The 115,343-nt window shown below is 60.0% G+C and carries 108 protein-coding genes (2 of these 108 only partly in view); 69 read left to right on the top strand and 39 right to left on the bottom strand.

Going from position 1 to position 115,343, the window contains the following annotated elements; all coding sequences use genetic code 11:
• From BWR18_RS12560 to BWR18_RS12550, 3 genes are all read right to left on the bottom strand, one after another.
• A protein-coding gene (locus BWR18_RS12560) for a DUF411 domain-containing protein (RefSeq protein ID WP_076628683.1) crosses the window boundary here: on the bottom strand, positions 1-201 show its 5' end (the start). Its footprint begins 294 nt before the window's first position; the window shows 201 of its 495 coding nt (coding positions 1-201); its start codon is at positions 199-201; its stop codon lies beyond the left edge, outside the window.
• A gap of 91 nt (positions 202-292) precedes the next feature.
• Complete coding sequence (locus tag BWR18_RS12555) at positions 293-607, bottom strand: hypothetical protein (protein WP_076628681.1); 315 nt, start codon at positions 605-607, stop codon at positions 293-295.
• A 68-nt stretch (positions 608-675) separates the two neighbouring features.
• On the bottom strand, positions 676-1,251 hold the full coding sequence (locus BWR18_RS12550; RefSeq protein WP_254684854.1) for a hypothetical protein: 576 nt from the start codon (positions 1,249-1,251) through the stop codon (positions 676-678).
• 80 nt (positions 1,252-1,331) lie between these two features.
• Between BWR18_RS12550 and BWR18_RS12545 the strand changes: the two genes are divergently transcribed.
• Positions 1,332-1,847 (top strand): Crp/Fnr family transcriptional regulator, encoded by a 516-nt coding sequence (locus tag BWR18_RS12545; protein WP_172839382.1) that lies wholly within the window; start codon positions 1,332-1,334, stop codon positions 1,845-1,847.
• A gap of 1 nt (position 1,848) precedes the next feature.
• Here BWR18_RS12545 and BWR18_RS12540 read toward each other — a convergent pair whose 3' ends face one another.
• Positions 1,849-2,298, bottom strand: coding sequence for a MerR family transcriptional regulator (locus tag BWR18_RS12540; RefSeq protein WP_076628679.1), 450 nt, complete (start codon positions 2,296-2,298; stop codon positions 1,849-1,851).
• Between the two features lie 74 nt (positions 2,299-2,372).
• Here BWR18_RS12540 and BWR18_RS12535 point away from each other — a divergent pair, with 74 nt between their 5' ends.
• Positions 2,373-3,308: a cation diffusion facilitator family transporter gene (locus BWR18_RS12535; protein ID WP_076628677.1), complete on the top strand. Its 936-nt coding sequence runs from the start codon at positions 2,373-2,375 to the stop codon at positions 3,306-3,308.
• Positions 3,309-3,312: 4 nt separating this feature from the next.
• Here BWR18_RS12535 and BWR18_RS12530 read toward each other — a convergent pair whose 3' ends face one another.
• A complete protein-coding gene (locus BWR18_RS12530; RefSeq protein WP_076628676.1) occupies positions 3,313-3,663 on the bottom strand; it encodes an ArsR/SmtB family transcription factor in 351 nt (116 codons plus the stop codon).
• 63 nt (positions 3,664-3,726) lie between these two features.
• On the opposite strand from BWR18_RS12530, the gene BWR18_RS12525 reads away from it, so the two are divergent.
• Complete coding sequence (locus tag BWR18_RS12525; protein WP_076628674.1) at positions 3,727-4,581, top strand: cation diffusion facilitator family transporter; 855 nt, start codon at positions 3,727-3,729, stop codon at positions 4,579-4,581.
• Positions 4,582-4,605: 24 nt separating this feature from the next.
• Here BWR18_RS12525 and BWR18_RS12520 read toward each other — a convergent pair whose 3' ends face one another.
• Positions 4,606-5,001 carry a MerR family transcriptional regulator gene (locus BWR18_RS12520; protein WP_076628673.1) on the bottom strand — a complete coding sequence of 132 codons (396 nt, stop codon included), beginning with the start codon at positions 4,999-5,001 and terminating at the stop codon, positions 4,606-4,608.
• Positions 5,002-5,057: 56 nt separating this feature from the next.
• Between BWR18_RS12520 and BWR18_RS12515 the strand changes: the two genes are divergently transcribed.
• From BWR18_RS12515 to BWR18_RS22125, 3 genes are read left to right on the top strand one after another with little or no spacing between them, the layout of a single operon-like run.
• Positions 5,058-5,438 (top strand): hypothetical protein, encoded by a 381-nt coding sequence (locus tag BWR18_RS12515; protein ID WP_157598745.1) that lies wholly within the window; start codon positions 5,058-5,060, stop codon positions 5,436-5,438.
• Positions 5,435-5,644: a mercury resistance system transport protein MerF gene (gene merF / locus BWR18_RS12510; RefSeq protein ID WP_076628670.1), complete on the top strand. Its 210-nt coding sequence runs from the start codon at positions 5,435-5,437 to the stop codon at positions 5,642-5,644. The genes BWR18_RS12515 and merF overlap by 4 nt, the downstream gene beginning before the upstream one ends.
• A complete protein-coding gene (locus tag BWR18_RS22125) occupies positions 5,620-5,844 on the top strand; it encodes a GDCCVxC domain-containing (seleno)protein (RefSeq protein ID WP_076628668.1) in 225 nt (74 codons plus the stop codon). The genes merF and BWR18_RS22125 overlap by 25 nt, the downstream gene beginning before the upstream one ends.
• A gap of 418 nt (positions 5,845-6,262) precedes the next feature.
• On the opposite strand, the gene BWR18_RS12500 is transcribed toward BWR18_RS22125, so the two are convergent.
• The 4 genes from BWR18_RS12500 to BWR18_RS21675 are packed head-to-tail and all read right to left on the bottom strand — an operon-like array spanning position 6,263 to position 12,958.
• On the bottom strand, positions 6,263-9,466 hold the full coding sequence (locus tag BWR18_RS12500; protein WP_076628666.1) for a type I restriction endonuclease subunit R: 3,204 nt from the start codon (positions 9,464-9,466) through the stop codon (positions 6,263-6,265).
• Entirely contained in the window at positions 9,463-10,734 is a 1,272-nt protein-coding gene (locus BWR18_RS12495; protein ID WP_076628664.1) for a restriction endonuclease subunit S, read from the bottom strand. Before BWR18_RS12495 ends, BWR18_RS12500 begins: the two co-directional genes overlap by 4 nt.
• Positions 10,731-12,764 carry a type I restriction-modification system subunit M gene (locus tag BWR18_RS12490; protein WP_076628662.1) on the bottom strand — a complete coding sequence of 678 codons (2,034 nt, stop codon included), beginning with the start codon at positions 12,762-12,764 and terminating at the stop codon, positions 10,731-10,733. The genes BWR18_RS12495 and BWR18_RS12490 overlap by 4 nt, the downstream gene beginning before the upstream one ends.
• 29 nt (positions 12,765-12,793) lie before the next feature.
• Positions 12,794-12,958, bottom strand: coding sequence for a hypothetical protein (locus BWR18_RS21675; protein WP_085978968.1), 165 nt, complete (start codon positions 12,956-12,958; stop codon positions 12,794-12,796).
• 148 nt (positions 12,959-13,106) lie between these two features.
• On the opposite strand from BWR18_RS21675, the gene BWR18_RS12485 reads away from it, so the two are divergent.
• The 7 genes from BWR18_RS12485 to BWR18_RS12460 all read left to right on the top strand — a co-directional run bounded on the left by BWR18_RS12485 (position 13,107) and on the right by BWR18_RS12460 (position 20,994).
• A complete protein-coding gene (locus BWR18_RS12485; protein WP_076628661.1) occupies positions 13,107-13,430 on the top strand; it encodes a hypothetical protein in 324 nt (107 codons plus the stop codon).
• Positions 13,431-13,447: 17 nt separating this feature from the next.
• Positions 13,448-14,146, top strand: coding sequence for a transposase (locus BWR18_RS12480; protein ID WP_172839381.1), 699 nt, complete (start codon positions 13,448-13,450; stop codon positions 14,144-14,146).
• 1,057 nt (positions 14,147-15,203) lie between these two features.
• A complete protein-coding gene (locus BWR18_RS12475; RefSeq protein ID WP_076628657.1) occupies positions 15,204-15,881 on the top strand; it encodes a hypothetical protein in 678 nt (225 codons plus the stop codon).
• Between the two features lie 130 nt (positions 15,882-16,011).
• Positions 16,012-16,173: a hypothetical protein gene (locus BWR18_RS21670; RefSeq protein ID WP_157598743.1), complete on the top strand. Its 162-nt coding sequence runs from the start codon at positions 16,012-16,014 to the stop codon at positions 16,171-16,173.
• Between the two features lie 92 nt (positions 16,174-16,265).
• Positions 16,266-18,473 carry a Mu transposase C-terminal domain-containing protein gene (locus BWR18_RS12470; RefSeq protein WP_076628655.1) on the top strand — a complete coding sequence of 736 codons (2,208 nt, stop codon included), beginning with the start codon at positions 16,266-16,268 and terminating at the stop codon, positions 18,471-18,473.
• Positions 18,474-18,475: 2 nt separating this feature from the next.
• Positions 18,476-19,444: a TniB family NTP-binding protein gene (locus tag BWR18_RS12465; RefSeq protein WP_076628653.1), complete on the top strand. Its 969-nt coding sequence runs from the start codon at positions 18,476-18,478 to the stop codon at positions 19,442-19,444.
• Positions 19,444-20,994 carry a TniQ family protein gene (locus BWR18_RS12460; RefSeq protein WP_076628651.1) on the top strand — a complete coding sequence of 517 codons (1,551 nt, stop codon included), beginning with the start codon at positions 19,444-19,446 and terminating at the stop codon, positions 20,992-20,994. The genes BWR18_RS12465 and BWR18_RS12460 overlap by 1 nt, the downstream gene beginning before the upstream one ends.
• A gap of 290 nt (positions 20,995-21,284) precedes the next feature.
• On the opposite strand, the gene BWR18_RS12455 is transcribed toward BWR18_RS12460, so the two are convergent.
• Positions 21,285-21,530, bottom strand: a complete 246-nt coding sequence (locus tag BWR18_RS12455) for a helix-turn-helix domain-containing protein (protein WP_076628649.1) — start codon at positions 21,528-21,530, stop codon at positions 21,285-21,287.
• 191 nt (positions 21,531-21,721) lie between these two features.
• Between BWR18_RS12455 and BWR18_RS12450 the strand changes: the two genes are divergently transcribed.
• The 8 genes from BWR18_RS12450 to BWR18_RS12415 all read left to right on the top strand — a co-directional run bounded on the left by BWR18_RS12450 (position 21,722) and on the right by BWR18_RS12415 (position 33,637).
• Positions 21,722-22,114, top strand: a complete 393-nt coding sequence (locus BWR18_RS12450) for a hypothetical protein (protein WP_076628647.1) — start codon at positions 21,722-21,724, stop codon at positions 22,112-22,114.
• Positions 22,115-22,131: 17 nt separating this feature from the next.
• Positions 22,132-22,686, top strand: a complete 555-nt coding sequence (locus BWR18_RS12445) for a metallophosphoesterase (RefSeq protein WP_076628645.1) — start codon at positions 22,132-22,134, stop codon at positions 22,684-22,686.
• 319 nt (positions 22,687-23,005) lie between these two features.
• A complete protein-coding gene (locus BWR18_RS12440) occupies positions 23,006-24,652 on the top strand; it encodes an AAA domain-containing protein (RefSeq protein ID WP_076628644.1) in 1,647 nt (548 codons plus the stop codon).
• 35 nt (positions 24,653-24,687) lie between these two features.
• Positions 24,688-26,181 carry an AAA domain-containing protein gene (locus tag BWR18_RS12435; protein ID WP_076628642.1) on the top strand — a complete coding sequence of 498 codons (1,494 nt, stop codon included), beginning with the start codon at positions 24,688-24,690 and terminating at the stop codon, positions 26,179-26,181.
• Entirely contained in the window at positions 26,153-27,718 is a 1,566-nt protein-coding gene (locus BWR18_RS12430) for a hypothetical protein (RefSeq protein ID WP_157598741.1), read from the top strand. Before BWR18_RS12435 ends, BWR18_RS12430 begins: the two co-directional genes overlap by 29 nt.
• A 35-nt stretch (positions 27,719-27,753) precedes the next feature.
• Positions 27,754-29,772, top strand: a complete 2,019-nt coding sequence (locus BWR18_RS12425) for an McrB family protein (protein WP_083957698.1) — start codon at positions 27,754-27,756, stop codon at positions 29,770-29,772.
• Positions 29,773-30,062: 290 nt separating this feature from the next.
• Positions 30,063-31,277, top strand: a complete 1,215-nt coding sequence (locus BWR18_RS12420) for a hypothetical protein (RefSeq protein ID WP_254684853.1) — start codon at positions 30,063-30,065, stop codon at positions 31,275-31,277.
• Complete coding sequence (locus BWR18_RS12415; RefSeq protein ID WP_076628639.1) at positions 31,274-33,637, top strand: hypothetical protein; 2,364 nt, start codon at positions 31,274-31,276, stop codon at positions 33,635-33,637. Before BWR18_RS12420 ends, BWR18_RS12415 begins: the two co-directional genes overlap by 4 nt.
• A gap of 535 nt (positions 33,638-34,172) precedes the next feature.
• Here the strand turns inward: BWR18_RS12415 and BWR18_RS12410 are convergent.
• Positions 34,173-34,463: a hypothetical protein gene (locus tag BWR18_RS12410; RefSeq protein ID WP_076628637.1), complete on the bottom strand. Its 291-nt coding sequence runs from the start codon at positions 34,461-34,463 to the stop codon at positions 34,173-34,175.
• A gap of 80 nt (positions 34,464-34,543) precedes the next feature.
• Here BWR18_RS12410 and mgtE point away from each other — a divergent pair, with 80 nt between their 5' ends.
• The 6 genes from mgtE to BWR18_RS21900 all read left to right on the top strand — a co-directional run bounded on the left by mgtE (position 34,544) and on the right by BWR18_RS21900 (position 40,343).
• On the top strand, positions 34,544-35,923 hold the full coding sequence (gene mgtE / locus BWR18_RS12405) for a magnesium transporter (RefSeq protein ID WP_076628635.1): 1,380 nt from the start codon (positions 34,544-34,546) through the stop codon (positions 35,921-35,923).
• 71 nt (positions 35,924-35,994) lie between these two features.
• On the top strand, positions 35,995-36,372 hold the full coding sequence (locus BWR18_RS22120) for a RimK/LysX family protein (protein WP_254684852.1): 378 nt from the start codon (positions 35,995-35,997) through the stop codon (positions 36,370-36,372).
• A 27-nt stretch (positions 36,373-36,399) separates the two neighbouring features.
• A complete protein-coding gene (gene rimK / locus BWR18_RS12395) occupies positions 36,400-37,305 on the top strand; it encodes a 30S ribosomal protein S6--L-glutamate ligase (protein ID WP_076628632.1) in 906 nt (301 codons plus the stop codon).
• Positions 37,305-38,348 (top strand): succinylglutamate desuccinylase/aspartoacylase family protein, encoded by a 1,044-nt coding sequence (locus BWR18_RS12390; RefSeq protein ID WP_076628630.1) that lies wholly within the window; start codon positions 37,305-37,307, stop codon positions 38,346-38,348. The genes rimK and BWR18_RS12390 overlap by 1 nt, the downstream gene beginning before the upstream one ends.
• Before the next feature lie 190 nt (positions 38,349-38,538).
• A protein-coding gene (locus BWR18_RS12380) for an IS5 family transposase (protein WP_157598909.1) occupies positions 38,539-39,296 on the top strand; the annotation gives its coding sequence in 2 pieces (ribosomal slippage) (positions 38,539-38,860 and positions 38,860-39,296; 759 coding nt in all).
• Positions 39,297-39,974: 678 nt separating this feature from the next.
• On the top strand, positions 39,975-40,343 hold the full coding sequence (locus BWR18_RS21900; RefSeq protein ID WP_076628625.1) for an aldo/keto reductase: 369 nt from the start codon (positions 39,975-39,977) through the stop codon (positions 40,341-40,343).
• A gap of 115 nt (positions 40,344-40,458) precedes the next feature.
• On the opposite strand, the gene BWR18_RS12370 is transcribed toward BWR18_RS21900, so the two are convergent.
• From BWR18_RS12370 to BWR18_RS12345, 6 genes are all read right to left on the bottom strand, one after another.
• Positions 40,459-41,454, bottom strand: a complete 996-nt coding sequence (locus BWR18_RS12370) for an ABC transporter ATP-binding protein (RefSeq protein ID WP_076628624.1) — start codon at positions 41,452-41,454, stop codon at positions 40,459-40,461.
• The gene (locus BWR18_RS12365; protein ID WP_076628622.1) at positions 41,454-42,401 is read right to left on the bottom strand and encodes an ABC transporter ATP-binding protein; all 948 of its coding nucleotides are present in this window, start codon (positions 42,399-42,401) and stop codon (positions 41,454-41,456) included. The genes BWR18_RS12370 and BWR18_RS12365 overlap by 1 nt, the downstream gene beginning before the upstream one ends.
• Before the next feature lie 33 nt (positions 42,402-42,434).
• Positions 42,435-43,373: an ABC transporter permease gene (locus tag BWR18_RS12360; protein WP_076628620.1), complete on the bottom strand. Its 939-nt coding sequence runs from the start codon at positions 43,371-43,373 to the stop codon at positions 42,435-42,437.
• Entirely contained in the window at positions 43,370-44,302 is a 933-nt protein-coding gene (oppB, locus tag BWR18_RS12355) for an oligopeptide ABC transporter permease OppB (RefSeq protein ID WP_076628618.1), read from the bottom strand. The genes BWR18_RS12360 and oppB overlap by 4 nt, the downstream gene beginning before the upstream one ends.
• A gap of 134 nt (positions 44,303-44,436) precedes the next feature.
• Positions 44,437-46,002: a peptide ABC transporter substrate-binding protein gene (locus BWR18_RS12350; RefSeq protein ID WP_076630295.1), complete on the bottom strand. Its 1,566-nt coding sequence runs from the start codon at positions 46,000-46,002 to the stop codon at positions 44,437-44,439.
• 526 nt (positions 46,003-46,528) lie between these two features.
• Entirely contained in the window at positions 46,529-47,419 is an 891-nt protein-coding gene (locus BWR18_RS12345) for a DMT family transporter (protein WP_254684851.1), read from the bottom strand.
• 78 nt (positions 47,420-47,497) lie between these two features.
• On the opposite strand from BWR18_RS12345, the gene BWR18_RS12340 reads away from it, so the two are divergent.
• Positions 47,498-48,415, top strand: a complete 918-nt coding sequence (locus BWR18_RS12340) for a LysR substrate-binding domain-containing protein (RefSeq protein WP_076628616.1) — start codon at positions 47,498-47,500, stop codon at positions 48,413-48,415.
• A 25-nt stretch (positions 48,416-48,440) separates the two neighbouring features.
• Here BWR18_RS12340 and BWR18_RS12335 read toward each other — a convergent pair whose 3' ends face one another.
• Positions 48,441-49,322, bottom strand: coding sequence for a LysR family transcriptional regulator (locus BWR18_RS12335; RefSeq protein ID WP_076628615.1), 882 nt, complete (start codon positions 49,320-49,322; stop codon positions 48,441-48,443).
• A 126-nt stretch (positions 49,323-49,448) separates the two neighbouring features.
• On the opposite strand from BWR18_RS12335, the gene BWR18_RS12330 reads away from it, so the two are divergent.
• The gene (locus BWR18_RS12330; RefSeq protein ID WP_076628613.1) at positions 49,449-50,447 is read left to right on the top strand and encodes a hypothetical protein; all 999 of its coding nucleotides are present in this window, start codon (positions 49,449-49,451) and stop codon (positions 50,445-50,447) included.
• A 4-nt stretch (positions 50,448-50,451) separates the two neighbouring features.
• Here BWR18_RS12330 and cysG read toward each other — a convergent pair whose 3' ends face one another.
• The 9 genes from cysG to BWR18_RS12285 all read right to left on the bottom strand — a co-directional run bounded on the left by cysG (position 50,452) and on the right by BWR18_RS12285 (position 63,598).
• Positions 50,452-51,849, bottom strand: coding sequence for a siroheme synthase CysG (gene cysG / locus BWR18_RS12325; RefSeq protein WP_076628612.1), 1,398 nt, complete (start codon positions 51,847-51,849; stop codon positions 50,452-50,454).
• Between the two features lie 10 nt (positions 51,850-51,859).
• Entirely contained in the window at positions 51,860-54,463 is a 2,604-nt protein-coding gene (locus BWR18_RS12320; RefSeq protein ID WP_076628610.1) for a nitrate reductase, read from the bottom strand.
• Entirely contained in the window at positions 54,460-54,795 is a 336-nt protein-coding gene (gene nirD / locus BWR18_RS12315) for a nitrite reductase small subunit NirD (RefSeq protein WP_076628609.1), read from the bottom strand. The genes BWR18_RS12320 and nirD overlap by 4 nt, the downstream gene beginning before the upstream one ends.
• Positions 54,792-57,224, bottom strand: coding sequence for a nitrite reductase large subunit NirB (gene nirB, locus BWR18_RS12310; RefSeq protein ID WP_076628607.1), 2,433 nt, complete (start codon positions 57,222-57,224; stop codon positions 54,792-54,794). Before nirB ends, nirD begins: the two co-directional genes overlap by 4 nt.
• 5 nt (positions 57,225-57,229) lie before the next feature.
• Complete coding sequence (locus tag BWR18_RS12305; RefSeq protein ID WP_076628606.1) at positions 57,230-58,906, bottom strand: ABC transporter ATP-binding protein; 1,677 nt, start codon at positions 58,904-58,906, stop codon at positions 57,230-57,232.
• 5 nt (positions 58,907-58,911) lie between these two features.
• Complete coding sequence (locus tag BWR18_RS12300; RefSeq protein WP_076628604.1) at positions 58,912-59,991, bottom strand: ABC transporter permease; 1,080 nt, start codon at positions 59,989-59,991, stop codon at positions 58,912-58,914.
• A 243-nt stretch (positions 59,992-60,234) separates the two neighbouring features.
• Positions 60,235-61,605, bottom strand: coding sequence for a CmpA/NrtA family ABC transporter substrate-binding protein (locus BWR18_RS12295; RefSeq protein WP_076628603.1), 1,371 nt, complete (start codon positions 61,603-61,605; stop codon positions 60,235-60,237).
• A gap of 233 nt (positions 61,606-61,838) precedes the next feature.
• Positions 61,839-63,017 (bottom strand): CmpA/NrtA family ABC transporter substrate-binding protein, encoded by a 1,179-nt coding sequence (locus BWR18_RS12290; protein ID WP_076628601.1) that lies wholly within the window; start codon positions 63,015-63,017, stop codon positions 61,839-61,841.
• Entirely contained in the window at positions 63,014-63,598 is a 585-nt protein-coding gene (locus tag BWR18_RS12285) for an ANTAR domain-containing response regulator (RefSeq protein WP_076630293.1), read from the bottom strand. Before BWR18_RS12285 ends, BWR18_RS12290 begins: the two co-directional genes overlap by 4 nt.
• A gap of 257 nt (positions 63,599-63,855) precedes the next feature.
• Here BWR18_RS12285 and BWR18_RS12280 point away from each other — a divergent pair, with 257 nt between their 5' ends.
• The 5 genes from BWR18_RS12280 to BWR18_RS12260 all read left to right on the top strand — a co-directional run bounded on the left by BWR18_RS12280 (position 63,856) and on the right by BWR18_RS12260 (position 68,385).
• Complete coding sequence (locus BWR18_RS12280; protein WP_254684977.1) at positions 63,856-65,007, top strand: NAD(P)/FAD-dependent oxidoreductase; 1,152 nt, start codon at positions 63,856-63,858, stop codon at positions 65,005-65,007.
• A gap of 10 nt (positions 65,008-65,017) precedes the next feature.
• Positions 65,018-65,857: an NAD-dependent epimerase/dehydratase family protein gene (locus BWR18_RS12275; protein ID WP_076628599.1), complete on the top strand. Its 840-nt coding sequence runs from the start codon at positions 65,018-65,020 to the stop codon at positions 65,855-65,857.
• Between the two features lie 4 nt (positions 65,858-65,861).
• Entirely contained in the window at positions 65,862-66,836 is a 975-nt protein-coding gene (locus tag BWR18_RS12270; protein WP_076628598.1) for a membrane dipeptidase, read from the top strand.
• Positions 66,837-66,899: 63 nt separating this feature from the next.
• Positions 66,900-67,844, top strand: a complete 945-nt coding sequence (locus BWR18_RS12265; protein ID WP_076630291.1) for an NAD(P)-dependent oxidoreductase — start codon at positions 66,900-66,902, stop codon at positions 67,842-67,844.
• A gap of 40 nt (positions 67,845-67,884) precedes the next feature.
• Positions 67,885-68,385 carry a hypothetical protein gene (locus tag BWR18_RS12260; RefSeq protein WP_076628596.1) on the top strand — a complete coding sequence of 167 codons (501 nt, stop codon included), beginning with the start codon at positions 67,885-67,887 and terminating at the stop codon, positions 68,383-68,385.
• Here BWR18_RS12260 and BWR18_RS12255 read toward each other — a convergent pair.
• From BWR18_RS12255 to BWR18_RS12245, 3 genes are read right to left on the bottom strand one after another with little or no spacing between them, the layout of a single operon-like run.
• Positions 68,382-68,933, bottom strand: coding sequence for a TadE/TadG family type IV pilus assembly protein (locus tag BWR18_RS12255; RefSeq protein ID WP_076628594.1), 552 nt, complete (start codon positions 68,931-68,933; stop codon positions 68,382-68,384). The genes BWR18_RS12260 and BWR18_RS12255 overlap by 4 nt on opposite strands.
• Positions 68,933-69,469, bottom strand: a complete 537-nt coding sequence (locus tag BWR18_RS12250; RefSeq protein WP_076628593.1) for a TadE/TadG family type IV pilus assembly protein — start codon at positions 69,467-69,469, stop codon at positions 68,933-68,935. Before BWR18_RS12250 ends, BWR18_RS12255 begins: the two co-directional genes overlap by 1 nt.
• The gene (locus BWR18_RS12245) at positions 69,466-70,794 is read right to left on the bottom strand and encodes a pilus assembly protein TadG-related protein (RefSeq protein ID WP_254684850.1); all 1,329 of its coding nucleotides are present in this window, start codon (positions 70,792-70,794) and stop codon (positions 69,466-69,468) included. Before BWR18_RS12245 ends, BWR18_RS12250 begins: the two co-directional genes overlap by 4 nt.
• Before the next feature lie 386 nt (positions 70,795-71,180).
• Here BWR18_RS12245 and BWR18_RS12240 point away from each other — a divergent pair, with 386 nt between their 5' ends.
• The 8 genes from BWR18_RS12240 to rpoD all read left to right on the top strand — a co-directional run bounded on the left by BWR18_RS12240 (position 71,181) and on the right by rpoD (position 82,354).
• Complete coding sequence (locus tag BWR18_RS12240) at positions 71,181-72,611, top strand: Glu/Leu/Phe/Val family dehydrogenase (protein ID WP_076628590.1); 1,431 nt, start codon at positions 71,181-71,183, stop codon at positions 72,609-72,611.
• 242 nt (positions 72,612-72,853) lie between these two features.
• Positions 72,854-74,107: a sarcosine oxidase subunit beta family protein gene (locus tag BWR18_RS12235; RefSeq protein ID WP_076628588.1), complete on the top strand. Its 1,254-nt coding sequence runs from the start codon at positions 72,854-72,856 to the stop codon at positions 74,105-74,107.
• A gap of 73 nt (positions 74,108-74,180) precedes the next feature.
• Positions 74,181-74,444, top strand: a complete 264-nt coding sequence (locus BWR18_RS12230) for a sarcosine oxidase subunit delta (protein WP_076630290.1) — start codon at positions 74,181-74,183, stop codon at positions 74,442-74,444.
• Positions 74,441-77,374, top strand: coding sequence for a sarcosine oxidase subunit alpha family protein (locus BWR18_RS12225; protein ID WP_076628587.1), 2,934 nt, complete (start codon positions 74,441-74,443; stop codon positions 77,372-77,374). Before BWR18_RS12230 ends, BWR18_RS12225 begins: the two co-directional genes overlap by 4 nt.
• The gene (locus BWR18_RS12220) at positions 77,367-77,906 is read left to right on the top strand and encodes a sarcosine oxidase subunit gamma (RefSeq protein WP_076628585.1); all 540 of its coding nucleotides are present in this window, start codon (positions 77,367-77,369) and stop codon (positions 77,904-77,906) included. The genes BWR18_RS12225 and BWR18_RS12220 overlap by 8 nt, the downstream gene beginning before the upstream one ends.
• 38 nt (positions 77,907-77,944) lie before the next feature.
• A complete protein-coding gene (locus BWR18_RS12215; RefSeq protein ID WP_076628584.1) occupies positions 77,945-78,247 on the top strand; it encodes a hypothetical protein in 303 nt (100 codons plus the stop codon).
• A gap of 36 nt (positions 78,248-78,283) precedes the next feature.
• The gene (gene dnaG, locus BWR18_RS12210; protein ID WP_076628582.1) at positions 78,284-80,239 is read left to right on the top strand and encodes a DNA primase; all 1,956 of its coding nucleotides are present in this window, start codon (positions 78,284-78,286) and stop codon (positions 80,237-80,239) included.
• 129 nt (positions 80,240-80,368) lie between these two features.
• Complete coding sequence (rpoD, locus tag BWR18_RS12205) at positions 80,369-82,354, top strand: RNA polymerase sigma factor RpoD (RefSeq protein WP_076628580.1); 1,986 nt, start codon at positions 80,369-80,371, stop codon at positions 82,352-82,354.
• Positions 82,355-82,446: 92 nt separating this feature from the next.
• On the opposite strand, the gene BWR18_RS12200 is transcribed toward rpoD, so the two are convergent.
• Positions 82,447-82,644 (bottom strand): hypothetical protein, encoded by a 198-nt coding sequence (locus BWR18_RS12200; protein WP_076628579.1) that lies wholly within the window; start codon positions 82,642-82,644, stop codon positions 82,447-82,449.
• 126 nt (positions 82,645-82,770) lie between these two features.
• Between BWR18_RS12200 and BWR18_RS12195 the strand changes: the two genes are divergently transcribed.
• The 4 genes from BWR18_RS12195 to ribD all read left to right on the top strand — a co-directional run bounded on the left by BWR18_RS12195 (position 82,771) and on the right by ribD (position 85,385).
• Positions 82,771-83,178: a secondary thiamine-phosphate synthase enzyme YjbQ gene (locus BWR18_RS12195; protein WP_076630289.1), complete on the top strand. Its 408-nt coding sequence runs from the start codon at positions 82,771-82,773 to the stop codon at positions 83,176-83,178.
• 93 nt (positions 83,179-83,271) lie between these two features.
• Entirely contained in the window at positions 83,272-83,700 is a 429-nt protein-coding gene (locus BWR18_RS12190) for a hypothetical protein (protein WP_076628577.1), read from the top strand.
• A gap of 123 nt (positions 83,701-83,823) precedes the next feature.
• Positions 83,824-84,291 (top strand): transcriptional regulator NrdR, encoded by a 468-nt coding sequence (gene nrdR, locus BWR18_RS12185; RefSeq protein WP_076628576.1) that lies wholly within the window; start codon positions 83,824-83,826, stop codon positions 84,289-84,291.
• Positions 84,288-85,385 carry a bifunctional diaminohydroxyphosphoribosylaminopyrimidine deaminase/5-amino-6-(5-phosphoribosylamino)uracil reductase RibD gene (ribD, locus tag BWR18_RS12180; RefSeq protein ID WP_368073614.1) on the top strand — a complete coding sequence of 366 codons (1,098 nt, stop codon included), beginning with the start codon at positions 84,288-84,290 and terminating at the stop codon, positions 85,383-85,385. The genes nrdR and ribD overlap by 4 nt, the downstream gene beginning before the upstream one ends.
• On the opposite strand, the gene BWR18_RS12175 is transcribed toward ribD, so the two are convergent.
• The 3 genes from BWR18_RS12175 to BWR18_RS12165 all read right to left on the bottom strand — a co-directional run bounded on the left by BWR18_RS12175 (position 85,382) and on the right by BWR18_RS12165 (position 89,981).
• Positions 85,382-87,376, bottom strand: a complete 1,995-nt coding sequence (locus BWR18_RS12175; protein WP_076628574.1) for a capsular polysaccharide biosynthesis protein — start codon at positions 87,374-87,376, stop codon at positions 85,382-85,384. The genes ribD and BWR18_RS12175 overlap by 4 nt on opposite strands.
• Before the next feature lie 23 nt (positions 87,377-87,399).
• Positions 87,400-88,536 (bottom strand): polysaccharide biosynthesis/export family protein, encoded by a 1,137-nt coding sequence (locus BWR18_RS12170; RefSeq protein WP_076628573.1) that lies wholly within the window; start codon positions 88,534-88,536, stop codon positions 87,400-87,402.
• A gap of 152 nt (positions 88,537-88,688) precedes the next feature.
• Positions 88,689-89,981 (bottom strand): capsule biosynthesis protein, encoded by a 1,293-nt coding sequence (locus tag BWR18_RS12165; protein WP_076628571.1) that lies wholly within the window; start codon positions 89,979-89,981, stop codon positions 88,689-88,691.
• A gap of 155 nt (positions 89,982-90,136) precedes the next feature.
• On the opposite strand from BWR18_RS12165, the gene BWR18_RS12160 reads away from it, so the two are divergent.
• From BWR18_RS12160 to BWR18_RS12140, 5 genes are all read left to right on the top strand, one after another.
• On the top strand, positions 90,137-90,724 hold the full coding sequence (locus BWR18_RS12160; protein WP_076628570.1) for a riboflavin synthase: 588 nt from the start codon (positions 90,137-90,139) through the stop codon (positions 90,722-90,724).
• A gap of 206 nt (positions 90,725-90,930) precedes the next feature.
• The gene (gene ribB / locus BWR18_RS12155; RefSeq protein ID WP_076628568.1) at positions 90,931-92,049 is read left to right on the top strand and encodes a 3,4-dihydroxy-2-butanone-4-phosphate synthase; all 1,119 of its coding nucleotides are present in this window, start codon (positions 90,931-90,933) and stop codon (positions 92,047-92,049) included.
• Position 92,050: 1 nt separating this feature from the next.
• A complete protein-coding gene (locus BWR18_RS12150) occupies positions 92,051-92,593 on the top strand; it encodes a 6,7-dimethyl-8-ribityllumazine synthase (protein WP_076628567.1) in 543 nt (180 codons plus the stop codon).
• Positions 92,590-93,057, top strand: a complete 468-nt coding sequence (gene nusB / locus BWR18_RS12145; RefSeq protein WP_076628565.1) for a transcription antitermination factor NusB — start codon at positions 92,590-92,592, stop codon at positions 93,055-93,057. The genes BWR18_RS12150 and nusB overlap by 4 nt, the downstream gene beginning before the upstream one ends.
• 224 nt (positions 93,058-93,281) lie before the next feature.
• Positions 93,282-94,301: an IS110 family transposase gene (locus BWR18_RS12140; protein ID WP_076628563.1), complete on the top strand. Its 1,020-nt coding sequence runs from the start codon at positions 93,282-93,284 to the stop codon at positions 94,299-94,301.
• Between the two features lie 301 nt (positions 94,302-94,602).
• On the opposite strand, the gene BWR18_RS12135 is transcribed toward BWR18_RS12140, so the two are convergent.
• A complete protein-coding gene (locus BWR18_RS12135; protein ID WP_172839380.1) occupies positions 94,603-95,637 on the bottom strand; it encodes a helix-turn-helix domain-containing protein in 1,035 nt (344 codons plus the stop codon).
• A 355-nt stretch (positions 95,638-95,992) separates the two neighbouring features.
• On the opposite strand from BWR18_RS12135, the gene BWR18_RS12130 reads away from it, so the two are divergent.
• The 8 genes from BWR18_RS12130 to BWR18_RS12095 all read left to right on the top strand — a co-directional run bounded on the left by BWR18_RS12130 (position 95,993) and on the right by BWR18_RS12095 (position 103,326).
• Entirely contained in the window at positions 95,993-97,384 is a 1,392-nt protein-coding gene (locus BWR18_RS12130; protein WP_076628560.1) for a serine aminopeptidase domain-containing protein, read from the top strand.
• Positions 97,385-97,467: 83 nt separating this feature from the next.
• Positions 97,468-98,229, top strand: coding sequence for a MipA/OmpV family protein (locus BWR18_RS12125; RefSeq protein ID WP_172839379.1), 762 nt, complete (start codon positions 97,468-97,470; stop codon positions 98,227-98,229).
• Positions 98,230-98,311: 82 nt separating this feature from the next.
• Entirely contained in the window at positions 98,312-98,530 is a 219-nt protein-coding gene (locus tag BWR18_RS12120) for a hypothetical protein (RefSeq protein ID WP_076628557.1), read from the top strand.
• 334 nt (positions 98,531-98,864) lie between these two features.
• On the top strand, positions 98,865-100,364 hold the full coding sequence (locus BWR18_RS12115; RefSeq protein ID WP_076628556.1) for a glycosyl hydrolase: 1,500 nt from the start codon (positions 98,865-98,867) through the stop codon (positions 100,362-100,364).
• Complete coding sequence (locus BWR18_RS21895) at positions 100,268-100,681, top strand: glycosylhydrolase-like jelly roll fold domain-containing protein (protein ID WP_368073652.1); 414 nt, start codon at positions 100,268-100,270, stop codon at positions 100,679-100,681. Before BWR18_RS12115 ends, BWR18_RS21895 begins: the two co-directional genes overlap by 97 nt.
• A gap of 21 nt (positions 100,682-100,702) precedes the next feature.
• A complete protein-coding gene (locus BWR18_RS12105) occupies positions 100,703-101,725 on the top strand; it encodes an aminoglycoside 6-adenylyltransferase (protein ID WP_076628552.1) in 1,023 nt (340 codons plus the stop codon).
• Between the two features lie 377 nt (positions 101,726-102,102).
• Positions 102,103-102,345, top strand: a complete 243-nt coding sequence (locus BWR18_RS12100) for a hypothetical protein (protein ID WP_076628550.1) — start codon at positions 102,103-102,105, stop codon at positions 102,343-102,345.
• A gap of 15 nt (positions 102,346-102,360) precedes the next feature.
• On the top strand, positions 102,361-103,326 hold the full coding sequence (locus tag BWR18_RS12095; protein WP_076628549.1) for an NADPH:quinone oxidoreductase family protein: 966 nt from the start codon (positions 102,361-102,363) through the stop codon (positions 103,324-103,326).
• 218 nt (positions 103,327-103,544) lie between these two features.
• Here the strand turns inward: BWR18_RS12095 and BWR18_RS12090 are convergent, their stop codons facing one another.
• Positions 103,545-104,528, bottom strand: a complete 984-nt coding sequence (locus tag BWR18_RS12090; RefSeq protein ID WP_076628547.1) for a DMT family transporter — start codon at positions 104,526-104,528, stop codon at positions 103,545-103,547.
• Between the two features lie 104 nt (positions 104,529-104,632).
• Between BWR18_RS12090 and BWR18_RS12085 the strand changes: the two genes are divergently transcribed.
• The 10 genes from BWR18_RS12085 to BWR18_RS12040 all read left to right on the top strand — a co-directional run bounded on the left by BWR18_RS12085 (position 104,633) and on the right by BWR18_RS12040 (position 113,323).
• Complete coding sequence (locus BWR18_RS12085) at positions 104,633-105,151, top strand: CoxG family protein (protein WP_076628546.1); 519 nt, start codon at positions 104,633-104,635, stop codon at positions 105,149-105,151.
• Between the two features lie 89 nt (positions 105,152-105,240).
• Complete coding sequence (locus tag BWR18_RS12080; RefSeq protein ID WP_076628544.1) at positions 105,241-106,176, top strand: ABC transporter ATP-binding protein; 936 nt, start codon at positions 105,241-105,243, stop codon at positions 106,174-106,176.
• Entirely contained in the window at positions 106,173-106,934 is a 762-nt protein-coding gene (locus BWR18_RS12075) for an ABC transporter permease (protein WP_076628542.1), read from the top strand. Before BWR18_RS12080 ends, BWR18_RS12075 begins: the two co-directional genes overlap by 4 nt.
• A gap of 69 nt (positions 106,935-107,003) precedes the next feature.
• Complete coding sequence (locus BWR18_RS12070) at positions 107,004-107,801, top strand: S49 family peptidase (protein ID WP_076628540.1); 798 nt, start codon at positions 107,004-107,006, stop codon at positions 107,799-107,801.
• Positions 107,802-107,980: 179 nt separating this feature from the next.
• A complete protein-coding gene (locus BWR18_RS12065) occupies positions 107,981-108,931 on the top strand; it encodes a calcium/sodium antiporter (RefSeq protein ID WP_076630287.1) in 951 nt (316 codons plus the stop codon).
• 23 nt (positions 108,932-108,954) lie between these two features.
• The gene (locus BWR18_RS12060) at positions 108,955-109,734 is read left to right on the top strand and encodes an SDR family oxidoreductase (protein WP_076628538.1); all 780 of its coding nucleotides are present in this window, start codon (positions 108,955-108,957) and stop codon (positions 109,732-109,734) included.
• 289 nt (positions 109,735-110,023) lie between these two features.
• Entirely contained in the window at positions 110,024-111,910 is a 1,887-nt protein-coding gene (uvrC, locus tag BWR18_RS12055; RefSeq protein WP_076628536.1) for an excinuclease ABC subunit UvrC, read from the top strand.
• 57 nt (positions 111,911-111,967) lie between these two features.
• The gene (pgsA, locus tag BWR18_RS12050) at positions 111,968-112,627 is read left to right on the top strand and encodes a CDP-diacylglycerol--glycerol-3-phosphate 3-phosphatidyltransferase (protein WP_076628535.1); all 660 of its coding nucleotides are present in this window, start codon (positions 111,968-111,970) and stop codon (positions 112,625-112,627) included.
• A gap of 5 nt (positions 112,628-112,632) precedes the next feature.
• A complete protein-coding gene (gene moaD / locus BWR18_RS12045) occupies positions 112,633-112,878 on the top strand; it encodes a molybdopterin converting factor subunit 1 (RefSeq protein WP_076628533.1) in 246 nt (81 codons plus the stop codon).
• Between the two features lie 4 nt (positions 112,879-112,882).
• On the top strand, positions 112,883-113,323 hold the full coding sequence (locus tag BWR18_RS12040) for a molybdenum cofactor biosynthesis protein MoaE (protein ID WP_076628531.1): 441 nt from the start codon (positions 112,883-112,885) through the stop codon (positions 113,321-113,323).
• A gap of 221 nt (positions 113,324-113,544) precedes the next feature.
• Here the strand turns inward: BWR18_RS12040 and BWR18_RS12035 are convergent, their stop codons facing one another.
• Positions 113,545-113,871 carry a hypothetical protein gene (locus BWR18_RS12035; protein WP_076628529.1) on the bottom strand — a complete coding sequence of 109 codons (327 nt, stop codon included), beginning with the start codon at positions 113,869-113,871 and terminating at the stop codon, positions 113,545-113,547.
• Positions 113,858-115,343: the 3' portion of an OmpA family protein gene (locus tag BWR18_RS12030; RefSeq protein ID WP_076630286.1), read on the bottom strand. It continues 431 nt past the right edge of the window; only the last 1,486 of its 1,917 coding nucleotides appear in the window; its start codon lies off the right edge, out of view; it ends in the stop codon at positions 113,858-113,860. The genes BWR18_RS12035 and BWR18_RS12030 overlap by 14 nt, the downstream gene beginning before the upstream one ends.

Genomic DNA, 115,343 nt, shown 5'->3' with positions numbered 1-115,343 from the left:
GTCGTAGCCTTCCTCGCGGGCCAAGGCGACCCAGGCACCGCAACAGCCGCAGGTCGGGCTTTTGGTCACGTGCATCGTGCCATGATCGGCCATGCTGGAATGGTCATCCGCATGGGCCATACCGACTGCGCCGAAGGAGGCGAGGCCAAGCGAAAGGGCGGCGGCAGGGGTGAAGGCGAGTAGTGTTTTGTTCGGTTTCATGTCTTTTCCTCTCGACAGAAATACGCACGGGCTCTGCCCGTTCTGGTGTGATTGCAACGAAGGGACCGCGACACGGGGGACGCGGCTGGCATCACGCCGCGCGTGGCGGATCGAGAGGGCCGGACGGCTCGATGCCCGTCAACAACAGACTCGCGGCGGTGAAGACATCCTCGCAGGTCACGGGGGCATCGTCGTGTTGGCCCGCACCGGGAAGCAGTGCGGGAAGCGCATGGCAGGTTGGGGAGCGTTCGGTGCTTTCCGAACAGCAGACGGGCTGATCGTTGATCATGTTATCCATCGCCGCGTGGCTATGCTCGGGAGCAGGCATATGGCCCGCGTCCATCGCCCCGGAGACCGAAGCGGACAGCGCAACCAAGACGACAAGAAGTAGCCGGATCAAACCCATGCCACATACCTACATGGGGTATGCGGATATTTGCAAGCCGCAACCCGCGATACATCCTGTCGCGGGCATCAATGGGCGTGCGCGTTTTCCCCCAGGGCCATCATCAGGTGGTGTTCGCGGTGATGGTCCTGGCTCGCCATCAGGCCGAAGAAGCCTAGTCCCGTGATCCGGGCGACAACGCCGGGATCATCGCTGGTGACGCGCAGCTCGACGCCGTTTTCGACTTCGGCTGCGTCCACTGTCCAGCGGTCATCTCGCGCAAGTTGCACGGCATGGGCCGGAACCATGCGCCGCAGCGTGGCAATCGTTTCCGCATCGCCCGTCGCCATCATCAACAACCCATCCGGCAGGTCTGTTTCCGTCGCCACAGCATCCGACACCAGCCGGTCCATATCGACCAGATGCGCCCGCAGCCCCGCGAGATCGACCCGAGACCAATCGGTTTCAGGATCGGCTTCCAGCACACGCACCACTTCGGAGAGCGCCGCGAATGCGCCCTGACCCGGTTCGGTTAATGTCAAGCTGCCAGCGTGGCCTTCCCGGCCATGCGCCGCATGATCCATCGGCTCACCGTGATCCGAGTTTGCTGTCTGTGCCAATGCAATGGCTGCGCCGCCCAAAATGGCCGTTGCGGCTAAGATCACCTTTCTTCGCATTCTCATTCCTCGCTGGAGCCTCCATCAAACCCTACCGAATGCGCTTGAAAGCGCGTATGATTTCTATCATGTCCGGCTGGCAGCATATATTCGACAACGCGCCTCAGCGTGCCCTTGAGCAAGGAGAGACCCTGTTCCGACGGGAGGATCGGGTCAGCCGCATGTATCTGGTCCGCAAAGGCGCGGTCGCGCTGGAACGTCCGATGAAAGACGGAACCTCACTTACCTTACATATCGCGACGGCGGGCGCTGCGCTGGCCGAGGCGTCCCTGTTAGCTGAAACCTACCATTGCGATGCGGTTGCGCGAACGCGTGCCGAGGTGGCAACCATACTCCGTGCCGACTTTCTGTCGGCTTTGTGCGATCAACCGAATGCGGCCCTGAGCCTCGTCGAAACCCACGCCCGAGAAGTCCAGACACAGCGCGCGCGCGTCGAGATACTGCGTTTGCGGCGCGTCTCCGACAGGCTGGACGCTTGGCTTGACCTTCACGGAGAGCCGGAGAAAGGCGAGTGGATCAAGGTCGCGGAACAGATCGGCGTGTCACCACCGGCGCTTTATCGCGAGTTGGCGCGGCGACGGTAACTCATGACATTTGAGAAGTTTCGCCAGGCAGGTCGTGCGCACCGATACAGAGCCGGTGATCCCCCAGAACCTCGATGACGCGGCACTTCCCGGCATGGCCCGGATCATCCGCGTCAGCCATCCGCACCAGCTCTTCGCGAAGCTGCGCGAGGATGGACAGCCGCCGGTCCACCGCCGCGAGCTGCTTGCGCGCGATCTCATGGGCGGGGGCGCAGGCCTCTGACGGTGCTTCTGCCAATGCCATCAAATCGGAGATGTCATCGAGACCAAAGCCCAGTTCCCGCGCGTGACGCAGGAAGGCAAGCCGTTCGAGCGCCGCTTCGTCGTATCGCCGCTGCCCGCCTGTTGTGCGCGCGGGCGACGGGATCAGACCCCGGCTTTCGTAGTAGCGGATCGTGGTGACCTTCACGCCCGTCCGGCGCGACATCTGCCCGATGGAATATTCTTTCATGTCGCCCCTTGAACCTACAGTCGCTGTAGATCGTATCTACCCTGTAACGATACGAATCGAAAGGAGCCGCCGTCATGGGCCACGGCCATCATCATCACGTCGATCCGGAAGCGGGCGATCGCCGGGTCTTCGCCGCCATCGCAGTCAATATGGGCCTGACGGTTGCTCAGATCGTCGGCGGCATCGTTTCCGGCTCACTCGCCCTGATCGCCGACGCGCTGCACAACTTCTCCGATGCGATCTCGCTTATCATCGCCTTCGCGGCTCGGAAGATCGCGCGGCGACCCCGCGATGCCGACATGACGTTCGGTTACGGTCGGGTCGAGGTCGTTGCAGCGCTCATCAACTACACCACGCTGATCGTGATCGGCCTTTACCTGCTCTACGAGGCTGCAATGCGCTTCGCCGATCCGCAGCCGGTCGAGGGGTGGCTGATCGTCATCATCGCCGGGATCGCGCTGATTGTGGACGCGGTGACGGCGGCGCTGACCTACGCCATGTCCAAATCCAGCGTGAACATCCGCGCGGCGTTCCTGCACAACGTCGCCGACGCGCTCGGCTCCGTCGCGGTGATTGTCGCGGGGACGCTGATCCTGCTCTACGACTGGCGGCTGATCGACCCGCTCGTGACGGTGCTGATCGCGGGCTACATCCTGTGGCAATCGTTCCGGGAGATCGGACCCGTGATCCGTATACTGATGCTCGGCTCGCCGCCCGAGATCGAGACGGAGGCGGTTTTGGAGACCGTGCGCGGTGTCGACGGCGTGACGGGCATACACCACGCGCATTTCTGGCAGATGGACGAACACCGTGCGGCACTAGACGCGCATGTCGTCATCGCAGAGGGCCGCTGGAACGACGCCGACTCAGTGAAAGATAGGATCAAGACGACACTCGCCGACCGGTTCGACATCGAGCACACGACGCTTGAGCTGGAATGTGCGCGCCACGCTTGCGACGAGCCGTCCGAGTTCGGCGGGCGCGGGCATGGCGAGGAGCGGCACGGATGAACACCTACTCTGTGTAGCGCTTGCAGTTGTCGAGTCCGGTGGCTGTCGCGGCAAGAAGCCGATCCGCATCTTTGACGAGACCGGCAATCCGTCCGTCAGCAAGCCGATACCGAACGAACCGACCTTCGCTGCGGCGGCTAACCAGCCCGCAGTCGAGAAGGCAGCGCAGATGGTTCGAGACGTTCGGCTGACCCAACCCAGTATGTCCGACAATTTCCTGCACGTTGCGTTCGCCTGATACCAGCGCATCAAGGATCGCCAGACGGCTGGGATCGCCGAGACCCCGGAAGAGCTTTGCCCGCAGTTCCAAAGCGTCGGCTGCCAAAAGATCGCCTTGCGCGTCGTTCGTCATCATATCATTATCCACTGATACGTCAGCGGCTAACCCTTTCGCTTACCACCTCGAAGAGGATCGCACATGAGCCAGGCCGAGAACAGCACGTTGCCTACGGCATCCTCACCGATCCGGATGCGGGTGCAGGGCATGGACTGCGCCAAGGACGCCGCCGAGATCGAGCGCGCGGCCCGGTCTGCGGGCGTGGCGACCAGCGATGTGAAGGTGTCTGCCGCGACCCACGTCATGACATTGCGGATCGCGGAGGGTGACTTGTCGAAGGTGCGGCCCGCGCTCGATGCGACCGGCTACGGCTTTGAGAAGATCGAGGACGGCGACACATCCTCCGATCCGGCCTACAAGGACCCGAGTTATCGCCGCGCCCTCTGGATCGTGGTCCTGCTCAATCTCGGCTACGGCGCGGTCGAGATGTTCGGCGGGTTCCTGTCCGGGTCGCAGGCTTTGAAGGCGGACGCGCTCGATTTTCTGGGTGATGGCGCGATCACCTTTCTGGGTCTGCTCGCCATCGGCTGGAGCCTGATATGGCGGGCGCGGTCGGCGATGATCCAGGGCGTGTTTCTGGGGTTTCTGGGCCTTGGCGTTGTGGGCAGCACGCTTTGGCGCGTTCTCAATCAGACGACGCCCGAAGCCGGGTTGATGGGAGCCTTCGCAGTGGGCGCGTTGATCGTGAACATCCTTGCGGTCCTGCCGCTCCTGAAACACCGTAAGGGGGACGCAAACATGCGGGCGGTCTGGCTGTTCTCCCGCAACGACGCCATCGGCAACCTCGCCGTGGTGATCGCCGCCGGACTGGTCGCATGGCTTGGAAGCGCCTGGCCCGACCTAATTGTGGCCTTCGCAATTGCAGGGCTGTTCCTGCATTCGTCGTGGATGATCATCCGCGACGCGCGGAGTGACTTGGCAGAGAATCAAGGATAGCGGACAAAACTCTCTCACAAGAACCTATGGATTTTGACCCATGAGCGCGTCGAGCATCGGGCAGTCGCGGCGGCCTTTTTCGCAGTTTGCGACCAACTCGACTAAGGCACTCTCTAGCTGCAGAAGCTCTGCCAGCTTGGCTTGAACTTCCGAGAGATGTTTGCGTCCAAGCTGCTCTACCGTTTCACACGCGCCTGCTGGCTCATGAGCCAGGCTTCGCAGCGCAACAGCATCGTGGATCGAGAACCCGAGGTCGCGGCAGCGTTTGATGAAGCGAAGCTCCGATATCTCCGTGTCTGAGTATGTTCGACGTCCAGCTGCCGTCCGTCCCGCTTTCGAGATGATCCCCTCGCGCTCGTAGTAACGGATCGCTTCTATCGAGACGCCACTCAAACGGGATGCTTCACCAATCGCAACCATGTGATCTTTCTCCGCTTGCTCCTGTAGTAACTACAGGATGCATATAACCGACCATGATGTCGAATACCGAAACACTTCATGACAGCGCCAAGGGACCGAACAGCCTTTTGATTGGCGGTGCTGGATTTCTTGCTTTGCTCAGTGCGTCCTGCTGTGTCTTGCCCATTGGGTTGTCGATAATTGGCCTGGGCGGCACCTGGCTCACCATGCTCGGTCCGTTTGTTGCCTATCGCATTGAGATTTTGGTGATTGTCGGGTTGGTTCTGGCCTGGGGCTGTTTCCGGCTGTGGACGCGTTGGAGCTGCGCCAGCCGCGAACGCTCAACGGTCGTCATATTGGGCTTCACAACGGTTGCCTTCGCCCTCACAGCCAGTTCGCCCCTTTGGGAAGAAGACGCGGTACGCACGATGTTTGCCCTGTGGAGACAAACACGATGAAGGGCCGGCTTCTGCCCGTGGGCCTCGGCGGAGCCGGGTTGGCAGCAGTGTGCTGCCTTACACCTTTTTTGCCGTGGCTGTTTTCGCTTCTCGGGATCAGCGGCGCGCTCGGCTACGTCTATCGGGATGATGTGCTGCTTCCGATTTTGGCAGGATTTCTCATACTGACAGGATATGCACTATGGCGACGCAGACGAACGAAGTGACCCTCCAATCCACGATTACCTGTCCCAAATGCGGTCATACCGCCGACGAAATCATGCCGACCGACGCCTGCCAGTGGTTCTATGAATGCGCGTCTTGCAAAGCGGTGCTGAAACCGGAACCCGGAGACTGTTGCGTGTACTGCTCCTATGGCACCATCGCCTGCCCGCCGATCCAGGAAGGAAACTCCTGCTGCGGTTAGTGTATAATATCCCCCTGACAGAACAGACGCGCCATAGACGGTCGATCCCGCCAATCCGCACCGCCTCATGGGAGATCAGTCAGTTAGTTGGGACGAAAACCCAAGGCGAAACTAACCCGGGTTTTGCGAGGTTTCTGCCGCCTTAATCCGGCAACGACAATGGCCTGCGCTCATGCAAAAGCTCGCGCAGGCCGGGTTTGAGACCTAGAAGTAGATCAAGAACTGGGTCTACTACCGACCGGACAGAGAGGGGATAGCGCATTCCTTCACGATCTCGATTGTCGGCTTAGGCAACTGTAGCTGCCGTTCGTGTCACCCGCAGCATCGGTGAGTCTGGGCTCCAAACCGCCATTCGCTGTCCACAGCATGAATGTCTGCCTAACGTAGCTCGTGTCCGTTGCCTAGTCTTTGCCTTGACCTAAAGCTCGATCCCTTCACCACGCTTCAGCATGTCATAGATCACTGGATACAGCAGCCCGAGGCCTTGCTTGTCAGACTTGAGCAGCAATTTTGCGAGGGAAGTATGCGATGACATTGCTCGCGCCACCGCCGCCTCCACCGTACCCGGCAGGTTGCCTTTCAACGCTTGTTCCTTTGAGTTTTCCTCCACCTGGGCCATTACCACTTTGTTTTCAGCTGCAATCGCGGCAATCTGGTTTACGAAGATAACCTGATCCTCAATCGGTGTCGCTTCACCGAAAATGCAATTCAGACGCTCGATGATCTCTTGAATGTAAACCGGCACTGCCCCCGGGGCGGGTGAGCCGCCTGCACCAATTGGCTTTAGGACGTCAGGCTGAACAGTTTCGTGTGACGCGTCCCGATCCTTGATTTCGTATCCAGTGAGTGTGATCCCACGCAGATCGACGTTTTCCGGTGGCACACCATCTAGCCGGTTCGCCAAAAGCTTCGCGAATGCTGCGAAGTTCTCCAGGTCGGGATCTCCGAGGTCGATCAGCTGCGCAATATAAGAGTAGGTGCGTGCGAAGCGCGACAGCCCCGCCTTGAACTCCGTCATCTGGCCGATGGCTTCGGCGACCTGTTCGCGATCGTGGTCGGCCCGTTTCATGCCATCGGAATTGCCCGACACCCGCGCTGTTTCAAAGGCATCTTCAGCATACTGTGCCGCTTCGCGAAGGCTTTTCAGGCGGGCATTGTAGGCGTCGGTCGGCTCTTGGGTCGCAGCGTACATCGCCTTGTGCTCGGTTTCGCCTTCCGCGTTGAAGGCAGCGGCCGTCTGATAACGGGCGATACGAAAGCGGTTCACGTGGCCGTCGTCGTAGATGCCCTGCGCGTCAAGCTGGTCCTTCATGTCGTAGATGACGTCGAGGTTCTGGACCTCCTCGATCTTCGCGCCGCTGTCATATTGAGCGAAGGCCGCCTGAACGCTCTCGGGGTCGTTTACGAAATCGACGATGAACGTCTGGTCCTTGCCGGGGAACGTGCGGTTCAGGCGGGAAAACGTCTGCACGATCTCAACTGCATTGGCGATCTTCTTGTCGACATACATCGCCACAAGTTTGGGCTGGTCGAATCCTGTCTGGAACTTGTTCGCCACCAGCATCACTCGGTATTCGGGGCGGTCAAAGGCGTGGCGTAGATCCTGGCTCTTCACGTCCGGGTTCATGTTGGCTTCTGTGAACTCGGCGTCGTCCTCGACAACGAAGGTATCGCCGCCCAGCTGTTCATCATTCGCATGCGCGACCTCTTGCCCGCTCAGCTTGCCTGAGAAAGCCACCAGCGCACGTATTTCGGCATAGGCGGGATTGTCAGCAATGAAGGCGTCAAAGGCCCGCTTATAGCGCACAGCGGCCGCACGCGAGCTCGTGACAACCATCGCCTTGGCCTTGCCGTCCAGAAGATGGGCCACGTTGGCTGTGAAATGCTCCATGATGAAGCGCACCTTCTGGGTGACGTTCGTCGGGTGCAACGTCATCCATGCCGCGAGGGCGCGCTTGGCAGCCTTTCCGTCAACACGCTTTTCATCGACCAGCTCCTGGCCAAGATTGAACGCGGTCTTGTAGGGCACGTATCCGCGCAGCACATCTAGGATGAACCCCTCGTCGATCGCCTGACGCATCTCGTACTTGTGGAAGGACGCGGGAAGGTTGTCGTCGCCAGCGGGCCGTTGCGGATCGGCGGGCCGCCCGAAGAGCATCATGGTGGAATGCTTCGGCGTCGCAGTAAACGCGAAGTGGGAGACGTTGGCCGGGCGTTTGCGGGACTTCTGGATCTCGGCCAGGATATCCTCGATGGTCATGTCGGCCATGTCGCTCTTCGACGACAAGGCCAGCGTGGCCTGCAGCTTCGACGCGGTGTTGCCGGTCTGCGAGGTATGCGCTTCGTCGATGATCACGGCGAAGCTCTTGTCGCTCAATGACCGCTCCGTGAGGATCGCTTCCATGGCGAAAGGAAAGGTCTGGATCGTTACGACGATAATCGGCGTACCGTTCATCATCGCCTCGGTGAGCTGCTCGCTCTTGGATTTGGACGAGGTGTCCCCGTCGATGGCGGCGATCAGGCCCGCCTGATGGTCGATCTGCTGCACCGCGTCCTGTAACTGACCGTCCAGCACGTTTCGGTCGGTCACGATGATCGCCGCATCGAAAACGGGCTTTCCCTCGTCTGAGCGCAGCTTGATCAGGTCGTGCGCGGTCCATGCGATGGTGGAGGTCTTGCCGGAGCCTGCGCTGTGCTCGCACAGGTAGGCTTGGCCCGGACCGTTCGCGCGCGCATCCGCGATCATCTTGTTGACCGCGTCGAGCTGGTGGAAGCGCGGGAAGATCAGGGTTTCCTTGGTCGTCCAGTTGCCGCGCAGGTCCACGACCTCCTTCTTCTCGACATAGACGAAGCTGTGGAAAATCCGCAGGAAGGCGTCGGGGCGGCAGATGTCCTCCCAGAAATAGGCGACGGGATATTCACCGTCATCGCGGGGCGGGTTGCCGCCGTGGCCGTCGTGGCCGCGGTTGAACGGCAGGAAGAATGTGTCTTCGGCCGCCAGCTTCGTGGCCATCCAGATCTCGCTGTCCGACATGGCGAAATGCACGATCGCGCCGCGCTTGAAGGTCAGCAGGGGATGTTTCCGGCCCCCGTCCACTGGTGCGCGGTCGCGGCGGTATTGCGCCTTGGCGTGCTCGACGGATTGGGTGAAATCGGTCTTCAGCTCCACCGTGGCCAACGGCAGGCCGTTGAGGAACATCACCAGATCAATCGCCAGCGCGCGGCCGGGGTGGTATTTCAGCTGCGGAACGACGCGCAGGCGGTTGGCGGCGTAGTTGCGCAGGGTGGTGGCGTTGCGCTGATCTTCCGGCGCGGCCTCGGACATGTCCAGGTGGCCTGCGCCTGCGATGTCGAAGCCGCGGCGCAAAACATGCAGTGTGCCGTGTTTTTCCAGCGCGGCCTCCAGACGGCTGGCGACCTTGTCCTGTGTCTTGGCCCCGTTCATCGCTTCCAGCCGCTCCCACTTGGCGGCCTGGGTGGCCTTCAGCCAATCCTCCAGATCAGCGGGGTAGAGCGAGCGGTCGGCGTCGTAGCCGTCGGTGGTGCCGACCAGCCAACCCTGCGCGCGCAGCTTTTCGACGATATAGGCCTCGAGGTGCTTTTCGTGGTGCAGATCGCTCATGCCATGGACCTTACGTCGATCTTGCCGGTAACGGCAGCGGTGATAAGGGCCGCGCGCTTTTCGCGCAGGAGGGCGATGGAGCGGTTGGTTTTGGTGATGAGGCTATCGTACTGTTGGTTCTGTTCTTCTAAGAATGCACCGATGCGTTCCTGCTCCGCGATGGGGGGCAAGGGCACAGGAAGGCTGTGCAGCAACCTCTGGCTCAGGGATGCTCTGGTCACGATTTTCATTTCTTTCGCGAAGAAATCCCGAAGACCAGTATTTTGAAACGCATACTTTGAAAAGAACGGCGCAAGGGTATTCTTAAAAGGTCGAAACCTGATCAAGAAACCGGCAAATACGGCGTTTTCAATTGTATTCATTGCAACGGACGGAAATGCGACTTCGTCGACCGTTTCGGAGGTTCGTGTGAACAGGATGTCTCCCTTTTTGACCGAATAGGCAACCCTATCGGTCTTCGATGACTGAACCAAACCTTCGGGCGCTTGTGGCAGTTCTCGATTCTTATAGACATCGCCGTAACTGATAAACGGATACCCAGAGCCAAAAGAGTCGCCACCGATGTTGATACCATTGGCCGAACGGCCGAGGTATCCAAGCTTAGTAACCTGCCAGTGTTTTGGTACCTCGCCAATCCATTCAACGCCCGAAGCCTTCATCTCCACCCCTGCATCAATTCCCCGAGTGACGGCGTGGGTGATGACGGCGGCGCGTTTTTCCTTGAGGAGCGCGATGAAGCGGGTCTTTTTCTCGATCAACCCATCAATCCGCGCGGTCTCCCGGTCGAGATACCCCGCGATTATGGATTGTATAGAGATATTCGGCACACGTATGGACAAGACTTTCAGAAGCGGCCATTTCACTTGTCTTTGGATATCTCCAACGCTCAACGAAGCGAGCATGATTTTTTCGACGTAAGGCCGGGATCTGAAAAGATAGTGAGAAAAGCGAGTGTCCACTACCTCTCCATTTAATTCAAAAATGCGATATGCGGGGCTCACAATGCCACGGTACGTGGAAACCCCCAATGAACCTCTCCAAGCCTGTTGGTTGTTCAAGACCAAATCGCCGGGTTCTACTAACTGGTATTTTTCCAGGCTTTCCGCCGGTTTGTGGACAAGCCCTCCCCCCTCGGAATACGGTATAACTCCTCGGTCCAAATATATCGAAAGCAAGCTTTCCGCCGAAGCATTAGAAACCGATTTTGGCTTGGCAACAGCCCAGAAAGGGTACTCTTTCCATTGTGATATAGCGGCATCCTTACTCACCCCGCCACCTCCGCCAGCACGGCTGCAATCTCGGCCTCGACTGCTTTCAACTCCGCGTCGATCTCGTCCAGATCGCGGGGCGGCACGTATTCGTAGAAGTAGCGGTTGAAATTGATCTCATAGCCCTTGATGCCGATCTGGCCGTCCGTATCGTCGCGATAGGTCTCGTCGATATACGCGTCATGAGCGTGAGGCGTGACCTCTGCGGCCAGATAACCGTGAATATCGGCGGTGCCGTCCGTCCCCAGCGGCACGTTCTCGTAATCGGTCAGGTCGTCGTCGGGGATGATCTGACCCTTCTTGTCCGTCACCGGGTCAAGGTCCGGATCATGCACGCCAAACGCCTTGCGGAACGCCTTGATCAGCCCGACATCGGCCTTGCCCAGATCCGCATCGCGTTTGACGGCGTTCTTGGCGAAGGCCTCGATCCAATGCCAGCCTTCCTCCGCGCCCATGTGATCCTTGAACAGGGCGGTCCAGGCCGCGCGTTGATCCCCGGTGCGTTTCTCCCATGCCTTTTCGTCCGCCAGCGCCGTCAGCCCCTCATCCGAGATGACGATCTTCTTGCGCAGGGGGCGCAGGACCCTGATGCGGCGATAACCAAAGTCGGCGGCGCTCAAGATCAGGCTTTGCTTGGTCGCCTCAAAATCCGCATACATCGCGACGATATCGCGGGTCTGATCCTCGCCCACGCGGCGGCGCTTGTTGCCCTCGGACTTGCGCATAGGCTCATACATCTCGGTGGCGTTGATCAGCTGGACCTTGCCCTTGCGGTGGGCGGGTTTGTCGTTGGACAGGATCCAGATGTAGGTGCCGATGCCGGTGCGAAAGAAGATCTCCGTGGGCAGGGCGATGATGGCCTCGACCACGTCTTGTTCCAGCAGGTGGCGGCGGATCTCGCTTTCGCCCTGACCCGCGTTGCCGTTGAAGAGCGGCGAGCCCGACAGGATGATCGCTGCGCGCCCGCCGCCGTTGTCTGGGGATTCCAGCTTGGACAGCAGGTGCAGCAGGAAGAGCATAGAGCCGTCCGAGACGCGGGGCAGCTTGGGGCCGAAGCGACCTTCGAACCCCTGTTCTTTGTGCTCGCGGGTGACGTCGGCCTGATCCTTCTCCCACTTCTTGCCGAAGGGAGGGTTGGAGACGCAGTAGTGGAACTTTTCTGGCCGATGCTTGTCCGCCGACAGGGTACTTCCAAGGGCGATGTTCTTGGATAGGTCGCGCCCGGGATCGGTTTCCAGCGTCTTGAGGAGCATGCCGGCGAGGCAGACGGCGTGGGTTTCAGGCTCCAGCTCCTGGCCGTAGGGGATGATGACGGGGGCGATGGAGTAGCGGTCCTGCAGGTTGCGGACGTGTTCCATCCCGTCGGACAAAAAGCCACCGGTGCCGCAGGTCGGGTCATAGAGCGTGCGGATGAGGCCGGGGTTTTCGATGAAGAGCTGGTCATCGGGGTCCAGCAAAAGCTCAATAGCGAGGTGGACGACATCGCGCGGCGTCATAAAGTCCTCTGCCGCCTCGTTCACCTCGGCGCCGAAACGGCGGATGAGGTGCTCATAGACGTTGGACATGGTGCGCTCGGGCACGGTGTCGGGATGCAGGTCGATAGCGGCGAAGTTCTGGCAGATCTTGTAGAGCACGCCCGCGCGGTCCATGCGGGCGATGGTGTTGGCGAAGTCGAACTGCTCGAAGATGACGCGGGCGTTGTCGGAGAACTGCGCGATGTAGTCTTCGAGGTTGGCGCGCGTGCGGGTCGCACCGAGGCTGCGCAGGTCATAGTTCGACGTGTTGTAGAAGGGAAAGCCGGTCTGCTGGCGCAGAATGACGTCCATATCGATGCCGCTGCCGCCGAGGTTCTTAACGGTTTCACGGACGTCTTCGCGTGTGGGTTCGAGCACGCATTCGAGACGGCGGAGCAGCGTGAAAGGCAGAATGATCTTGCCGAATTCGGTGTGCCGGAAATCACCCCAGAGGTCGTCTGCGTTTTTCCAGATAAAGTCTGCAAGTGAGGTGTTCTTGGTCTGCGCGTCGCTCAATTTCTTGGTCCTTCTCGCCCTTGAGGGGCTTATTTGCCTTCTGCTTCGAAATGCTCTTTCATCAACTTGAATGCGAGGCGGAAGCCATCCACCTGGCTCATCCGATGGCTGACGCAGAACTCTTTGAAGTCCCACCGTTCGTCCTCGGTGATCTTTAGGTTCAGGTTGGCCGGTTTCGATTGCTTCTCAGGCATTTCTCGTGTCCTTTGCCCCAGACTAGTGTGCTTTCTTCCATCCTGCAAAGAAAGACTACAGGATGGTACCGAAGTTATGTGGATAACCTAGACGATGAAGGCAGTGTGGAATTCACAACCAGAATGCGGGTTTGCTAAGGGGCAAACGATGATCAGGATCGATACCAAAGAGGGACGGATATTCGCAGAAGCGGAGATCGAAGGAGTTCCGATCAACCCGTTGCGGCCACCACTCATGGATCATATCGACCCCATCAGGCGCTGGGAAATTCAGGCCGAGCGCATTTGGGTGCGTCGACCTTGGATCTTAGAAACAGATGATGGTTGCGAGATCTTTTTCATTGGCCCCACACATACGCGCCCAGTGTCTTGGGGTAAGTTCGCGACTAAAGAGGCGGCGGCTGAGTATTTATTGCTTCCAGTTCCCGAACCATTGAGACAACCGCCTGAGAGAGAGGAAGTCGATTTTTGATTTAATCTCCCTGCTAAGTGGCTGGCGTGCTTGGTAACCGCAATCAAATGCAGAGCATTGACCCGCCGATCTATTCGAATACCGCAATGCTGATGCGAAGCAATAATTGCGTCAAGAAAGCCAGAAAGACGAGGGTATATTCCATGTTGCGAATAAACGAGGATGACATCGATTTCGAACACTGGCGAAAGTTACGAGCGCATATGCCTAAAGATATGGTCGCCAAGATCTTCAAGACTGAAGAAGACTGTGAACGACATCTTTTTCAAACCATTTGGAAACTTGGGTATCGGTGTCCGAAATGTGACTATGAGGGCGGTATTTGGGTTCTGAAAACGCGACGCATGTACCAGTGCCCAAGTTGCCGCCATCAGTACTCTGCCAGATCGGTTACCAGTCTCTATCGCAAGCGCGCATCTCTGCTTGGGTGCTTAAAGGGCGCTGAGTGGATCATAGCAAACATGGCGAGTGAAAGCTTTGGAAGGCTAACGATCGCAACGTTTTCGACGACCGTCGGCCTAAGCTATCGTCCGGCCCGCAAGCTGCGCATGGAAATGTTCGAGGAACTGAAGAAGCCTATGGGGGGCTTCTGGGGATCACTGCTTTGCAATGATGTTATAGATGAGTTCGCCTACGAAGGTGATCGGCTGGCAGATCTGATTGCGTACTACGGTTTCGATGGTGCGCAAGATAGTCCCCCAATATTTGAAAAATGAGCGCCGCCGCGGACCACGAGCGTCCGTGCGAGCGTGGCTTCTTGAGATCTATAGCATCAAGAGACCAAAAAGCCTGCGCTTCCCGCACCGCTTCGCGAGCTTTCAAGATCAGATGCTGTGCAAGTGGCTTGCCCCCCCACGCTTTTCACAGTACGAAATTGCGAACCTGATTTAAGTGCATAAGAAAATGCGCCTTGGCGGCCAAAACCTGACTCAAGTGAACAACAATATCCTTCGCGGTTCTTCCTACGGCGAGCGGATGGTCCTAGTTTATGCCCAACAGACAAAGCCAACACGCTGTGGCTGAATTTTGGGAAACGAAGATTATGCTTTTGACAGCCCGTCTTAAACCAATCGTCCATGGCTCAAGCCCTGAAGTCAGTGCAACTGCACATTTCTATTTCCGTGCATCCACAGGATACGAATCGACACCTGCCCGGAGCACTGGCCAGGGCCATATGGCGGCGCCGGAGCAAGAACCGAACTGCAAAAATATTTCTCGACTAATTTTGTCAGATATTTTTTCGCACTTCGCTTTAAGGCGCGTGACGAAAGGGTCAATACCGGGTTTCGCAGACCCGCTGTAGGCAACCACAACCTCAATTGGCCGCGCCTATGCGAAAAATGAACCGCTTATCCTTTCGTAAGGCACTGAATCAAAACGGAAAAAAGTTTTCTCAGGGTAAGTTTGTTGTTAGCGTACCGACAACCGAACGCCGAGAAAAATCAAGTAAAGGAACGAAGATGCCTGAACCCTAAAAATGAAAATCGCGGCCTGCGCCAACAGACCGCGACTTACCTCGAAAGACCTAAGTCCCCCATTTCAATCCAAACGTACCACCTACGGTCGGTCGTTTCAAGGACATCGGTTTTTCCACGCATGACGGATCCCACCCAACTGATTTTCGGATCGGAACGGGAGAGGCATGCCTTCATCCGTGTCGTACTCGGCGCTTCGCGCGTTCGGTCGACCTGATGAGCGGCAGCTGGGATCAACCGCCTTCCGGCTTCTCCGGGGGAGCGCTCCCTTTTTTATGTTCGAAAGAAAGAGACGATCATGTCCTATCACTTCTCCTCTGGCGGTATCCGCCTTCCCGAATTCAGCCGCGGCAACCGTAAGACGCAAGTTGGCTCAACCAAGCATTTCACCGGTGGCCTCGTCCTTGGTGAAAACGAAAGCGTGCGCCTTGGCACGGAAAGCCATCTTGAGACCAACGCAGCGCTGCTGCTCAGCTATCGACCTACAACGCTCGACCTCGTCGAGCAGGTGCGGTTCTCCTGGTATGATGAGCATGGCGAGTATTTTGACCATTTCATCGACCTCGTCGTCACACGGGTTGATGGCACCGTCGTCGGTTACGCCGTTCGCCCTACGAGCCGGGTTAGCCATGCTTATCAGTGTAAGCTTGCGCGTATCAAAGAGCAGGCCAATGCCCAGTGCTTTTTGGACGATTTCCGCTTGTTCACTGAAGAGGACGTCTGCCCGATCGAGTTGCACAATGCGAAGCTGTTTCACTCGGTCCGTCGTCCAGATGACTTCGCCGATCCGGTAGCTCAAGACGTGTTGAGCGGTGCGCCCGTTGTCACGAATATCGGTGACCTCGTAGATCGGACCCGCCTCGAAGGGATGGGCTTTCGCGCCATCGTTCGCCTGATCCGTTCCGGGCACCTCCAGATGCTGCGCCATGAGCGCATCGAACGCAGCACCGAAGTGTTGCGGGCACGCATGATCTGATCGTTCTCACGGAAGGTCGGCTAGCGCTAAGCGAATTGGCGTAGCCGATCTTCACCCCCCCTTTTCCTGAATCCACCGAGGCGACCTTCGCCTGGGTTTGACCTCTCTATGCCTGATGAAAGGACACAGCATGACCTGCATTTTGTATGATGCCCCCCGCGCCATTGAGCCGATTGGCGACCAGACGCCTGGTTTTGCCAGCGGTTTCTACCGCGCGCGCCATCCGCTGGAGCGCGTCGAGTTCGACGCATGGTTCGAGGATTTGTCCGAGACCCTGCCGACAACGCTCTGAGGCCTCAAACCTCCCTACGAGTTCATTCGCTTGCCTACGCAGGCAGCTTCCCTGCGGCCTCATGCCGTCCGATCCCTTGAAAGGAAATTCCCATGGATCTCTCGTTCACTAACGAAAACGCCCACTACGCCTTTGGCAAATTCGATCGCGTCACCATCGAAGGTGTCGGTTATCGACTTCATCAGGAGACAGAAATCGGCTTCGTGTTCGTCCGCGATGATGAAACGCAATTGGCGCAGCAGTTCACGCATCAGGACATGCAGCGGCTCGGAAATGCACACGCAATCCGAGTAGAGCGAGGACATTTCGACCCGCACTTTGCGGCAAAGCGCAAACTTGCAACGACCACTGCGCATAGTGGTCTCGTTGGTGGCATCAAAGTTCGGTCCAGCAAAATGGAGGCCTATGCACAAGCGGCTTTCGACATGCACCGCCAGGGTCTTCTTAAACGCACCGACGTGTCCATCAAGGCGAATACGCCAATGCTAATGGGGCGTGCGATGGAACTTTCTGACAATCTCAATCCATCAGGAAAGGCGAAACTGCCCAAAGCTGAGGATTTCAGTATTCCTCCATCGCCAAGAACGTTGCGCCGGTGGTTGAGCGCGATGGAAAAGTTTGGCCGGAGCGGCCTCATTGATCGGATCGACAGTCGTGGGAACCGGTCGAACCGGATGGGCCCGGAAGCGATTGGCCTGATGATGAAGGAGGTGCGCACGTATCTCTCGCCCGAAAAGCCGTCGATCAAGCATATTCATGAGCAAGTTCAGCTTCGCTTTCATGATCGCAACGAGCAGCGCATCGCAAATGGGCAATCGCCATTGACGATCCCCAGCCGCGAAACCGTACGCCGCGCCATTCGGGCGCTTGATCCCTATCAGGTTGAATTGGCGCGCAACGGGGAGGCCGCTGCGCGCAAGAAGTTCCGGCCGGTCATGAACGGCATTTCCGTGACGCGGCCTTTGGAGCGCGTGGAGATCGACGAGTGGACCGTCGACGTTATGACGCTGATGAAGAGCAGTGGGATGTACGATCTTCTGGAGGATGACGAAAAGCGTTCTCTGGGTTTGCATGTCGAGGGAGAGGAAGACGAGTCCGGGAAGAAGAAGCGCAAAAAGGCCGCACGCTGGACCCTTACGGCTGCAATCTGTTGTGCCACGCGCTGCATCGTCGGCATGGTGCTGAGCCGCAATCCAGGGGAGGAAGCGGCCGTTCAGCTTCTCCAAATGATCACGACCAACAAAGGCGCGTGGACGGATGCTGTAGGTGGCATGACGCCTTGGGACATGCATGGCACGCCTGAACTGATCGTTTTCGACGGCGGCGCAGCCTTCAAGTCGCAGCGGTTTCGCATGTCGGCTAGCGATCTCGGCGTCGCGTGGGAAATGGCGATGAACGGTGTGCCGGAGAACCGGGGTATGATCGAGCGGGTGTTTGGCACAGTCGCCAGCGATTTCGCACCGCGATTGGCCGGCCACACCTTCAGCAGCATTCTGGACAAAGGTGATGCCGATCCGGAAAAGCGGGCTGTTCTTACCCTTGATGATTTCACCTTCGCTCTGATCCGCTGGGTGACAGACATCTATCACAACACGCCCCACGGTGGACTGGGCGGTGAGACCCCGGTCAAGGCATGGCGTCGATTGAGCAAGGAATACGGGGTTCTGCCTCCGCCGGACATGGAGATGATGCGCCTGTGTTTCGGGCAGCAGCGTCAGTACCGCCTCGACAAGACCGGAATCACGATCCTCGGGGTGCGTTACCAGGCTGAACACCTGCAAACCTACATGCGCCGCAAGGATCCGCATATGGTTGATGTGCGGTGGCATCCGAAGGACTTGGGCGCGATCTCGGTCCGCCTCGGCAAGGAGTGGTTCGAAGTCCCAGCTCTGGACACGTCGCTGAAGGGGGTTGCTGCACAGACCTGGCTGACCGCCATCCGGCGCACACGTTCCGCGAACCCGACGTCCAACCGGTTGGACAACGTGGCGGTGCGCGAAGCCATCAAGGCCATCAACGACCGCAATGAGCAAGCCAAGCAGGCATCCAGCCTGAACCTTGAAGATTGGTCTGAGGAGCGCATGGAGCGCGCCGAGCGAGATCTATTGGCGGGGGTCGAATTCTTCGAGCGCAAGGCTCCTTCGCAGGAGAAGGGTGAACTAGGCCATCAAATCCCGTCCACGGAAGAATTGACGGGTGTTCCCATGGATCACAACGCGCCGAAGAAACCGTCTGGCGGCGCGACAGTGACCGAAGACCTGCCTGCCAAGCCAACCAACATCACGATCGAGGAGGACTGATCATGGAGGATTTCGTCAACAAGGACGCTGCTCTGGATGCGGTCCGCAAGCTGCACATCGGCCTAGACTGGGACGGGGAGGCTGCCTTGCACGTCAAGCGGCTCCTCGCACGAGACGGGGAGGGCCATCTCCTCCCCACAGCCCGCTTTTTCACCAAGACTGGGGAGACCCGTGGAATGATGTTGGTAGGGGATCCCGGCAGCGGGAAGTCGCACCTGATGGACCGTACGCTGACCAAGATCCCCGAACTGGCTCCGGCCGATGATGGGGTGCCCCGTGTCATTGCGTGTCCGGTGCCCAGTCCTGCGACCTTCAAGAGCATGACGCTCGCGCTGTTGGAGCGGTCCGGATATCCCGATGCCAACCCGCGTCAGGAAGCATGGTCTCTTTGGCAGCTCTTTCGCCATCGACTGAGCAAGCTGGGCGTCGCAGTGCTTTGGATCGACGAGGCCCAGGATTTGTTCTGCGCAGACCGTAAGGCCATCCTGCGCGCCCTCAAATCGTTGATGCAAGGCGACGATGCTGTCGCCGTCATTCTGTCTGGCACCGAAGATCTTGCACAGGTCATTCGGACCGATCCACAGGTGAAACGTCGGTTCACCGCGATGGTTTTGCCGGAGCTCACCGAGGCGGCGCACGGAGACATGTTCCGCACGGTGATGGCGGATTACTGTGCGCGGGTCGACCTTGAGCCGCCAGTGGAAGCCGACCTTGTTGCACGCGTTTTCCATGGCGCACGGTATCGCTTTGGCCGCGCTGTCGAGCTTTTGCTGGTTGCCATGGAGTTCGCGATTGCCCGCAATGCGGAGCATTTGACGATCGACGACTTTGCCTCCGCCTATGCAATGAACGAGGCATGTGTTGCATCGCAGAATGTCTTCTATGCGAACCACTACCTGCTTCTCAAGCCGGACGCGGATGAGGAGGCGGTTGCCTTTCCCAAGCGCCGTTCAGGCAAGGGGCGCACTTGATGAGTATTCTGTTTCCAAAAATCGCGTTTCATGCCGGTGAAACGCCGATGTCATGGGCATCGCGGCAGGCGGCCTTCCATACGGGAGGCCGCGTCGTGCCTTTCCTGAACGATCTGGGGATCCCGGTTGCCGATCTTGCGCGTGGCAATCGAGAGGCGGTCGAGAAGCTCTGTGCGAAGGCCGGCGAAGATCCCGCGGAGGTAGTCCACGACAGTATTGTCGCTGTCGGACATCGCCGCTTCCAACTGCGCGGCGAAGAGTTCTCAGCAGAGTTCACCACAGGGCCGGTCACTCGGATTTGCCCGCTCTGCATTGCTGAGGACGTCGACGGCTGTGAACATCCTGATGAGGCAATGCGCCATCGGGTTCAGTGGCGGCTCGCGACCTATCGGACCTGCCCGAAACACCGCCTGCCAATGAGCGACATCCGTGTGGGCAAGTGGAGCGACATGCTTCACGAGCTTCAGGCTATGCCGGAAGCGCTCGCGGAGCAGCTGGAGGTTGCCAAGGCGCGTGCCCGGAGAGAGCCATCTCCTCTGCAGACATACGTGGTACGTCGGTTGGGTGGTGAGGCAGGCCCTGCTTGGCTGGACAAGCAAAAGGTCGATCAAGTCTGTCGTGCCGGTGAAATGCTGGGTGGCCTCATGCATTACGGGCCTGCCACAAAGGCTGCAGACATGACGGAAGAGATGTGGGATGCAGCGGGCCGCACAGGTTGGTCAGTGTTGGTGGAGGGGCCTGATGCAATTCGGACGGTTCTGGCTGAAACCCTCACAGGCTGTCTCCGACAGAACGGGCATCCGAGCCCACGCAGCGCATTTGGCATGCTCTACGGGTGGTTGTTCTCCAGCCGATTGACAAAGCATCCCGGGCCAATTCGCGACCTCATTCGGGACGTCATCATCGAACATGTACCTCTAGTCCCCGGCCAGATGCTGCTCGGCAAAGCAGTTGAACATCCTCGGTTGTCGAGCATCACGTCGATTGCGAAGGCTGAGGGATTGCATTCGAAGACACTGGCCAATGTTTTGCGCGTCGCCGGTGTGATTGGGGATGGAGAGGAGCAAAAGAGCGCTCGGAATGTGGTTGCCGACTATACCAAGGCGAAGGTCTTGATCGACAGGGCAAAGCGCGCGGTTCCGGTGACACAAGTGCCTGATATGCTCTCCGCCTCTCGTCCGATTGTGGCTGAGTTGATTTCTCTCGGACAGCTGACGAGAATACAGGACCACCGCCACCTGCAAAGCAAGCTAGGAAAGTCGATCGACGGACGGTCGGTTCAACGGACGCTCAAGTTCATCGAAGGTGTCGGCCCTCTTGTGGAGGAGCCTCCCGAAACCCACGTTCACCTCGCCAAAGCCGCGGAGAAAACTCGGGTCACATTACGGGCTATTCTTGAAATGCTGTTTGGCCAATTTCTTCCAACGGTCTACCGGCTTCAGGGTTGCCACGGGTTTGGAGCGGTCTTGGTCTCACCTGATGAGATCATGGCATGCATCGCAGATCCGCCGCTCGATGCCTCCAATGAGATTCGGTTCTGGATGGGGTGAAGGGGTCTCAGTTGGTTGAAAGCCCAACGAATTTCCAAATTGCCGCCTTCGGGCGGCATTTTTTTCGAACTTTCGATGGCCATTTGATCTGTGCAAAAGGTCATTTTGGCCGCCGATGGGTGAAAATTATCCAGTGAAATCAGTGCCCCAGAATGACAGAATGGTCACGTTTTGCTATGTCTCCACATCTGAAACGCGTCACCCAACATGACCTTTTGGGTCATGAAACGGCCTCTATTCCAAATCCCATTGGTCGCGAAGATTCAATAAAACAACATCAATTTAATGGGTTAGGTCTCTTGAAGCAGTTCTTCGATCTCTGAGACAAGCGCTGTCATCGTCGTCTCAAGTCCTGTGCTGAGCCCATTTATTGTATCAAGCGTCGGTTGATGCTTTTGCGTTTCCAGCAGAGAGATGTAACGCATCGAAACACCAGCTCTGTGGGCAAGTTCCTCTTGAGTTAGCCCAAGCTCAGTCCGGCGTCTGCGTACCACAAACGCAAATGAACTGAGTAACTTATCCGATTGCTCTTCCATGCAATCGGCTTCTCGGGTCTTTACGATTTGGTCTATGAAGTATACTGTGAATCAGGTGAATTGTTTGCTTAGCTGCTTGCTCTGTTAGGGTCCCGACGGAGGTCTGTCTGCCTTGGCTTCAGGGATAAAAAAAGCGAAATCTGGTATACATATAATACAGCATTCTGCGCAAACTCTTGAGGGGGAATTCAATGACACAAAGCAATTTCGAGGCCAGGTTCGCTCCAGTATTTGCGCTGAAGGCGGCTGCTGGGTCCATTTCGCCTGAAGCGAAGCCATTGAGACCGCAGGAGAGGCAACGAAACTGGGACGTCTTGATGAAAGCATTGCCATCAATACTTTCGAAGTGCTCAGGGATAGATTTTTATCCCGACAATGCTGGCTACCCGAGCCCGCTGCGACTTTGGGACTTCCTGAACGGTCGTGAGATAGTGGTCAGTTCCAACAAACGAGGCGGCTATGATCTTTGCATCAAAGCTGAAAATGGAATGTGGACCGAAACGCAGCTACCGCTGGACCTGATCTTCTTAAAGTTGCTGGCTCTTGACTACACACCGGAAGAACTTCGGGCTTTCCAAGCTTAGGATCGAATGCTGACCCAATGACAACCTGGTACACAGCCGACACGCATTTTGGCCATGAGAACGTTCTGAGATTTTGTGACCGACCTTTTTCCTCAGTGGAGAAAATGGATGCCGTATTGATTGCGAACATGTGCGAGAGGATTCGCGAGGATGACGATCTCTGGATCATTGGTGACTTTGCTTTCGGCCCTCGATCAAAGGATGCCGAGTACCTACGGTCGGTATTCGATCAGTTGCCTGGCGCTCGAAAGCACCTAGTCGTCGGAAATCATGACCGTGAGCCGACCTTGAGTCTGCCTTGGGACACTGTGTCACCGTTTTTCGAATTGCGTGACGGCCCGCTCAAGCAATTGAACACACTTTGCCACCTCCCCATGATCACATGGAACCATGCGAGACGCGGTGCACTCCAGATGTTTGGCCATGTCCATGATAATTGGCTTGGATCAAGAAACTCCGTAAACCTTGGGGTCGACGTTTGGGATTTTGCGCCTGTTCAATTCGATGATGTTGCCGCTCGGGCCAAAGATCTACCTAAGAACTTGCACTGGGATGAAGTTGAACCAAAGTGAAGGGGGGGCGGATTGCAGACCTTCGCCGCGAGAGCGAAGGTAGCTCTAGTTATTTCCAGAAGCGGACTTTCGGCCAGGCATCCGAGCTGGGATCCACGTAAAAGACACGATGAGTGAGAAGCAGAGTTTCGCGGCATTGCTGCGCGGCCGTGCGCGCCAGTCGCTTGCAAAGTATTGAGAATTGATGTCTTTTTGTACTTTGGGGTAGGGTTTGAAAGTAATTTTTCGTTGTCAGGTCGAGCATTGGGTGCAGCAGACGCAATTCAAATATTCGGTCCCGGTTTTCCGAAGGTTTCCAGCTCGGTAGAAGGCCTGAAGCATGTCACTGGTTTTGAAGACGGTTCGGGCTTTTCCGCGAGGTCGGACTACCGAAGAATTGCTTGTTCTCGTCGGGGCGGCTTTCTCACATGACAAGCGGCTTGCGGCTCTCAGCGAACTGGAAACGCTATTTCGCGATGGTTTGATAGTGAAAGGCAAGGACGGTCGCTGGCGTGTAAAGACCGATGGTTTCAAACCCAGACCTGAAAGCGAGTCGGCTTCGAGAGATGGCGGTCCTGAGGGCTTCGTTGATGTCATTCACGCTACCAATGCATTCTTCTCCTCGGAACCGACGGCGGCCGAACTACCCGATCAAGAAGACGAAAGTTCAGATGGTCCCGATCCGCAAGCGCTACTGAGGTATTGGCGCTCGGCCTTGCGTGCCGATCCACGAGGAGCCACGACCCAGGTTCTCGACAAACATGGAATCGAGTGGGCCTTAATCTCTGGGCGTGGCCCTATCAGTCCCGAAGAAGGGCAAACGCTGACTGTTTCAATCGAACTCGATGCGATTGATCCTGCCTTTCGAGAGGCTCTGGTGCGAAGGGAAGGTCATGAAAACGCGCTCGCAGTGGGTTGGCCGATGGCGGTCGCACGACGTGGCGGAGTTCCTGTCTTTCAACCCGTTGGCATGTTCGCAGCAGCTTGGGATCGTAAGGATGACCGTCTAATCCTGACGATTGACGCCGATGACGTTTTGGTAAACCCTGATTGGGTCAAAATTGCCGCTCGTGCTAGCGGCTGGAAGCGCGACGACCTCGCTGACCTTTTTTTCGTGGACGATGGGCTGGGGCTGCGGGCTCAGGATTTTGTGGAGAAGGTAAGGATTGCCGTTGCCAGTCAGATACGTGGTCGCGTTGTCGGCGAGGACCTCGCCACACAGCTCGATGCCTCGGCTCAAGGGATTTTTGACAGCGCCGCGATCTTCCTTCCGACTGACTCTTCTTTCACCGCGGGGGCTGCTCGTGACTTGGATGCCATTGCGACATGGCCGAAGGACCGCCTTGAGAGAACTGCGCTTGGCGCGGTATTCGGGTTGAACCTTCAAGACGGCACGGACAAGGCTGCTGCAATCGACGCAGTTCCTCTGAACAAGGAACAGTTGCGCGCGGTTCGATCCGCATGCCAAACGCCTTTGACCGTCGTGACCGGTCCGCCCGGGACTGGCAAAAGCCAAGCGATCGTATCTATGGCCGCGTCAGTGCTCGCAGATGGTGGCAGTGTTCTCGTCGCCTCCAAGAATCATCAGGCGGTTGATGCTGTGGAGGACCGTCTTGGCTCTCTTGCTCCGGACGTCCCATTCGCCATCCGGACACTGAACCCGAATGACGAGGCGGATACGGGATTCAAGGACGCCCTCAAACAGCTCATCGACAGCGAAAATGTGACGCGCAACGCATCTGTCGACGACTTCGCATTGGGCGAGCTCAAAAGCGACGCGATCGCGAGAAGCGAAGTGGTCAGCGTGATCGACAATATCGCGGAATTGGAATGCGAAATTTCCGATATTCTGGACCGGATTCAAGTCCGAAAGGATCGCGGGCGCCCCGACAACCAAGGCTCTAAAGACGTGGAGCCGAGACAAAGTCTCTTACTCCGCTTTGTCTCTTGGTTTGGATCGCTTTTCGCCAAGCGTCCCCCAAAGTAGCGCCAGTGACAAATCATTCTTCATCCCGCCGCGGAATGAACCTCAAAGAGCTTCATGGCGCGCTGGCAGAAAAAAGATCTGAACGCGATGCGCTCGGGACACCTGACGATCCGATCGCCTTAGGCGAGACGATCCGGGAAGCGACCGAGAAACTTCTGCCTCGCATTCTGTCTGCCCGGACACATCTCCCAGAGGATGAGAGGCGCGAAATCGCAGAAACCTACGATGACTGGACATTCGACGGGGGACGGGGACATCCCCCTACAGACCTTTCGCGGGCCCTCATCAGGCATCGACCTTTGTGGCTTGCTTCGATCTTGGGCACGCCTCGACGCATACCTCTTGATGACGGGCTGTTTGACCTCGTGATCTTCGACGAGGCGAGCCAATGCGACATCGCGACCGCCGTTCCGTTGCTGGCGCGCGCGAAGCGAGCGGTCGTTGTCGGGGACGATCGACAACTGTCATTCATCCCTCAACTGGGTCAGGCGCAGGATCGCAATCTCATGAAGGCTCAAGGCCTACCGGTCGCCAGAATGGGCCGTTTCGCCCAAAGTCGCCGTTCACTTTTCGATTTAGCATCGCGCGTGTCTGTTGCCGACAACAGGATTACTCTTAAGCACCAGTATCGTTCAGCTGGCCCCATCGTCGATTACATCAGCGAGAACTTCTACGGAAACCAGTTGCAGACCTCGTATGACCCGAAGCGACTGAACGTGCCAGATGGGGTGCGCCCTGGCCTCGCATGGGAACATGTTCCTGCTCCCGCGGTCCCGCAAATGGGCAACGTTAATCCGCCGGAAGTGAGCGCTATTGTTCGGCACCTGAAAAAGCTGATCGTCGAAGACAAATACGCCGGGAGCATAGGTGTCATAACACCGTTTCGCGCACAAGTGGCCGCTATCGAAAACGCGGTCGATTCCGTGCTCGATGAACCGAAGCGCATTGCCTGCGAGCTCAAGGTTGGCACAGTCGACGGTTTCCAGGGACAGGAGCGGGATCTCATCATGTTCTCGCCGTGCGTCGGTCCACGCAGCCCGCAGTCTGGCTTGACCTTCTTTCAGCGAGATACTCGTCGCTTGAACGTTGCCATTTCGCGGGCTCGGGCGGTGGCGATGATCTTCGGCGATCTCGATTTTGCACGTTCAGGGCAATCGAAGGCGCTGGCTAAGCTCGCTTCGAAGGCAACGGAAGCGCGGACGAAACGGGGCGAAGGTGTCTTCGACAGCGATTGGGAGCGCAAAGTCCATCATGCTCTGAAGGCCCGTGGTCTGGATCCGCAGCCGCAGCACGAAATAGCTGGGCGGCGGCTCGACTTCGCCCTGTTTGGAGCGAATGGCGTGAAGCTCGACCTCGAGGTCGACGGACGCAGATGGCACGAAAGCCCGGACGGACATCGAAAGACGTCGGATCTCTGGCGCGACCATCAACTGAAGTCCATGGGTTGGCGGGTGCGCCGGTTCTGGGTGGACGAACTTTCAAGGGATATGGAGGGGTGTCTTGACCGAGTCGAACAAGACCTATCGTAAGTCGAGCAGGAACACCGCAGTTGCGTTGGGGCTGGGTGGCGCAGCCATCCTTGCCTCGGGCTTTCTCGTCCTGCAAGTCAACTCGCTCGACCGCAGATATGGTCGTATCGAGGAAAATCTCGGCTACTACACCGGGGAACTCCAATCCGCGCAGCAGCAACTGGCTTTTGCTCGTGAGCAGTTTCGAGAACTTTCTGACCAGAAGCAAAGCCTGTCTCAGGAAGTCGCGAGCGCCGAGAGCAGCCGGCAAAGCGCGGCTCAGAGGGAGGTGGATGCGCAGGCTCGTCTCGAAGCAAGCCAAGCCGAATTGACTGCCGTGCAAGACCGTTTGGCCGAAGCACAAAAAACGATTGCGGATGCACAACGAATTGAGCGCGAAACTGCTCAGGCCTTACAGCGAAGAAATGGCCTCGAGACGGAGGTGATCGACCTGGAGGGCGAAGTGAAGGCCCTTAAAGAGAGCCAGCAAGAGTTGTCTGCTGGTGTCGATCAAACGCAATCGGCTGTTGATCGCCTCGAAGAGAGAAGAGCTGAACTTCAGCGTGAAGTGGATAGACTCGCTCCCGCTGTTGAAGACCTTCGTGCGCAGGAGCGTCGTGTCGAACAACTGCGAAATGACGAGGATCGTCTCGAACAGAGCCGCGACGATTTGAATGCAAATATAGCAAGTGCACGAACTGAATTGGCGACGAGGGAAGAGGAGGCCGTTGCAGCCGAGGAAAGGCTACGTGCACGTCAAGAACAGGTCGCATCCGCAGAAGCTCAAATTGAAACACTGAATTCAGAGCTCGATGCCCTCGAGGCGAGAAAAGCCGACATGGAGTCAAGTGTTTCGGGTGCAGAGACGCGTCTTTCTTCATTGCAGAATGAATTGGAGATCGCTCAGAACGCGGTAACGCGAGCTGAAGCGCAGCGCGCTGAAACCACAGAAGCACTCAACATCGCTCAGGAACAGTTTTCGACGCGAAGCGCTCAGCTCTCTACACTCCAGTCGCAGATTGCATCGGCAGAGGAGGAGCTTTCCGAACTTGAAGAGAGACGGGCGGAATTCAGCAGATTGCAGGCTGAAGTAGACCAGCTGCAAGCACGTCGAGCGACACTCGAGGACGTGCTCCCCGACCTCGAGAGGCGGGTTCAGGAAGAGCGGGCTAACTTGGGCTCGATCATGACAGAAGCAGAAATAGAGCTCGGGCGTGTTGCTGAACTCAAAGGCCAGGCTTCCAGTCTGGAAGCCGACATCGAGCGCCTCCAAGAGCGTCGCGACGAACTTGAGCTTGAAACCCAGTCCGCCACTGCTGCGGCTGAGGCGGCGCGCGCATCCCTTCAAGCTGAGCTTGGTCAACTTGTGGAAACTGAAGCCCTTTCAAATACGCGGAATAACGACCTGAGGCGATTGAGAGAGGCTCTTGCTGCTGCCGAAAATGAGCTTTCCGAGACACGAGCGGAACTGATGAACCTACAGTTTCTGAAAGAGGAAACAGGATCAAACACAAGTGAAGGCGATGGCACCGGTGAAAACGCTCAGTCTGACAACTAAGAGCCATCGAGCAGCGATCAGTGAGGTAACCGAGAATGCTGACGGATAATACAATACTTGTGCTGGCGATTGCGGGTGTCCTGATACTTCTCGCCGTGGTTCAATTTTTTTTGGCCGCCCGCCACGACCGAGCGGTTACGGCGGCAGGCCCGATTGAGGAGCTTGCCGTTTACGAGAAGCGGCTTGAAGAAAAGCAGCGGCTCATGGACGACCTCGAAGCCGAAGTGGAAAAACGACGGGAAGCAATGGCTGTCGTTGCAGATCTCCAGGCCGAGGTAGATGGCCTGCGGCGTCAGAAGGAGGAGCTCCTCACCGAGTGGGAGAGTCTCCGCGAACGTCGGGACGAAGTTGCGGCAGTTCGTAAAGAAACAGAGGACGCTGTCGTTGAACGCCAGCAACTCGAAACGGAGATCGCCTCGCTGCGGTCGGAGTATCTGGAGATCAAGGAGCGCCTTGAAAGGGCAGAGGAGCTCATTGGGCGCACTGACGCCTTGAGAAGAGAGCACGACGAAATCTCCACACAGGTCGAAGATCTTCGGGACAAGAAGAGGCAACTTGAAGAGGCAGAGGAGCGGGTTTCTCGCCTGAAAGAGCGTTCCTTCGAACTTGAGACGTCGAATGCTCGACTTGAGGGACAGAAGTCTTCGCATGAAAGCGAGTTGTCCGCCTTGGAAGCGCGGATCGCCTCGGAACACGAAGGGTTGGCATCTGCCCAAACCGAACACGGTCGCCTCGATGCAGAGGTTGCTGCGTTGAACCAAGAAACCCGTCGCTTCAAGGGCGAAATCGAAACGCTCCAGGACACTCGAAGCACACTTGATGCTCGATTGGCGCACCTCAAGGCCGAGATAGCTCGCCGAGAAGGTCGAACTGTCGACGGGGAAACCGGCGAAACGGATCCACTACGCGAGCTCAAAGAAACGCCACCGGTCATTACTGCGATGAGGACGTGGAACAACGCGCCCAGAGAGAACGAGGCGGACGCCATCAAACGCGTCGAACGCCGTCTACGCGCAAAGGGTCTCGACTATCCGGCCCGCACGCTTCGTGCCTTCCACGCCGCAATGAAAGTCAACGAGACCACCCAGATGGCGGTCCTCGCCGGCATTTCTGGGACCGGCAAAAGCCAGCTCCCACGTCAATACGCGGCTGGGATGGGTATCGGTTTCTTGCAGGTTCCGGTGCAGCCACGTTGGGATAGTCCGCAGGACCTTATGGGCTTCTACAACTACATCGAAGGCAAGTTCCGGCCCACTGACATGGCGCGCGCGCTTTGGGCGCTCGACGAACTGAACAACGACGACGCGGAACAGGATCGCATGATGATGATCCTGCTGGACGAAATGAACCTTGCGAGGGTGGAATACTATTTCTCGGACTTCCTCAGCAGATTGGAAAGCCGTCCGCGTCCCGATGACGTCGGCGATGCAAACGAACGCAAGGACGCTGAGATCGAGCTGGAAATTCCGAACATGGAACGCCCCCCGCGGATTTTCCCGGGTTACAATCTCTTGTTTGCGGGGACGATGAACGAGGACGAAAGCACACAATCGCTGTCTGACAAAGTTGTCGACCGTGCGAATATCCTTCGTTTCTCAGCACCGAAAAAAATCAAGGGCGGTCAGGCAGAAGGAACGGTCGAGCCGACTTTGGCCCTTTCGCAACAGGCATGGGAGAGCTGGGGGCGGTCGAGTGCGTCTGTCGATGGCGATCGGCGTGTCACCAACCGGATCGAGCAAATGGTTGATCTGATGCGTGACTTCAAACGGCCTTTCGGTCATCGGCTCGGACGCGCGATCATGGCTTACTCGGCGAACTATCCTGAGGTTGAAGGCGGCCGTGGTGTCGACGACGCTCTCGCGGATCAAGTCGAGATGCGCCTTCTACCGAAACTTAGGGGCGTGGAAACCGACATGGCTGGCCCTCAGTTCTCGAGGTTGATGACCTTTGTGGAACGCGAGCTGGGGGACGACGCCTTGGCCCAAGCGATCGGTGAGTCAATGTCCCTCGCCGAGGCAACTGGGCAGTTCGTATGGAGTGGAGTCACGCGTTGATGCGGTTTCTGGCCCGTCCCTGGGCAACGAGAGCCCTTGAAGCGGACGTAGCCTTTGAACCCAAAGACTGTCTGATCGGTAGCTACCAGGGGGCGAACCCTGGCGGCTACGAATACGTGACGCTCTTGAGGGGAAACGTCCGAGGTAACGATACCGGAACTGTTCTGTTTCCCTATCCAAAGCGTGAGGAAGCTGTCGGGCCCGCGCGTAAGGGCTTCCCGGTGCGCCCAAGGTCGGGGCACGATCCTGCCACTCTGGACGAAGAAGAAGGCGCAGAGGCCCTTCGGCACATGAACGAAGTTCTTGCGCGTATCCAAGAACTGGAAGGTGCGATTGAAGACCCGAGAGATACATGGGGGCGCCTGAGGGATGCTTGGAAGCGCGCCGAAGATGAAGCCGAACCCAAAATGGCTGAAATCGTCCGGCAGGCGCGGGGCATGCTTCCGGTGCTTCGCGATCTGGAAAAACGCATCCGCCGGGTTCTACGTAGGCACAGGGAGCTAACTCCCCTTGATCGGGTGCAGGAGATGGATCGGGCCTCCATGGTGTGGCTTAGCCGGCAGCCAGGGCGAAGCATTGCGGAACGTGCAGGTTCTTCGCAACGAATTCTCGCGACGGTTCGCCGCGAGAATTTTGATACGCTCGAGAACCGTGTCCTGCATGCCTACACGCGTCTTGCCGCAGATGTTGCACGCGAATGGACCCGTGAGCACCCTCGCGCAAAGGACAGTGTTCGCTACAAACAGGTTGAGGCTTTTAGAAAGGCGTGTCGAGTATTGTCGCGAACACTCAGTGACCTTGGTGTCATGATCGCGCCGGCCGGCGTCCAGCCAAACTATGTGCTAATGCAAGATCGCAGCTATCGAGAGGTTCAAGAGGGATGGCTGAGACTTCTTTTACGCCGAAAAATTGAAGATGATCTTTGGGCTTGGCAGGCTGAAACTTGGACGGATTTCTCCGTTCTGTCGATCATACTTGCCATCGACGAATTGGAAGAGGCAGAACTTGTTGCTCAGTCGCCGATTTCGTGGAGTGGTGAGGCAACAGGCGGACGCTTGTTTAATCAGGATCGGCCAATCGCCGTCTTTTGGCTGCGCGACACCAACCGCATTGTTGAAATCCAAGCACGCCCTGAGCAACCAGGAACCATGTTGAGCGCGGCACAAGCGCACGTCGCCCTCAGAATTTCCGATCCAAAACGGGCTGACCTTCCGCGCAGGGTCGCTGTCTGGACGCCACATGCTATGCGTCGAATTGACCTCGAGGATGCTGTGCAAGGGGCAGTTCAACTGCTTCACCAAATCCAGCCTCTCGCTCAGACGGAAGTTTTGCGGAATGGGCTGATCATGAGCCCAGCACGTGGTATCGCAGCTGAGGAGAGCGCAGCTCATGGAAGAGCGATCGTTACGGCAATCGCCATAGGCCCTGCCGGTGAAGACCTCGCGCAGGGATTCCAGGCCGTGCGCGACTTTATTCGCAGTGAGCTATACGAGGTCGCAACATGATCGACCGAAAGTTATGCGGCTTCGATCTCAACGGATGGAGAGATTTCGTTGCGAAGAACTGGCGCTCCGTGCCAGGTGAAGACGAGGTCATTGGTCCGACCGATATTGTCGCAAGTGGCCCGCTTTCGTCGATCGTGCGGATTGGGGAAAACCGCCTCGCAGGTTGGATCGGAGGACCGCAGGCTGACATTGCTCCGCACGGTCGCGGTGGTGGTTGGGGTGATGTCGGGTCAGAACAAAGACGCATTCCCGTTCGGTCACTGCTGGAAATGCGTGATGACGGGGTCGAAAAACTCGCCCAGGCACTTGTGGGATCTGCGAGCGGTTCGGCAATCACAGTCGTTTCGATCGATGAGGGCCCGGATGGCGATGAAGCCGCCCAGGAGCACCTTCTCGAAGCACTTGCCCGAGGGAAGTTCCGAAATGGCTCATTGGTTTGGCGACCGGTTCTTGCCGCCTTGTTCGCCATTCATCGCGATCAGGTTTCGGAGGGGAAGCTTGTAGGCGTCATCTCCCATCAGCGCCAAGGCTTTTCTCTTCAAAAGCTGCGTATTCGCAGCGCCAGGAATGTGCTCGCCCCGGAGCGACGCGAGGCCGCTGCCCATATACTGTGCGACGCTGGTTACGAGTCCCTATTCCGAGGTGCCCGCAACGCCGCTGTCGGAGCAGAGGGTATTTCGGCGCGCACAGTTCATCGTGCGATCGCAAGCTCGGTCGGAAAAGCCGGTTTAGGCATGGATTGCTATCCTGAGATGCTCCGCATGCCCAACGGCGATTGGGAGCTCTTGGACCTTAATAAATTTGATGCGTCGGAAGCGGTGAGTGTCCCGAGTTCCGAGCTCGATTTGGCCGAATGCGACGTCGTTCTTTTCGAGACCCTTTGTGAAGGTCGGCTCAAAGAATGCTTGAGTGATGCTATGCAAAGAGCAGCTCCAGTCGAGGTGCTCTCTCTTCCCGCAACGGCTGTTGCGGAAGGTGCCTTGGAAGCAGCACGCCGAGCCGGGGACGGGGAACCGATCTTTTTCGACTTTCTACCACGATTGTCCACCATCGTGTTCGGATCGGACGGCGCAAAGAATTTCGATCTCATACGGAAAGAAGAAACGCTCGAAGCAGGTCGGACCTACAGAAGCCCTGAAGCAGCATCTCTCGCGATATCCGCAGGGCAGGAGAGCGTCTCTGTCTTCCTGAGGAAAGAGAAAGCTCCCTGGCCTCGAAAGGCAAGCGTGTCGCTTGGAACTCCTCTGAAACATCAAGCTGCCGTCTCGCTTTGGGTCGAACAGAAACCGGCCGCCGGGCGAGCGCGGATCCTCATGGAAGCGCCGGACTTGGGGCGGAATTTCGCGGTGGATTGGGATGAGGCACTGGAAGAAGAACGGCCCTGGTCTGAGATCATCGAGAGCTTGGATACGCAAGTATCAATTCCCAAACGTCTGGTTCTTCCCTGCGGCATGAAGGCATGGCATGACAGCGACCGTTCCGTGGGTATGCTAACTTTGCTCGAATCCGAGCCTAATCGCAGCCGCACGGATTGGGCGACCCTTCGGCAAAGACTTTCACAGCGTCGCTTTGGCAAATACTGCATCTCAAGTGACGGCGACGTGCCTCCGGAGATCGCGGCAGAAACCCTCGAGCGGTTTGAAATTCTGACCAGCAAAGCACTTGAGGTTACTGAAAAGCGCCTGAGGGGCGAAAGCGGCTACGGAACGGAAGACAACGAGGCTCTCAAATTCTTGAGTTGGCAGTTCCGCCGATGCCCGCGCGATGTTGCGACGTGGCTGATGGACTGTATTGAAGCGTCCGGGCGCGACCATCCGTTCGTCAAACATCAAGCAAGTTGGGTTCTCGTATATCAGGGCCTTGGCCGCATCGTCGGAAGCGAAGAAGAGGAAGAGAGAGCAATGCGGTTGCTTCTGACTTCGTCCATTGAGGACTGGGTCTGGAACCGACAAAGCGCGGCCATGGCGTTCATGCTGTCTCGTTCTGACAGCGCTCCATCTTACCTGAAACGAGAAGACGTAGAGAAGCTGACCAAGAGGACTATTGCGGACTTCCAACGTAATATCGGCGGCCAATATACAATGTTTAACTACGCGCCTTTCTTACTTGCAGGCCTGGTAAGATGGCGTCTCGTTGATCCTACTGCATTGGTGATCGGGGCCGACCCGCTGGCGGATGACCTCTTGGCTATCATTGAGAAAACAGAGCGCGATCTGAAGGCCCGTCGTGGGTCCAATATGAATTTTCAAAGGCGGAGGTCGAAGTTCTTGCCTATCCTCCAAGACCTGAAGTCAGAGCTGGCGGGAGAAGGTTCGAATCCTGACCTGTTGTTGGATATCTATGGAGCAAGTGGAACGTGAACATGAGCGCGCAGGTAGTCTGAGAATTGGTGTAACAGTGCCAAACAGTATCCCTTACGAGCTTATGAATGGAGTTCCAGTTCGGCTGAGAGTACCGCGAAATCGGTTTTCAGGTGGCCGATAGACGCCATAGCAACGTCTGCTGACAGGCAGATGACAGGAAGGGCCACATCGCTGAAAACCAATAGCTGAGCGATGCTGAGCGACGTCGCCGAAGGCCGCTTTTGGAACGCTGCACTGCGGCACTGGCAAGCTGCATGAAAGTCCGGAGTGGGCCGCCTCCTGAAGGTGGTGCCCAACCACTTTTTGTTAATGCTGCGCTTTCTCCGATGGCGGGTCTGAGCCCACTATGTGAATTTGAATTTCTCGCTGCGTACGCTCAAAGCGCGAAAAATGCGGCATTAACGACATTGACTGTGCCGCCGCGCAGCAGAAAAACCAGCCATTCACACAGGCCGCGGGACAAACCGGGATTTCCGCGCCCGAGTTCGAATGTTCGCTTCAGGCGTGTAATTAGGTGATTTGGAGTTGTCCGCTAAGTTTTCGCAGCCATTTCTGTCGCCAAGGCTTCGCCACTGACCCGTCGGTAGTTCACAAACGCATTCGCGCTGAGCAGAACGAAGAAGCTATCCATGTCGATCAGGACGTAGCCTTGTTCAAGGACGGCACGGGCCAGCTGCGCGATATCATCGGCATACAAGCGCTTCTTTCCCAAGAGCTCCCTCACCTGCTTTGCAGACATGCGGAAACGGCCGCTTTCCTTGCCCCCAAAACTCTTGCTGTACAGGTTTGCCAGATGCCTGGCAGCTACGTCGCATTGGGTCATTCGCGCCTCATTTGTGATAATATTTCACCTATAGACAATAAAATTTGGCCTATGTAAATGACCTGCATGGAGGAAGCGATATGATCCAGCACGCTACATTGACGGAGTCAGACATTGACTTGTCCGAGGAATTGCGCGCAGCCATGGCGGCTGGCGACGCAGAACGTCTGGACGCTTTCTTTGACCGGTTGTCCTTGTCGGAAGCGCTTCGTGAGTTGCTTGAGCTGCCATCGGATGACCGTCGGACTGTTCTGACACTCATCTCACCCGACATTGCGGCAGGTCTGATCGAGGAAGCACCCCACGAAGTCGGCGCCAACCTCATGGAGGATCTTGAGACCGACCGTGCCGTTGAAATTATGGACGAGTTGGATTCGGACGTTCAGGCCGACCTGATCGGCGACATGGAGTCCGAAGAAGCTGAGGCGATCCTTGGGCAGATGGATGCCGAGGATGCCGCTGATGTGCGGCGCATGTCGGAATACGAGGATGATACCGCCGGTGGCCTGATGATGTCGGAGGTGTTCGAATGTGCCGATACCATGACCGTCAGCGACGTCATCAAGGTGCTGGCAAAGGATGATGACGACGTTGATCGCTATCGGGGTCAGCATCCATACATCATTGATGAAACGGGCAAGCTGGTGGGCGTGGTGTCATTGCGCGGTTTGCTCGCCACCAAACGCACAGCCCGCCTGACGACCATTATGGTCGAACCGATGTCCGTGCAGGCAGATGCAACCCTGTCTGACCTCGAGGATATTTTTGACAAATATGCCTTTCTGGGCGTGCCGGTTGTGGATGCCGATGGCGGGATGCTTGGCGTTGTCAGCCGTGATGCGGTGTCACAGGCCCTGCTGGAACGTGCCGAAAGCGAAAACCTCAAGCTGCAAGGTGTGGTCGGAGACGAATTGCGCACCATGCCCACCTGGCTGCGGTCCCGCAGACGGCTTGCGTGGCTGTCCGCCAACATCGTGCTGAACATGATCGCGGCCTCTGTCATCTCTGCCTACGAGGAAACGCTCGTGGCCGTGATCGCGATTGCGGTGTTTTTGCCGATGGTATCGGATATGTCCGGCTGTTCAGGCAATCAGGCTGTCGGCGTCACGATGCGTGAATTGAGCCTTGGGCTTGTCCGGCCGAAGGATGCGTTCAAGGTTTGGCTGAAGGAAATCAGCGTCGGTGTGATCAACGGTATCGCCCTGGGCATCCTGATTGGCATTGTTGCTTGGGTCTGGAAAGGCAGCCCTGCATTGGGGCTTGTGATAGGTGCGGCTCTTGCGCTGAACACGATGCTCGCCGTGTCGATTGGCGGTGTTGTGCCGCTCGTGCTCAAGCGCATTGGCCAGGACCCTGCGGTGGCAAGCGGCCCCCTTTTGACAACAGTAACTGATATGGCCGGGTTCTTCTTTGTCCTCAGCCTCGCGACGGTGATGATGCCATGGCTGGTCTTAAGATGAAGCTAAAGAAGCCAAAGCGGGACCTTCTGGTCATCGGCTGGCTGGAGCATCTTGACCTGCCTGATCTGGGCGTGAACCAGATCAAGGCCAAGATCGACACAGGTGCGCGAACGTCTGCGCTTCATGCCATTGGGATCGAACCTTTTGAGCAGGATGGTGAAGACTGGGTTCGATTCCAGGTTCAAACCGACGAATATGCGCCCCTGCTCTGGGCCGAGGCCAAAATTCATGATCGCCGCCATATCAAAAACACAAGCGGCATTCCTGAAGAACGCATCGTCATACGCACCTTGCTGAAACTGACGGACCAGTCCTGGCCTATATCTGTCTCTCTGACAGACCGAACGAGAATGACCTTCCCAATGATCGTCGGCCGCACAGCCCTGAAACATCACGATGTCGCAGTGCATACGCGCCGCGCAAACCTGACCCGAAAATTGGGTCGGTAAAGCCTTTGAGGCAGAGAGGATTTTATCATGAAAATCGCAATGATGGCACGTAACGCCAATCTCTATTCCCACCGCCGTTTGAAAGAGGCCGCAGAAAGCCGTGGGCACGAACTCGATATTATCAACACGCTGCGGTGCTATATGAACATCGCGTCCCGCAGGCCTGAGATTTACTACAATGGCGAAAAACTGACCGGCTATGACGCCGTCATCCCGCGGATCGGTGCATCGGTTACATTTTACGGCCTCGCTGTCTTGCGTCAGTTCGAAATGATGGGCGTCTACCCCCTGAACGAGAGTGTCGCGATTGGGCGAAGCCGCGACAAACTGCGCTCCATGCAGCTTTTGGCGCGCGATGGGATCGGCCTGCCAGTGACGACATTTGCCCATGACCCCAAACAGACCGACGAGGTTCTGAAGCTTGCGGGCGGTGCGCCCATCGTCATCAAATTGCTGGAAGGCACCCAAGGTCTGGGCGTTGTTCTGGCCGATACGGATCGGTCCGCAACCTCGGTGGTGGAAGCCTTTCGGGCCTCGGGCACGAACATTCTGTTGCAGGAATTCATCAAGGAGGCCGGCGGCACTGACATCCGCGCCATTGTAGTGGGCGGCAAGGTGATCGCGGCCATGAAACGCACAGGTGCTGAGGGCGATTTCCGCTCCAACCTGCATCGCGGCGGGTCCGCACAGCTGATCAAACTGTCACCCGAAGAGCGATCCACCGCGATCCGCGCGGCCAAAACCATGGGTCTGAACGTCTGTGGCGTTGACATGCTGCGCGCCAACCACGGCCCCGTGGTCATGGAAGTGAACTCTTCGCCGGGCCTTGAAGGGGTCGAAAAGGCGACCGGGTTGGATGTGGCGGGCAAGATCATCGAATACATCGAAAAAAGCGCCATCAAAGGCACTACCAAGACCAAGGGCAAAGGCTGATGCCGCGCCGCGCAGCGTTTGAGATCGGTGGGCAGACGATCCCCGCGGGCACCCGCCAGACTGTGGACCTGCCGGTCAGCGTGTTGTCGGACCACACGCCAGTGTCGATGTCAGTCCATGTTGTACACGGGAAGGCCGACGGCCCAACCGTGTTCGTCAGTGCAGGCATTCATGGTGACGAGGTCATCGGCGTCGAGATCGTGCGGCGTCTGCTGCGGGCAAAAAACCTCAAGTCGCTGCGCGGCACCCTTATTGTGATCCCGATTGTAAATGCGTTCGGGTTCATCAACCACTCACGGTATCTGCCCGACCGACGCGATCTGAACCGCATGTTTCCGGGCACCTCGGGCGGTTCTCTTGCATCACGGTTGGCGAACCTTTTTCTTAACGAAATTGTCGCACGAAGTGATCTGGGCATCGACCTGCACTCTGCCGCGATCCATCGGACCAATCTGCCTCAGGTGCGCATCTCGCCGGACAACGCATACACAGCCAAACTGGCCGAAGTCTTTGGTGCCCCGGTCATTCTGCAATCCCCATTGCGCGAAGGCTCTCTGCGCGGTGCGGCAAAGGAGATCGGCAAGGATGTACTGCTTTTTGAGGCGGGCGAGGGTTTGCGCTTTGACGAGATGTCCGTGCGTGCCGGTGTCGCGGGGATCCTGCGCGTTCTGCATCACGTTGGACAGCTTCCCGCCAAAGGAATAGCCAAGCCTAAAGCCCCATCGCAATGCTGTACGTCAAGCAAATGGCTGCGCGCCCCGGCTGGCGGTTTGTTGCGGACATTCCGCGCCGACGGAGATGTCGTTGCAAGGGGTGATGTCATGGCCGTTGTCGCCGATCCGTTCGGCGAACTTGAAGAAGAGATTCTTGCGCCATTCAACGGGATTGTTGTTGGTCGTGCAGTTATGCCCATCGTCAACGAAGGCGATGCAGTGTTTCACCTTGCCCGGGTGAAATCTATGGCTGTCGCAGAAGGTGCCGTTGAAGACCTGAACGACCAGTTGTCCGACGATCCACTTTTTGACGAAGACGAGATCATTTAATCGCGACAGACCGAAGCATTCTTCAAAACAGGAAACTCCAGAGATTGACGCAGATAAGTCATGAAGAGTTCTTGGCTTGGAACTTTGGACGAGGTTCAAGGCGTATGGAGTTCAACCGACCATCTAGGGTCAGGACCCATTGATTTCCGCTTTGCAGCGTGATTCACGGTTCGAAAACCGAGCGGTGAACATGTCTGATCTTTTCTGGCTGACGGATGCGCAGATGGCGCGCCTCGAGCCCTTTTTCCCGAAGTCCCACGGCAAGCCACGGGTCGACGACCGGCGTGTGTTGAGTGGGATTATCTTCATCAATCGCAATGGCTTACGTTGGCGCGATGCGCCTGCAGCATATGGCCCGCACAAGACCCTCTACAACCGCTGGAAGCGGTGGAGCGACAAGGGCGTCTTCGCACGGATGATGGCAGGTCTGGCTGCCGAGCACGGCGAACAGAAGACCGTCATGACCGACGCGACCTATCTCAAGGCCCACCGAACAGCGACCAGCTTGGGCGTGAAAAAGGGGGGCGTGGACGCCTGATTGGCCGGACCAAGGGCGGCATGAACACCAAGCTGCATGCCATCTGCGACAGCCAGGGCCGACCGCTCAACCTGTTCGTCACGGCCGGTCAGGTCAGCGACTACATCGGCGCACGGGCATTGCTGAGCAGCCTGCCTGACGTCGACTGGCTGCTCGGGGACCGCGGATATGATGCCGACTGGTTCAGAGATGCGTTGAAAGACAAAGGGATACGCGTATGTATCCCCGGCCGAAAACAGCGCAAGAAAACCGTCAAGTACGACAAGCGCCGATACAAACGGCGCAACCGGATCGAGATAATGTTCGGCAGGCTCAAAGACTGGCGGCGTGTGGCAACCCGATACGACCGCTGTCCGAAGGTCTTCCTCTCAGCAATCGCTCTGGCTGCAACGGTCATTTACTGGCTATGAGTCCTGACCCTAGTCATCGCCGGTTTCAAATGCTTCCTTCAGCATCTGAAGCTGAGCAGCTTTATTCTTAGCAAATGCGTAGTCTTCTGCGGCGCTGTTGATCAGTATTCTCCTGAATTTGCTCGGTTTGGCTGTTGCGCTGGCTATATGCCACAACCTGTCCAAAGGACATCTTTTCTGACAATAAGCGCTACTTTAGCATGTCGTCGTGATTTTCGATCTAATAAAATCAAGGACTTACGTTAGTGAGAAAGGCCATGTCACTTGGTTCGCATCACGCATCAATTGGCCCACGGTTTTTCCTGTATTGCATAGTGAATTGCCATTCATTGGCGCATAGTGCCGATGTTTCGCCGGTTCTCTTCGATTGGGACAACTGAATGGTTGTAAGGATCCCATTTGGGCAGGTGCGAGATCTGGATTTGGTCACAGCGGTGATCCCTGGCGGCCTCTTGGCCCAGGAGCAAAATGCTGCGGTCGCGTGTCCGCATCGCGGGCATCATGGCTGCAAAAGTTCGGAGCCATTCCTGCATACTGCCGCAGTTTACCTGGTTCCTACGACTCCAAACCTTCAAGTATGGCGCGCGATTGATGGCACTCGGCCAGATCGTGCGGCGTTGTGAAGTAAAGAGACGCGGTGATGCCACTCCGACAAACGGCGCGCGCTGCAAGAGCCTTATGTCGCGTTTTGGCGGCAAGCAGCAGTGCATCAAGTTCGTTGGACCAGAACAGTCCGACGTCATCCATTGTCCCCGTCTTCCGGACATATGGCCCACCAATCAGCTTGGCATCGGCTTTGTGCCCTTTGCACCGCTGGGCCAGGGCTTTCTCACCGGGGCGGGTGACATGGAAACCAGCTTTGCGCCCCGCGATTTTTGGGCAAACACATCGCTGACGGCACCGGAGAACCGTATCGCGCTGGCGGAGCTGCTGGCTCAAGGGAACAACATCGTGCCCATCCCCGCGACCACGCAGATGCCGCATCTGCGCGACAACCTGGATGCCGCTCAGATCAGTTTCACCGATGCCGAGGCACCAGACGCCTGATCCGATGGAACGCGCAGTGAAACGGCCGTCCGGCAATACCCGGGCGGTCCTTGACCTGGCCATTGCATTCGATTTCGCCGGTCACGCGCGCGGCCTCACGCATGACGCGGCGCAGCTACTCAGCGAACGCGTCTGCCCGCGCGGGCGCGTCCTTCAACAAGAGGCATGCCGCCTGATGCGCCCCGCGCCCGATCATCGGCGGGCGGGCTTCCCGGCACTTTGGCATCGCCTTTGGGCAGCGGGACTCAAAAAGACAACCGGGGGGCAGGTTCAGCGGGCTTGGCAATTCGCCCTCCAGCATCTGCGGCGCAATGCGAACATTCGGGTCCGGGACGGGAACCGCCGACAGCAGGGCCTGCGCATAGGGGTGTTGCGGATCGCGCACAAGCGCGGAGGCGGGCGCCCGCTCCATCGGTGCCCCCATATACATGACCAGCACGTCATCCGAGATGTGCCGCACCACGCCGAGGTCATGCGCAACGAACACGATGGCGAGCCCCATCTCGCGCTGCAACTCCTTGAGCAGGTTGACCACCTGTGCCTGGATCGACACGTCAAGGGCAGACACCGGCTCGTCGCAGAGCAGGACCTTGGGGCCAGCGACAAGCGCCCGCGCGATCCCGATGCGCTGGCATTGGCCGCCCGAAAACTCGTGCGGAAAACGGTTGGCCTGCGATGATGGAATACCTACCCGTTCCAGCATCGCAAGCGCCGCGTCCTGCCGGTCCTTGGCGTTCATCTCGGGCCTGAAAAACGTAAGTGGCTCGACCACGATCTCACGGATCGTCATGCGCGGGTTGAGCGATGCGATGGGGTCCTGAAAGATCATCTGCATTGTGGCCCGCAACCGCTGCATGGATGCGCGGTCATGGTAGGCAACGGGCTGCCCGTCCAGGGTCACATGGCCGGTCTCAAGCGGCGTCAAGCCTGCAACGGCGCGGATCAGCGTGGATTTCCCGCATCCGGATTCGCCTACGATGCCCAGGGTCTTGCCCGCTTCCAACGCGAAGGAGATGCCGTTGACGGCGCGCACGACACCGGGCGCCGACCAGGGCCACTTCTTTGTTTGCGCAACGTGAAAGGTGACGTGGGCGTTTTCGACAATCAGCATCAGGTCAACTCCTCGATCGGGCGCAAACAGGCACGACCCTTTTGCAGCACGGGCAGCGTGTCGCGGCAGGTGTCGACGGCGTCTACACAACGCGGCGCAAACGGGCAGGCCCGCGGAAAGCTGTGCTGGCTTGGTGGACTGCCGGGGATGGCCGTCAACGCATCGGACGGGTCCTCGATATTCGGGACGGCGCGCAGCAGACCGCGGGTGTAGGGATGGGCCGGTCGGTCGAACAGGGTGGTTGTGACCGCATCTTCCATGATGCGACCGCCATAAAGAACAAGCACCTCTTCGCAGAACCCCGCAACCACGCCCAGGTCGTGGGTGATCAGCACGACCGATGTCCCGAAATCCCGCTGCACGTCCGACAGCAGCTGCATGATCTGGGCCTGAACCGTTACATCAAGTGCGGTCGTCGGCTCGTCCGCCAGGATCAGTTTGGGCTGGCACATCAGCGCCATCGCGATGACGATGCGCTGGCGCATACCCCCCGAAAACTCGTGCGGATAGGCCCGCAGGCGTGCCTTGGCGTCGGGGATGCGCACTGCGTCCATCACCTCAAGCGCCCGGGCGCGCGCATCGCGGCGCGACATGCCCTCATGATGTTCAACGATCTCGGTCAGTTGCCGTTCGATGGTCATGTAGGGATTGAGCGACGACATCGGGTCCTGGAAGATGATGCCGATCTGTTGGGCGCGGATGCGGTTCATGCCGCTGTTTGAGGTCGCAAGAAGGTCCTGGCCGTTCCACAGGATCTGGCCGTCAACCTCGGCGTTCTTGGCCAGCAAACCCATGATGGCGAGTGCGATCTGGGACTTGCCCGATCCGCTCTCGCCGACCAGAGCGATGTTCTGGCCCGACCCAACGTCAAAGGAGACGTCATTGACCGCGTGGACCATGCCGTCGCCGGTGCGAAAGCGGATATGCAGGTTCCGGACACTCAGCATGTGGCCGTGCCTCTTGTTTCTGGACGGTTCAAATCATCTCTCCTTGGGGTCCAGCGCGTCGCGCAACCCGTCACCGATATAGAACAGGGACACCTGTGCGATCACGAAGATGGCGGCAGGAAAGCCCAGCTGCCACAAGGTGCCAAACGTCATGGTTGCCGCCCCTTGTGACAGCAGCGCGCCGATGGATGTGTTGGGTTCCTGAATGCCGACACCCAGAAAGGACACGAGGCTTTCCATCATGATCACCTCGGGGATGACGATCGACGTATAGATCACCACGACCCACAACACATTCGGCGCCAGATGGCGGAAGATGATCTTGAAGTCCGACATGCCCAGCATCCGCGCGGCATCCACAAACTCGCGGTTCTTGAGCATCATGACCTGCCCCCGCACGATCAGCAGACCCGCAGTCCAGTTCACCAGGATGATCACAAGGATCATCTGGCTCATGGAGCGTCCGAAAAACGCCTGCCAGACCACGAAGAAGATGATGTAGGGGATCGCCAGCCAGATGGTGTAGGCGGCCAGAACCGTGCGGTCGAGGCGTCCGCCATAGTAACCGGCCAGCGCACCTAGCATCGCACCCAGCATGACCGACACCGGGCCAGCGATGAACCCCACCAGCAGCGAGGTGCGCGTGCCCTGCACGACGCGGGCATAGAGGTCACGGCCCAACTCGTCGACACCGAACCAATGTCCGTTTTCCAAGGACGGTCCGCCATCTTCCTTGATGCGTCCCAGCACGTTCCAGTCGATCTCTTCAAAGGACCAGCGCGAAAGCAGGTTCCCGAAAATTGAAAACAGGATCAGCAGGCTGAGCATTCCGACCGAAAAAACCGCCATGCGGTTGTTCAGAAAGCGCCGTCCTGCATCCGCCCAGAACGAGCGGGAGGCGATCATCTCCGGCGCGCGTTCTTCGGCGAAAGCACGGGATTGCAGGCGGCGTCGGGCCGCAGACAGGATCATGACAGGCCCGCCCGTACCTTGGGATCAATCCAGGCGTACAGCAGATCAACCATCAGTGTCAGCGCAAAGGTCAGCACGGCGTAAAGGATCGCGAGACCCAAAAGGACCGCATAGTCGCGGCTATACGCGCCGTTGATAAAATCCTGCCCGATGCCGCCGGTGGAAAAAAACACGTCCACGAACACCGACCCCGTGATCATGTAGACAAAGACCGGCCCCATATAGGTCAGCGTCGGCAGTAGCGCGGGTTTCAGCGCATGGCGTAGGATAATTCTGTGTTCCGGCAGGCCCTTGGCTCGGGCGGTCCGGATGAAGGGTGAGTTCAGCACCTCCAGCATGGACCCACGCGTCAGGCGTGCGACAGAGGCCATGTAAGATGTGCCCAATGCCACCGCAGGCATGATGATGTATTGCCATTGACCCCCGTTCCATCCGCCGCCCGGTAGCAGGCCCCACGACAGGGTGAACAGCAGCACCAGCAGCGGCGCCAGCACGAAGTTGGGAAAGATTTGCGAGAATATGGCCAGGCCGGTCATGGTGTAATCCCAGAACCCGTTGTGCCGAAGGGCGGCGATGATCCCAAGCGGGATGCCCAGCACCAGCACGAACACGGCTGACCAGAACCCATAGGTCAGTGTCACCGGAAAGCCCTGCGCGATCACGTCGTTCACCGTCCGGTCCTTCTGCGAAAAGCTGGGACCAAAATCGAAACAGCAGACGATATTGCGCACATAGGTCCAAAGCTGGACATGCAGCGGCTCGTCCATCCCGTAACGCTCAAGCACGTTGGCCATCACGGCAGGGGGCAGGGGCCGCTCTGACGTGAACGGACCACCCGGTGCCAGACGCATCAGGTAAAAGGCAAAGATCACAAGGATCAAAAGCGTAGGCAGCACCATCAAGAGACGGCGAAGCGTGTAATTGAGCATAGGGCGTTCCTATCACTGGACGCGGATTGTGTCGGCAAGCGTGTTCGACCATACCGCGTAAGGCATGCGCTGTATTTGCTTCAGCGCATGCCCACAAGCAGGAGACCCCGGCACTTGGCCGGGGCAGGGTCGCGTCAGTCGGCGACGCGGTAAAGGTCTTTGGAATACCAGTTCTGCTCGACATTGTTCATCGGCCAGCCCTGGATGGCATCCGACAGCATGACATTGGTCGAGTAGTGATAGATCGGGATCACCGGCATTTCGGCGGCCACGATCTGCTCTACTTCGGTGTAGAGCGGTTGGGGATCATTGGACGACTTGGCCTCGGTCATCAATTCATCGACGCGCGCGTTCGAGAATTTGGCGTCGTTGTACCCAGAGTCAGTCGTCAGCAGATCAAGGAACGTGGACGCCTCGTTATAGTCGCCGCACCACGCACCGCGCGCCATGTCGTAATTCTGTGCGCTGCGGGTTTCCAGAAACACCTTCCACTCCTGGTTTTCCAGCGTCACATCGACACCCAGCTTCTGCTTCCACATCTGGGTCGCGACGATGGCCACCTGCTGGTGCGCTTCGTTGGTGTTGTAGAGGTAGTTAAAGCTCAGCGTCTCGCCGCCCTCGCCGTACCCGGCTTCGGCCAGCAATTCCTTGGCTTTTGCATCGCGCTCGGCTTGCGTCATCGACGCCATCTCGACCCCGGGCACCTCAAAGTCCGCGGTGGCCGCGGGGGTAAAGGTAAAGGCCGGGAATTGCCCGCCCTGCAGCACCCGATCCACGATCACCTCGCGGTCGATCGCCATGGCGAGGGCCTGCCGGACGCGCACGTCTTGGAACGCTTCGGGGCCCGAGGCCAGGTTGAAGTTGAAATAATAGTTGCACAGGCGGGGCAGGGCGAATGCCTCATCCGGGAACTCCTCGGCCAGCGCCGGGTATTGGCCTGCGGGAATGTCGGTCATGTCGACTTCGCCCGCGCGCCACCGCGTCAGCCCTTGGGCATCATCGCCGATCACCAGTGTCGTGACGGTTTCGAGCACAGTGCTCTCATTGTCCCAGTAATTCTCGTTCCGCACCCGGACCGAGCGTTCCTTGGGCACATGCTCCTCCAGCACGTAAGCACCGTTGCTGACCATGTTCTCGGGTCGGGTCCACTGCGCGCCATGCTCCTCGATCACCCATTTCGGCGCGGGAAAGGTCGTGGCATGCGTGACCATCTTGGTGAAATAGGGCAGCGGTTTCGACAGGTTGACGACCAGTGTCTTGTCGTCGGGGGCAGAAACGCCCAGTGCCGACGGCTCCATCTCACCGGCCACGATCGCAGCGCCATTCTCGATCGACATCAGCTCCATGTACCACGCATAGGGCGAGGCCAGTTCCGGATCGACGGCGCGCTGCCACGCGTAGACGAAATCGCCCGCAGTCACGGGCGTGCCATCGGACCAGACGGCGTTGTCGCGCAGCGTGAAGGTGTAGGTCAGGTTGTCCGCTGACGCCTCATGGCTCAGCGCGACACCGGGCACGAGATTGCCGTCCGCATCCTGATTGTACAGCCCCTCGAACAGATCGCGCACGATGTTGGACCCATCCACATCTTCGACAACCTGTGGGTCGAGGGACGAAAATTCGTCAAGTGTGCGGTAGGTGAACGATTGTTCCTCGGCCAATGTGACGCCTGCCGGCACATCGGCGGCAAAGGCGGGCATCGTCAGGAACGTCGTGGCAAGGGCTGCGGCGAAAAACGAGCGGCGTTGCAATGGAGATCTCCTCTGTTTGTTGTAATTCGTTTTGTGGTTGCATTGTGACTGATGCGCGACCAAGGCCAAGTCACGTTTGCCAAAATTGGCGCCACGGAAGGCTCTGATCGGCGGACTTCTGCCCAAGCGTGTAATTTCAGCTGAAAAACAGGACCTTGCGCTGACTGTTGCATCGCAATGGATTTTGTTTCGGCCAAGTGATGGCGCGTCACAGTCAAGATGACCCTCTTTGCGCCTGGACACGAAGGGGGAATTGGCGCCCGATCTGTCCGTGTCTTCTATTTTTCAATGGCTTGCGTGGATCACCCGCAACCCGCAGGGGGCGTCACTCAAAAGTCAGTTTGGGTGGACAGAGACCACGTCGTCGCCCCAGCCGAAGCTCCGGCACAGCGTGGTCATCGCGTCCCCTATCCGGTGCTTCAATGGCATGACGCCAGGAACGTACGCTGCCGGACGGGGCAGTGCCAAACGGGCGTCATGGCCCCTTCGGTCGTGCGCTGGGCAAGGACAGAAAACCGGCGGCGGCAATCATGGCAATTCCGGCCAGGGCAAGGGCCGCTGGCCATTCGCCAAAAAACAGCACCCCCCAGATCAGGCTGAACACCAGATACGTATAGTCAAAGGCCGCGATCGTCGCCGGTGGTCCGTTCTGGTACGCGAATGCGGCACCGACGCTGCCCACCAGGATTGACAGGGCAAGTGCCGCGACAATGGCGATCAGGCTGGCATCGACGCTGTGCCAGGGGCCAAGGGCGAAAGACCCGGCGGTCCCCGCAAACAGGCCAAGTCCGATCCCCGCAATGATGAACCCGATGTTGAGCGCGAGGGCGAGGGTGAAAGGATCGTCATCGCGGCACATGTGCGCCGTCAAAACCATAGCGCAAGCATACAAGAACGCGGCCAGCAGGGGCAGCAGCGTTGCCAGCTCAAACCCAGAGGTGTCCGGGCGCAATATCAAAACCACCCCCGCAAACCCCAGGAAAATCGCGCCCAGCACCCGCCGGGCTGGCCAGCGACGTGACAAGGCTGCTGTCAGCACCGTAATCAGGACTGGCGCGGTATAGTAGGCCGCCGCCGCCGCCGACAACGGCATGAACGGCAGGGCAGAATAGTAACTCAGCCACATTGCAATCAGCAAACCGCTGCGCAACGCAACCCAGAAGACCGAGACAGGCCTGCCTGTGCCGCGCACGCAAAGAGCACCCCACAACACCGGCAAAACAAGGGCCGACCGAAGGATGTAGATCTGCCAAAGCGGCAGCGACAGGCTTGTGGCCTTGATCAACGCATCACCAAGGGACAACGCCGCAACTGAAACCATGATGGCAATAACGGCATGCCGTGTCTGTCGTGTGTCGGTCGCCAAGCTGTGTTCTCCAAAGTATCGACGACCATGGAAATCATGTATGTTCTCATTTGAAAAAGGAGTTTTGGAGGGATTTGCATGAGTCAAGGTTATGAATTGCACCTGCGCGCCCTTCCGCCGCTCTCCCGCCTTCGACCGTTCGAGTCAGCCGCGCGGCTGGAGAGTTTTTCGCTTGCGGCAGACGAGTTGGGCATGACCCAGACGGCGGTGAGCAAACAGATCGGCCTGCTGGAACGCGAGTTGGGCACGCCGCTGTTTGAACGCCGAAACCGTGCCGTTTTCCTGACCGAAGCGGGTCGCAGGCTTGGCCATGTGGTCGGTACGGCGCTTGCGGATATTGCCGCGGAAGTCGCGCATATCCGCGGGCAACGCAGGTCGGACGAGCTGGTCCTGCATTGCCAGCTATGCGAGGCGTTTTACTGGCTCATGCCCCGCCTGTCGCGGTTTCACGAACAGTTCCCGGGCGTTGAGTTGCGGGTCCTGAGCGCGCTCAACCCGTTGACCCAAAGCGCGGAGGCGTTCGATGTCGCAATCCAGACGTCAAGTCGTGCATCAGGTTCGGCGCGGCTGGCATTTACCGCCGCAGATGACATTTTCCCGGTTTGCGCGCCCTCGCTCATTGCAGACCGGCAGGTTCCATTGTCCACCGCGGACCTCCTCGCCTTTCCGCTCCTGTCCCATTCTGTCATCCCTCAGGACTGGATGGAGTGGCACGATTGGTTCGAAACTGTCGGTCTGTCGGCCCCGGCCCGCCCGCGCATCATCCCCTTCGACAGTTACCCGGTGGCCCTGCAGGCTGCGGTCGCAGGGCAGGGCATCGCCCTGGGATGGCGGCGCACGACCGAGGCCATGATCACCGAGGGCAAGCTGATCCGACCCTGCCGCGAGAGTGTCTCGCGCCCCAATGAGCTGTCCGTGTTCCGCAGCGCAGGCCGGGATCAGCACCCGGATACAGATCGGCTGCTGGACTGGTTGTCGACGGAATTGGCGCAGTAGGGGGATCGGCGATAGGGCTGCCCCGTCACTGCTTCGCGTGTTCGAACTCCGACAGTATCCACTCCACGACCCGCCCGAGATGCCGCTGCCCCGTATGGTCTTTTGACCACGACACGTAAAGATGCGTGCGCGGCGGTTCCGGGTGCTCCCAAATCCTGACCAACCGCCCCGCAGAAACATCCCGCTCGACCATGTATGTCGGCACAAGCGCGACACCGTGCCCACCGACCGCCGCATCTATCGCAAGCGCCGCGCGGTCAAAGTTCAATACCCTGTGCCGTGCCGCGTGACCCGTGGCCTCGACCAGCCGCTCCCACCGACGATGCGCGTCCTGCAACAGCGGCAAGCACAGCAGGGCATCCAGATCCACCGGCGTGCCTGTCTGCATGAGATCCGGGCTGCAAACCGCCATGAGCCTTATGTCCGTCAGGTGCCGCGAGTGATGCGCCGGGTTCGGGTCCGGCGCGGCACCCGGCCATATCGCGATCTCGTTCCTGCCCAGACTGCGCGACAGAACCTGATCATGCACTTCCGTCCTCAGCGCGACCTTCGGAAACCGCGCCGCAAAGGCGCCCATCCGCGGCATCAACCATGTCGCAGCGGTCGATGATCCAAGGTGCATGGTGACGTGGTCCGCGGCCCCCGCCCCCATGACGTCCACAAGCGCCGTCTCCAGCGTCCCCAACGCCTCATCAATGGCCGCCCGGCATCTCGCACCCGCCGCAGTCACCGACACCCCGCGCGCGCCCCGCTCCAACAACACAACGCCAAGGTCCAGTTCCAACCGCTTGATCCGCTGCGACACCGCCCCGCGCGAGATGCACAGCTCATCCGCTGCACGCTGCAAGTTCCCGTGCCGGGCCACCACCGCAAACACCCGCAACGCGTTCAGATTAATATGGTTCACGCGGCGGACTCCTTGCCGATAGATTTTCTAAAGGCTCAGGCAAATGTCCTGTTTTGTCAAATCGAGGCAGGCGCCCGATATAGGGACGACAGCCGCGTTCCACGCGCCATCGCACAGGACAAGCACATGCCGCCCGCCACGCGCCCCGCCACACCACAGGACATCCCGCAACTCGTGCCGCTGCTCATGGCCGACGCGGCAGAGCGGCAGGCCAGGGATGCCATCCTGTGGACCGTCGCCGCCGACGCCGCCACCCAAATCCGCGACGCCCTGACAGTCGCGCTCACATCGACCAACCAGCCCTTCCGCCAATTCTGGCACGTGGCCGAAGAAGGCGGGAAGATCACGGGCGTCATCCACGCCATGCTGCTGCCGGTACCGCCCATCTATGCCGGTCCCAAGGGCCCACCAGGGCTGATCCTGCCCGACTCGTGTGTCGCCGCGAATGCCTCTGACGCCACCATCGACGCCCTGATGCAAGCGGCAGAAACCGCTCTGCAAGGGGCCGGTGCCCGGATCCTGCTGACATCCTTCGTAACGGGAGACCGCTGGCAACAGGTCTTCGACACCCGCAATTACGCGCCCCTCACGCTGTACCTCGCGCGCACGGATCTGCAGGGGCACAACATGCCGACACAGGTGCGCCCCGCGACCGACGGCGACGTGCCGGGCATCGTCACCCGCAGCGCTGAAAACCGTCAGGTGCTCTTCGACATAGATCCGTTCTGGGACATTCATCCAGAGGCTGACAGCCGCTTTGCCGCGTGGATGGCGCGCAGCCTGACGCTGCCGGATCGCGACATGATGGTCCTTGCCCCGACCGATCAGCTCGATGGCTACGTGATCGCACAGCCCGCCTCGCGCCTGCACTTCCCTCCGGCGCATGACATCAGCCGGACCGGTGTCATCGACGATTACTTCCACGTCGACTTTGGCGAGACCGAGACATTGGCGCAGAACGGGGAAGGGGCCACGGCACTGCTGCACGCAGCCGAAGCGGCCTTCGTCGCACGCGACATCCAGGCCGCATGCGTCGTCTGCCCCGCCGGGTGGCGATCAAAGATCAAGCTGCTGCGCGATGCTGGCTATGACACCGCCATGGTGTGGTCGATCAAACGGGACTGAGCGGTCAGACGGCGACCAGATGCGGTATCGGTTCGGACACCTCCGCCGTTGACGTATCGCGATGGGACAGGAACAGGATGGCCGGGCTTTCGATCCCCGCGCGGTCCAGTTCCGCAACCATGTCAGAGGCCGCGCAGCGCAGCACCTTCTGGTCCGCGTGCTGCGCCTTGCTGACAGCCGTCAATTCAACCTGATCCAGCAAGCCCGCGCGCGATAGGCAGTCGGCGATCTTGGGTGCTGCCGCCACTCCCATATAGACGGCCACATTGCTGCGCCCCGTCAGATGCGTCACCCAGTCCGGCACGCCGTTTCCGTCCGCGCAGCGACCGGTCGTCAAAACCAGCGTATCGCTCTTGCCCCGCTCGGTCAGAAATCCGCCAACCGCTGCCGCTGCACCGCTGGCTGCCGTCACCCCGGGCACAATCTCGTACTCAAGCTCCGCCGCCCGCAAGGCATCCGCCTCCTCGGCCCCGCGGGCAAACACGCCCGGATCGCCGCATTTCAGGCGCACAACCCGCTGCCCACGCTTTGCTGCGGCCACGATAACCGCGTTGATCTTGTCCTGCGGCCAGGCATGGCAACCGGGTTCCTTGCCCACGAACACCCGTTCGGCATCGCGGCGTGCCAGTTCCAGCACACCGGGATCGACAAGCCGGTCGTAAAAGATGATGTCGGCCTCCTGCAGCCGCTGCACACCACGCAGCGTGATCAGGTCCCTGGACCCGGGACCGGCGCCCACAAGGGCAACCGGGGCAGGGGCGGCCGCCGGCACCTTGCCGGTGCGGATGACCTCCTTGATCGCGCGGGCGACGGCTGCGTCACCCTCGCGGGCATGTTGGGCGCGGAGGGGGCCGTTGAATACCCAGCGCCACAGGTCACGGCGCTGACGTGGGCCGAGCCGCTGCGCGGCGTAGTCCCGCAAACGCCCGGCCAAAGCCGCCAGATCGCCCAGGCGCGGATCCAGCATCCGTTCCAGCGCCGTCTTGACCTGACGGGCCAGCACCGGGGCCGTTCCCTCGGTCCCGATGGCGACGACAACCGGGTCGCGGTCCACGATGGCCGGGGTGATCGCGTCGCACAGATCCGGCTGGTCCACGACGTTCACCAACGCGCCCGCGTCGCGCGCGACGGCGTGCAGCGCCGCATCAATGCCGGGGCAACCGGTGCCGACAAAAACCAGCGGTGCGCCTTGCAGGGCGCGGGCCGTGATCGGGCCCGTCCGATGTGTGATCCGCCCCGCATCCGCCAGCGCCTGCAATTCGACATCGAGCGTCGGCGCGAACACCTCGATCGCAGCTTCTGTCTTGAGCATCAGACGGCATTTCTGCGTCGCCTGTTCACCACCGCCCAGGATCACGACGCGGCGGTCGGTCATGGTCAGGAACATGGGAAAGGTCTTCATGGCGTGTCTCCTATTCTGCGGCGACGGCTGGGGGTTCTGCGGGCATCAGCAGACCCTGAAGTTCAGGTTTGCAGGCGCCGCAATTGGTGCCTGCGCCGGTGCAGTCACCCAACGCCTCGACAGAGGCGGCGCCGTCTGCGACGGCACGTCTCAGATCGTTCAGGCCCACGCTCATACACGCGCAAACGGTTGGGCCGGGATCGGGTTGCGCGCCTGCGGCACGTCCCGCAAGTGCGGCGCTCGCGGGCGCGTCCTGGCCAATGGCGGCAATCGCATGTGCCCGCGACAGTTGCACAGGTTCGGGCGACAGGAACAACAGCGCGCGCAGGCGTCCGTCCACCCGGTGAGCGATCCGCTGCGTTCCGGTCGCGGCATCCGACACGAGGCTCACGCTGCCGTTCAGCGCACCCACAAGCTGGCTCAGCAACGCCTCCGCATCGACAGCAGCGGACACTCCGGCCAACTCGGCCTGCCACCCGGTCTCTGTCCGGGCGACAGCGCAATACTCACATGTCGGCGCAACAGCATCTTCGCAGGCCAGAAACCCGTACCAGCGCGCCTCGAAACGGCTGGCCCGCACGCGCCCGAATTTCAGCGCGGGTTGCCCGGATATGGGGTCGGTGCCGGTCTGGACCACGGTATTGATCGTCCCGCGCGTCGCGCGCTGCCGCGTCCAGTGCATGGGCGCAAACAGGGCGCCGCGGGCCACCCGGTCGGTCGGCAAGCTGCGTAGGATGGCGCGGTTCTTGCCGTCACTCAGCACGCACAGCTCTGCCGTGCCAAGGCCAAGTGCGTCGGCATCGCCGGGGTGAATTTCCACATAAGGTTCCGCCAGATGCGTTCCCAAGCGCGGCGCCTTGCCGGTCCGTGTCATCGTATGCCACTGGTCGCGGTTGCGGCCCGTGTTCAGGTGAAACTGGCCCGAGGCGACGGGCGCAGGCGCCGTCACCGGCAACATTCGCGCCTTGCCATCCGGATGGTAGAACCCGCCATCCGCAAAAAAGCGCGCGCGCCCCTTGCCTGCCTCCGGCACCGGCCACTGCACAGGGGCCAGCGCGTCATATTCCGCATCGCTCAGCTGTGCCAGCCCGCTGATGTCAAAATCCCGCTCGAACGGGCGCATCGCGGCAGACAGGGCCGCGTGTTCCCGAAACACATCCGCCGGGCTGTCGTAGGCAAAGGCGTGCCCCCACCCCATCGCCGCGGCCACATCGCTGATGATCTTCCAGTCCGGGCGCGCCTGTCCCGGCACCGGCAGGAATGCCCGCTGACGAGAAATGCGGCGCTCGGAATTCGTGACCGTCCCGCTCTTCTCGCCCCAACCGGCGGCAGGCAACAGCACGTCCGCCAGATCGCCCGTGTCCGTGCGCGCCATGATGTCGGACACGACCGTGAACGGCACGTTCTTGATGGCGTCCGCCACGCCTTGCGCATCCGGCAGGCTGACGGCGGGGTTGGTGGACATCACCCACAGCGCCTTGATCCGGCCATCGGCACAAGCCTTGAACAGGTCCACCGCCTTCAGCCCCGGCGCCTCGCACATCGTGGGGCTCGCCCAAAACGCCTGCGCCGCATCCCGGTGCGCGGCGTTCTCGATATCCAGATGGTTGGCCAGCATGTTGGCCAGCCCGCCCACCTCGCGCCCGCCCATCGCGTTGGGTTGACCCGTGACAGAAAACGGCCCCATGCCCGGCCGGCCAATGCGGCCCGTCGCCAGATGACAGTTCAGGATCGCATTGACCTTGTCCGTCCCACAGGTCGACTGGTTCACGCCCTGGGAATAGACGGTCACGACCTTCTCGGTCCCCGCCCACATCGAATAGAAAATCGCCAGATCGTCCGCCGACAAACCGCTGTCGACGGCGTCCGTCGCATAAGCGGCAGCGAGGGCGGAGTCGAACCCGTTCACATGCGCAGCGACATAGGCGCGATCCACGCGCCCCGACGCCGCCAGATGCGCCAGCAGCCCGTTGAACAGGGCCACATCGCCATCGGGCGCCACGCTCAGATGCAGATCGGCCAATTGCGACGTCGCCGTGCGGCGCGGATCGACATTGACGATCCGCATTTCTGGCCGGGCCTCCTTGGCCGCCGCAATGCGCTGGTGCAGGACAGGATGACACCATGCCAGGTTCGACCCCACCAGCACGATCAGATCGGCGTGCTCCAGATCCTCGTACGTCCCCGGCACTGTATCCGACCCAAAGGCACGCTTGTGCCCCGCCACCGACGACGCCATGCAAAGCCTTGAATTCGTGTCGATATTGGCCGCGCCGATGAACCCTTTCATCAGCTTGTTGGCGACATAGTAATCTTCGGTCAGCAACTGGCCCGAGGCATAGATCGCCACCGCCTCGGGTCCATGATCACGGATGGCCTCGGAAAACTTCCGCGCCACCAAGGCCGTCGCCTCGTCCCAACCCGTCTCGATCCCCCCGACCATCGGCGCCAGCAATCGGCCTTCCAGGTCAATGGTCTCGCCCAGGGCCGAGCCCTTGGAACACAGCCGCCCGAAATTGGCCGGATGCTGCGCGTCGCCCTTGATCGTGCCGTCCTGCGACGCGATCACCCCGCAGCCTACGCCGCAGTATGGACAGGTGGTACAGGTGGTCATGCCGCCGTCCGGGCCTGCAGGAATGTCGTATCAAGCAGGATGCGCCCGCCTTCGACACGGGCCGGGTAGGTGGCAACCTGCCCCTCGTCATTGCCCTGCACCAGACCGGTCTCAAGCGAGATCACCCAGTTGTGCAGCGGGCAGGTCACGGCGCTGCCATGCACAATCCCTTCGGCCAGCGGCCCCTGCTTGTGTGGGCAGGTGTTGTCGAGGGCAAAGACCTCGTCCGCCGCCGTCCGAAACACCGCGACACAGCCTTGCCGCGTCTTAACAACACGCGCCCCGCGTTGGGGAATGTCGTCGAGGGCTGCAATATCAATCCAGTCGGTCATTCCGCAGCCTCCAGCGTCAGGTTCGCAACGGGCCGGTAGATCGCCGCTTTCTTCTGCGCGTGTTCGGCCCAAGGGTCTTTCTGATAGACGGTCTGGGACAGATCAAAGCGCGCCGCCAGCGCATCGCGCTCTGCCGGGTCGGCAATACGCTCGCGTATCCAATCCAGCCCCACCTTGTTCATCCACTTGTAGATGCGGTCGAGATACTTGGCGTTCTCACGATACAGCTGCGTCATCGCCTTGATGACAACAATCGTCTCTTCCTCGGTCTCGACGTCGATCAATCGCTCAACCTCGCGGACATCCATGCCCGCGGCGCCGCCGATCCCAACCTGAAAACCGCTGTCCACACAAACGACACCGATGTCCTTACAGGTGGCTTCCGCACAATTGCGCGGGCAGCCCGACACACCCAACTTCAGCTTGTGCGGCGTCCACGACCCCCACAGCGCTTTCTCCAGCTTGATACCCAAACCGGTGGAATCCTGCGTGCCGAACCGGCAGTGATCGGTGCCCACGCAGGTCTTCACCGTGCGCAGGCCCTTGGAATAGGCATGGCCCGACACCATCCCGGCGTCGTTCAGATCGGCCCAGATGCTTGGCAGGTCCTCGCCCTTCACACCCAGCAGGTCGATGCGCTGCCCGCCGGTGACCTTCACCGTCGGCACGTCATATTTGTCGGCGGCATCGGCAATCGCGCGCAACTCGTCCGGCGTGGTGATCCCGCCCCACATGCGCGGCACAACGCTGAATGTGCCATCCTTCTGGATGTTGGCGTGCTTGCGTTCGTTGATGAACCGCGATTGCGGGTCGTCCAGATACTCCAGCGGCCAATCGGCAATCAGGTAGTAGTTGAGGGCAGGGCGGCACACATGGCAGCCATCGCGCGTCTTCCACGCGCATTCCTGCCACACCGCGTCCATGGACTTGAGTTCCTGGCTCTTGATCATGCGCCGCACGTCTTCATGCGTCATGTCGGTGCAGCCGCAGATGGGCTGCGCGCCGGGCAGGACGAAATCATCGCCCAGCGTGACGGCCAGGACTTGCTCGACCAAACCGGTGCAGGTCCCGCAGGACCCCGACGCCTTGGTCACGGCGCGCACGGCGGTCAGATCGCCCGCGCCCCCTTCGATCGCGTCCACGATGGTGCCTTTGCAAATGCCGTTGCAGCCACAGATTTCCGCATCACGCGGTAAGGCTGCAACGGCTGCTAAAGGGTCCACGGGGGCACCCCCTTGATACGCAGGCCCAAAGATCACCGTATCGCGCATCTCTGCGATGTCGGTCTTGTCGCGGATCAGGCCAAAGAACCAACCCGAGTCCGCCGTATCACCGTACATCACCGTACCGACAACCACGTTGTCCTCGATCACCAGCCTTCGATAGACCCCGCGCCCGGGGTCCCGGAACACGATATCCTCGCGGCCCTCCGCATCCGCAAAGTCGCCCGCGCTGAACAGGTCACACCCCGTGACCTTCAGCTTGGTGCTGAGTTCCTTCTGCACAAACGCCGCCTCTTCCCCGAGGATGGTCTGCGCCGCCACCTTCGCCTGATCATACAGCGGGGCGACAAGACCAAAGATCGCGCCGTTGTGCTCAACGCATTCACCCACGGCGAGGATGCTTTCATCGGACGTGACCATCTGGTCGTCTACATGAATGCCCTTGCCCACCGCAAGACCAGCCTCAGCCGCCAAAGCCACGTTGGGGCGGATACCGACTGCCATGACCAGCAGGTCACAAGGCAGTTCTGTCCCATCGTCCAGCAGCAGCGCGCGTACCTTGCCGTCGTGCCCAAGGATTTCCTTGGAATTGGCCTGGCACAGCACCGTGATGCCCTTGTCCACCAGCGCCTTTCGCAACAGATAACCCGCCGCCTCGTCCAGTTGCCGCTCCATCAGGTGGCCCATGATGTGCACAACCGTCACGTCCACACCGCGCGCCGCCATACCGGCGGCGGCCTCAAGCCCCAAAAGGCCGCCACCAATGACCACGACCTTGTTCTGTGGTCCCATCGCCATCATGAGTTCGGTATCTTCCAGATCGCGATAGGCAATCACACCGTCCAGATCGTGGCCGGGCAGGGGGATCATGAACGGGTTCGACCCGGTGCCGAAGATCAGCTTGTCGTAAGGAAGGACATCGCCGTTTTCCGCCGTGACCGTCTTGGCCGCCCGATCCACCGATGCCACCCGCTCGCCAAAGCGGCAGGTCACACCGTTGGCCTCGTACCACTCGGCGTCGTGGGTCACGATCTCTTCGTAGGTCTTGTCGCCCGCCAATACAGGCGACAGCATGATCCGGTTATAGTTCCCGCGCGGCTCGGCATTGAACAGGGTCACGTTCACGTCCGCGCCCGCGTCAAACAGGTGCTCCAGCGCACGGCCCGAGGCCATGCCAGCACCGATGACAATGATGTTCTGGGTCATCTCTTTCACTCCGCTGCCATCGCTTTTGGCTTAGGTTTCGGCTTGGCCCCGTGCTCATATTCCTCAAGGAAATCAAGCACATCCTGCCGGTAGGTGTAGTAGTCCGGATGCTCGAGCAGCGCCTTGCGCGTGCGCGGGCGGGGCAGGTCCACATCCACGATCTTGCCAATGGTCGCCTGCGGCCCGTTGGTCATCATCACCACCCGGTCGGCCAGCAAAATCGCCTCGTCCACGTCATGCGTCACGCAGATGGCCGTCACCTTGGTGCGCGACCACACCTCCATCAGCACTTCCTGCAATTCCCACCGCGTGAGCGAGTCGAGCATCCCAAACGGCTCATCCAGCAGCAGCAGCTTCGGCGAGAGCGCAAAGGCGCGGGCAATGCCCACCCGCTGTTTCATCCCGTTCGACAGGGACGCGGCCTGCTTGTCCATCGCATCGGCCAGACCCACGCGCTCCAGGTAGTACTCCACCACATCCTGCCGCTCCTGGCGGCTCGCGCGCGGGTACACCTTGTCCACACCGATCGCCACGTTCTCCTTGGCGCTCAGCCAGGGAAACAGGTTCGGCGACTGGAAGACGACCGCCCGCTCCGGGTCCGCCCCCTCCACATGGCGCCCATCCAGCTTGATGGCCCCCTTCGATATCTCGTTCAGCCCCGCGGCCATGGTTAAAACCGTCGACTTCCCGCACCCCGAATGCCCGATCAGCGAGATGAACTCGCCCTTGTTGATCTTCAGATCGAAATCCTCAACGACCGTCAGCGGCCCCTTCGGGGTCGGATACACCTTGTGCAACTGGCTGAAATCCAGGAACCGGTTCTCGATCATGCCCTTCTGGGCATCAGCAACAGCCGACGGCACACCGTGAATGGGGGTCACATCGGGCAACGACTTCGTCCCTTCGACCTTCGCCTCGATCCCGACATCCATCAGGTACTTGGTCACATCCGCCCGCAACCGCTTGAACTGATCGTTGTGGTTCATCTCCATACGATCACGCGGGCGGGGGATGGAAACAGAGAACTCGTTACCCAACGTCCCATCGGGGTTCAGCGCAATGATGCGATCCGCCAGAATAATGGCCTCATCCACATCATTGGTAATCAACACACAGGTCTTCTTGTCCGCTTCCCAGATATGTTCGATCTCGTCGGCCAGATTGGCGCGGGTCAGCGCGTCCAATGCGGACAAAGGCTCATCCAGCAACAGCACCTCGGGGTTCATGGCCAGCGCACGGGCCACATTCACCCGCTGGCGCATACCGCCCGACAATTCCGCCGGACGACGCGTTGTCGCATGACCCAGGCCCACCATCTTGACATAATGGTCCACCTTCTCGGCGCGCTCCGCCCTGGACAGGCCCGGGAAAATGGTATCAACGGCCAGCCCGACATTCCCGTTCACCGTCAGCCAGGGCATCAGCGAATAGCTCTGAAAGATCACGCCGCGCTCCGGCCCCGGCCCCGTGATGGGCGCCCCCTTGAACAGCACCTCACCGGACGAAGGCACATCCAAACCCGCCATCAGGTTGATCAGGGTCGTCTTGCCGGTCCCGGAAAATCCAAGGAGAACCAGAAACTCCCCCTCTTCCACGGACAGAGAGATGTTTTTCAAAACCTCCGTCCGCTCGGTGCCAGCCTCGAAATGCTTCGATACGTTTTTGAACTCGATCATGCTCATGGCGCTCACCGGTTGTTCGTGAAGGTGAACATGGACTGGATGGCGTACATCAGACGGTCCAGAAGAAAGCCGATGATGCCGATGGTGAACACGGCCACCATGATCTTGGCGAGCGATTGCGACGACCCATTCTGGAACTCATCCCAAACGAATTTGCCCAGACCGGGGTTCTGCGCGAGCATCTCGGCGGCGATCAAGACCATCCAGCCAACACCAAGCGACAGACGCAGACCGGTAAAGATCAGCGGCAGGGCCGAGGGCAGGACCAGCTTGGTGATCTTGGTCCAAGTGTTCATCTTTAGCACCTTGCTGACGCTCACCAGATCCTTGTCGATGCTTGCCACGCCAAGGGCCGTGTTGATCAGCGTGGGCCACAGCGAACACAGCGTCACGGTGATGGCCGAGGTCAGGAAGGATTTGGCAAACCACCCGTCCGCCGCATAGGTGGCCGACACAACCATCGTCACGATGGGCAGCCACGCCAGCGGCGACACTGGCTTGAAAATCTGGATCAGCGGGTTGATCGCCGCATTCACCGTCGGGCTCAGACCCGCAGCGATGCCCAGCGGGATGGCCACGGCGGACGCGATCAGGAAACCAAAGAACACAGTCAGGATCGAGGTCCAGATCTGGTCATAATAGGTCGGCTTGCCGGTATAGACGCGCTGCTTCACCCGGTCAGAATTCCCCTCAGCAATCAGCTTCGCGTTGCGCTCATCCTGACGAACGTAAAACGCCGCCTCTTTCTCTTTCTCGCGCTGGGCATCTTCGTGCAGGTTGCCCACCTGTTCCCACACCTGCGCCGGACCGGGGATCGCACCCAGCGATGTCTGGACGGTCGGCGCGAGCGAGGCCCACGCGACCAGAAACAGACCGATGGCCAGAAGCGGGACACCCAGCAGGCGCCAGATTTCCTTGGTCTGTGCCTTGGGGTTGTCACCGGCGGCGGCCTTCAGCACCGGGGTCAGCCACGCCAGCCCCAGAACCTGGAACCATTTGTCGGCGGCGTTGATGCGGGTGAATGTCCGCTGCTTGCGCTCTTCGCGCGCTGCGGCGTCCAGATCGGATGGGTCGATGGCGGTCATGTCAGGCTCTCCTGGCGGTGGTGCGGGCGGCGTGGCGTGCGCGCGCAGGGCTCGAATGGGCGGATGCTGCAATGCAGCGGTGTACGGGCTGTGCACGTTCGGTGCACAGGTTGTGCACAGGATGTGACAGGGTATTTCGCGGCACTGCAGCGTGCCTGTTTTTTGGGCAGGTGCCCCGCCGTTGGGGCAGATTTGCTGCGAGGCAGCGTAGGGTGGGCAATGCTGCCCACCCCGTCATTTCTTTCAACCTTCGACCGCGTTGCCGACGACGGTTTGCTCACCTTTCAGACCGATGGGCAGGCTGTCGATATACGCGTTGGGCGCTTTGCCGTCATAGGCGATGCCGTCGATGATGTCGGCGGCAGGCGTCGGTGCCTTGAACCCGTCGCTGTCCCAGGGGAAGTCGGCTTCGTTGGCCAGACCTTCGTCCACCAGCATACGCGCGGCTTCCAGATAGATCGCGGGCTTGTAGACCTCGGCTGCGGTGTCGAAATACCACTGGTCCGACTTGGCTTCGGCAATCTGACCCCAGCGGCGCATTTGCGTCAGGTACCAGATGGCGTCGGAATAGAACGGGTATGTCGCATTGTAGCGGAAGAACACGTTGAAGTCCGGCGCCGGGCGGCGGTCGCCCTTTTCGAATTCGAAGAAGCCGGTCATCGAGTTGGCGATCACTTCGTAATCCGCGCCGACATATTCCGAACGGGACAGGATCTCGACCGCGGCTTCGCGGTTGGCGTTGTCGTTCTCGTCCAGCCAGATGGCCGCACGGATCAGCGCCTTCGTGATGGCCAACGTGGTGTTGGGGTTTTCCTCGGCAAACTCCGCGTTCAGGCCAAACACCTTCTCGGGGTTGTTCTTCCACATGTCGTAGTCGGTGATGACCGGCACGCCGATGCCTTTGAACACAGCCTGCTGGTTCCACGGCTCACCCACCGCGTAACCATATATTGTGCCCGCTTCCATGGTTGCGGGCATCTGTGGGGGCGGGGTCACGCTCAGCAGCACGTCTGCACCGATTTGGCCGGTGATGTTTTCGGGGCTGTAATAGCCGGGTTCCAGACCACCGGCGGCCAGCCAGTAGCGGATTTCGTAGTTGTGCGTGGAGACTGGGAACACCATGCCCATGTTGAAAGGCAGGCCTTGGTCTTTGTAGTCTTCGACAACGGGTGCCAGGGCTTCGGCGCTGATCGGGTGCTGCGGACGACCATCGTCCATCAACGGCACGTGGGGCTTCATCTCTTCCCAGATTTCATTGGAAACGGTGATGCCGTTGCCGTTGAGGTCCATGGAAAAGGGCGTGATGATATGCGCCTCGGTGCCGTAACCGATGGTGGCGGCCAGCGGCTGACCCGCCAGCATGTGCGCGCCGTCCAGCTGCCCGTCGATCACGCCGTCCAGCAGCACTTTCCAGTTCGCCTGCGCTTCCAGCGTGACGAAAAGGCCCTCGTCTTCGAAATAGCCATTCTCGTAGGCGATGGCCAAGGGGGCCATATCGGTCAGCTTGATGAAGCCAAATTTCAGCTCATCCTTTTCCAGATCCAGCAGCTCGGCGTGGGCCGCCGTGCCAAGCAGGGCTGCCATGGCACCTGCGAATGTAAAGAGACGGGTCATCCTGTCGGTCCTTTTTTAACAAAAAAGCCGCCCGTTCCACGGTGCGCACGGGAGGAGGTGTACGCATTAGGAACGAGCGACTTTGCTCTTGATAGAGCCCCCAACGTGGAGGCAGAGAGAAGCAACTTTGCTTCGTTGATCTCAGACTAGCGGGCGATTCCGTCGAGAAACAACAGGAAAGTTGCGTTGGGACGTGGAATCCTGCTGCGATGCAGCATCTGCTCAAAAACTAATCACTCAGACGGGCTGAAATCAAAAGTTTCGCCATCAAAAAAAGCATCCGGCCCCAAAATCATCTCCCCCCGCGTCGACGCCACGGCCATGGGGTGGGTCAGGGCGCCCTCGATTTTGGCGGATGCGCCAGGCATGTCGACGCCGATGGGGCCCAGGTGCCTGCGGTAGCAATCGGGACGCATAGCCCGTTGAGCCATGTCTATGGCGTGGTCGCGATTGATGCCGGCCAGGCGCGCAATCTCGGCCCCGATCCAGGCGGCTTGACTGCGCCAAGGAAAGTTCGCCGCCCGGTCGTGAAAGCGCAGGAAGCCGGGCACATCCACCGGGGCGGCGCCAAATTGCGTGGCAAAGCGGCCCATCAGCGCGTGGTCCAGCGCAGCATGCGGCAAGTCCAGATGCGCGCTGCGGGCCAGGATTTCGATGGCGAGGGGGCGGTTTTTGGGGGTGTCCAACCACGCCGCTGCCCGCGCAACGGCCCGCATTAGCGCGCCAACAACGCTCGGGTTGTCCTCAACCCAAGCGTGCCGCGCGGCCAGAACCTTTTCCGGGGCATGGGCCCAGATCGCAGCGCCGGGCAGGATCAGCTCGCCCACATCATTGCCAACCGCCACAGACCCCCAAGGCTCGCCCACGCAGAACACGTCAATCTCGTTCGAGGCGACGGCATCCGCCATCAGCGGCGGCGGCGTCGTGATGATGTGCAGGGTGGACGGATCGACCAGACCGGCATGACCGATCCAGTATTCAAACAGCAGCCGGTGCATGGAATAGGGAAAGGGCACACCCACGCGCAGCGGCCGGTCGAGGGCAGACAGCAATGGGCCAGCCGTCTCTTGCGGCGCAGCAAATCCACCCGGCCACCCCTTGGCGCGCATCGCGTCGGCCATCTCGTTCGAAACCCCGATGACCGTTCCATTCACCGAAAGCACCATCAGCGCATCAATCCGCGCCATAGGCCCGCTTAGCCCAAGCGACATTGCGATGGGCATCGGCGCCAGCATATGCGCGACATCCAGATGCCCGAGCGCCAGCAGGTCGCGCAGCGCGGCCCAGGACGGCTGGCGCAGCAGGTTCAGCGACAGCCCCTCATCGGCGGCAAAATTCAATTCTTGCGCAACGATCAATGGGGCGCTGTCGACCAGGGGCACGTAGCCGCAATTCAGGCGCGTGGTACTCATGTAAGCAGATCCGATGCGGTCAGCAGTGCCTGTGCCACCTCGATCACCTTGCGGTTCTGCGACATTGCTGTCTTGCGCAGCAGGGCATAGGCCTCTTCCTCGCCCACACCCTTGGCGCGCATGATCATGCCCTTGGCGCGGTCCACGGTTTTGCGGTCCGCGAGCGCCTGCTTTGCGGCCTCAAGCTCGTTGCGCATCTGGCTCATCATCTGGAAGCGGGCGATGGCGGTCTGTAGCACCGGCTTGATCCGGTCGGGCTGTAATTCGCCTACTACGTAAGCCGACAGGCCAGCCGCCACCGCGGCCTGCGTCATCTCGTCATCCGAGCGGTCAACGAACATCGCCACAGGTCGACTTTGCGCCTCGGAGGCCACGCTGACCTGCTCCAACGCATCGCGCGACGGATTGGCCAGGTCGATCAGCACAAGGTCCGGGTCGAGGGCCGCCAGCTTGCGCGCAAGCCCCGTCACATCCCCCAAAACAACGACGTCGTTCCAGCCCCCTTCCTTCAGCGCGTCGATGATATCCCGCGCGCGGTCCGGGTCCGGTTCAATTACCGCGATTTTCATTTCTTCAGTCACGGGTGACGTGGTGCGCGATGGGCGGCGCGTGATCCATCCGCGACGCACGGGCTGCCGCCTCATGTTGCATTGCACACAGTTTGCGTCCCAACGGTTGAGCATTGCGCACAAAATTCCAGCACAGAGCAAACAAAGCACTGGCGCGGCTCAGCATTCCGCCGCACAGTCTGCACCGTTCAACCAATGGCACGGGGGCGAAGGTGGCGCAGGCACCGCAACATACAAACTACGATGTCATCATCGTCGGGGGCGCCATCATGGGCGCCTCAACAGCATGGTTTCTGACCGACACTCCGGACTTCGATGGCCGGGTCTTGGTGATAGAGCGCGACCCGACCTACTCTGCATGCTCCACGGCGCACACAAACAGCTGCATGCGGCAACAGTTCTCGACCGAGCTGAACGTCCGCATCAGCCAGTTCGCAGCCGATTTCGTCAAGAACATCAGGAGTTACATGGGTGGTGATGACCGCGTGCCCGAGCTTGGCATTCGCAGCTTTGGCTACATGTATCTGGCTGACACCGACGCCTTCGCCGAAACGTTGCGCCAGAACATCCATCTGCAACATGCCGCTGGTGCGGCGACGCAACTGATGACGCCGGAGCAGATCAAGGCGGCTTATCCGTTCTATAATGTCGACGACATTGTGCTTGGGTCGATCAACACCGTGGACGAGGGGTATTGGGACGGTGCGGCAGTTTTTGACTGGTGGCGCCGCCAGTCCCGGGAACGCGGGGTCGAGTATATCGAGAACGAAGTGGTCGCCATGACGCGCAATCCCGCAGGCACCCGCATCGAAAGCGTGACGCTCGCCAGTGGCGAGGTCATCGCCTGCGGTCAGATCGTCAACGCAACGGGCCCGCGGGCTGCGCGCACGGCGCAGATGGCAGGCATTGACGTGCCGGTCGAGCCGCGCAAGCGCTATTCATGGGTGTTCAAGGCCGAACAGCCGCTTGATCGCGACCTGCCGCTGACCATCGACCCGTCGGGCGTGCATGTGCGCGAAAACGGAGGTGGCACATATCAGGCCGGGGGACATTCCGACATCGACCCCGCCGTTGATTACGACGACTTCGTCATGGATCACAGCATTTGGGAAAACCACGTCTGGCCGATCCTTGCCACGCGCATCCCGCAGTTCGAGGCGATCAAGGTCACCAGCGAGTGGGCTGGGCACTACGCCATGAACACATTTGACCACAATGCCATCCTGGGCCCGCATACGGAGGTCGCGAATTTCATCTTCCTCAACGGGTTTTCCGGCCACGGGTTGCAACAGTCTCCGGCCATGGGACGCGGGACCGCAGAATGGTTGACCTACGGCGCATTCCGCAGCCTTGATCTGTCGCCCTTTGCCTATGAACGTCTGGTGACGGACCGACCCATCCTTGAAAAAGCAGTGATCTGAAGGACCTGACATGAAGAAACTCGTATTGACCGGCGCTGCTGGTCGACTGGGATCGTACTTGCGCGCGCCGTTGGCAAAGATGTGTGACACATTGGTGTCCACCGACATCGCCGACGGCATCGACACGCCCTTGCCGAACGAGACATACGTACAGGCCGATCTGGCCGACTTTGAAGCGATGGAGGCGGTGGTCAAAGGCGCTGACATGGTTGTGCATTTCGGCGCCTTCGTGGACGAGGCCCCGTTCGAGACACTGCTTGGCCCGAATTTCGTGGGCTCCTACAACATCTGGGAGGCGGCCCGGCGCCACGGCACGCGGCGCATCGTCTATGCCTCATCCATCCACGCGGTCGGTATGCACCCAAAGACCGACGCCATCGGCATTGACGCCGCCCATCGTCCAGACGGGTTCTATGGCCTCGCCAAGTGTTTTACCGAAGACCTCGCACGCATGTACTGGGACAAGGAGGGGATCGAAGCCGTGTGCCTGCGCATCCTGTCCTGCGCCAATGTCACCAACCCGCGGGCCGTGGGATCGTGGCTGAGCTATGATGACATGATCCATCTGGTCGAACGGGCCATCGACACGCCCATCGCTGGATTTTCCATCATCTATGGCGTGTCCAACAACGACCGTGCCCCGGTCGACAACTCCGGTGCGCGGCACCTCGGCTACCGGCCCAAGGACAATGCGGAACAATTCGCGGAACAGATCTATGCCGAGGCGGGTGTTCTGGATCCGCAGGATCCAGGCAATTTCTGCCACGGCGGTCCCTTCGCCAGCACACCCATCGGGCGAAGCGCGATGATGGCGCTGAACCTTGATGAGGACGATACGGGCCAGGGTTAAGGCCATGCGCATCGACAATCTCCAGTACTGCAACTGGTCGGAAAAGATCTTTCGTCAGATGCGCGAAGGGCAGGTGGACGCGGTGCATGTCACCATCGCGTATCACGAGAATTTTCGCGAAACGGTACTGAATTTCGAGGCGTGGAACCGCTGGTTTGAACTCTACCCCGACCTCATCACCAAGGGGCTTTGGGCCAGCGACATCGACCGGGCGCGGGCCGCGGGCAAGACAGCGATTTTCTTCGGTTTTCAGAACCCCAGCCCCATCGAGGATGACATCGGCCTGGTCGAGATTGTGCACAGCCTGGGCGCGCGCTTCATGCAGCTCACCTACAACAACCAGTCGCTGCTTGCGACGGGGTGTTACGAGGCCGAAGACACCGGCATCACCCGCATGGGCAAGCAGGTGATCAAGGAGATGAACCGTGTGGGACTGGTCGTGGACATGAGCCATTCCGCTGACCGCTCGACGATTGAGGCAGCGGACATTTCCGAACGCCCCATCGCGATCACACACGCCAACCCGCATGACTGGCATCCGGCGCTGCGGAACAAGCGCGATGACGTGATCCGGGCCGTGACCTCGAACGGGGGTATGCTGGGCTTTTCGCTCTATCCGCACCACCTCAAGGACGGATCGCACTGCACCTTGCAATCCTTTTGTGAGGCCGTGGCGCGGACGGCGGAGCGGTACGGCACTGACAAGATCGGTATCGGGTCTGATCTGTGTCAGGACCAGCCGGACAGTGTGGTCGAGTGGATGCGTGTGGGCCGCTGGGCCAAGGAGATCGACTACGGCGAAGGATCTGCCGCCAACCCCGGATTTCCACCGCAGCCCGCCTGGTTCCGCGACAATCGCGATTTCGGCAACATCGAAACCGGGCTGCGCGCAACCGGCATGTCCGAAGACGAGGTGGCAGGCATCATGGGCCGCAACTGGTATCGTTTTTATGCCGAGAATTTTGGCCCTGCGTCGTAAACAAGACGGACAGCGCCGGGCAATCGCCATCCCTTGATCCGAAAGGCGCAGAGGAGAATGGCCATGAAAATCGGGTTTATCGGTCTGGGAAACGTGGGTGGCAAGCTGTCCGGCAGCCTGATCCGCAACGGCCATGATGTTTCGGTGCATGATCTGAACGCGGATTTTGTGGCCGCCAAGGTTGCAGATGGTGCGCGCGACGGGCAATCGCCAGCCGCGCTGATGCAAAGCTGCGACGCCGTGATCACATGCCTGCCCAGCCCCGCAGCCTCCGCCGCGGTCATGGATGAGATGCTGCCTCATGTCGGTTCTGGCAAGATCTGGATGGAGATGTCGACCACGGACGAGGCCGAGGTCAAACGCATCGGCGCCCAGGTCATTGCAGCTGGTGGCGCCGCCGTCGATTGCCCGGTCTCCGGTGGCTGCCACCGGGCCGACACCGGTAACATCAGCATCTTTGCGGGATGCGACCGCCCGACCTTCGAACGTATCCTGCCGCTGCTGACCACGATGGGGCGGCGCGTCCTGCACACCGGCGATCTGGGCAGCGCGTCGGTGCTCAAGGTGCTTACCAACTTCCTTGCCACCGCCAACCTGGTCAGTTGCGCAGAGGCGCTGACGGTGGCCAAGGGCGCCGGCATGGATCTGGGCGTCGCGTACGAGGCGATGGCGATCAGTTCCGGCACCTCTTTCGTACATGAAACCGAAAGCCAGGTGATCCTGAACGGGTCACGCGATATTTCCTTCACCATGGACCTCGTGGCCAAGGACATCGGTCTGTTTCAGGACGTGGCCGACCGGGCGGGCGTGCCACTTGACCTCAATCCGCTGCTGATCAACCTGTTCAACGACGCCATCGCGCGCTTTGGCCCGCGTGAGCTGTCGCCCAACATCATCAAGCGGTTGGAAGAGGCCACTGGCCTCGATGTGACCGCGCCCGATTTCCCCGCCCAAATGGTCGATGATGAGCCCGAAGCACCGGGGGCAGAGGTCATTGTCCGGCGCTGACCCCCTTGCCCGTGCGCAGCCCCCAAGCTAAGGGCGGGCCATGCAAGGTCTGGATTTCAAAGAGGGCGAGGTCATCGCCACGATCAACGCGTCGCAAGGGCGACGTATCCTGGGGATCGGATCGTTATGGGTCCTGTCGCTTATGGTGATCTATGTGGGCATCGTGCGCCCGCCAGAGATTGGCTGGCAGCTTTTCCTGTTGGTCCTTGGCGGCGGGGCACTCTGGATTGCGGAAAAGATGCGCCGCGCGACGGCGCTGACCTTGGAACTGACACCCGAAGAGCTGCGCGACAGTTCGGGCCAGGTGGTTGCGCGTACCGCCGACATCCATTCGATTGATCGCGGCATGTTCGCGTTCAAACCATCAAACGGCTTTTTGCTGCGCCTTAGCAATTCCGACGGTCGTGCCTGGCGCCCGGGCCTGTGGTGGCGCTTGGGCAATCGGGTCGGAATCGGCGGAATGACACCCGGTCATCAGGCAAAGTTCATGGCCGAGATCCTCTCGGCCATGATCGCAGAGCGGTCGCCTGAGCAGCCTTAGTCGTTCGACCACAGCACGCGAGGTGCATAGCGCGGCCTGGTGAAGACAAAGTTGTCGATCTCGCGATCCCTCAGGCCTGTTTCAAACGGCGCGTCATACTTGGCGAAGGTTTCGACAACCATGACCCGTTCATTGTGTGGCATGACTGGCAACAGGTGCTTAAGTTCCTTGACCTCATTGTTGGACAGCGGTGATTTCCACCCGCGCGCTTTCGACCAGTCGCGTTTGTAGACGTTGTTGTTGGCGTCGTACTTCACGCTTGTGACACGGATCGAGACGTCACTTGAGACATTGTTCGTCAGATAGGCAAAGATCTCTTGCGTGCCATTGAGGTAGCTGTTGTCCAGCGGCGTCGTTTCGCGCGAAATGATGTCGCCGAGCGTATACGCCGCCTTCTGGTTGATCGAGTGTTGGCGGAAGGAATCGAAGATCGCGAACATCGACAAATAGGCCCAGAACAGGAGCGGGATAAGGATGACAGTTTCGATCGCGAGACTGCCCTGATCCTCGTCGCGGAAGGCCTTCAGGTTGGTGATAATGCGTTTCATCAGCTTGGCTCCTGCACAAATCCGGACATCGCGGTCATCTTGACCCGGCCCGCGCCGTCCTTGGAGAACGAGGCACCCAGTCCGGTCATCGGGAATACGGGCTGGAACGAGTAGCACGCCCGCAGCATCATCAATTCATGTTCCCGTCCGTGTACAAAGGTTGTCGATGGCGTGACCGGCATTGAAATGTCGGCGCAGTCAGGGCTGTGTGAGAACCCGGAGAACGAACGGGCCGAAACCGGTGTCATTTCCAGCTTGAGCGCGGTGTCGCAATCCTCAAGGAAACCTGAGAATTCACAGACCATCTGCTTGATGTCGCTGTGCGAGTAGTTGGCCGAAGTGTTCAGGCGGACATTGCGCACCGCCATGTCGAGCCCGCGGTCAAGAAAGCCCTGGCGTACCTGGTAAATGCCAAGCTCGACAGACGTCATGAACAGGGTGAACATCAAAGGGATGGCGAGGGCGAATTCTACCACCATGTGGCCGTCTTCCTCACGCCGGAACCGGCGCAGAAGCGATTTTGGATTGAAGGTCATTGGGTCAGCCTCAGTTGGTTGATTTGCTTGGCAATTGCCTCGAAGGCTTCGGTGATCTCGACGCCTTCCACCCGGAAGAAGTGACTGGGCGAGGATGCGCAGTCTTCCATGACACCCGCGGAATAGTCAGTGACCTCGAAGCCGACCGACCACACGACGATGCCTTTGGCCTTGGCCGCATCGCAGATGTCTTCAAGCATCGCGTCGGCTTGTGTGGACGTGTACTTGGTGTAGCGCCAATTGTTCCAGCCGTTGCGCACGTAGTTGTTCAGATACCAGTGCAGCGGATAGCGGCTCCAGTGCGCGTATTCCGATGGGCTGTTGTAGTACCACGGTTGGATGCGCGTTGTGTCCACGTTCTGACCGTCCGTCATCAGCACCACAGTCTTCAGTGTTTCCACGTCGGTATACGAGGCCGGGCGGTTCGCAAACGCATCATCTACAACGTCAGTCCCGGGCAGCGCCAGATCCTGCGTGATCGGGCGGAAGGATGGGTCCAGCAGCGCCACACCCCACTTCATGCCCAAATGGATCGAGGTATTGGCGCGCGCGCGGTAGTCGTTGATCGTGTTCTTGAGCTTGGTCGCGCTCTGGCTGAACGGCACGATCTCTTCGTAACTCCGCTTTGGGCACCCCGGATTGCTGACCGGATTTGAATAGCTCCAGCCTTCGTCAAAGTGCTGCATGTGCTCATACTCGTTATCGAGGTCGAGGCCGGCTTCGGAAAAGTCCGCAATCTCGAAGTCAATACAGTACGAGTAGTTGTGCAGCTGGTTCGTCTCCATCCGCGAGAAGATGTCGTAGCCTGCGTTCACCTGCGCGGTGTACGGGATCAGCGACACCGAAATCAGGTCGTCGTTCTCCTCCCGGATCACCGTATCGACAAAGGTTGTCGCCGCGGTCTGCAGGTTTGCCATCTTGTTGTTCCGGCCCATAGAACCGGAGATGTCCAGCACCATCGAAATCTCGACGTTCGACACGCGCTCTTCTGCTTGCGCCTTGGCCGGAACGGGCAGTGAGTCCACGCCCATCAGGCGCATGAACTGCGTGGCCGTCGTCACATTCGCCGTTGCCGTCACAGTGCGAAAGTTCAAACCCTCGTCGACGGTAACTGAGCTGAGATAGTCGCTCATTCCGGATTTGTCGAAGTAGTCCCGCACAACAGCTTCAGGGTCGAGGGGCTGGTCGAGGTCTGCGGCTGCCAGCACGGCACGGTCCACCGTGGCCTGCATGCGCGTGCGCTCCATCTCGTTGCGCATCAGGTCAACCCCGATGCCACCCACCAGAACCATCATCATAAACATCAGGAGAGCGAAGATGGTCATAGCCCCCGACTCGTCCCGCGCAAATCCGGCGACACTGCTTTTCAGCCCCGCCTTCGTTGTCAATTTCCGTGTCCACTTCATTGGCTTCGAGCACCTTGTTGTTTTGGTTATCCCAGGCTTGAGCAGCCCTTTTATCCAATGATTGGTGTGCCGTTCGAATGTGGCTGAATTCGGGCAGAAACGGGAAGGCTGTATGGAGATTTCATCTACATTTTCATCAATCCGGAGCCGTATGCCAGACTGTTTACAATTTGATGAGAAATACGCCTGATCGTTGGTCAATTCACGGATCGCACAAAAAAGTCGCACGCGTTAACGGAACCGTCATAGGCTGGCTTCACAGACTTGATCTCAAGTGAGTCGCGCCGGAAAAAGGAGACCCCCGGATGATCCCCCAGAACGAACCCAGCTTCCGCGAGAGCGTGGATATCATGTTCAACCGGGCGGTGGCCCTCATGGATCTGCCGCCGGGGCTCGAGGAAAAGATACGGGTTTGCAACGCGACCTACACCGTGCGCTTCGGCGTGCGCCTGCGCGGGCAAATACAGACGTTCACAGGGTACCGATCTGTCCATTCAGAACATATGGAACCGGTCAAGGGCGGTATCCGCTTTTCGCTTGGCGTCAACCAGGACGAGGTGGAAGCGCTAGCCGCGCTGATGACCTACAAATGCGCCCTGGTCGAAGCGCCCTTTGGCGGATCGAAGGGGGGGCTGCATGTCGACCCACGCGAATATGACGATCATGAGATGGAGTTGATCACGCGCCGTTTCGCCTATGAGCTGATCAAACGGGATATGATCAATCCGGCCCAGAATGTGCCCGCACCCGACATGGGAACGGGCGAGCGCGAAATGGCGTGGATCGCAGACCAGTACAAACGCATGAATACGACCGACATCAACGGCGTGGCCTGCGTGACGGGCAAGCCCACCAATGCGGGCGGCATTCAGGGCCGGACGGAAGCCACCGGGCGCGGTGTGCAATATGCCCTTCGCGAGTTCTTCCGTGACGCCGAAGGCGTGAAAAAGGCTGGCATGTCCGGCACGCTCGACGGCAAGACCGTTGTCGTGCAGGGCCTTGGCAACGTGGGCTACCACGCCGCCAAGTTCCTGAGTGAAGAGGACGGGTGCAAGATCGTAGGCATCATTGAACGTGATGGCGCGCTGGTCGATGACCGCGGCCTCGATGTGGACGCCATACGCAACTGGATCGCCAGCCATGGTGGCGTGGCGGGCTATGCCGATGGCACATATGTCGAAGATGGCTCATCCGTGCTGGAAAAGGATTGCGAGATCCTGATCCCGGCAGCGCTCGAAGGAGTGATCAACCTGTCCAACGCGGAACAGGTCAAAGCGCCACTGATCATCGAGGCCGCGAACGGTCCTGTGACGGCAGGCGCCGACGCCATCCTGCGCGACAAAGGCACTGTGATCATTCCCGACATGTACGCAAATGCGGGCGGCGTGACGGTGTCCTATTTCGAATGGGTCAAGAATCTCAGCCATATCCGCTTTGGCCGCATGCAGCGACGTCAGGAAGAGGCGCGGCACCAGCTTGTCGTGGACGAGCTGGAACGCCTAAGCCGCCATTTGGGCGACGCGTGGACCATCACGCCGGATTTCAAGGACAAGTACCTGCGCGGCGCGGACGAGTTGGAACTGGTCCGCTCCGGCCTCGATGACACTATGCGGGCCGCTTATCAGTCCATGGCCTCTGTCTGGCATGATCGGGACGACGTGGATGACCTGCGTACGGCGGCCTATCTGGTGGCCATTGGCAAGGTTGCGGACAGCTACCGCGCCAAAGGGCTCTGACAGCGTCGGGGCAGACATAGGAAAAAGGGCAGCACCCCAACCTGTCGGGTGCTGCCCGAGCACTGGATCTATCCGCCGCGCCGGGTCTTCCATTGCTTGCGCCCCGCACCCAATTGGATGCGCTGCATAATCGGTCGCTGACAGACCAGCCCGTGTCGAAAAGCACCGCAGACCGCGACGCGCCTCTTGCTACACCCAACAGGATAATGATGGTGGTGCCTTGTGAACAGGCGGAGGGGTAGATGCGCTTTTCAGGGCTGAAGGTTCTGACCGAAGGGCTGACGGGGAACAAGGGCTGGGGGCCGCATTGGCGCAACCCGGAACCGAAACCTGAGTACGATATTGTCCTCATCGGCGGTGGCGGACATGGCTTGGCCACTGCGCACTACCTGGCCAAGGTGCACGGGCTGACAAATGTCGCCGTGCTGGAAAAGGGCTATTTGGGCGGCGGCAACGTGGGCCGTAACACCACGATTGTCCGCGCAAACTATATGCTGCCGGGCAACTCGGAATTCTATTCGCATTCGCTGAAGTTGTGGGAGGGTCTGGAAGAGGACCTGAACTACAATGTCATGCACTCGCAGCGGGGCATTATCAACCTGGTGCACTCGGACGGCCAGCGCGACGCTTTTGTGCGGCGGGCGAACTCCATGTGCGGCCAGGGCGATGACGGCGCGATGCTCGACCGGGCCGGGGTGGAAAAGCTGCTGCCCTTTCTCGACTTCGAACAGACGCGCTTTCCGATCTATGGCGGGCTCTACCACAAGCGCGGCGGCACTGCGCGCCACGATGCGGTGGCCTGGGGCTTTGCCCGGTCCGCCAGCGACCGCGGTGTGGACCTGATCCAGCAATGCGAAGTGACGGGCATCGACGTCGAAAACGGCGTCGTCAAAGGCGTGCAGACGACCAAAGGACCGATCCGCGCCAAGAAGGTCGGGATGGTCGCCGCGGGCCGTTCGTCGCAAGTGGCGGCCATGGCCGGGATGCGCCTGCCGATCGAAAGCCATGTGCTTCAGGCCTTTGTGACCGAGGGCCTGAAGCCCTGTCTCGACCACGTCGTCACCTATGGTATGGGCCACTTCTATATCAGCCAGTCCGACAAGGGCGGCTTGGTCTTTGGTGGCGATCTGGACATGTACGCGAGTTATGCCTCGCGCGGGAACCTGCCGCTTGTTGAACATGTGGCCGAGGCTGCGATGACGCTGATGCCCGCCATTGGCAAGGCCAAGATGCTGCGCAGCTGGGGCGGGGTGATGGACATGTCGCCCGACGGCTCCTTCATCATCGACAAGACGGATATCGAGGGGCTCTTTGTCAACGCCGGCTGGTGCTATGGCGGGTTCAAGGCCACGCCCGCCTCTGGCCACACCTTTGCCCACCTGCTGGCCACCGGCACGCCGCACCCCACCACTGTGCGCCACCGTCTGGACCGGTTCCGCACGGGTCGCGGGATCATGGACGAAGAGGCGACCGGGTCGCAGCACAATCTGCATTAGAGAGAGTTGAGATGTCGGATTTCCGTATTTGGAAAGAGAAGAAGCAGGGGACCTGTCCCCGGAAGGGCGACTGATGCGCATTTCATGTCCGATCTGCGGCGCGCGTGACCGGCGCGAGTTCTATTATCAGGGTGCTGCAGTACTGCGAGACCGCCCTGCACCGGATGCGGGCGAGGCTGCGTGGGACAATTACCTGCATCTGCGCGAGAACCCGGCGGGGGACCTGGAAGAGTTGTGGAGCCATGACGCAGGTTGCGGCGCATGGCTGAAAGTGACGCGCAATGTCTCGACGCATGAGATCAAGGGCGTGGAACTTGTGCAGGAGGTCGCGCGATGAGGATCGATGGCAAAGGTCTGATCGACCGTTCCCAATCACTGTCTTTTCGCTTTGACGGCAACACCTACCGCGGGTTTCCAGGTGATACGCTGGCCTCTGCCCTGCTGGCCAATGACATCCGGCACGTGGCCCGGTCCTTCAAGTACCACCGTCCACGTGGCATTCTGACCGCTGGCTCAGAAGAACCCAACGCGCTTATGACCATCGGGTGTGGCCCGGCCACTGATCCAAATGTGCGCGCCACGGTGCAAGAGCTCTATGAAGGGCTTGAGGCGCGCAGCCAGAACGCCTGGCCATCGCTCGGCCTTGACTTGCTCAGTGTGAACGATCTGGCCGCCCCCTTTCTGGGCGCTGGCTTTTATTACAAGACGTTCATGTGGCCCCGCGTATTCTGGGAAAAGGTTTATGAACCAGTCATCCGCCGCGCCGCTGGTCTGGGCGCGCTCAGCGGTGAGCAGGACGCGGAACATTATGAAAAGGCATACGCCTTCTGCGACGTGCTGGTGATCGGTGCCGGGCCTGCGGGCCTGATGGCGGCGTGGGCTGCGGCGCAGGCGGGTGCCCGGGTGATCATTGCGGAAGAGGACAGCATGATGGGCGGGCGGCTGAATGCCGAGACGCTGCAGATTGACGGAAAGCCCGGCGCGGACTGGGCTGCTCACATGGTGGCGACGCTCGCCGCCATGGACAATGTCCGTCTCATGCCGCGCACGACTGTGACCGGGGCGCATGACGGCGGCACTTTTGGCGCGCTCGAACGGGTCTCGCATCACGAGAACGGCGTACCGGAGGGCGGGGTCAAGGAAACCTTCTGGCGCATCGTCGCCAAACGCTCGATCCTCGCCGCTGGCGCCATCGAACGGCACATCGCGTTTCAGAGCAATGACCGTCCCGGCATCATGGGGGCGGGTGCGGTGCGCACCTATCTCAACCGCTTTGGTGTGAGCCCGGGCAAGGCGGTCACCGTCTTTACCAACAACGACGACGCACACCGAACGGCACTGGACCTGCAGGATGCGGGCGTGCATATCGCTGCCGTCATCGACAGCCGCAAGGACGCGCAGGCCTTGGGCGATTACCGGGTGATGCAGGGCGCAATGGTTACGGGCGCGGAAGGGCGGAAGGGGCTCAACGCGATCCGCGTCGAGACCGCCACTGGCACGGAAAAGATCGCAACCGACTGCCTTGCCGTGTCCGGCGGTTGGAATCCGACAGTCCACATGACCTGCCACATGAACGGACGGCCCACCTGGGACGACGGAATTGCGAGCTTCGTGCCCACCCCCGGTTCCATTCCGGGTATGGAGGCGGCCGGGGCCTGCAATGGCGCCTTCGCCACTGCGGCCTGCCTAACGCAAGGGGTTGCGGCGGCCAAGGTGAGCCTTGATGCACTTGGCCTGACCGCCCCCGACATCGACATCCCGCATGCTGACGACAGTGCCTATGTGCTCGAACCGCTCTGGGCCGTGCCCGGCAAGGGGCGCGCCTGGCTCGACTTCCAGAACGACGTCAGCGTGAAGGACGTCAAACAGGCCGCACAGGAAAACTTCACCTCAGTGGAGCATATGAAGCGCTACACGACCCAAGGCATGGCGACCGATCAGGGCAAGAATTCCAACGTCGCCGCATTGGCCCTGCTGGCGGATGCAACCGGGCGCGGCATACCGGAAACCGGTACGACAACCTTCCGCCCGCCCTACACCCCCGTGGCTCTCGCGGCTCTTGGGGCTGGGGCGCAGGGCAAGGGGTTCGCCCCCGAACGCAAGACCACCAGCCACGCCGCCACGATCGCCGCAGGCGCGCCGATGATCGAGGCGGGGCTGTGGTATCGCCCCTCTTACTTCCCGCTGCCGGATGAAAAGACCTGGCGCCAGTCCTGCGACCGCGAGGTCGGCTGGGTGCGCAACGCTGTTGGCATCTGCGATGTCAGCACGTTGGGCAAGATCGACATTCAGGGGCCTGATGCGGCCAAACTGCTCGACTTCATCTACACAAACATGTTCTCGTCCCTGAAAGAGGGGCGCGTTCGCTACGGCCTCATGCTGCGCGAAGATGGTCATGTCATGGATGACGGCACAACGGCGCGACTGGGCCCCAATCACTACGTGATGACTACGACCACGGCGGCGGCCGGGCAAGTTATGCGGCATCTCGAATTCGTGAGCCAGGCCCTGCACCCCGACTGGGACGTACGGATAATGTCGGTCACAGAACAATGGGCGCAGTTCGCCGTTGCCGGGCCAAAGTCCCGCGATCTGCTGAATGGGTTGCTAGACCAGCCCATCGACAACGACGCTTGGCCCTTCATGTCCTGCGGTCCCGTGGATGTGCAGGGGGTCAAGGGGCGGCTTTTCCGCATCTCCTTTTCCGGTGAACATGCCTATGAGTTGGCCGTGCCATCGCGCTATGGCGACAGCCTGTTCCGCCTGCTGGTCGCACGGGCCGAAGGCTTGGGCGGCGGCGCCTACGGGATGGAGGCGCTGAATGTGCTGCGCATCGAAAAAGGGTTCATCACCCATTCCGAAATCGACGGGCGCGTGACCGCCCAGGACATCGGGATGGAACGGATGCTGTCGAAGAAAAAGGATTTCATCGGCGCCACGATGGCGCAGCGCCCCGGGTTCACTGAAGCGGGACGCGCGCAATTGGTGGGCCTGAAACCGGTTGGCCCGGTCAAGCAACTGACCGCAGGCGCGCATATCTACTCTGACGGGGCCGAGCCCGTGGCCGAACATGACCAAGGCTATGTCACCTCCGTCGGGTTCTCACCCACGCTGGGGCATTTCATCGGCCTCGCCTTCGTCACTGATGGACTGTCGCGCCACGGTGATGTGCTGAACATGGTTGACCATGTGCGTCGCATCCAGACGCGGGTCGAACTGTGCGACCCGGTGTTCTTTGATCCGAAGGGGGAGCGCACCCGTGGCTGACCTGATTGCAAAAACCCCGCTTGATGGCATGGACCCGGTCACCATTGGCACCTGCACGGTGACCGAGGTAGACCTTGGCACTCTGACCTCCATCGCGCCCTATGCGAATGCCAAGATCGCGGATGTTTTCAAAGACGCGCACGGCATGGCGTGGCCTGCCCCGAACCGGGCGACGGGCAAGGATGGCGCCCGGGCCATCTGGTTCGGGCTTGACATGGCGCTGCTCGCCGGCCCTGCGCCCGATGCGACACTTGCCAAACACGCAGCCCTCACTGACCAATCCGACGCCTGGAGCGCGGCGACGCTCAGTGGCACGGACGCCGAAGCGGTTCTGGCCCGCCTGATCCCATTGGATCTCTCGGCAGGCCAATTCAAACGCGGCCACACGGCGCGCACCCAGATCCAGCACATGATGGGCTCCGTCACGCGCATAGGCGCCGACACGTTCCTGTTGATGGTGTTCCGCTCAATGGCGGGCACATTGCTTCACGATCTGGAAAGGGCCATGGCAAGCGTCGCAGCGCGCGGATAAAACACCGCGAACCGATTCCCTTCTACCGGAGCCTGCCCATGATCCGTTTCTCAACCGCCGCTGCGCTTGCTCTCGTCGCGGCCCCCGCCTTTGCGCAGGAAACCAAGGAAGAAAGCTGCGCCCTGCAAGCCCAGGTCGTGGCCGCTGTCCAGCAAGCCCGGCTCGACCGGGTGAAAGAGCGTGAGGTGCAGGACCACATCCTCGCCCAAAGCCCCACATGGCCAGAAAAATACAACAACGCGATCCCGCTCATCGCGCCTTGGGTCTACGAACAACCGCGCCGGATCGTCCGCAACGAAAGCCTTGCTGACGCATGGAGCGAACTTTGCCTGCAGCAGTGACTCGACTCACGGCCCCCCACGCCCAATATTAAGGGCATGAGCCTGCCCCCCGGATTTCTGGACGAACTGCGTACCCGCCTGTCCCTTGGACAGGTCGTCGGGCGCAAGGTCATGTGGGATGCGCGCAAGTCGAACCAGGGAAAGGGCGACCTGTGGGCGCCGTGCCCCTTCCACCATGAAAAGACCGCCAGCTTTCACGTCGATGATCGCAAGGGCTACTATTACTGCTTCGGGTGCCACGCCAAGGGCGACGCGATCAGCTTCGTGCGCGAGACGGAAAACGTGGGCTTCATGGAAGCGGTCGAGATTCTCGCAGGCGAGGCAGGGATGCCGATGCCTGAACGCGATCCGCGCGCGCAGGAGAAGGCCGACAAACGGACGCAGCTTGCCGATGTGATGGACATGGCGGTCCAGCACTTCCGGTTGCAACTGAAAACCGGCGCGGCAGGATCGGCGCGGGATTACCTCCAGCGCCGCGGCCTCGATCCGGCGGCACAGGACCGCTGGGAAATCGGCTTTGCACCAGACGCATGGCAGGGGCTTTGGGATGTGCTCAAGGGCAAGGGGGTTGAGGATGACCTGATCCTCGGCGCGGGGCTGGCCAAGCCCAGCCAAAAGGGCGGCAAACCCTACGACACCTTCCGCGGCCGCATTATGTTTCCCATCCGCGACGCGCGCGGGCGGTGCATCGCATTTGGCGGGCGCGCGATGGACCCGAACGACAACGCCAAATACCTGAACTCGCCCGAGACAGAACTCTTCGACAAGGGCCGCAGCCTTTACAACCACGGCCCCGCGCGCACCGCGGCGGGCAAGGGCCAGCCCCTGATCGTGGCCGAAGGGTACATGGATGTGATCGCGCTGGCCGAACATGGGTTCGGCGCGTCAGTCGCACCCCTAGGCACGGCGGTCACAGAACACCAGCTCGCCATGCTCTGGCGTATCGCGGATGAGCCTATCATCGCGCTCGACGGGGACAAGGCGGGCCTTCGGGCCGCCATGCGGCTCATCGACCTCGCCCTGCCTGCGCTTGAGGCGGGCAAATCCCTGCGCTTTGCGCTGATGCCCGACGGCCAGGACCCCGATGACCTGCTCAAGGCGCAAGGGGCAGGCGCCCTGCAAAAGCTGCTCGATGATGCGATGCCCATGGTCAAACTGCTTTGGCAACGTGAGACCGAGGGCAAGAATTTCGACAGCCCGGAACGCAAGGCCGCGCTCGACAAGGCGCTGCGCGACAAGATCACGCTGATCAAGGATCCCTCGATCCGCCAGCATTACGGCCAGGCAATCAAGGATCTGCGCTGGGACCTGTTCCGCCCGCAACGCGGCGGGCAGGCACAAAAGCGAAAGTGGCAACCCGGGCGCGGCTGGCAGGCGCCACCTGTTCCAATGCCCAGTACCAAATCATCTGCGCTGGCGGCAGGCGATGCGCAGGTCACGGACCATCTGCGCGAAACGGTGATCCTGGCGGCCCTCGTTTGCACCCCGCACGTGGCCGAAGAGTTCGAAGCAGGTCTCGAAAGCCTCGCCTGCAACGATCCAGACCATGCCGTATTGCGCGACCTGATTCTGCGTCACGCACAGGCCGGACCGGAGGTGTTGCGCGAAAACATTTTAGCCGCACTTGGTCCGGAAGCCCTTGATAACCTGATGTCTTCACGCCATGTGGCAATTGTCCCGTGTATCCGCACACCCGGCGATGCCGACATGGCCCGCATGACCGTGGCCGAAGAGCTCGCAAAACTCAGCGCGGCAAAGGGACTGAATGCCGAGATCGCGGATGCGATGCAGGACCTGGAAGGTGTGGCAGATGAAGGCGTAACATGGCGCCTTGCCCAAGCGGCCCAAGTCGCAACCCAGGCTGCCCGCAGCGGGGAAGAGGATGATGCCGAATATGAAACGGGTGATAACGGCGCCCGAATCAGCCGCAGTGAACGCGATGCGTTTGCGGCCCTGATGGATCAGATCAGCTTCTCCAAACGCCGCAACTGATGCGATTTGGTCTCAAAACATAAAGAAAATGCGCTTAGACGGGTGGCCGAATCACTTAAAGCGCTAAATGTTTCTGGCAGCGATTCGCGGGGACGAATCGCCAAGGAGCCCCGATTGAAGGAGCCCAGTATGGCCGCGAAAGACACGAACGAAGACGCCAAGACCGACGATCAGGACAGCGCACACTCGCTCGACATGAGCCAGGCCGCGGTCAAAAAGATGATCTCGGAAGCCCGTGACAAGGGCTACATCACCTACGATCAACTCAACACGGTGCTGCCGCCCGATCAGGTCAGCTCCGAACAGATCGAAGATGTGATGTCGATGCTGTCCGAAATGGGCATCAATATTATCGAGGATGAAGAGGCCGAAGAAGAAGAGCAAAAAGGCTCGACCGAGGTCACGACAACCGAAGGCACCCGTGATTTGACACTGGGCGCCACCGGTCAGGAAAAGCTGGACCGGACCGACGACCCCGTGCGGATGTACCTGCGCGAGATGGGCAGCGTCGAACTCCTGAGCCGCGAGGGCGAGATCGCCATCGCCAAGCGGATCGAAGCGGGTCGCAACACCATGATCGCAGGGCTTTGCGAAAGCCCGCTGACGTTCCAGGCGATCACCATCTGGCGCGACGAACTCTTGAGTGAAGAGATCCTGCTGCGCGACGTCATCGACCTCGAAGCAACCTTCGGCAACCAGATGGGTGAAGATGGCGAAGCGGTGTCCGAACCCGTCGTCGATACCTCCGCCAAAGCTGAAGAAAAGGCCGATACCGGCCCGGAACTGGACGCTGACGGCAACCCCATCGCCAAAGAAGACGACGATGATGAGGACGAACAGGCCAACATGTCGCTCGCCGCGATGGAGGCCGCGCTGAAACCCCAAGTGCTCGAAGCGCTTGAGGTTATCGCCCACGACTACTCGCTCCTGTCGGAAATGCAGGACAGCCGGATTTCGGCCACCTTGAACGAAGACGGCTCGTTCTCTGACGAAAACGAAGCGACCTACCAGAAACTGCGGGCAGAGATTGTGCTGCTGGTGAATGAACTGCACCTGCACAACAACCGCATCGAGGCGCTGATCGACCAGCTGTACGGCATCAACCGCCGGATCATGCAGATCGACAGCTCCATCGTAAAGCTGGCCGACCAGGCGCGGATCAACCGTCGTGAATTCGTCGATTCCTATCGCGGGCGCGAGCTGGACCCGAACTGGCTGGAAGAAATGGGCGGCAAAACCGGTCGTGGCTGGCAAATGTTCATCGAACGCTCTGCCGACAAGGTCGAAGAGCTGCGCGCCGACATGGCGCAGGTGGGCCAGTATGTCGGCCTCGACATCTCTGAATTCCGCCGCATCGTGCAGCAGGTCCAGAAGGGCGAAAAAGAAGCCCGTCAGGCGAAAAAGGAAATGGTCGAAGCCAACCTGCGTCTCGTCATCTCGATCGCCAAGAAATACACCAACCGCGGTCTGCAGTTCCTCGACCTGATCCAGGAAGGGAACATCGGCCTGATGAAAGCGGTCGACAAGTTCGAATACCGCCGCGGTTACAAGTTCTCGACCTACGCAACATGGTGGATCCGTCAGGCGATCACCCGGTCCATCGCGGACCAGGCCCGCACCATCCGTATCCCTGTGCACATGATCGAAACGATCAACAAACTGGTCCGTACGGGCCGGCAGATGTTGCACGAGATCGGCCGCGAACCCACGCCCGAGGAACTGGCCGAAAAGCTGCAAATGCCGCTTGAGAAAGTGCGCAAGGTGATGAAAATCGCCAAAGAGCCGATCAGCCTCGAAACCCCCATCGGGGACGAGGAAGACAGCCAGCTTGGCGACTTCATCGAGGACAAGAATGCCGTTCTGCCCCTGGACAGCGCCATTCAAGAAAACCTCAAGGAAACCACGACACGGGTTCTGGCCAGCCTCACACCGCGTGAAGAACGCGTGCTGCGCATGCGCTTCGGCATTGGTATGAACACCGACCACACGCTCGAAGAGGTTGGCCAGCAGTTTAGCGTGACGCGCGAACGGATCCGCCAGATCGAAGCGAAGGCGCTACGCAAGCTCAAGCACCCCAGCCGCAGCCGCAAATTGCGCAGTTTCCTGGACCAGTAGCGGTATCTCATCCGCACATAGGGCGGGGACGCATCAGATACGACAAACAGGGCGGCGGGCCATCACCCGCCGCTTTTTTCGTGCTGTCGCGTTCAGGTCAGGTTTGCTTGGTTCGGATCGCTTGTGGTGCCCGGCCCGGTCAACGGATCGGGGTTTGTCTGATCCTCGCCCCGCTGTTTTTCGGGCACATCCTTGAACTTGTCCTTCGGTGGCAGCCCCGTATTCGTGGCCTGGTTCGGGTCATCCGTGGTTCCTGGCCCAGTGGCGGAATTATCGTTTGTCTGGCTCATCTTGTCTCTCCGTTCCTTTGCACGCCCACACGGTGCGACACGCAAAATCCGGGCCGGTAAAAGCTGCGGCATTAATGCGCGCGCACACGATTGACAGTGAAACCACCACGGATGCATGAAAGTTTCATGCGAACGACATTCCAGATTCAGACACACGGGCAGGGCCTGTACGAATTCACCCGTCAAGTGGTCGAATGGTGTCTCGGCGACGGCCTTCTCACCCTGTTCTTACAACACACCTCCTGCTCCCTGCTCATCCAGGAAAACGCAGATCCTGACGTGCAGACCGACCTGCGAAACTTCTTCGCGCGGTTGGTGCCACCGACCACAGACCCCTCCATGTCCTACCTAACGCATACCTACGAAGGGCCTGACGACATGCCCGCACATATCAAGGCGGCGATGATGCCGGTCAGCCTGCAGATCCCGGTCAGTGATGGGCGCCCGCAGCTTGGCACATGGCAGGGGATTTACCTCTTCGAACATCGCACGGCACCGCATCACCGCCGCGTCATTGGGCATCTCAGCGTATAAATCGCACATCTTCGACCGTATGTGTCGTATCGTGATCGCGGCCCGGTTCCAAATCGCGTGCGCGCGCCTACATCATGGGCAAAGGAGCACACGATGCTGAAACCTCTTTCCCTCGCGGTCCTGATCACACTCCCGACACTTGGCCACGCGCAGGACTTTGTGCGGCGCGAGCGTTTCACGATCCCCGTGAACCAGATCGACGCAACCAGCTTCGAAGTGATCGAGGCGGACGGAGCAGGCGGCACACAACTCTGGTGTGCCGCCGGTCTCTACACGCGCAACGTGCTGGGGCAGCGCGGCGGCGATCTCTACATCCAGACCGGCCGGGGCGATGCCGTCACCGCACCGGGGCGCAAGGGCGTTGTCTTCAGCACGCAACCGGTGGATGGCGCGTTTTCGTCCTTCAGTCAGGGCGTGCGGCGCACTGGCAAGGTATTCTCTATGACACACGCCTTCAGCCTCTGTCGCGATGCCCCCTTTTTGCGGGTTCGGACATCCGATAACCGGCTTGTGCGGCGATAATCGGGCACCGCTCATCTAGCGGTGACATTTCTCCTCTACCCAAAACCTTGACAACCGCCTATAGTTTCGTGGAACGGGGGAAAACCCCCACTACAGGCGGGACAAATTCGAAGGGGATGGGCGATGCGCTGTCCGTTTTGCGGGAATATCGACACTCAAGTCAAAGACAGCCGACCGGCCGAGGATCATGTTTCGATCCGTCGGCGCAGGTTCTGTCCCGCCTGTGGCGGACGCTTTACCACCTACGAGCGGGTGCAGCTGCGCGACCTTGTCGTCATCAAGTCGAACGGCAAGCGCGAGGACTTCGACCGCGACAAGCTCGAACGCTCCATCCGCATTTCGATGCAGAAACGCCCTATCGACCCCGAGCGCATTGACCAGATGATTTCCGGCATCGTTCGGCGGCTCGAATCCATGGGCGAAACCGACATCCAGTCCAAGCAGATCGGCGAGATCGTGATGGAAGCGCTGAACCGTATCGACACGGTCGCCTACGTGCGTTTTGCCAGCGTTTACAAGAACTTCCAAGCGGCGGATGACTTCGATAAGTTTGTTGCCGAATTGCGGCCCGAGGGCCCCGGCGAAGAGTGAGCGCAGCGGACGACACCCGCTTCATGTCATTGGCCCTTGCGCTGGGACGGCGCGGGCAGGGGCGGACAGCCCCAAATCCCGCTGTCGGTTGCGTGATCGTTCAGGGTACCCGCATCATCGGGCGCGGCTGGACGCAGCCCGGGGGGAGGCCCCACGCTGAAACCGAAGCGCTCGCGCAAGCAGGCGACAAGGCAGCGGGCGCCACAGCATATGTCACACTTGAACCCTGCGCACATCACGGCAAAACCCCGCCTTGTGCCGACGCGCTCGTCGCGGCTGGCATCGCGCGTGTCGTCATCGCCACCGGCGACACAGACCCGCGCGTGGACGGCGCTGGCATCGCAATACTTCAGGCCGCCGGGATCGACGTCACCACAGGCATCTGCGAGGACGAAGCACAAGCCGATCACGCCGGTTTCCTCATGCGCACCGAACTTGGCCGCCCCTTTGTTACCCTCAAACTCGCCAGCAGCTTCGACGGGCGTATCGCCACCGGGACGGGTGAAAGCCAGTGGATCACGGGGCCCATGGCACGGCGGCACGTCCACGCGATGCGTGCGCGGCACGATGCGGTCATGGTGGGTGGAGGCACGGCGCGGCATGACGATCCCGCACTGACCGTCAGGGGTATGGGCGACATCACCCAACCGGCCCGCATCGTGGTCTCGCGCCGGATCGACGTCCCGCTGATGTCAAAGCTCGCAACGACGGCACGCGAAGTGCCGGTCGTCCTCTGCCACGGGCGCGACGCCGACCCGATGCTGCAACGTACATGGCGGGACCTTGGGGCCACGCTCCTGCCCTGCGCCACACGAGGCACCCAGCTTGACCCGCAGGACATCCTGCAAAAGCTGGGCGATCACGGACTGACGCGCGTGTTCTCCGAAGGGGGCAGCGCCCTGGCTGCGTCCCTGATCGAGGCAGACTTGGTGGACGAGTTGGTTGGCTTCACCGCAGGGCTCGCCATCGGCGCCGAAGGGCTGCCGAACATTGGCGCGCTCGGCCTTGGTTCACTCGAGGCCGCGCAACGCTACCGGCTCAAATCCGTCACCCGCATCGGTGACGACATTTGCCACATCTGGAACCGCCGCTAGCGCCACAGATGCGCTTGGCTGGCAAGCATCCCCTGTAATTTCGACAACATGCGATTGGCAAATCCGGGCCGGGGCAACGGGCCATTGGTCAAACGCTCTACCACCACTTCAACAGGGCAGGCGGTACCAGTCACAGGATCGAAATAGCGCGGATAATCAATCAACGTGGCATGGATCAACCCCGCCAGCGGCACATCCTCGCGTCTGCGCGGGGGCACGGCCCCCCGATCCTCAGTCAGCCCCCATCCCGCATAAAACGGTGCACCAGTCGTCACGACGCGCACGCCACGCAACAGCGCCTCGAACCCGCTGAGCGACGTCATGGTCCACAGCTCGTCCACCGCATCCAGCAGTGCCGCAATGTCGGCCCGGTCGGCGACAACATCGGCTACCCCAGCGGCATCAAACGCGCCATCACGCAACCCCGCCTCCACATCCGGGTGTGGCTTGTAGATCAGCACCGCATCTGGCCGTGCCGCACGTGCGGCCTCCAGCAAAGCGCGGTTCGTGCGGACCTCACCCGCGCCCAACCGGATCGACGCATCATCCTCCACCTGACCAACGACGAGTACACGCTGGCCCATCGGCAGATCGGGTGTATCACCAGACAAGTTGTACTTGCTCAACCCCGCCGCGGTCAGCGCACCAACCAGCGCATCTACCCGCGCCACCTGATCGGGCCTCAGCACGCGGCGCTCCCGGATCAAATGCTCCAACCGGCTTGGCTGCGACGGATCATAGTAAATGCCCAGATCATCGGTCACGAGGGACAGGGGCGGGATCAAGTCCGCACCCAGCCCGCGCGAGCGCAAAAAACCGTCCTCCACCCGCAAGGCATCTTCGTGCCCGACATCGGCCTTGCCCGCCCACACCATCCACGGAAGACGCAAGGACCGGGCGCGTCCGGGCTCCTCCTCAAACCGCATGGGCTTGTACCGCCCAAAAACCTTCTGCAGCGGTTGCCGCTTCCACAGGCGCATCCCGCTCGCCACCCAGCCGCGATGATCGGCGCGCCACGCGCGCGTCTCAGCCGCAAGCGCCTCCATCGCCATCGGCAGATCGCACAGGCAGTCGCGATGCGGATCATACCAGGTCGGATACAGGATCATCGCCCCCGCAAAAAGCTGCGCACGGGTCAGGGTTCGCTGGCGCCGCTGCACCGGAAACTCATCCGCTGTCAGGCCCCACCCTGCATAAAAGGGCTGGCCAAAAACCCGCGGCTTGTGCCCGGCTATGATCGCCTCGAACCCAAGGCCAGAGGACACGGTGTAAACAGCGATGGCCCCCTCCATCAGGGTCCAGGGGCTGACCGCAGCGGCAAAGAGCGACACGCGGTCATTGCAATTGTCGTCGTTGAAATACCCTTCACGAAAGCCCTGCACCGTCTCGGGGTGGGTCTTGATCAGGATACGCGCGCCGGGATGCTCATCCTGCGCCACAAACAGCATCTCCAAAAACCGGTTCCGGTCCGCCCCGCTCGCTGTCACGGACGCGTCGCCATGGGTCTGGTCGATAACGAGCACATAGCCCGGCTCGGGCACCGGCGCGTCAGGGTCAAACCCGGTATACTTGCTCAGATGCGCCTCCTGCATCCGGGCCATTGCGCCGCGTGCAGTGTTCAGAACAGCGGTGTTATCCAGCGGCTCGTCAGCCAGGATCCGTTCCAGATCGGACGGGGTCGATGGATCAAAGTGCACGCCGGCATGATCAATCAGGAGGCCAATGGGCTTGCTCCCTGCACGCCCCGGCAGCACCGAGCGCAGGAATGCATCCTCGACCCGCACCAGATTGGCATCACGCTTGTCCGCCACCGCCTCGCCGCGATAGGCGGTGGGCGAGTTGCCCCACACCCCGACCATCCCGTCCGGGCCGGGCAGGCCCACGGCGATGTCATAACCTGCAAGCTCCACGATCCGCCGCACGCGGCCTCGCGCCAGAAACCCGCCATTGTAAACGTAAAGCCGCCGGGCCCCATCGGGTCCGGCGGCCATGTTCTGTCCGCTCTGCACGGTCGTTACTCGCCCGATAGACCCGTCGCCAGTGAATTGACGCCAGTGACTGGGGTCGTGATCGAGGTGATGATCTTGGCAAATTGCGTGTACGGCGCTTCGGTCACATAGAGCGTGTCAGCGTCGCGAATGACAAAGTCACGGGCCTGGAACATGCCATTGGGCTGTGTCAGGTCCAGCACATAGACCAGACGCTGCGCCCCGATCAGGTCGTCGCGTCCCAGCACCACATTGGCGACTTCGGCAGGCTCATTGCGCAGCACGAAGATGCCGGTGGGATCGGACGTGTTCGTCTGTAAACCACCGACCTGCGCCAGCGCTTCGAGCGCGCTCAGGGTCGCGGTTTCGAACGGCACACGGGCCTGTCCGCCGGTGGCGCCAAGCGCCGTAAAGGCGCGGGTGTCGGCCTCGACCAGAACCCGGTCGCCACCACGTAGCGCAATGTCCAGATGCGGGTTTTCATAAAGATCCTGGAAGAAGATGCGGCTGCGCATTCCGCCGCGCAACACTGTCACGCGGGCAATCTCGGGCTCGATGGTGACCCCACCGGCCTGCGCCAGCATCGTCGACAAGGTGCGCGTGGGTCGCTCGATCGGATAGACGCCCTGCGCCCCGATGGCCCCGATCAGGGATACGGTCGACCCGTCCCCAGCCACGCGTCGCACCTGCACCTGTGGGTCCGGCGTCTGATCTTCGAGTTTGGTTGTGATGATGCGACGGATCGCGTCAGGCGAGTTGCCCGCGGCCCGGATACGGCCCGCATAAGGGACAAAGATGAAGCCCGCGCCATCCACCTGCACCTCTTCGAGGATGGTGGAGTTCTGCGCCTCACCGGCCAGCAGACCGTCATCTACGTTTTCCCAGATCGTCAGACCCAGCACATCGCCAGGCCGGATCGTGTCGGAACCCAATAGGCCCGCATTGCGGAACTCCTCGGAAAAACCCAGCGCGGGGGTCACGGCGGTGGCTTCGGTCACGCGGTCGTTCACGGATACGATGAACGCATCCCCTTCGCGCTGGACAGAGCCAGAGAAAATCTGGCGTTTGTTCGGACCGATCTGCGGCAGGCCGCATGATGCAAGAATCCCCAAAAGGGCCAATGACGCGATGACACGCGCCCAGCTGAATGACTGGAAAATCACTGCTCGGTCTCCTCGACCTGTTCTTGTCTGCCTCAGGGCGCAGCTTGATCCGCGCCGGTAGTCTTTTTCTGATCACACCGATTTTGGGGTGCTTGTTTGCAGTCAAAGTACCGGAGTCCGGCGATAAAATCTAGCCATAGGGCTAGTGGTGGTCAGTTGACCAACCGCAACTGTTGCCGTGGCGCCGCGGTGCCCGAGGCCAGCGCATCATAGGGATCGTCGGGCGACAGCATCATGTCGACGACCTGGCGCAGAAGCTGCCTGCGCCCGCGCGCGGAATAGAACCCGCCCGGGATCTGGCTGGTCTCCAGCAGGTAGCGTCGGTAATCCTTGTAGGCGCGATTGTCGGGGCGGGACGCGCCCGCAAAGAACTCGGGCAGGGGCTGATCGCTGACAAATTCAGGCTTGGAAAAGACCGCCTTGCCAAAAACCTTGAGCGGGATGCCCCGCCACAGCACCTGCTGGGCGGCGGTCGAATTGACGGTCACGGCACTGCGCGCATCGTTGAGAAGCTGTGCCAGCTTGCCGCCACGCACATACTGAACCCGGCCCTGCAGTCCCAATTCGCGGGCCAGATCGCGGATGGTCTTGCGAATGGGCGATCGGCCATCTTCAAGCGGATGTGCCTTGATCACAAGATGATGATGCGCTGGCGCGCCCTCGGCAAAGCCCCGGATCACGAGGTCCAGGAACTCGGGCATGCTGTCAAAGGGCGAATGCTCTTGAAAGCTGCTATCATGCTCCAGCTGCAAGAGCGCAAGGTGATAGGGAAACCCACCATAACGGATGCGCAGCGTGGCCTGCATCCGGTCGAGGGTCTGAAACGGCATCAAGAGCAGACGCTTGAGGTACAGCTGAAACTCGCGGGCGACGCTTAACGCGCGGTGCGGTTGAAAATTGCGATACTGCCCGTTCAGGAACATCACGAACCAATGATAGAGCGCGCCATAGAACACATGCTGGCGCATGTCGCCCCAATGGCCGGGGGGCAGGGGCGCCTCCATGTCCGACAGGGCAAGGGCCGCCTGCATGTCGGCCACCGACATCTCCATCAGACGCGAATGCCCGTTCGACCCGCCGCGCTCATAAGTGACCCAGTAGGGGCGCATATACCCCTCCTCGAACACGTGCACGGTGATGCCGCGGCGCTTGGCCTCGGCCACCGCCTGGGCGTGGATCGGGCGCACATCGCCGTACAACACGATGTCGGTGACATCTTTTTCGGCGAGCAGATCTGCAAAAGTGTAGGGCCAGTCGTCTGCCGTGCCGCGATAGGGGATGTAGCTGCGCGGATGGAACCAGAAGGCGCGGTCGCCCGCATTAAACCCAACGCGCCAGACCGTCGCACCCGCACGGCGCAGCATGGCGCCAAGGCGGTGGAAAAACGGTCCGTGCGGTCCCTGCAAAAACAGAAAGACCCGCGAGGCTGGGGCATGCAGCGTCATCTGATCCCTGATATGCGGCAAATTGTTACTCTCAGATGAACACCTCACTGGGGCGGTTTTATGGCGTATCTTGAATATTTCCGCAATGCGCGTGGCCCTTGCCCTTGTGGCGGTGCGCCGCTACGTCACAAGACAATTCGGCAAGGAGCGCGATCATGTTCACAGGCATCATCACTGATATCGGAACCATCGCCGTCCTCACGCAAGAGGGCGATCTGAGGGTGCGGATCCAGACTGGCTATGACACCGCAGGCATCGACATGGGCGCGTCCATCGCGTCGGATGGCGTCTGCCTGACCGTCGTGGATCTGGGCCCCGATTGGTACGACGTGCAGGTCAGCGCCGAAACGGTGTCCAAGACGAACCTCGCCACCTGGGCGGTGGGCAAGCGCCTGAACCTCGAACGCGCCCTGCGTGTCGGTGACGAGTTGGGCGGGCATATCGTGTCGGGCCATGTGGACGGAGTGGCCGAGGTCGTGTCGGTCGTGGACGAGGGCGACAGCACCCGTGTGCAATTGCGCGCGCCGGATGATCTGGCGCGGTTCATCGCCCCTAAAGGGTCGGTGGCACTGAACGGCACCTCGCTGACCGTGAACGAGGTGCAAGGCGCTGTGTTCGGGATCAACTTCATCCCGCACACCAAGGAGGTAACGACCTGGGGAGACGTGGCCGTGGGCGATGCCGTCAACCTCGAGATCGACACGCTCGCCCGGTATGTCGCGCGCCTGGCCGAGGTCGCGTGATCCTGCGGACAGGCCTGTCGGCCTGACGTCATTTTGGTGCGTTTTGCGGTCGTGCTCGCATCATGGGACGTGTGGTGCGTGCGGCCGAACGGCCCTCCGGGGGAAGTTCACCTGGCAAAGGGAATGTGCATTGCCATGTGCGCCGCGGCACTGGCATTGGTGCGCCTGATCCTCTATGTCGCGGACAATGCTGCCACAGGTGCCTTATGAGCTTTGAAACCCCCGGTCCGGTTGAGACCGATCTTGCCGCCGCCATTTCGCCCATCGAAGAGATCATCGAAGACGCGCGCCATGGCCGGATGTTCATTCTGGTCGATCATGAGGATCGCGAGAATGAGGGCGATCTGGTGATCCCTGCGAACTTTGCGGACACGGCCGCCGTGAACTTCATGGCCACCCATGGGCGTGGGCTGATCTGTGTCACGCTGCCTGCCGAACGGATTGACGATCTGGGTCTGCCCATGATGGCGATGCACAATTCCTCGCGGCACGAGACGGCCTTTACGGTTTCGGTTGAAGCGCGCGAGGGGGTGTCTACGGGGATTTCGGCTGCCGACCGGGCGTTGACCATTTCGACGCTGGTGAACCCGCAGGCAACCTCTGCCGATCTGGCGACACCGGGCCACGTGTTTCCGCTGCGTGCGCGCAAGGGCGGGGTGCTGGTCCGCGCTGGCCATACCGAAGCCGGGTGTGACGTCGCGCGCCTGGCGGGGCACTATCCATCCAGTGTGATCTGCGAGATCATGAACGAAGACGGGACCATGGCCCGCCTGCCGGACCTTGTGGACTATGCCGCCAAACACGGTCTGAAGATTGGCACCATCTCCGACCTCATTACCTTCCGCCGCCGCCACGACAATCTGGTGGTCGAGACCGACCGCCGCATGGTCACATCCCAGCACGGCGGGGCGTGGGATATGCGCATCTTCACCGACCAGACCTACGGGATTGAGCATGTGACGCTGTCCAAGGGCGATCTGAGCACCAAAGACCCCGTTCTGGTCCGCACCCATGCGTTGACCGAGGTCACAGATATCCTGGGCCTCAGCGACAAGCCCGTCGGCGAATTGCCCCGCGCGATGGAACTGATCGCCGCTGAAGGACGCGGCGTTGTCTGCCTGTTCCGCGAGCCGCGCAAATCGCTTTTTGCCGATGAAGAGCCCGGCCCCCGCATCGTCAAGAACACCGGGCTTGGTGCGCAGATGCTGTCCAATATGGGCCTGAGCCGCCTCATCCTGCTGACCGACAGCCCGCGCACGACCTATATGGGAATCGACGCCTACGGGCTCGAGATTGTCGGCACCCGCCCCATCCTTGGAGAGTAACATGGCCGCAATCGACCACCACGTGCTGGACCGCCCCAGCTTTGACGCGCCCACCAAGCTGTTGATCGTCGTGTCGCCCTACTACAAGCAGATCGCCGACAATCTCGTCGCGGGTGCCAAGGCAGAGATCGAGGCCGCTGGCGCCACCTGGGATCTGATCGAGATGCCCGGCGCACTGGAAATCCCTACGGCCATCGGGATCAGCGAACGCATGTCCAACTTCGATGGCTACGTGGCCCTCGGCTGCGTGATCCGGGGGGAGACCACGCATTACGAGACGGTGTGCAACGACTCGTCTCGCGCCATCCAACTGCTGGGGCTGCAGGGGCTCTGCATCGGCAACGGCATCCTCACGGTCGAGAACACGGACCAGGCCGAGGTCCGCGCCGATCCCGCCAAGCAGAACAAAGGCGGCGGGGCGGCGGCTGCGGCCTTGCACCTGATCGCGCTCAGCCGTAAGTGGGGCCGCTCCAGCAAGGGGGTCGGGTTCAAACCGGCCACCGAATACCAGCTGGCGTCCAAGACAGGATCCACAATCGCATGACCCTTTCGGGCAACCAGAAACGCAAGATGCGCTCGGCCGCGCGGCTCTATGCCGTCCAGGCCCTGTTCCAGATGGAGCAGACGGCGCAGACCGTCGACCAGATCAAGGTCGAGTTCATGGACCACCGCTTTGGCGCGTCCTACGAGGGCGACGAGATGGCGGAGGGCGATCCCGACCACTTCGCGCGGGTCATGGATGATGCGGTGAACTATCAGGCGCCGATCGACCAGATGACGGACCGCGCGCTGGTGGCGAAATGGCCGATTGCGCGGATCGACCCGACGCTGCGCGCGCTGTTCCGGGCGGCGGGGGCCGAGTTCCGGGACACGGGCACACCGCCCAAGGTGGTGATCGTGGAATATGTCGACGTGGCGCGTGCGTTCTTTCCGGACGGGAAAGAGCCGAAGTTTGTGAATGCGGTGCTGGACCACATGGCGCGTGAGGCGCGGCCCGAGGCGTTTTGATCTTGGCTGGGCGGCGGACTGACGATGTCTGCTAAGCGGGACTTTCCGGACTTATGCACTTGCGGCTTTTGCTGACGCAGAAAACCTTTGCATGTGCGGCGCCCTGATTACCGCGATGCAGCTTGTGTCACTGAAGCGGATGAAGTGGATGGCTCCTGCTCCATCCGCCGTCGCAATGCGCCATAATGCAGGTGTCAAAAACTGCTTTTGAGAGGAGCCACCCAATGCAAGTCAGAACCATAAGACTTGATCTGGCCAAGAGTGTTTTCCAGGTTCATGGAGTTTCTTTGACAGGCGACAAGGTCTTCACCAAGAAGATCAAACGCGCAAAACTGTTAGAGTTCTTTGAGGGCCTACCGCCTTGTGTGGTCGGTATGGAAGCCTGTGGTTCGGCCCATCATTGGGGCCGTGAACTTCGCAGTTTAGGGCACGATGTTCGTTTGATGCCAGCGACTTACGTCAAGCCATATGTCAAACGCGGAAAGACCGACGCAGTGGATGCAGAGACAATCTGCGAAGCGGTTGGCCGCCCGACGATGAGATTTGTTGAGATCGAGACGGAAGACCAGCAAGCTCTTTGGACCGCCCACCACACGCGCGAACTCATTGTCCGCCAGAGTAACCAGGTCTCAAACATGATACGGGGGATGCTGCGTGAGTTTGGCTATGTTCTCCCAACCGGGGCTGAGGCTGTGGTCCGCTTTTCCAAAAGCCACCTGGAAGGTGATCAACCTAAAATTCCCAAACTGGCGAACGGGGTTCTCGGCACCCCGTGCTATCAACTCCTTGGGCTCAGTGCCCGAATTGAAGGCTTTTCCAAGTTGTCCGAGAGCTATGATCGGCGAGATGCCAACGCACGCCAACTGATGCAGGTGCCTGGGATTGGCCTGATTACGGCGTCAGCCATCGTGGCGACCGTCGGCGACGCCAAACAGTTCAAAACCGGACGAGATCTGGCCGCTTGGCTGGCCTTAACCCCGCTCAACAAATCCAGTGGCGGCAAAGAGAGGCTTGGGCGGATTACCAAGAAAGGTGATCATTACCTCAGGAAACTCCTTATCGTTGGCATGACATCGCGCGCATTGATGGCAAAACTCCATCCCGAGAAAGTCGATATCTGGACCGCGAGGATGCTCACTGGAAAGCCGGTTCGACTTGCAACAGTTGCAATAGCAAACAAAACGGCGCGCGTGATCTGGGCAATGTTGACGAGACAGGCGAATTACTGGCAGCCGGTCACCTGATCGGGAAACCTGCCAGAGATGCACGACGCATGACGTGATGATGCGGAATACGTCAACCAAGAGCGAGACCACTCCGGGAATGACGTTTGCCCCCGAAGGCCGTGCAGCCGATTGGAACCTCGCTTGCGGAAATCATCAAGGCCAGTGGCCGATCACCACATGAACAGGCCGGACAGACGACTGTACTGATCAACCCCAGCAATAAACGTAAAAAATGTCTGCAATGCAGGACCCATCCAAAGAAGACACTCTACCTCATTATGACAACGGCAATCAAAACTGACCCTTCGCAGACTCTTTCTCATTTTTTTGTCGATGTGCGCACAGCATTTGTCGGATCACGGTAGCTGCTGGGGGACTGACCGGTGTGTCGTAGAAACGTGGCGTTGAAAGTCGAGCGCGTGTTGAACCCGACTGCCAGCAAAATCTGCAGCACTGTTTCGTCAGTCTTGCGCAGCAGCTTGCATGCTGCTTCGACGCGCCACCGGCTCACATAATCGCTGTAGCTGCAACCGATGCGTGTTGCGAGCAGGTGCGTCAGCCGGTGCGGTGGGCACCCCAGATGTGCGGCGAGACGCGACAGCGACAGTTGGGGGTCTTTGTAGAGGCTTTGGATCTCCATTGCATGTCGCAGCTTACGCTCCAGCCGCGCGGCCTGATTTTGCGTCATGACGGATCGCGCGTATCGCGGACGGTCATTGAGGCGTTTGGGCTTATGGAGCAGCGCAAGCCCCCCGACCGCCATGACACAAAAGAGGTCGATTGCTGCGGCATAGACAGGATCAAGGGGTGCCGACGCACCAAATACCTGGGGCAACTCAACGAGGAAGCCAGCGGCAAGTGCTATGGCTGCGAGGCTGACAACCGCACGCACAAGGCGCAGATCTGCAACGTCGATCTGATGATGTGACCGCCGAAAGACCAATACCAAACTATATAGAATGTAGCCTGAATTCACGACGATGATTAACAGGAACACCAGTCCCAGCAACACCGCCCAAAGCGCCGAAGCATCCTGTAGGAAATCGGGCGGCGCTGCCGTGGCAAAAGGCAAAGATAGCGCAAATCCGGTTGCAAACCACGGCGTGACATCGCGTGCCAGTGGGTTTGTCGATGGCGTCACGCCACCCAACATTGTTTTTGCATAAGCGTATGTGAGCGGCCCGAAGACAAGCGCAAGAGGGAGCATCACGACCACGAACCGGGCCGTCAGCGCAGGGACGAACATTGGTATCATCGCTGCGGTCATCGCGATCGCGGTGACGCCGAAGAGCATCGCCAGAATGCTGTCTGCCTCGGCCCGGGCAGAACGCTTGCCGCCCAGAATGCCCGCCAACGCTGTGCATTGCAGGATCGTCGGTGCAATCAGGGCAATTGCGCTCATGGCGGTCATCAATCGGTTGATAAGCCTATCCTGAGCGTACCGACCGAGGATTTCACAAACAAGCCTGCGGCCCAAAGCAGGTGCGGTTTCTTGCCGCCGATCTTCCGATCCACATGGATCGGACGACAGACGCGCAATCCCCAGGACACGGTCGGCCATGCCCTTAACACCCGCACTGACTGGAAACCCTATGCAGCCCACCCGTACCTTGTCTCTGATCGGCTTATGCCTGATCATGCTCGCTGGCTGTGTCTCGGCACCGCCGGAAACACCAATCGAACAACCTACGCGATGGGCACCTTGTGCCTTGGACCCGGCGACGGGCGGTCAAGAGGCGGAATGCGCCTTCGTCACCGTGCCGCTTGATCATGCCCGACCTGCTGGCGAACGGTTTCGCCTTTTTGTAAAGCGCCGCCCGGCTGAAGGTCCGACACGCGCGCAAGTCTGGCTGATCGACGGTGGACCGAGCGCCGCGGCGAGCTCTGGTATGGAGACTTTGTCGGGCGGCATCTGGCGGGACCGGCCCGGTGTTGCGCACTACGCCGTCGACCATCGCGGCACCGGCGGGTCCGAGCGGCTTGACTGTCCTGGCATTTCAGACAGCGCTGTCAGCATTCTGACGGATCCTGCGGATGTCGAGGCCTGCGGTGTCGGCCTAGCGGCGCGACTGGGCACACGTCTCAATCACGTGACGCTGACGGCGTCGGTGCAGGATCTTGGTCGTCTGATAGAGGCGTATCGCGAACCGGATGTGCCGGTCTTTGTCTATGGTGCCTCTTATGGGACGATTTTCGTACAGCGTTATCTCGAACTCTTTCCCAACCAGCCCGATGGCGTGATTATCGAAGCAATTGCCACGCACCGTTTCCTTGATGGCTATGACGCCGGCATGGAGCGTACGGGTCAGCGCGTGATGGCGCTCTGCGCTGCTGACCCCGCCTGTGGCAACCGGTTTGAGCAAGACCCCTGGGTCGTTGCGCAACAGGCGGTCGCGGGTATAGACGCAGGCCGTTGCGACGATCTTGATGCCACCTCAGCCGACGTGCGGGTGTTCCTTGGCAGCATGCTGTTTTGGGCGCCCCTGCGTGATTTGATTCCGGCGACTGTATATCGGCTCGACCGCTGTGCGCCTGCAGATGTTGCCGCATTGTCGCGGCTTGCCGCGCGGCTGTCAGCGTTGTTGGCCAACGACGCGGAGCCTGACGACGTGCTTGCAGCGCATATCTATTTGTCGGAGGCACAACCGGTACAGGAACGCGCGCCGCAGCTTCTTGCCGCTTTCCAACGCGCTACAATGTCCACAGGGCTCGAGGCCCAAATTGCGCGGATTGATACGTGGCCACGCAGCACACCGGGTTTGCCTTTGGGGCCGCCGCCCTATGACGGACCGATGTTGATGTTGCAGGGCGGCCTTGATGGGCCAACACCTGCCGAACGGGCACAGCCGGTGCGCGATGCTTACCGCGGACCCGCGCAGACATGGGCCTTTTTCCCAACGGGTGCCCACGGGATGACAGGCCTGACGCCAACGCCCGACGGACGCGATTGCGCGCGCGATATCAGGATACAGTTCCTTGACGCGCCCAATCGACCGCCAGACCTTGGCTGCATTGACCGCATCCTGCCGATTGACTGGGATGGCACACCGGAACTGAATAGATTTCTTTTTGGGACATCTGACCTGTGGGGTAACGGGTGATTGCCGCGCGTCTCATGAAGTGGACGGGCGCAGCGGCACGTCTGCAGTGCATTGCTTGCGCTTTCTGCATGGGTCCGACGCCCATGAACGCCGAAGGAAACTGGATTTTCGGGCTGTTTCTGGATGGTAGCCAAGGCCCCTATCTGGACGGGCCGGATCGTTCCGGACCATCACCATATATCGCTTATCGGACCAACCGGCTGCATATCGGTATTGATGAAATCAGGTATGATCTGATGTCGGTGGACCAACTAAACGTCTCTGCGATGCTGATGCCGCGATTTGCGCCAGCTTACCCTGATAGGGCGCTTTTTGATGGGCTGGAACGCGATGATACAATTGAAATCGGCTTAACCGCCACCTACGATTTCGGCGCATCCTATACTCGCTTATCAGTGCAAGCCGATGTGGCCGGGATACATGCGGGTTACGCGGCGCAGGTGGCATATGGTTATGAAGCTGAGTTAGGGTTTGCAGCCGTCGACGTGCGTGCAAGCGCCGAACTGCGTGACGCAAGATTGAACAACTACCTGTTCGGTGTGGCCGCAGATGAGGCGACGGACAGTCGGTCGGCGTTTGCCATGGGTGTTATGCAAGTCGCAGGCGGGGCGCGTTTTACCGGTCAGATTCCGGATTGGGATCGCAACCACTTCAAGAGATCGGATTGGTTCTTTGGCAACACCGCATATGCCGGGGACTATCCATTTGATCTTGTTGCCGTAAGCGCAGCCCGTGTTGTGCAAGACGGGCCGCGCAATGCACTCCCTGCGCTCAGTGCGCTAACCGAAAACCCCCAAGGACCTCTTTGTCGGCGGGCCACCGTGGTCTGCGCCTGTTCTTCTTGATCATGACAGCGCCATCAGTCTGTATGCGCAGGGCGCGTCAGACGGACGCCTTGATTGGGATGTCCCGTCGGGGGATTGGTACGTGTTTGCCTATTATGGCGGGCCAATTGGCGAGGTTCCGGTGTTCGACGCCCGCGATGGCAGCACGCGCGATGCGCTTGTCCTTGATCACGTGGCGCGGGCGCCAATCCAGAAGCATGTCGATCACGTCATTGGCCGCGCCGAACCCTATATCGCGGATTACTTCGGCGATACGATCCGGGCCATCAATTCGCCAAGTGTGGAACTGAAATTCGACTGACTCTGGACGGATGGGTTTCTGGAGGAATTTGAAGCGCACCGCGGTTATGACCTGACGCCCTTTCTGATGAGTACCTATGTTCCGGGGCGCGATACTTTCATCGCTCGCATACGGTTCGGGGGTGCCCCGCCGCTCTTTGATTTTGTGGATGACAGTGTAGGTAAGCGCATCCGTTACGACTACATGCATACAATCACTGGTCTATTTATCGAACTCTGGTCTATTTATCGAAAACGACCTTGGCGGCTTTGCCGAATGGGCTGGCGAACATGGGCTGAAAACGCATTCTCAAACCTTCGGAATACCGGTCGATACGATCCGTTCGGCAGAATACTTGGACCTGCCTGATACAAAGGCGTTTTATGCGGGCGGAACGCTGGATTTTCTGAAACTCATCGGTTCGGCAGCGGCGCTGCACGGGCGCAGGGTTGTAGGTGGCGAGTTCCTGACCTGGATGTCGCGCGACTACATGACGTCGCCGCACAAAATCAAAGTCCACGCCGACCGGTTCTTCGTTTCGGGGATCACGCAGCTTCACTACCACAGCATGTATTACCAAGCACCAGAGGCCGCCTATCCCGGCTTCAATGCGTGGTCACAACCCGACCTGCCGGTGTCCTTTGCCGGATCAATGACCCGCGCAAACCCGATTTTTGACTACCTTCGAGATCTGAACGCCAACGTAGCGCGCAACCAGCTGATCGCGCAAAGCGGGCGGAACATGGCCAATATCGGCGTTTTTCACAACATTTGGCGCTATCCGGGCCGCGCCTTGCGCCAGGAAGAAACGGTCAGCGGCTATCTTGGTGCAGGCGATATGCCACCACTCCTTGGGTTTCCGCCACCGTTCGAGGCACTTTCGCCGGAAGAGCAGCATATCTCTCAGCGGGTCCAGACGAGCGACGCACTCAAGTCCGCCGGATACGACTATGTGCTGGTCAACTCCGATAGCCTGATGCGCGGCGAACTGCGCGACGGCGTGCTGCATATGGGCGACATTCGGATGGAGGCGCTGGTGCTCAGCAATGAAACCCATTTGCCTGCCGATCTTGCACGTCGATTGATTGTGCTTTCAAATGACGGTTTCAAAGTCTTTTTTGTGGGCGAGACGCCCGCGCGCCACTCCGGTTTCCACGTGAGCCGCATGAATGATGCGGTGGTCAGCAATATGACCGAAGCGCTTGCGACACGAGAGTGGCGGGCGGATAGTCCCCAAACGCTGCCCGCGTTGCTGGAGGCTGCAGATGTTGCGCCGGGGCTGCGATTTCAGAGCGATCAACCGGAGATGCAGTATATTCGGCGCCAGATCGGCGATGATCGCTTCTACTTCATACGCAGCAGCGATGAAGAACCACGGAACTTCACCGGTGCGCTACCCTGCGACGCCACCTGTGCTCCGTGGCACGTCGATCTCTGGACTGGCGTCCAAACCCACCCGCCCCTGCATCATTGTGATGACGGCATGGTCGTTTTATCTGGCACACTCGAACCTTTTGGTTCCATGATGATCCGACTGGGTCCCGGCACGGAAAAACGGCATGTGGCAAACGGCGATTTGCCAGTTACGCGTATAGGGCCAACCTTGTCGTCGAAACGGCGACGCCGGGCACCTATGAATTCGTATTTGGGGATGGCGATACCACAGCGATTACTGCCGATACATTGCCCCCCGTCATTAGCCTTGAAGACTGGACGTTGCGCATCCAGACACGATCACCCGACGGGGCGACAACGCCGATTGAACTCACCGTTGAGACACTGGCCGACTGGCGCGATATCCCTGAACTGCGCCATGAGGCGGGGCGGGCGGTCTACACAACCAGCTTTGAGATGAATGAGGCGCATCTTGAAGAAAACCTGCGCCTGATCCTTGATCTGGGCCGTGTGCATGAGGTTGCTGAGGGCCGCATAAACGGGCGCGCTGCCGGGGTGCTGTTGATGCCGCCTTACCGTACCGACATCGCCGATTTCGTTGAGCCAGGCCGCAATGTGATCGAAGTCGCATTGACGCCAGTGCTCCATAATCGCCTTGTCGGCTACGGCGAAACCGGCGATCCGCGCTGGGGCCAGTTCCAGAACAGGAATGGCCTCGCGCCAACCGGCCTCATTGGACCCGCCCGCCTTCTGCCCCACTGGCGGGAGCGGATTTGAACAGATGGCCCGGATGTTCGTATGTCGCCGCTGGATGAACCGCCGTTGCGACACCTCCTAACCCACTCAGCGGCAAAGCGCCCACCCAAGCCTGATCCGCTCACCTCTGTTTTGGCAGGGCCAGATACAGCGGATATCCAGTACAGGCCATGGAAGTCCAGCATTACCATGTCTGAAAAATACACGTCGCAGGTGATGGCTATGAAACCACGCAGTATGACCACTTTTTTGAATGAAGTAGAGATTTGGGCGAAGTCACAGACAAGCGTCGAGGCGATCCTGCTGTTCGGTTCGAGAACACATGACGGGAGACAATTCGACAGATTTTCGGACTATGATTTTATTATTGTCAGCGAGGCCCCGGAGCAGCTGATATCCAATGCAGCGTGGCTGGACGACTTCGGAACGAGCTTCTTGCGTTTTCGAGAGATCACCCCCTTGGGACTGACCGAATGGCGGGTCGAATATGAAGATGGTCTTTGCTGCGATTTTGTTCCGGTGTCGCCGGCCGACTTCGCGCGCATGACGCAAAGTGACCTCGGCCAAAGCGCACTCGCGCAAGGTTTTAGGGTTTTGCATGATCCCAAAGGCATGATGACAACCCTGTTATCGACCATGACGCCGCCACCCGCTAAGCGGACTCAGATATGCGACGAAGAAATCGATGATTTTCTCTTCCACTGTCTCTGGAGCACGCGGAGGTACATGCGCGGAGAGTTATGGACCGCTTGCTGGTGTTGTGACGTCTATTTGAAATCAATGCTTCTCAGGGCCCTGGAAATGGAGGCAGAGACTCTTGGGGACGTGGTGATGATCCAAGGGCGTAGTCTTGAGAACTGGATCAGTGATCAATCGGCGACCAAATTACGTCTGACCTACGTTTGCTATCAAAGTGACAACTTCAGAGAAGCAATTGCCAATACCATTGACCTATACTTCAGCGTCGTAATGCGCATGCTTCCCCCGTCAAAGGCTAATGCGGCAACACAGAAGAGAAATGCTGTCGAGAGCGCGATAGACCGCGTCCTCAACGGTGATACATAGACGGCACCCCCATCGCGTTTGTTGATGGGGTGCAGCGAGCAGGTTTTTGGTCTAAGAATATGGCCATTGTGATGAAATGACCGTTATAATCACGTTTGCTGTGATGCGGTGCTTTAGATGCCGCCGCTAGGCAACCTAAGCTGCATCAGCGAGGACAGAAAGCGCAACGACACTTTGTCGTTGATCTGTAAACTCAACGCCTGATCCATGCCGCGACTTGCGCGAATGATCGCTTCGTACGCTGAGCGGTAGCACTAAGCGCCTCGCTCGCGCAGCATTTTCTGCGCTGCGAGCACACGCAGCGACAATAACGAATTCACAGGATGGGCTCTTAACGGACATTCGACAAACCCAAGCGAGCGCCCTACTTTCCCCCCATGGATGACCGACCCAACCCCCTCATCCGCCTGTTCCTCAACGGCACCGCCGTGGGTTTTGCCCTCTCGGCTGCCTTTGTCACCGGCATCTGGCTCCTCGACATTGCGGGCATCCACACGCGGGCCGCGCACAGCGATGACGCATTCCTTGTCCTCTTCATCCTCTGGTTCTTCCACGGCCTCCTGTTCGGCGCCGTGCAGATCAGCTATCAGGTCTGGCAAATCGGCCGCGAGGGCCAGTAGACGAGGGATACCAGAATGCGCGCCATGCAAGTCACCGCCCTTGGGCAGCCGCTCGAACTGCGCGAGGTTGACACGCCCACGCCGGGTCCAAACGAGGTGCTGGTGCGCATCCACACCTGCGGGCTCAACTTTGGTGACACGCTGATCGTCAAAGGGACCTATCAGGAAAAGCCGCAACTCCCCGCTACCATCGGAATGGAGATGTGCGGCACCATCGAAGCAACAGGCACGGACGTCGCCCACCTGAAACCGGGCCAGCGCATCGCCGCCTACGCTGGCTTCGGCGGATTGGGCGAGTACGCGGTTTTGCCTGCCAATATCTGCGTGCCGATCCCAGATGACATGACCGAAATCGACGCCGCCGCCTTCCTCGTGGCCTATGGCACCAGCCACGTGGCGCTTGACTACAAGGCGCGGATGCAGCCGGGCGAACGACTCCTCGTGCTGGGCGCCTCGGGCGGCGTGGGCCTCACGGCGGTGGAACTCGGCAAGCTGATGGGGGCAGAGGTCATCGCCTGCGCCCGCGGCGCCGACAAGTTGAAAATCGCGTCGAAAGCCGGGGCCGACCACCTGCTCGACAGTGACACCTGCGATCTCAAGACGGATGTCAAAGCCCTGGGCGGTGCCGATGTCGTGTATGACCCCGTCGGCGGCGATCTCTTCGATGCGGCCTTGCGCGCCTGCAACCCCGAGGCGCGGCTGCTGCCCCTTGGCTTTGCCTCCGGCAGCGTACCGCAGATCCCCGCAAATTACCTGCTGGTCAAGAACCTGCATGTGCTGGGTTTTTACTGGGGCGGATACATGCGGGTGAACCCGAAGGTGCTGACGGACAGTTTCGAGGTGCTGTTTGGCTGGTATGCCGAGGGCAAGTTGAAACCTCATGTCAGTCATGTGCTGCCGTTGGCCGATTCAAACGATGGGCTGGACCTGCTGCGCACGCGCAAGGCCACGGGCAAGGTTGTGATCCAGGTTGACGGCTAAACCTTAACCCAAAGGCACCGCGCCCACGCAAACCGCAGCGTTGTGGATAAGTAGAGGGATCATTGACGCATGTTGCTTGTCTAAAACACACAGTTTGATGTTTAGAATAGTCTGTTTATCCCCAAATGGTGGAAATCCGTAAGATTTGAGGGGTCAAAAATACATAGTTTAGCCCGGAATGATCGCAGTCTCGCGCCAGGCGGCCACTGTGCGCTGCGTTAACCTCTGCGCCCCCGCGTCGGGGCCCGTGCCAGGATGCGCGCCTGCCGCCGCTCGCGCAGAAACACGAACAGACCCGCGCCAAGGATCAGCAGAATGCCGATCCAGACCTCCAGCACTGGCAAATCACCAAAAACGACCCAACCCCAGAACACCGCCAGCGGCAGACCGATATATTCGAAGGGCGCAATGGTCGCCGCATCTGCCAACCGATAGGCTTGGCTCAGGCTGTAGCCAATCACGGTCGCGTTCAACCCAAGTCCAAAAAATACCCATATATCAGATCCTTGCGGCCAAACCCAAGCGCGCAAAAGAAAGATCACTGACCCGTTCGTCGCTCCGTCGGCAAAGCGCCCGTCACCCGCCACCAGATAGAAGCCCGACGACACCAGAATGAACATGGCCGAGATGTAAACCGACATCGCGCTCGCCTTGCTGCTGACCCCCAGCTTACGCGTAAGTATCTGATTCAACGCGTAAGTCAGCGCGGACAGCACTGGCAGCAACAGGACAATCCGGCCCACCTCCAGGCTCTCCGCATCAGCCCAAGGCCGCTGCATGATCACCACCCCGGCAAAGCCAACGGCTACGGCCACCAGTCGCAACGGACCAACGCGCTCACCCAAAACCGGTATAGATAACAATGTGATAAAGAGCGGAGCCGCAAAGAACAGCGCCGTCACATCCGCCAGTGGCAAGACGGCAAGGCCGACGAAAAAGGTCATGTTGGCGATCACAATCAGCAAACCGCGCAGCGCATGTTGCCAGGGCGTGTCGGTGCGTAAAATCCCTAGCCCGCCCTCGTATTGCACGATCAACAGGCTGACGATGATCGCAATGCTCGACCGGGCAAAGACGATCTGATGCAGCGGATAGTCACCCGATAACTGCTTGATCAGCATATCATTTATCGAGATACAGAATACCCCGATCAGGATGAACAAAATGCCCAGTCCGGCGATGTTCTGGCGTGTCGTCTCCATGATCCCAGCCCTATCACAGCAAAGCGGCGCATGGCTTGCGAATAGCGCATAGCGCATTTGCAGGCGCTGCGGTATCACGGTCCAAAAGCAAGGGAGACGAAGCCATGCAAATGTCCGACACCCGCCAGATTGCCGCCCCCCCGGCCGAGGTCTATGCCGCCCTTCTGAACCCGGATGTGCTCAAGGCCTGCGTGCCCGGTGCGACCGAGGTCACCGGCAATCCGGAAGACGGGTTCGAGGCCAGCGTGACGCAAAAGGTCGGCCCGGTGAAAGCGACGTTCAAGGGGCAAGTCACCCTGTCGGAAATGGCGGAAAATCAAAGCCTTGTCATCACAGGTGAAGGCAAGGGCGGTGCCGCCGGCTTTGCCAAGGGCGGTGCCCAGGTGCGCATGGCCCCGGTCGATGGCGGGACGGAACTCAGCTATGATGTTGAGGCGAAAGTGGGCGGCAAACTCGCACAGCTGGGCAGCCGGATCATTGACGGATTTGCCAAGAAAATGGCCGATCAGTTTTTTGCCAACCTTCAGGAAACCCTCGAAGGGCCCAGCCAACCCGAAGAGGCCCCGGAGGCCGATGATGCGCCTAAGAAAGGCTGGCTCGGCCGTCTGACCGGCAAGGAGTGACGCCCCGCACATCCGCCTGTGCGTCCATGCGCTGGCAGTGTGCCGTCCAACCGCATACCTCTCGTTTCCGTGAACAGGCCGGAGTTTTCATGTCAACGATCCTAAGCATCCAGAACCTGCGCAAATCCTACGCGGGTGGTTTTGAAGCACTGAAAGGTGTCAATCTGGACATCGAAGAGGGCGAGATCATCGCCCTCCTTGGTCCCAATGGTGCAGGCAAAACAACTCTGATTTCAACGGTTTGCGGCATCACCATGCCGACGTCGGGCACCGTCACTGTGGCCGGGTTCGACACGCTCAACGACTTTCGCGAAGCGCGCCGCCTGGTCGGTCTCGTGCCGCAGGAAATCGCGCTTGAGCCGTTTGAGAAGGTCATCAATACCGTCCGCTTCTCCCGCGGTCTTTTCGGCAAGGGGCGCAAGGACAGCGCGGTCGAGGACATCCTCAAACGCCTGTCGCTCTGGGACAAGCGCGACAACCAGATCCGCGAGCTGTCTGGCGGCATGAAACGCCGCGTGCTGATCGCCAAGGCGCTGGCACACGAGCCGCGCGTGCTGTTCCTGGACGAACCCACGGCGGGTGTCGACGTGGAACTGCGCAAGGACATGTGGGAAATTGTTGAACAATTGCGCGCGGATGGCGTCACCACCATCCTCACCACCCACTATATCGAAGAGGCCGAAGCCATTGCTGACCGCGTGGGCGTCATCAGCAAAGGCGAAATCCTGTTGGTCGAGGACAAGGGCACGCTCATGTCGCGCATGGGAAAAAAGCAACTCGACGTGCAACTGACCACCCGGATTGACGCCGTTCCGGACGCGCTCGCTGCCTATGACCTGACCCTTGGTGATGACGGCTGGACGCTGGTCTACAGCTATGACGTCAACGCAGAAAGAACCGGCATCACCAAGCTGCTCAACGATGTGCAAAAGGCCGGGCTGCAACTCAAGGACGTGGTGACACGGCAATCCAGCCTCGAAGACATCTTCGTCTCGTTGGTCAATCAGCCGGAGGCCGCGCAATGAACTGGTCTGCCATCCGCGCCATCTATCTCTTTGAAATGGCGCGGTTCTTCCGCACAATGGCGCAATCGCTCATCTCGCCCGTGCTGTCCACATCGCTTTACTTCGTGGTCTTCGGCGCCGCCATTGGCAGCCGCATCGACCAGGTCGAGGGGGTCAGCTACGGCGCGTTCATCGTGCCGGGGCTCATCATGCTGACGGTGATGACGCAAGCCATCTCCAACGCGTCCTTTGGTATCTACTTTCCCAAATTCATCGGCACGATCTATGAACTTCTGTCGGCGCCGGTGAACTTCCTGGAAATCGTCATGGGTTATGTGGGGGCGGCCGCAACCAAAGCACTGTTTATCGGGATTATCATCCTGGTGACGTCCTTCTTCTTCGTCGACCTCCAGATCCAGAATCCGATGGCCATGATCGCCTTCCTCGTGCTGACCTGTGTCAGCTTTGCGCTTTTCGGATTTATCCTCGGCATCTGGGCGGGCAACTTTGAACAGTTGCAGCTGGTGCCGCTCCTGATCGTGACGCCGCTTGTTTTCCTAGGTGGCTCTTTCTACTCCATCTCGATGCTGCCGCCGGTCTGGCAGACGATCTCGATGTTCAATCCTGTGGTCTATCTGATCTCGGGCTTCCGCTGGGCCTTCTTTGGTCTGGCGGACGTGCCCATCGGCACATCGCTTGCCGCTATCGCGCTCTTTACGGCGGCGTGCTTGGGGGCGGTCTGGTGGATTTTCAAGACGGGCTGGCGCATTCGGCAATAACGTAACGGCTTGAAACTCCTTTGCAGTGCGGCCTTGTTCTGTGCGGGGGCGCATTCTACATGGGCGAGGATGAAACGCTGGATCCCCTTCATGAAATCCGACCCCACCGTCGCCATCGTGCGGCTGCAAGGGGTCATCGCAGGCGGCACGCGCGGCGCGTTGAATGACCGCGCTTTGGCAAGCGCCATCGACAAGGCGTTCAGCCGCGGCAAGCCCGCCGCCGTCGCGCTCGAGGTGAACTCGCCCGGCGGCAGCCCGGTGCAATCCTCGCTGATCGGCAGCCGCATCCGGCGTCTGGCCGAAGAAAAGGACATCCCTGTGATCGCCTTTGTCGAGGACGTCGCCGCATCCGGCGGCTACTGGCTGGCGGCCGCAGCGGACGAGATCTATGCGGACCCGTCTTCGGTCATCGGGTCCATCGGCGTCATCTCTGCCAGTTTTGGCGCGCATGAGCTGATGACGCGCCAAGGGGTTGAACGCCGTGTCTATACCGCGGGCAAATCCAAGAGCATGCTCGATCCCTTCAGGCCGGAAAAGCCCGAGGATGTGGAACGGCTCAAAGGGCTTCTGGACGACATCCACACCAATTTTATTGACCACGTTCAGGCGCGACGGTCGGGCAAGCTCGACACCGAAACCGAGTTGTTTACGGGCGAGGTGTGGCTGGCAGAAAAGGCGAAGGCGCTTGGCCTGATCGACGGCATCGGCCATCTGAAACCCATGATGCAGGACCGGTTCGGCGACAAGGTGCAGTTCCGCCGTTACGGCGTGAAGAAACCGTTCTTCTCGCGCCTGGGTGCACAGCTGCTGGATGATGCGGTGACCACAATCGAAGAACGCGCCGCTTATGCGCGATTTGGACTGTAATCCATGATGTCCAAAATTGTCCTGCTGTTCCTCGCTTTCATTGCGGTGCTGGCTGTGTTTGGCAAGTTGCACTGGATCGGGGGCAAGCGTTTGGCGTCGGCCAAATGTGCCTGCGGGCGCTATAGGATTGGCAAGGGCAAGTGTTCTTGTGGACGGGGTGGCAGCTGATGGCTGCTGCAATGCCGTGGCTGCTCAGCGGTTTGGGCCTGTTGATCCTGCTGCTGGCGGGGGACTCGCTGGTCAAGGGCGCGGTGAACCTGTCCCTACGGCTGGGCGTGCCCGCCCTGATCGTCAGCCTGACGATCGTCGCCTTCGGGACATCCGCCCCCGAATTGTTGATCGCGATCCAGGCGGTTCTGGATGATGCACCCGGCATTGCCATCGGCAATGTCGTCGGGTCGAACACCGCCAACATCCTTTTGGTGCTTGGCATTCCGGCCTTGCTGGCCACCATGCACACGTCCGAATGCGAGACGAAAAAGACGTTCAATTTCATGATTGCCGCGTCGATCCTGTTCATCGCGCTGGCCTTTCGCGGCGTCTTTGACTGGATTGCGGCGATCGTCCTGCTCTTTGCGCTCAGCCTCGTGCTGGGGGACGCCGCGCGCGAGGCCAAGGGCCACCGTGCCGCAGGCCCGGATGTGGCCGAAGACGAGGAAGAGATCGAGGGCGTGGACCCCGACCTGCCCGGCTGGCGCATCGCCATCTTTTTGGTGCTGGGCCTGATCGGCCTGCCACTCGGCGCGGACCTGCTGGTCGACAACGCGACCATCATCGCCAAGATGTACGGTGTCAGCGACACGGTCATTGGCCTGACGCTTGTGGCCGTCGGCACGTCGCTGCCGGAGCTGGCGACAACCGTGATGGCGGCCCTGCGCCGTCAGGCCGATGTAGCCTTGGGCAACGTGATCGGGTCGAACATGTTCAATCTGCTGGCCATCATCGGTATCGCCAGCTTTGTCGGTCCGATCCCGGTCGACCCTTCGTTCCTGAAATTCGATCTGTGGGTCATGCTCGGGTCGTCTCTCCTGTTGCTGCCATTTGTCTACATGCGCCGTGATATCACGCGCGTATGGGGTGTGATCTTGACCGCTCTCTATCTGACCTATCTGGCAATCGTACTAATCTAATCAGAATAAACGAGGAGGGTGCGATGACGCGCGCACTTGTGACAGGGGCGGGGCACCGTTTGGGCCGGGCCATGGCGGTCTATTTGGCAGGGCGGGGCTATGACGTGGCGGTGCATTATGCCAGCTCCGATGTGGGCGCGCGCGAAACGGTCGCCCAGGTCGAGAGCGCAGGGCAGTGCGGCGTGGCATTGCAGGCGGACTTGACGAACGAGGATGACACGCAGGCCCTGTTCGGCAAGGCCACCGAGGCGCTTGGCGGTCCGGTCACCTGCCTGATCAACAACGCCTCCATCTTTGAATATGATGCGGTCGAGACAGCCACGCGCACCAGCTGGGACCGGCATATGGAAAGCAACCTGCGCGCGCCCTTTGTGCTGACGCAGGCCATGGCGGCGCAGGGGCTTGAGGCCACGCGCGACGACATGGACGAACCCGTGGCCCCCGGTCTGATTGTGAACATGGTCGACCAGCGCGTGCGCAAGCTCACCCCTGAATTCATGACCTATACGCTGGCAAAGATGGGGCTGTGGGCGCTGACCCAGACCAGCGCGCGGGCGCTGACGCCTGCGATCCGTGTCAATGCCATCGGGCCTGGCCCGACATTGCAAGGGGGACGGCAAAGTGCGGAACACTTCGCCAAGCAGCGCGCGGCAACCGTGCTGGGCCGCGGTTCAAACCCATCGGATATTGTCGGTGCTTTGGGCTATTTTCTCGACGCGCCCGGCGTGACGGGACAATTGCTCTGTGTGGACGGTGGGCAGCATCTGGCTTGGGAAACGCCCGACGTGATCGGCGTGGAATAATATGACGTAAGGTGAGTTTTGCACCGCGTTAATCTTCGTTACAATTCTGTTACTAAAACGCGTTTGTTTTCAGTGACTTGCCCGGATCGCAACAAAAAGACAAGCAAAAACAGTAGCTTGCTTAAGTGCACAAAAAATAGGCAAACTCAGGAAGCGCCCAAGAAACAACAGAAAATTCCCGACACCCAGAAGTTACCCGCACACTTATCCACAGCTTCGGTGGATGTATGATTGCTTGAACACGTGTTCAAATCAGTGCAGCCAAAACAGGTGAAATGGCACGAATCGCATGGCGAAACAGGACCCATCAGAACAGCCTCAGATTGAGCAGCCCGTGCCCGTTGGGCATGATGTCATTCAGGGATATCTGAAGACACTCGACAGCTCGCCCGGTGTTTACCGCATGCTCGATCGCGAAAGCCGCGTGCTTTACGTGGGCAAGGCCCGCAACCTGCGCGCGAGGGTATCGAACTATGCGCGTCCCTCGGGGCATTCCGGGCGCATCGCCCGCATGATCTCGATGACGGCGTCGATGATGTTCCTCACCACAAGGACCGAGACCGAGGCACTGCTGCTTGAACAGAACCTGATCAAGCAGCTCAAACCCAAGTTCAACGTCCTCCTGCGCGACGACAAATCCTTTCCCAATATTCTCGTGACCGGCGATCACGCATTTCCACAGATCAAAAAGCACCGCGGTGCAAAAAAACAAAAGGGTGCCTATTACGGGCCGTTTGCCAGCGCGGGGGCCGTGAACCGCACGCTCAATCAACTCCAGAAAGTCTTTCTACTTCGTAACTGCACCGATTCCATGTTCGACAGCCGCACAAGGCCGTGCTTGCTGTACCAGATCAAGCGGTGCTCGGGCCCGTGCGTCGGACTGATTTCCGAGGCGGATTACGCCCAATCGGTCAAGGATGCTGAACGCTTCCTGACCGGCAAGAGCACCGACATTCAGGCCAAGCTGGCCGGGCAGATGCAGCAAGCGTCAGAAGAGATGGAGTTCGAGCGGGCCGCCGCCCTGCGCGACCGTATCCGTGCCATGACGCAGGTGCAGACAGCCCAGGGCATCAACCCCCGCGGCGTGACCGAGGCCGATATCGTCGCCCTGCACATGGAACAGGGACAGGCCTGTGTGCAGGTGTTTTTCATCCGTGCCAACCAGAACTGGGGCAACCGCGACTTCTATCCCCGTGTGGGCGCCGACGTGGACGCGGCCGAGGTGCTCGAGGCGTTTTTGGGCCAGTTCTATGACACCAAGGAGCCGCCGCGGCAGTTGATCCTGTCGAACGAGATCGAGAACCCCGACCTGATGACTGAGGCGCTCAGCCAGAAGCTGGGCCGCAAGGTCGAACTGCTTGTGCCCCAGCGCGGCGAAAAGGCGGAGTTGGTGGACAGTGCCCTGCGCAATGCGCGCGAGAGCCTGGCCCGCAAGATGGCCGAGAGCGCAACACAGGCCAAGCTGCTGCGCGGTCTGGCGGAGGCGTTCGAATTGCCCGAGGCCCCCGACCGGATCGAGGTCTACGACAACTCGCACATTCAGGGCACCAACGCCGTGGGCGCCATGATCGTCGCGGGGCCCGACGGGTTCATGAAAAACAGCTACCGCAAGTTCAACATCAAGGGCGATGACCTGACCCCGGGCGACGATTTCGGCATGATGAAGGAAGTGCTGCACCGCCGGTTCAAACGGCTGCTGTCCGAAGATCCCGACCGCGAGAAAGGCATGTGGCCCGACCTGCTGCTGATCGACGGCGGGGCCGGGCAGGTGAGTGCCGTGGCCGAGATCATGCGCGAACACGGGGTTGAAGATATCCCTATGGTGGGCGTCGCCAAGGGCGTAGACCGGGATGCGGGCAAGGAAGAGTTCCACCGCACCGGCAAGCGCCCCTTTGCCCTGCGCCACAACGATCCGGTCCTCTACTTCGTGCAGCGTATGCGGGACGAGGCGCACCGCTTTGCCATCGGAACCCACCGAGCCAAGCGCGCGAAATCCAACATGAAAAACCCGCTCGACGACATTCCGGGCGTGGGCGCGTCGCGCAAGCGTGCGCTGCTGGCGCATTTCGGGTCCGCCAAGGCTGTGGCGCGCGCAAACCTGGCGGATCTCAAGGCGGTGGACGGGGTGTCCGAGGGGCTGGCGCAGAAGGTCTATGACTTTTTCCACGACCAGTAGGGGGGCGGTGTCGCGCAGCCTCTTCCGGCTGTGCATGGGACGCGCTAGAGGTACGGCATGATTTGGAATGTACCCAACGTTCTCACGACCCTGCGCCTGATCGCGGCCCCGCTGGTGGCGGTCATGTTCCTTTACTTCACGCGGCCGTATGCGGATATGCTTGCCGTGATCCTGTTTGTGGGCGCGGCCATCACCGACTGGTTCGACGGCTATCTTGCCCGCGCGTGGGGACAGCAGACCAAGATCGGCACCATGCTCGACCCCATCGCGGACAAGGCGATGGTGGTGATCGCGCTGATGGTCATCATCGGCTTTTCCAGCTGGTCGCCGTGGCTGGTGCTGCCTGCGACTATGATCTTGTTTCGAGAGATTTTTGTCTCGGGTCTGCGGGAGTTTCTGGGAGACACGGCGGGGACGCTGAAGGTCACTAACCTCGCGAAATGGAAGACAACTTTGCAAATGATCGCCATCGCGGTCCTGTTTTCGCAAGGCGTCTTCGAACATTACTTCGGCATGTCCATCTGGGGGATGGATGAGGCGACGGTGAACGCGATCCTGAATGGGGAGGCGCCCGATCATCTCGGGCTGTGGTGGAAGCTGGCCGGGGCCGACTGGTCGGGGCGTATAGGCCTTTGGTTGCTGTGGATCGCAGCGGCCCTTACCATTATCACCGGGTGGGATTACTTCCGTAAGGCCATGCCGTATCTGAAAGGGTGACAACCATGGACGTGCTTTATTTCGCCTGGGTCCGCGAACGGATCGGCATCCCGCGCGAGGCGGTCGACACGCAAGCTGCGACGGTCATGGATCTGGTGGATGAGCTGCGCGGCAAGGAAGAGCGCTATGAGGCCGCCTTTGCCGACATCTCGGCGCTGCGCGTAGCCGTCGATCAGCAATTGACCGACTTCGATGCGCCGTTGTCAGGCGTGCGAGAAGTGGCATTTTTCCCACCCATGACAGGAGGTTAGACCCATGCGGGTCGCTGTGCAGGATGCCGCTTTTGACTTTGGCGCCGAAGCGGCAGCCTTTGCCGAAGGGCGAGCCGTGTCTGGCGCTGTTGTGACGTTCACGGGCATTGTCCGGGACGTGGATGGCGGGCTGCAGGCAATGGAGATCGAGCATTATCCCGGCATGACTGAAAGTGCGCTGACCGACATCGCAAGCGAGGCCGTGACCCGCTGGTCGCTGGAGGATGCGCTGGTCATTCACCGGCATGGGCGGCTGGAGGTCGGAGAGATGATCATGATGGTCGCCACCGCCGCGCGGCACCGCAAGGACGCGTTCGAGGCGGCGGAGTTTTTGATGGATTACCTCAAGTCGCGGGCGCCTTTCTGGAAGCGAGAGATCACCACAGACGGGGCCGAATGGGTCGCGGCGCGGGACGAGGATGAGGACGCGCTGACGCGGTGGTGACCGGATGCACGGGGGTGTCGCAGCGTTCGGTGATTCAGCGTTTGTTTATATGGCTGAATCGCTGAATCTGCCGGTGCACATCCCGTACACAAGGCGTGCACAACCTGTGCACAGGTTATGCGCCGGAACCGCAGATTAACGGACCGAACGATGGTTAATAAAGGAACGATGGTTAATAAAGGGTTGTAGATCGTAAGGCGGATCGTGATCCGCCCCGCGCGTCAGCTGGCCTGCTGGCGGTCGATCCAGGCGCGCAGCTCTTCCGTCTCGTGACGGGCGTCGCGCAACCCGTCCATGGCGGCGCGCAGCTCGGCCTCGGTCTGGGCAAGCTGGTTGGTCAGTTCCGCCTCGCGCTGCTGCAGATAGGTGATCGCCTGATCGCGGGTTTCCTCGGCCTCGTGCAATTCCTGGCTCATCCGGTCCAGTTCAGCCACATCGCCAGAGGCAACGCGGGTGAAGCGGTGGATCAGCCAGTTCGCGAACCAGCCCAGGCAGAACGCAATGAAAAGAATGATGGCTGTCGCAATGACAAACTCAGTTCTGCTCATCGTCCCCTTGTCCTTCGGCGCTATCCTCGGTTGCGGGGTCTGTATCGCCGTTTCCGGCCAAGGTTTCCAGCGTTGTTTCGCGTTCCGGCGCGGAAGGGGTCGGGCGGATCAGCTTGAATTCGATGCGTCGGTTGGCCTCGCGCCCCTCTTCGGTGTCGTTTTCGGCGATGGGGTCGACCTCGCCATAGCCTTTGGCGGAATAGGTCGAGGTCAGCACCCGGCGGGCGCGCAATTCGTTCAGGACGGACTGGGCGCGGGCCTGGCTGAGGTTCAGGTTCATCTCTTCCCGGCCCTGGCTGTCGGTATGGCCCTGGATCTCCAGCCGGATGTCGCCGCAGGCGCGCAGCACCTCGGCGATGTCGTCCATCGTGCCAAGCGCGCTGGCGTCGATGGTGGCGCTGCCCGGCTCGAACGTGATCTTTGAGGCGGCGAGGATGCCTGCAATCTCGGCCTCGCATTCATCCGGCGTGGGCAGGGCCGCAACGGGATCCAGCTTTTCCTGGTAGGTGACGCGGATGTCGAACTCTTCCGCCTCGCCCAGCTTGGAGGCAAGCAGGGACGCGATGTTCGTGCTGGCCTTTGGGTTGCCGGTGTTGCCAGAGACCTTCAGCGTATCCGGCGTGACCGTCACCGCCCCGTTCGACAGTTGCGCCAGCGATTCAAGCCCCGTCAGGACCCGCACCGGCCAGTCACCGGGCAGGTCATCGACAATGCGTGTCGCCACATAGACGCTGTCGGAGCCAAAGGCCGCCTGCGCATAGCTTTGCACCAGCGACCGCAGGTTCTGGTCCGAGATGCGGCCACGCAGTTGCACCAGCCCTTCGGGGCTGAGCGTGGCCACGAATTCCGGTGGCCCCTGGTTCGGGTCCACGGTTTCCGGCAGCTTGGCATAGAGGGCAAAGACCGGGGGCAGAGCGTTTTCCAACTCGCCCACGACGCGGTCGAAATCCGCTTGCGGCGTGCCCTCGGCCGCGATCAGGGTGATGTCGGCGTCTGAAAAGGTGATGGAGCCCGCGCCAAGCGTGTCCAGCGCGCCGATGGCCTGTTCCACGGCGACGCTCCATGTCGGGCTGGGCACGCCCATGCCGACGGTGCACAGGCCCGGTCCGGTCAGGCCGGCGGCAAAGGCGGCGCTTACAATACGGGTGCGTGCGGTCTCGCTGTCGGCGGAGCAGGCGTCGAACCGGGTGCCGGCCTCGTCCTTGACCAGCCGCAGGGTGAAGGGTGTGATGACGGGTCGGGGCGCCGCGATGTCGAGCGCCATGCGCAGGCCGGGTGGTGCCGCGCGGTTCAATTGCGCCTCAAGCCGGGTCTTTTCCTCGGCGCTGTCGGTGATGGCGCGGATCGACACGCGGCCCGCCTCGACCGATACTTTGGCGCGGGGCAGGCGTTCCATCGCGGCGAGGGCAAAGCCCAGGGCGTCGGTCCATCCATCCGGGGCCGGATAGTCGGCCACCTCGATCAGGTCCGTT

The organism is Tateyamaria omphalii, assembly GCF_001969365.1.
GTDB lineage: Bacteria > Pseudomonadota > Alphaproteobacteria > Rhodobacterales > Rhodobacteraceae > Tateyamaria > Tateyamaria omphalii_A.
This window is presented reverse-complemented; position numbering and strand designations above follow the sequence as displayed.

Coding starts and splice junctions, on each gene's coding strand:
- BWR18_RS12555 (WP_076628681.1), bottom strand. CDS start 607: ATGGGTTTGATCCGGCTACTTCTTGTCGTCTTGGTTGCGCTGTCCGCT.
- BWR18_RS12545 (WP_172839382.1), top strand. CDS start 1,332: ATGTCCGGCTGGCAGCATATATTCGACAACGCGCCTCAGCGTGCCCTT.
- BWR18_RS12540 (WP_076628679.1), bottom strand. CDS start 2,298: ATGAAAGAATATTCCATCGGGCAGATGTCGCGCCGGACGGGCGTGAAG.
- BWR18_RS12535 (WP_076628677.1), top strand. CDS start 2,373: ATGGGCCACGGCCATCATCATCACGTCGATCCGGAAGCGGGCGATCGC.
- BWR18_RS12530 (WP_076628676.1), bottom strand. CDS start 3,663: ATGATGACGAACGACGCGCAAGGCGATCTTTTGGCAGCCGACGCTTTG.
- BWR18_RS12525 (WP_076628674.1), top strand. CDS start 3,727: ATGAGCCAGGCCGAGAACAGCACGTTGCCTACGGCATCCTCACCGATC.
- BWR18_RS12520 (WP_076628673.1), bottom strand. CDS start 5,001: ATGGTTGCGATTGGTGAAGCATCCCGTTTGAGTGGCGTCTCGATAGAA.
- BWR18_RS12515 (WP_157598745.1), top strand. CDS start 5,058: ATGTCGAATACCGAAACACTTCATGACAGCGCCAAGGGACCGAACAGC.
- merF (WP_076628670.1), top strand. CDS start 5,435: ATGAAGGGCCGGCTTCTGCCCGTGGGCCTCGGCGGAGCCGGGTTGGCA.
- BWR18_RS22125 (WP_076628668.1), top strand. CDS start 5,620: ATGGCGACGCAGACGAACGAAGTGACCCTCCAATCCACGATTACCTGT.
- BWR18_RS12500 (WP_076628666.1), bottom strand. CDS start 9,466: ATGAGCGATCTGCACCACGAAAAGCACCTCGAGGCCTATATCGTCGAA.
- BWR18_RS21675 (WP_085978968.1), bottom strand. CDS start 12,958: ATGCCTGAGAAGCAATCGAAACCGGCCAACCTGAACCTAAAGATCACC.
- BWR18_RS12485 (WP_076628661.1), top strand. CDS start 13,107: ATGATCAGGATCGATACCAAAGAGGGACGGATATTCGCAGAAGCGGAG.
- BWR18_RS12475 (WP_076628657.1), top strand. CDS start 15,204: ATGTCCTATCACTTCTCCTCTGGCGGTATCCGCCTTCCCGAATTCAGC.
- BWR18_RS21670 (WP_157598743.1), top strand. CDS start 16,012: ATGACCTGCATTTTGTATGATGCCCCCCGCGCCATTGAGCCGATTGGC.
- BWR18_RS12470 (WP_076628655.1), top strand. CDS start 16,266: ATGGATCTCTCGTTCACTAACGAAAACGCCCACTACGCCTTTGGCAAA.
- BWR18_RS12465 (WP_076628653.1), top strand. CDS start 18,476: ATGGAGGATTTCGTCAACAAGGACGCTGCTCTGGATGCGGTCCGCAAG.
- BWR18_RS12460 (WP_076628651.1), top strand. CDS start 19,444: ATGAGTATTCTGTTTCCAAAAATCGCGTTTCATGCCGGTGAAACGCCG.
- BWR18_RS12455 (WP_076628649.1), bottom strand. CDS start 21,530: ATGGAAGAGCAATCGGATAAGTTACTCAGTTCATTTGCGTTTGTGGTA.
- BWR18_RS12450 (WP_076628647.1), top strand. CDS start 21,722: ATGACACAAAGCAATTTCGAGGCCAGGTTCGCTCCAGTATTTGCGCTG.
- BWR18_RS12445 (WP_076628645.1), top strand. CDS start 22,132: ATGACAACCTGGTACACAGCCGACACGCATTTTGGCCATGAGAACGTT.
- BWR18_RS12440 (WP_076628644.1), top strand. CDS start 23,006: ATGTCACTGGTTTTGAAGACGGTTCGGGCTTTTCCGCGAGGTCGGACT.
- BWR18_RS12435 (WP_076628642.1), top strand. CDS start 24,688: ATGAACCTCAAAGAGCTTCATGGCGCGCTGGCAGAAAAAAGATCTGAA.
- BWR18_RS12425 (WP_083957698.1), top strand. CDS start 27,754: ATGCTGACGGATAATACAATACTTGTGCTGGCGATTGCGGGTGTCCTG.
- BWR18_RS12420 (WP_254684853.1), top strand. CDS start 30,063: ATGAACGAAGTTCTTGCGCGTATCCAAGAACTGGAAGGTGCGATTGAA.
- BWR18_RS12415 (WP_076628639.1), top strand. CDS start 31,274: ATGATCGACCGAAAGTTATGCGGCTTCGATCTCAACGGATGGAGAGAT.
- BWR18_RS12410 (WP_076628637.1), bottom strand. CDS start 34,463: ATGACCCAATGCGACGTAGCTGCCAGGCATCTGGCAAACCTGTACAGC.
- mgtE (WP_076628635.1), top strand. CDS start 34,544: ATGATCCAGCACGCTACATTGACGGAGTCAGACATTGACTTGTCCGAG.
- rimK (WP_076628632.1), top strand. CDS start 36,400: ATGAAAATCGCAATGATGGCACGTAACGCCAATCTCTATTCCCACCGC.
- BWR18_RS12390 (WP_076628630.1), top strand. CDS start 37,305: ATGCCGCGCCGCGCAGCGTTTGAGATCGGTGGGCAGACGATCCCCGCG.
- BWR18_RS21900 (WP_076628625.1), top strand. CDS start 39,975: ATGTCGCGTTTTGGCGGCAAGCAGCAGTGCATCAAGTTCGTTGGACCA.
- BWR18_RS12370 (WP_076628624.1), bottom strand. CDS start 41,454: ATGCTGATTGTCGAAAACGCCCACGTCACCTTTCACGTTGCGCAAACA.
- BWR18_RS12365 (WP_076628622.1), bottom strand. CDS start 42,401: ATGCTGAGTGTCCGGAACCTGCATATCCGCTTTCGCACCGGCGACGGC.
- BWR18_RS12360 (WP_076628620.1), bottom strand. CDS start 43,373: ATGATCCTGTCTGCGGCCCGACGCCGCCTGCAATCCCGTGCTTTCGCC.
- oppB (WP_076628618.1), bottom strand. CDS start 44,302: ATGCTCAATTACACGCTTCGCCGTCTCTTGATGGTGCTGCCTACGCTT.
- BWR18_RS12350 (WP_076630295.1), bottom strand. CDS start 46,002: ATGCCCGCCTTTGCCGCCGATGTGCCGGCAGGCGTCACATTGGCCGAG.
- BWR18_RS12340 (WP_076628616.1), top strand. CDS start 47,498: ATGAGTCAAGGTTATGAATTGCACCTGCGCGCCCTTCCGCCGCTCTCC.
- BWR18_RS12330 (WP_076628613.1), top strand. CDS start 49,449: ATGCCGCCCGCCACGCGCCCCGCCACACCACAGGACATCCCGCAACTC.
- cysG (WP_076628612.1), bottom strand. CDS start 51,849: ATGAAGACCTTTCCCATGTTCCTGACCATGACCGACCGCCGCGTCGTG.
- BWR18_RS12320 (WP_076628610.1), bottom strand. CDS start 54,463: ATGACCACCTGTACCACCTGTCCATACTGCGGCGTAGGCTGCGGGGTG.
- nirD (WP_076628609.1), bottom strand. CDS start 54,795: ATGACCGACTGGATTGATATTGCAGCCCTCGACGACATTCCCCAACGC.
- nirB (WP_076628607.1), bottom strand. CDS start 57,224: ATGACCCAGAACATCATTGTCATCGGTGCTGGCATGGCCTCGGGCCGT.
- BWR18_RS12305 (WP_076628606.1), bottom strand. CDS start 58,906: ATGAGCATGATCGAGTTCAAAAACGTATCGAAGCATTTCGAGGCTGGC.
- BWR18_RS12300 (WP_076628604.1), bottom strand. CDS start 59,991: ATGACCGCCATCGACCCATCCGATCTGGACGCCGCAGCGCGCGAAGAG.
- BWR18_RS12295 (WP_076628603.1), bottom strand. CDS start 61,605: ATGACCCGTCTCTTTACATTCGCAGGTGCCATGGCAGCCCTGCTTGGC.
- BWR18_RS12290 (WP_076628601.1), bottom strand. CDS start 63,017: ATGAGTACCACGCGCCTGAATTGCGGCTACGTGCCCCTGGTCGACAGC.
- BWR18_RS12280 (WP_254684977.1), top strand. CDS start 63,856: ATGGGCGCCTCAACAGCATGGTTTCTGACCGACACTCCGGACTTCGAT.
- BWR18_RS12275 (WP_076628599.1), top strand. CDS start 65,018: ATGAAGAAACTCGTATTGACCGGCGCTGCTGGTCGACTGGGATCGTAC.
- BWR18_RS12270 (WP_076628598.1), top strand. CDS start 65,862: ATGCGCATCGACAATCTCCAGTACTGCAACTGGTCGGAAAAGATCTTT.
- BWR18_RS12265 (WP_076630291.1), top strand. CDS start 66,900: ATGAAAATCGGGTTTATCGGTCTGGGAAACGTGGGTGGCAAGCTGTCC.
- BWR18_RS12260 (WP_076628596.1), top strand. CDS start 67,885: ATGCAAGGTCTGGATTTCAAAGAGGGCGAGGTCATCGCCACGATCAAC.
- BWR18_RS12255 (WP_076628594.1), bottom strand. CDS start 68,933: ATGAAACGCATTATCACCAACCTGAAGGCCTTCCGCGACGAGGATCAG.
- BWR18_RS12250 (WP_076628593.1), bottom strand. CDS start 69,469: ATGACCTTCAATCCAAAATCGCTTCTGCGCCGGTTCCGGCGTGAGGAA.
- BWR18_RS12245 (WP_254684850.1), bottom strand. CDS start 70,794: ATGACCATCTTCGCTCTCCTGATGTTTATGATGATGGTTCTGGTGGGT.
- BWR18_RS12240 (WP_076628590.1), top strand. CDS start 71,181: ATGATCCCCCAGAACGAACCCAGCTTCCGCGAGAGCGTGGATATCATG.
- BWR18_RS12235 (WP_076628588.1), top strand. CDS start 72,854: ATGCGCTTTTCAGGGCTGAAGGTTCTGACCGAAGGGCTGACGGGGAAC.
- BWR18_RS12230 (WP_076630290.1), top strand. CDS start 74,181: ATGCGCATTTCATGTCCGATCTGCGGCGCGCGTGACCGGCGCGAGTTC.
- BWR18_RS12225 (WP_076628587.1), top strand. CDS start 74,441: ATGAGGATCGATGGCAAAGGTCTGATCGACCGTTCCCAATCACTGTCT.
- BWR18_RS12215 (WP_076628584.1), top strand. CDS start 77,945: ATGATCCGTTTCTCAACCGCCGCTGCGCTTGCTCTCGTCGCGGCCCCC.
- dnaG (WP_076628582.1), top strand. CDS start 78,284: ATGAGCCTGCCCCCCGGATTTCTGGACGAACTGCGTACCCGCCTGTCC.
- rpoD (WP_076628580.1), top strand. CDS start 80,369: ATGGCCGCGAAAGACACGAACGAAGACGCCAAGACCGACGATCAGGAC.
- BWR18_RS12200 (WP_076628579.1), bottom strand. CDS start 82,644: ATGAGCCAGACAAACGATAATTCCGCCACTGGGCCAGGAACCACGGAT.
- BWR18_RS12195 (WP_076630289.1), top strand. CDS start 82,771: ATGCGAACGACATTCCAGATTCAGACACACGGGCAGGGCCTGTACGAA.
- BWR18_RS12190 (WP_076628577.1), top strand. CDS start 83,272: ATGCTGAAACCTCTTTCCCTCGCGGTCCTGATCACACTCCCGACACTT.
- nrdR (WP_076628576.1), top strand. CDS start 83,824: ATGCGCTGTCCGTTTTGCGGGAATATCGACACTCAAGTCAAAGACAGC.
- BWR18_RS12175 (WP_076628574.1), bottom strand. CDS start 87,376: ATGGCCGCCGGACCCGATGGGGCCCGGCGGCTTTACGTTTACAATGGC.
- BWR18_RS12165 (WP_076628571.1), bottom strand. CDS start 89,981: ATGACGCTGCATGCCCCAGCCTCGCGGGTCTTTCTGTTTTTGCAGGGA.
- BWR18_RS12160 (WP_076628570.1), top strand. CDS start 90,137: ATGTTCACAGGCATCATCACTGATATCGGAACCATCGCCGTCCTCACG.
- ribB (WP_076628568.1), top strand. CDS start 90,931: ATGAGCTTTGAAACCCCCGGTCCGGTTGAGACCGATCTTGCCGCCGCC.
- BWR18_RS12150 (WP_076628567.1), top strand. CDS start 92,051: ATGGCCGCAATCGACCACCACGTGCTGGACCGCCCCAGCTTTGACGCG.
- nusB (WP_076628565.1), top strand. CDS start 92,590: ATGACCCTTTCGGGCAACCAGAAACGCAAGATGCGCTCGGCCGCGCGG.
- BWR18_RS12140 (WP_076628563.1), top strand. CDS start 93,282: ATGCAAGTCAGAACCATAAGACTTGATCTGGCCAAGAGTGTTTTCCAG.
- BWR18_RS12125 (WP_172839379.1), top strand. CDS start 97,468: ATGAACGCCGAAGGAAACTGGATTTTCGGGCTGTTTCTGGATGGTAGC.
- BWR18_RS12105 (WP_076628552.1), top strand. CDS start 100,703: ATGTCGCCGCTGGATGAACCGCCGTTGCGACACCTCCTAACCCACTCA.
- BWR18_RS12100 (WP_076628550.1), top strand. CDS start 102,103: ATGGATGACCGACCCAACCCCCTCATCCGCCTGTTCCTCAACGGCACC.
- BWR18_RS12095 (WP_076628549.1), top strand. CDS start 102,361: ATGCGCGCCATGCAAGTCACCGCCCTTGGGCAGCCGCTCGAACTGCGC.
- BWR18_RS12090 (WP_076628547.1), bottom strand. CDS start 104,528: ATGGAGACGACACGCCAGAACATCGCCGGACTGGGCATTTTGTTCATC.
- BWR18_RS12085 (WP_076628546.1), top strand. CDS start 104,633: ATGCAAATGTCCGACACCCGCCAGATTGCCGCCCCCCCGGCCGAGGTC.
- BWR18_RS12080 (WP_076628544.1), top strand. CDS start 105,241: ATGTCAACGATCCTAAGCATCCAGAACCTGCGCAAATCCTACGCGGGT.
- BWR18_RS12075 (WP_076628542.1), top strand. CDS start 106,173: ATGAACTGGTCTGCCATCCGCGCCATCTATCTCTTTGAAATGGCGCGG.
- BWR18_RS12070 (WP_076628540.1), top strand. CDS start 107,004: ATGAAACGCTGGATCCCCTTCATGAAATCCGACCCCACCGTCGCCATC.
- BWR18_RS12065 (WP_076630287.1), top strand. CDS start 107,981: ATGCCGTGGCTGCTCAGCGGTTTGGGCCTGTTGATCCTGCTGCTGGCG.
- BWR18_RS12060 (WP_076628538.1), top strand. CDS start 108,955: ATGACGCGCGCACTTGTGACAGGGGCGGGGCACCGTTTGGGCCGGGCC.
- uvrC (WP_076628536.1), top strand. CDS start 110,024: ATGGCGAAACAGGACCCATCAGAACAGCCTCAGATTGAGCAGCCCGTG.
- pgsA (WP_076628535.1), top strand. CDS start 111,968: ATGATTTGGAATGTACCCAACGTTCTCACGACCCTGCGCCTGATCGCG.
- moaD (WP_076628533.1), top strand. CDS start 112,633: ATGGACGTGCTTTATTTCGCCTGGGTCCGCGAACGGATCGGCATCCCG.
- BWR18_RS12040 (WP_076628531.1), top strand. CDS start 112,883: ATGCGGGTCGCTGTGCAGGATGCCGCTTTTGACTTTGGCGCCGAAGCG.
- BWR18_RS12035 (WP_076628529.1), bottom strand. CDS start 113,871: ATGAGCAGAACTGAGTTTGTCATTGCGACAGCCATCATTCTTTTCATT.